Here is a 113,276-nt window from a genome sequence, read left to right as displayed (position 1 = left end):
CCTGGCGAAGCCGTCCACGGCCGCGTCCAGCGCCTTGAGGCTCTCGGGGGTGGGAGGGGTGTGCGCCTCGGCGGTCACGGTCACGTCGAACAGCAGGTTGCTGTCCCGGACGTGGAGCTCCCGTACCTGCCGCAGGTCGGCCGGCTTGTCGTAGCCGAACCGGAAGGCCTCCTTCCCGACCTTCTCCACGGGGACGAGACCGCTGTCCGCGATGTCCTTGCCGACGTTCTCCCGGTCCTTGGCGTGGATGTCCTTGGCGAAGTCGACGCTCTCGGTGAAGGCGAAGTCCAGCTCCACCTTCACGTTCTTCCACGTGGCCGGGCCCGTCTCGACGAGCGGCTGTACGCACGTGAACCCGGGCGCACCCCCTCCGGACCGCCCGGCGCGGTCCGCGACCTCCTGCCGCGCCCCGAGCGGATCCGCCAGCTTCCCGTACGGCATGTCGTTGCAGATCTCATCCGTGGCCACCCACGGGTAGCCGCCCTTCCCCTCCTGCGACACCTCCCGCTCCTCCCCGTCACCGCACCCGGCGACCGCCAGGGCGAGGACGAGGGCGCCCAGGACATGACGTGACGATCTGAGACGAGGCGTCTGCTCTCCCCTGTGGCACGGCCGCTTCCCACCCGCCCACACTGCCACCTCGACGGCGGCCCGTACCGGCGATCGCCCACTTCCCCCACCGCCCGCGGCCAACCCGTCCGCGCGGGGTGCAACCAACGGGTGTGCCGGGAATGTCCTAGATGGTGACACCAGTCCCCGTCTCTCGAGAATCGAGGGGACGTCATGAACCACCCACGCCGCCGGCAGGTCACCGCCCTGGCCACGGGCGTTCTGCTCACCGCCGGGATCGCGCTCGCCGCTCCGGCCGCCACGGCCGGCGCCACCGACAGCCGCGCCCGCACCACCCGGACCCCGCTCGTCGTCAATGCCCGCTGGGGCGGACACTGCACGTACGACCGGATCGTCATCGACCTGCGGGGACACGTTCCCCCGGTCACCGTCACCCCCGTCTCCCGGCTCGTCTACGACGGGTCCGGCAAGCCCGTCCCGCTCGCCGGGGCGTTCTTCCTGCAGATCCGCCTGCATCCCGCCGCCGCTCACGATGACGACGGCAGGAGCGTCTACCGCGGGCCGAAGCTCATCACGATCGATCTGCCCCGGCTCAAGGGTCTCGCCCTCACCGGCGACTTCGAGGGGTACGTCACCTTCGGCGCCGCCTTCGGGTCCAAGCCGGCCTTCAGCACCCACAAGCTGCACCACCCGGAGCGGTTCGTCCTGGACGTCGCGCACCGGAACGTCTGCTGCTGAGGGGCCGGACGGCTCAGCGGTGCTCGGGGTTGGGGAAGTCGAAACGGCAGCCGGCGTCCCACAGCGAGCGCTGGTTGCCGTGGGCCGGGATCCCGCCCGACCGCTTGAGGAGGGCGGCCAGGTGCATGAGGTTCCATGACATGAAGGTGGTGTTCCGGTTGGTGAAGTCGTTCTCGGGGCCGCCCGAGCCCGGGTCGAGGTAGGAGGGCCCGGGTCCGGCCTCGCCGATCCAGCCGGCGTCGGCCTGCGGCGGGATCGCGTAGCCGAGGTGCTGGAGGCTGTAGAGGACGTTCATGGCGCAGTGCTTGACGCCGTCCTCGTTGCCGGTGATCAGGGCGCCGCCGACGCGCCCGTAGTAGGCGTACTGGCCCTGCTCGTTCAGGAGCGAGGAGCAGGCGTAAAGCCGCTCGATGACCTGCTTCATCACGGAGCTGTTGTCGCCGAGCCAGATCGGGCCGCACAGCACGAGGATGTCGGCGTCCATGACCTGGCTGTAGAGGACGGGCCACTGGTCGCTCTCCCAGCCGTGCTCGGTCATGTCCGGCCAGACGCCCGTCGCGATGTCGTGGTCGACGGCGCGGATGAGCGAGGTCCGGACGCCGGCCGACTCCATGACCGCGCGGCTCCTGTCGATCAGCCCCTCGGTGTTGCTGGGCTCCGGCGAGCGCTTGAGCGTGCAGTTCACGTAGAGGGCGGTCAGGTCCGGGTACGAGTAGTCGGCAGCCACGCCCCCAGCCTGTGCGCGGCGGGGCCGCGCCGCCACCGGGCCGCGCCCGTACGGGTGCGCGTCTGCGGGCGCGCCCGTACGGAACAGCGCGGCGGTGCGCGACAGCCGGTTCCGGGCAGTCACGGACAGGGGGAACTCCCGCTCCGGAGGGGGCCGTTGGTGCCGAAGGCGGCACGGTGATTCCGCGGAGTGACCATTAAGTGGAATCCGGCCACCGTTCGGCGCGTTTGGGGCGGGTTGTTACCGGTCCGCGCGGCCGACTAGGGTCATCGGGCCTTGGTGTTCGGGAAACCGGTGGGAAACCGGTGCGGCCCTCGCCACTGTGATCGGGAAGTCCGGCTCCATTCTTGCGGGAAGCCACTGGGCCCGCGCGGGAGACCGCACGGCCCCGGGAAGGCGGAGTCCGGGCATCAAGACCCGTGAGCCAGGAGACCGGCCAGGGCGCGTCGTCCATCCACGAGGTGCTGGAGAGGTCTCCCCACTCATGCATATAGCCGAGGGCTTCCTGCCCCCCTTGCACGCGGTCGCCTGGGGCGCCGCGTCCGCTCCGTTCGTCGTCCACGGCGTGCGCGCCCTCACCCGCGAGGTGAAGGCCAATCCGGAGAGCACGCTGCTGCTCGGAGCGTCCGGGGCGTTCACTTTCGTACTGTCCGCGCTGAAGATCCCTTCCGTGACGGGCAGCTGTTCCCACCCCACCGGCACGGGGCTGGGGGCGATCCTCTTCCGGCCGCCGATCATGGCCGTCCTCGGCACCATCACCCTGCTCTTCCAGGCGCTGCTGCTGGCACACGGCGGGCTCACCACCCTGGGCGCCAACGTCTTCTCGATGGCGATCGCCGGCCCCTGGGCGGGCTACGGGATCTACCGGCTGCTGCGCAAGGCCGGTGTGCCGCTGCTGGTCACCGTGTTCTTCGGCGCCTTCTTCGCCGACCTGGTCACCTACTGCGTCACCTCCGTCCAGCTGGCGCTGGCCTTCCCCGACGCGGCCACCGGATTCACCGGCTCGCTCCTGAAGTTCGGCGAGATCTTCGCGCTCACCCAGATCCCGCTCGCGGTCAGCGAAGGCCTGCTGACCGTGCTCGTGATGCGGCTGCTGATGCAGTCGAGCAAGTCGGACCTGGTCCGGCTGGGCGTCGCCAAGCTCACCCCGGGTACGTCGAAGCAGGAGGCGACGGTCTGATGTCCAGGAACGCAAAGATCAACACCCTGCTGCTGCTCCTCGTCGCGGCGCTGGCCGTGCTCCCGCTCGCGCTGGGGCTGGGCGAGGGCAAGGAGGAGCCCTTCACCGGCGCCGACGGGCAGGCCGAATCGGCCATCACCGAGCTGAAGCCGGACTACGAGCCGTGGTTCTCGCCGCTGTACGAACCCCCCTCCGCGGAGATCGAGTCGGCGCTGTTCGCCCTCCAGGCGGCCCTGGGCGCGGGCGTGCTCGCGTACTACTTCGGCGTCCGCAGGGGCCGCCGCCAGGGCGCGGCGGCGGCAGCAGCGGCCGCCGCGGCGCCGTCCCCCGCGGAGTCGTAGGCGGTGCTGCCGATCGACGCGGCCGCCCACAGCAGCCGCTGGCGCCGCCGCCACCCGCTGGAGAAGGCCCTGCTGGGGATCGGGCTGACCGTCACCGCGGTGTGCCTGCCTCCGTGGCCGGGCGGGCCGCTGGTCGCCGCCGCCACCCTGGCCGTGCTCCTCGGGCCCGCCGGGGTGGCCGGGCGGCAGCTGTGGCGGGCCTTCCGGATCCCGCTCGGCTTCTGCTTCACCGGGGCGCTGCCGCTGCTGTTCGCGGTGGGCGGGCCCGACGGGTTCGTCGCACTGGCCCCCGACGGGCCCCGGCAGGCCGCGGAGCTGCTGCTGCGCACCTCGGCGGCCTCGCTGGGCGTGCTGCTGTTCGCCTTCACCACCCCCGTCTCGGACGTGCTGCCGCGGCTGGTCCGGGCGGGGGTGCCGGCCCCGGTGGTGGACGTGGCCCTGGTCATGTACCGGATCGGCTTCCTGCTGCTCGACTCCCTCGCCCGCGTACGCCAGGCGCAGGCGGCCCGCCTGGGCACCACCGGGCGGGCCGCGGCGTGGCGTTCGCTGGCCGGGCTCGCCGCGACCTCCTTCGTACGGGCCTTCGACCGCGCGGCCCGGCTCCAGACGGGCCTGGCCGGGCGCGGCTACGACGGCACGCTGCGGGTGCTCGTACCGGACGCGGCACTGTCCTGGCGGTTCCTGGCCACGTCCGGCGCGCTGCTGGCGGCCCTGGTGGCCGTGACCCTCGTACTGAAGGAGCTGTACCTGTGAGGCCGTTGGTGGAATTGGTGGGCGCGGGCTACGCGTACGAGGACGGGCCCGCCGTGCTGTCCGGGGTGGACTTCGGGATCGCCGAGGGCCGGGCGCTGGTCCTGCTGGGCCGCAACGGCAGCGGCAAGACCACGCTGATGCGGCTTCTGAGCGGGGGGCTGCGGCCGGGCTCGGGCGCGCTGCGCCTGGACGGGGAGGTGGTGGCCCACGACCGGGCCGGCCTGACCCGGCTGCGGACGGCGGTGCAGCTGGTGGTCCAGGACCCGGACGACCAGCTGTTCGCGGCCTCGGTGGAACAGGACGTGTCCTTCGGCCCCATGAACCTCGGCCTGCCGGTGGCGGAGGTCCGCGAGCGCGTGGAATCGGCCTTGTCGGCGCTGGACATTACGGCGCTGCGGGACCGGCCGACGCACCTGCTCTCCTACGGGCAGCGCAAGCGGGCGGCGATCGCGGGGGCGGTGGCGATGGCTCCGCGGGTGCTGATCCTGGACGAGCCGACGGCCGGGCTGGACCCCGACGGGCAGGAACGGCTGCTGGACGTGCTGGCCGGGCTGCGGTCGGCCGGGACCACGGTGGTGATGGCCACCCACGACGTGGAGCTGGCGGTCCGCTGGGCCGACGACGCGGCGGTCCTGACCCCGTCGGGCATCCGGACCGGGCCGGCTGGGTCCCTCCTCGCGGACCCCGAACTCCTGTCCTCGGCGGGCCTGCGCCAGGCGTGGGCCCCGGCGGTCACGTCCTTCCTCCGCACCCACGGCTTCCTCACCGCGAACGCCCCGGGCCCCCGAACCCCGGACTCCCTGACCACCTGGCGGTAACCGACCCCCGGGCCCCGGGCCCCGATGCGCGGAGCGCAATTCCAGCCCCGCCGGCGTTTGAGGCGCGGGGGTTCGGGGGCGGAGCCCCCGCCCGGGTCCGGGGCGGAGCCCCGGGGCGGGGGCCGGGGGCGGAGCCCCCGGTTTCGGGAAGGGGCGGGGTGGGGAAGCCCCCGCGCAGCGGCAGGCGGCAGGCGGCAGGGCCCCGCAAACCTAGGATGGCGGCATGTCCCTGCCGCACGCCATCCTCACCGCCCTGCTCGAGAAGCCCTCGTCCGGGCTGGAGCTGACCCGGCGGTTCGACAAGTCCATCGGATACTTCTGGTCCGCGACGCACCAGCAGATCTACCGCGAGCTCGGCCGCCTCGAAGACTCCGGCCTGATCCGCGCGCTCCCGACCGACGCCCCCGTCCGCGGGCAGAAGAAGGAGTACGAGGTCCTGCCCGCCGGCAGCGCGGAGCTGGCCCGGTGGGTCGGCGAGAGCCAGGACCCCAAGCCCATGCGCGACCCGCTGCTGCTGCGCATCCGGGCGGCCGGCGTCGTCGGGCCGCACGGCCTCGGGCCCGAACTGCGCCGCCACTTGGAGCTGCACCGGCGCCAGCTGGCCCAGTACGAGGCCATCGAGGAGAAGGACTTCCCGGCGGAACGGGACGCCGTCGAGGACCGGCTGCGGCGGCTCGTCCTGCACGGCGGGATCGCCCTGGAGACGTTCTGGCTGCACTGGCTGGAGGAGGCCCTCTCCGAAGTCGAGGACATGGAGGGCGCCTAGGCCGGTGTCCACCGCGCCGCGCCCCCGCCCCGGCAGGCCGTGGGGAGGGGGCGCGGCGGCGCGGGCGTTACTTGTTCAGGGAGGCCCAGAACTCGTCGAAGCTCAGCAGCTTGTCGCCGTTGGTGTCCTTGGCGGCGATCACGGCCTCCGCGACCGGGCCGGTGACCATCAGGTCGCCCATGGCGGCCATGGCCTCGCGGTACTCGTCGGCGGTGACGAAGCCGTCGCCGTCCTTGTCGAACCGCTCGAAGGTCGTCTTCGCGCTGTCGATGTCCGCCACTGGGTCCACCCCTTCTTGGTGCTTGTTGACCGGCTCAGGGTAGCGGCCTTCCCGGGCCACCCCCGCCTCGGGTCCCGTTCGAGCGGCAGACAGAAATTCAAATCACCTTTTCCGTCATGCGGAAGCGATAATTCCAGCCAACAAATCCAGCCCCCACTTGTCACGCTCCGGGAGCACGGCATAACGTACCGACATTGCCGCCACACCAGGAGCGCAGGGCTCCCAGGGACAAGCGGCAACAAGGGCGATCACAGGTGACGATCACAGCTGATACATCATTCGAAGTTCTGCCCTTCACCCGCACTTGCCGCCATATCTGGGAAGACGGCGACCATGTGCTCATCGGAGTGAGTCCTGGAAACAGTTACTTCAGCTCCGAGCGCATCACCAGTCTCGCCCAGTGGGCCACGACCCGCTTCGCGCAGGTCGACTTCGTCTACGCGGACCTCCACGTGGACCGGATGTTCGCCGCTTTCGGCTACACCCGGGAGCACGCGGAGAAGCGTGCGACGAAGGAGATCAAGGCGGTCCGGCGTCGCATACTCAAGGGTGTGGATGAATCAGGACCACCACAGGCCGAGATCCGGGTGAGGGCACTTTCGGAGTTCCAATCGAACCCCGTTTACCAACTACTGCACCGGCGCGTTCTGCATTTCCTGGAGACCGACGACGAATTCCGCAAGGGCTGCGAGAAGATGGCCTTGCACTTTGTCGGCTCCAAGTTGCCGGAAGGTGAATCCATCACAGACGAACAGTTGCAGGTCTGTTTCGATTACATGGCGGCCGAGCTGCCGTTCTTCGTGGACACCCCGAGCATTCTGGACGTGCCGTCGTCGGTGGCGGCCTACCACGTGAAGATGCCGCTGACAGATGTCCTCTACGCGCGCGGCGGGGGTCTGCGCGCGACCCGCAACCAGGCGTACGCCGTCGTCCGGCCCGAGGCCGCCGAGCGGCCCGCCGGCGGCGAGGGCTCCGGGAAGAACACGAACACCGTGAACCACGCACCAACCGAAGGGATCGTCGATGAGCGTCGAGCAGCTTGAGGGCCGGGGGCAACAGGAGCAGCCGCTCCTCGACTTCCCGCTCTCGCGGCGCGGTGACGTGCTTCCGGAGGAGTGCACGTGGCTCCGCGAGAAGGCTCCGGTGGCCAGGGTCCGGACCCTCACCGGTGACCAGGCGTGGCTGGTGAGCAGTTACACGCTGGCCAAGCAGGTGCTGGAGGACGAGCGGTTCAGCCTGAAGGACACGGCGAACGCCGGCGTTCCGCGCCAGTACGCGCTGACGATCCCGCCCGAGGTCGTCAACAACATGGGCAACATCAACAGCGCGGGCCTGCGCAACGCCGTGATGAAGGCGCTCAACCCGCGCCAGAAGGGGCTCCAGGACTGGCTGCGCGCCAAGGCCGGCGAGCTCGTCGACCAGCTGATCGCCGAGGGCGGTCCGGCCGACCTCCGGGCCGGCTTCGCCGACCCCTTCTCGGCGGCCCTGCACTGTCAGGTGCTCGGCGTCCCCTTCGAGGACTGGCGCCGGCTGATGTCGGGGCTGGACGTCGCGTTCATGACGGCGCGCGAGCCGTTCGCCGACTCGGCACTCAACTGGTACAAGGACGTGGGCTACTTCGTCGAGCAGCTGAACGTCCAGCTCGCACTGCCCGCCGAGGAGCGTACGGGGCTCCTCGGCAGGTTCGCCGAGCTGAAGGAGGCGGACCCGGAGTCGGCGCACCTGACCGACGACATGTTCGCGACGGTCGCCGTCTCGCTCTTCGGGGCGGGTGCGGTCTCCACCTCCGCGTTCCTGGTCCTCGCGGTCCTGGCGCTGCTCCAGCGGCCCGAGCTCATCGGCTACCTGCGCGAGCACCCCGAGCGCATGGGGAAGGCGGTCGACGAGCTGTTGCGCTGGAACCTGTCCGTCGGCGACGGCCTGCCGCGCATCGCGCTGGCGGACATCCAGGTCGGTGACGTGCTGGTGAAGGAGGGCGAGCTGGTGCTCGTGCTCCTGGAGGGCGCCAACTTCGACCCGGAGGCCTTCGAGAACCCGGAGGAGCTCGACCTGGAGCGGGAGAGCTCCCACGCCCACCTCGCCTTCGGAGCGGGCCGGCACTTCTGCCCGGCCTCCGCCCTGGGCCGCGCCCACGCCGAGATCGCGCTGGAGGTGCTGGTGGAGCGGCTGGCCGGGCTCCGCCTCGCCGTGCCGGCGGAGAACCTGGTGTGGCGTACGGGCTTCATCAAGCGACTGCCGGAACGGCTTCCGGTCGCCTGGTGATACGGCGGCGGTGCCACGGGGGCTGTGCGGGCTCCCGTGTCACCGCCGCTCTCGTGCCCGGCGCCCGTCCTCGGCGCCCGTGCTCAGCGGAAGATGCCGGTGTGGCCCAGCGAGTAGCGGCCCGGCTGCGGGTAGACGGCGAGTCCGTGCGGTCCGCCGCCCACCGGGATCCGGGCGAGCTGCTCGCCGGTGACGGTGTCGATCGCGTAGACCTCGGAGTTGTAGCGGCCCGAGAGCCACAGCACCTTGCCGTCGGCGGAGACGCCACCCATGTCGGGGCTGCCACCGTCGGGCAGCTCCCACTTCTTGGTGAGCTTGTTCTTCGGGAAGTCGAAGACGGAGATGGTGCCCTCGCCGCGGTTGGAGACGTACATCTCCTTGGAGTCACGGCTCACGTACAGGCCGTGGCAGCCCTTGCCGGTGGGCAGCAGCTTGGGGGTCTCGAACTTGTCCCCGCTCAGCACCCACATGCCGTGCGCCATCATGTCCGCGACGTAGAAGGTCTTTCCGTCCGGGGAGACCTTGACGTCCTGCGGCATCGCGCCCTCGAACGGCAGTTTCTGCTGGCCGATGACCTCCATCTTCTCCGTGTCGACCTTGAGGAGTTCACCGGAGAACTCACAACTCACGATGAAGTAGCGGCCGTCGGCGGAGAAGTCCGCGTGATTGACGCCATAACAGGTCACTGGGACGGTTTTCACGCGGTCCATCGTGTGCGGATCGCGGAAGACCAGCTCTTTGTCCATCGAGGCCATGACGACCGCGTACTTGCCGTTCGGCGTGAAGTACAGGTTGTACGGGTCGTGCACCTCGACCGGCTTTCCGGCTTCGCCGGTGGCCGGGTTGATCGGGGTGAGCGTGTGGCCGCGGTTGTTGTTGACCCACAGGGTCTTGAGGTCCCAGGACGGCACCACGTGCTGGGGCTGGACGCCGACCGGGATCGTGTCGATGACCTGGTAGGTGGCCGGGTCGATGACGGACACCGTGTTGGAGTTGGTGTTGGGCACGTAGACGCGCGAGGGGAAGTCCTTGACCACCGGGGAGAGCTTGTTCGGGCGGTCCGCCGCGTAGACGTCGTGGGGGTCGAGCAGCGGGGGCATGCCCGCCAGGCCGGGCGGGACGGCCGGAACGGCCTTGGCGGGCCTGGCCGGACCCTTGGTTCCGAGCGCCTCGGCGGGTCCCTTGTCGGCCGATCCGCAGCCGGCCAGGGCGGCGAGGACCAGACCGGCCAGCAGCACGGTGGCCTTCCGGGGAAGGCGGGTGGTCTTCATGGCGTCAGCAGCTCCGTGGTGGTCACCGCGCGCAGGTTGCGGCGCGCGAGTTCTTCGAGGAGGGGCGGCATCGCGTCGACCGTGTCCGCGTAGCCGAAATGCAGGCTCACCACCGATCCGCGCTGGATCGTCCCGGTGACGGTGCGGATGACGGCCGCGGCGCCGGGCGAGGTGAAGTCGAGGGAGTCCACGTCGTACGAGAGGACGTGCGGGTAGCCCGCCCGCTGCGCCAGTTTCCGGACGAGCGGGGTCGCGTACTGGGTCTGCGAGGGCCGGAACCAGGTGCCGATCGAGCCGGTGAGCCGCTTGAGCCGCTGCGCGCAGCCGGTGATCTCGGCGTACGCCTGTGCCTCGGGCATGGTGTTGATCGCGAGGTGGCGGTGGGTGTGGTTGCCGAGCTCGTGGCCGCCGTCGAGGATCCGGCGGGCCATCTCGGGGTGGGCGTCGAGCCAGCTGCCGATGGCCAGTACGGTCACCCGCGCGCCCGCTCTTTCGGCCTCGGCCAGCACCGCCCGGGCGATGGCGGGTTCCCCGTTGCCGTGGAAGGTGAGGGCGACCCGGGGTCGGTCGCGCGGGCCGTGGCCGATCTCCACGGGCTGGCCGGCGAACCGGCGCGGGGCGGCCGGGGCCGCCTGCGCCGGGCGGGCCGGCTTGGCCGGCCCCGGGGGCGGGGCGGTGGGCGCGGTGGCGGGGCGGCCCGATCCGCACGCGGCGGTGAGACCGGCCGTGGCGGCGCCGGCCACGGCGAGACCGGCCGCGCGCAGGGCCGCGCGGCGGCCTGGATGTGAGAGCACCTGCCCATTTAAGGGCCGATAGGCCCGGAAGGTAATGATTGACCCAATTCAGGACGTCCGTCGATCAGGTCCGGCAGAGCGTGCGTCCGCTATCTGATCAACGATTTACGCTGAGCGGTCGATATTTATTCATGGATTACGAGGTGAGTGGCTCACCTCACCTAGGATTTAGCGAGAAACTCTTACTATTTGCCCACTTATGTCCGAGTCGGGACTTTTGGCGTTTGAGCCCTCGTCTGCCATAGTCGGAACCACGGCTTCCCCATTGACCCGAGCGAAGTCGCCCGCCGAGGATCACACACCCCTTTTGATCCTCGGCACATCCATGAAGCCCCCGCACCGCCCCACCACGGCGCCCCGGGGGCTTCAGGCATGTCCGGCACGATCAGGGCCGGTTCGGCACGGGCGCGGCGGCGCTCAGCCGCCCTGTCGGTCCGCGACCCGCATCTCGAACCAGGTGATCTTCCCGCGCGGCAGCAGGTCTGCACCCCAGCGGTCGGAGAGCTTGTCGACGAGGAAGAGCCCCCGGCCGGTGGTGTCCATCTCGTGGACCGGCATCAGGCACGGCAGCCCGCGCGAGGGATCGCGCACCTCGACCCGGATCCAGCCGCGCCGCCGCAGCATCCGTAAGCCGAAGGAGCGGGCCCCGGTGTGCCGGACCGCGTTGCCGACGAGTTCGGAGACCAGCAGGACGGCGTGTTCGGCGATCTGCGGCGAAAGGCCCCACAGGCGGACCACCACGCACTGGGTGAGCCTGCGGGCGGTTCCGGCCGACTCGGGCAGGGACGGCAGCGTCACTTCCGCCTCGGCCGGATTCCCGTACTCCTCCAGCGCCTTGAGACCCTGTTCGTCCTCAAGAGCCGCCGTGTGCCGTACGGCCGAAGCGCCGCTGCGCTGCCGCGGCTGTTCCACACCCTCCAGGCCCGCCATGCACCCATCATGGACGGCCCGGGCGCCCCTCCGGGCCGTTCCCCGGGAAAACACCCTCCGGGATCACGCATTCCCGGAGGGTGTCCTGTCATATGCACAGGGCAAGCAGAGGGTGGGTATACCGCTGGTGACCTGCGGTGACGTTGTGCGCTGCGGTGATCACCGTGAGTGGATCACGGTTTCTGCTTAATCCTCACTTAAGGCCTGGCTAATCCACCCTCAGGGAGGACGGAGACACCTACGGGACGAACTTGGCCTTGCCGGGGCCCTCTTCGACGAAGCTGCGCATGCCGCGCTCCCGGTCCTCGGTGGCGAACAGCCCCGCGAACCAGTTGCGTTCGATGGTGAGGCCGGTGTCGATGTCGGCCTCCAGGCCCGCGTCCACGCACTCCTTGGCGGCCCGCAGCGCCATCGCCGGCCCCTGCGCCAGCCTGGCGGCCCAGGCGTGCGCCTGCTCGTACACCTCGGCGGCCGGAACGACGCGGTCCACCAGGCCCAGGGCGAGCGCCTCGTCGGCCTTGACCATGCGCCCGGTGAAGATCAGGTCCTTGGCCTTGGAGGGGCCGATCAGCCGGGACAGCCGCTGGGTGCCGCCGGCGCCCGGGATCAGGCCGAGCAGGATCTCGGGCTGGCCGAGCTTCGCGTTGTCGGCGGCGATCCGGTAGTCGGCGCACAGTGCGAGCTCGCAACCACCGCCCAGCGCGTAGCCGGTGACCGCCGCGACGACGGGCTTCGGGATGCGGGCCACGGCGGTGAAGGAGTCCTGGAGGGCGCGGGACCGGGCGACCATCGCCGCGTGGTCCATCACCTGCATCTCCTTGATGTCCGCGCCCGCCGCGAACACCTTCTCGCCGCCGTAGAGGACGACCGCGCGGACTTCTGCCCGGTCGGCCGCCTCCACCGCGAGCTCGCGCAGCCGGTCCTGGGTGGCGATGTCCAGGGCGTTCATGGGCGGCCGGTCCAGGCGGATGGTGCCGACGCCTTCGGAGACTTCGAGAGAGAGGGTCATACGGGCCAGGTTAGTGGCGGTTAACGCCGCGTGGCTCGGTGCTGTGTGTCACAGCACCGAGCCACGGGGTTTACCTGCGGGAGGGGATTACTTGATCCACTCCGCCCAGTCCATGTTCCAGCCGTTGAGGCCGTTGTCCGGGGCGATCTGCTTGTCCTTGGAGTTCTTCACGATGACGACGTCACCGATGAGGGACTCGTTGAAGAACCAGGCGGCGGGCTGGTTTCCGTCACCGGCGCCGCGGACGTCCTTGAGACCGACACAGCCGTGGCTGACGTTCTCCGAGCCGAACGTGCCGGAGGAGGCCCAGTAGTTGCCGTGGACGAAGGTGCCCGAGTTCGACAGCCGCATGGCGTGCGGGACGTCGGAGATGTCGTACTCGCCGCCGAAGCCGACGGTCGCGCCGTTCATCCGCGTGACCTTGTACTTCTCGCTGATGACCATCTGGCCGTTGTACGTCGTCGTCGACGGCGCGCCCGCGGTGATCGGCAGGTTCTTGAGCACCTGGCCGTCGCGGACGACCTCCATGGTGTGCGCGCTCGCGTCGACCGTGGAGACCTGGGAGCGGCCGATGGTGAAGGTGACCGTACGGGTCTGCTTGCCGTAGACGCCGGGGCGGCCCTCGACCCCGTCGAGGGCGAGCTTCACGGTGACCTTGGTGCCCGCGGCCCAGTACTTCTCCGGGCGGAAGTCGAGGCGGTCGTTGCCGAACCAGTGGCCCTCGACGGGGACGGACGGCTCGGCCGTCACCGTGATGGCCTTCTCCACGGCCTCGGGGTTGGTGATCCCGCGGCTGAAGTTGATCGAGACCGGCATGCCCACGCCGACGGTCTCGCCGTCCTCGGGCGTGTAGTGGCCCACGAAGGTGTTCTGCGGGGTGAGCGTGGTGAAGGTGGTGTCCTTGGCGGACTCCCGGCCGGCCTCGTCCTTGGCGACCGCGTGCACCTTGTACTCGGTGGCGGAGGCCAGATGGCGGTCCGGCTCCCAGCTCGCGCCGTCGGCGCCGATCTTGCCCTCGACCGCGTTGCCCTTGGTGTCGGCGACGGTCACCGTGGTGAGCTTGCCGCCGGTGCTAGTGATCTTCAGGATGCCGCTGGTGGCGACTTCCTTGGCCCCGTCGTCGGGCTTGATGTTGACCACGGCCTTCGACGCCTCGGTGCCGGTCTTGCCGCCGCCCCCGCCGTTGTCACCGCTGCCACTGCTGTTGCCTCCTCCGCCACCGCTGCACGCGGTGGTCAGCAGCAGGGCCGCCCCCAGCAGAAGGGCCGGCAGGCCGGTGCGGGCTCGGCCGCGTATCGGCTGCAGGTTCACTCGTGTTCTCCCCATGTCCCCCGCGCGCGGGCAGTCGCGCGCTTGTCGACAGGTAATCACATGGGGAGACTACGAAAAGGCACGGTCTTGTCACTGTTCCGTCCCAAGTGCCGGATCGGTCGGGTCCGGACGGCCGGCGGCCCGTCCGGAGCGACCGGACCGGCTCAGGCGATGGCGGAGCCCGCGACCCAGTCGGCCCAGGACATGTTCCAGCCGCCCAGGCCGTTGTTGGGGGCCACCGTCTTGTCCTGCGAGTTGACGACCTCCACCACGTCACCGACCAGAGTCCGGTCGAAGAACCAGCCGGCCGGGGTGTCCGAGCCGCCGCCCTTGTCGTCGCGCAGGCCCACGCACCCGTGGCTCATGTTGCTCTTGCCGAAGGTGTCGGGGCTGAGCCAGTAGTTCCCGTGGAGGAAGGTCCCGGAGGAGGTGAGCCGCATGGCGTGCGGGACGTCGGGGATGTCGTACTCGCCGCCGAAACCGACGGTCTGGCCGTTCATCCGGGTGACGTCGAACATCTCCATCACCACCATCTTCCCGTTGTAGGTGGTGGTCTTGGGGGCTCCGGCGCTGATCGGCACGGTCGACAGCAGTTCCCCGTCCCTGCGGACCTCCATGGTGTGCGCGGCGGCGTCCACGGTGGAGATCTGGGAGCGCCCGACGGTGAAGGTGACCGTCTTGGCCTGGATGCCGTAGGAGCCGGGGGCGCCCTCGACGTCGCGGAGGTTCACCTTCACCGTGACCTCGGTGCCGGGCTTCCAGTACGCCTTGGGCCGGAAGTCGAGCCGCTCCCCGCCGAACCAGTGGCCGACCACCTGCACGGGCGGGTCGGACGTCACGGTGATGGCCCGCTCCACTTCGGCGCGGCGCGTGATGGCCCGGCTGAAGTTGAAGGAGATGATCATGCCGGTGCCGACGGTGGACCGGTGCTCGGGCTTGAAGTAGCCGATGAACCGCTCCTCGGGGACGTAGGTGGTGAAGGTGGTGTGCCGGGCCTGGCGGCGGTTGTGCCCGTCGAGGGCGACCGCGTCCACGGTGTACTTGGCCGCCAGGGCGAGCCGGCCGGCCGATTCGTCGGGGCTCCAGCTCAGCCCGTCCTCGGCGATGGCGCCGGGGACCTGCTCCTCCTGCGCGTCCTCCACCTTGGTGACCACGACCCGCTCCAGCCGGCCCTCGGGCACGGTGACCATGAGCCGCCCGTCGGCCGGGACCCCCTTCGCGTTGTCGTCGGGGGTGATCCGGATGGCCTCGTCCGGTGAACGGGGTTTGCCCGGGAGCTCGATCTCGACCGGCGACCGGCCGTCCCCGGTGCATCCCGCCAGGCCGCCGAGCAGGGCCGCCCACGCCGCCACGGCGGCCAAGCCCGCCCCTGCCCGCCTCGTCAGAAGTGTCACGATCCCTCCAACGACGGGGGCCCTCCGGGGGAAACGTGAGCGGGACGCACGTTCCGGGGAGAACAGTCCGGGCAGAACACTGGGAAGGACCAGACGGGGACGGGCCCGGGCCGGGACGCCGGGGCCGCACTCCCCTCCCCCGCAGGTACCCAGGAGCCGTGGAGGCGGGCAGTGTCGAGCGCAGCCGAGCAGGAAGAGGCGGTGGAAGCCGTCGGGAACGCCGGGCACGCCGCCGGCGTGGTGCGGAGCGGTCTGGCCGCGCCCGTGCCGCAGACCGACGACCGGCCCCGCGGCCGGCCGGACGGCCCACCGGACGGCAGGCCCGACGGGCAGCCGAACGGGCAGCCGAACGGCCAGGCCAGAGGGCAGTTCCCGCGTGTCTCCGTGCGCCCGGGGCCACCGGTGTGGCCGGGATCCTCGCACCCCCTCGGGGCGCGGTTCCGCCCGGGCGACGGAGCCGAGGGGACGGCGGGCACCAACTTCGCTCTGTGGGCGCAGGGTGCCGAGGCGGTGGAGCTGTGCCTCTTCGACGGGGACGGCCCCCACGCCACCGAGACCCGCTGCTCCCTGACGGAGCTCACGCACGAGATCTGGCACGGCTTCGTGCCCGGCGTGCGCCCCGGGCAGCGCTACGGGTTCCGGGTCCACGGACGCTGGGATCCCTGGACGGGCGTGCGCCACAATCCGGCCAAACTGCTCCTGGACCCGTACGCACGGGCCGTGGACGGGGACTTCACCCTGCCGCCGGAGGTCTACGGGCACGTCCGCGACTGGCCGCAGCAGTACATCGCCGACACCGTGCGCGACGACCGGGACTCGGCGCCCTTCGTCCCCAAGGGCGTCGTGGTCCACGACGACGACGACTGGGCGGACGACGTCCGGCCGAAGACCCCGTGGGCCGATTCGGTGATCTACGAGCTGCACGTGCGCGGCTTCACGATGCGCCATCCCGGTATTCCCGAGGAGCTGCGCGGCACCTACGCGGGCCTCGCCCACCCGGCTGCGATCGAGCACCTGACGCGGCTGGGCGTGACGGCGGTCGAGCTGCTGCCGGTGCACCAGTTCGCGCACGAGGACCACCTGCTGCGCCGGGGACTGCGCAACTACTGGGGCTACAACTCGGTCGGCTACTTCGCCCCGCACGCGGGCTACTCGGCGAGCGGTACGGCCGGGCAGCAGGTCGGGGAGTTCAAGCGGATGGTGCGCGCCCTGCACGCGGCCGGGATCGAGGTGATCCTCGACGTGGTCTACAACCACACCGCCGAGGCGGGCGAGCTCGGGCCGACGCTGTCGCTGCGCGGGATCGACAACCGGGGCTACTACCGGCTCCAGTCGGACCAGCGCCGCTACGCCGACTACACGGGCTGCGGGAACACCCTGCACGCGGGGCGCCCGCACGTGCTGCGCCTGATCACGGACTCCCTGCGCTACTGGGTGACCGAGATGGGGGTGGACGGATTCCGCTTCGACCTGGCGGCGGCGCTGGCCCGCTCGATGCACGACGTGGACATGCTGTCGCCGTTCCTCGCGGTCATCGCCCAGGACCCGGTGCTGCGGCGGGTCAAGCTGATCGCGGAACCCTGGGACGTGGGCTCGGGCGGCTACCAGGTCGGGGCCTTCCCGCCGCTGTGGACGGAGTGGAACGACCGGTACCGCGATGCCGTACGGGACTTCTGGCGGGGCGCGCTGCCCGACGTACGGGACCTCGGGTACCGGCTGTCCGGTTCGAGCGACCTGTACGCGTGGGGCGGGCGGCGGCCGTACGCCTCGGTGAACTTCGTGACGGCGCACGACGGTTTCACGCTGCGGGACCTCGTGTCGTACGAGCGCAAGCACAACGAGGCGAACGGCGAGGCGGGCCGGGACGGGACGAACGACAACCGGTCGTGGAACTGCGGGGCGGAGGGCGAGAGCGACGATCCGCGGATCGGCGTCCTGCGGCGCCGCCAGCTGCGCAACCTGCTCACCACCCTGCTGCTGTCGACGGGGGTGCCGATGCTGGTCGCGGGCGACGAGTTCGGGCGCACGCAGGGCGGCAACAACAACGCGTACTGCCAGGACAACGAGACGGGCTGGGTGGACTGGTCGCTGCTGGAGGATCCGGCCTGGCGGGAGCAGTTCGCCCTGGTCTCCCGGCTGATCTCGCTGCGCCGGGCCCATCCGGTGCTGCGGCGGCGGGCGTTCTTCTCGGGGCGGCCGCAGGGGGCGGACGGGCTGCGGGACCTGGCCTGGTTCACCGCGGCGGGCGCGGAGATGACGGAGCGGGACTGGTACGCGCCGTCCGCCACGCTCGGCATGTACCTGTCCGGGCGGGACATTCCGGGCCGTGACGAGCGGGGCCGGCAGGTGACGGACGACAGCTTCCTGGCCGTGCTGCACACCGGGGACCGGCCGGCGGCGTGGGTGCTGCCGGGGGCGCCGTGGGCGGCGGAGTACGAACTGGTCCTGGACACCTCGCGGGAGGACCAGGCCGCGGCCCCGGGCACCCGGCACCGCGGCGGGGAGACGCTGACGGTCCCGGCGCGGTCGGTGGTGCTGCTGCGGGTGGTGCCGGCCCCGGGCGGCTCCCGGACGTAAGTCCCTCCCGGACACGAGGCCGGAGCCCGAGCGGACGTCGGCGTGCGCCCTGCGATGATGTGGCCTTCCTCCGAACACACGAGCACACGAACACACGAACAGGGGCACGCATGGCGAGTGTCGGTACGGCGCTGCGGGAGCTGCGCGGCGCGCAGAAATCGGCGAAGGGCGTGTCGCTCTACTCCCGGTTCGTCAACCGGCCGGCCGGGCGGGTCCTGGCCGCCGGGTCGTACGCGCTCGGGCTCACACCGAACCAGGTGACGCTGATCAGCGCCGCGTTCAGCCTCGCCGCGGCGGCCGCGGTCGCGCTGGCCGCGCCCTCGTGGGGGCTGGGTATCGCCGTCTGGGCCGCGCTCGCCCTCGGCTTCGCCTTCGACTCCGCCGACGGGCAGCTGGCCCGGCTGCGCGGGGGCGGCAGCGCGGCGGGCGAGTGGCTCGACCACGTCGTGGACTGCGCCAAGCTGACCGCGCTGCACGCCTGCGTGCTGATCGCCTTCTACCGCTTCCCGGCCGAGTACGGGACGGAAGCCGACGGCTGGCTGCTGGTGCCCCTCGGCTTCCAGCTGGCCGCCGTCGTGACCTACTTCGGCGGGCTGCTGACCGAGAAGCTCAAGCCGAAGGCCGCCCCCGGGAGCCCGGCGGAGGCGCCCTCGACCGTACGCGCGGTGGCGCTGCTCCCCGTGGACTACGGGGTGTTCTGCGTGGTGTTCCTGCTGCTCGGCGGCGGGGAGCTGTTCCGCTGGGCGTACACCGGCTTCGGGGTGGCCGCCGCCCTGTTCCTGGCGGCGTTCCTCACGAAGTGGTTCCGGGAGCTCAGCGCCGTTCCGCGGTGAGCGGCCCGTCCGGCGCGGCGGCCGGTTCGGCGAGCGCGTCCAGCGCCCTGCGCAGCTGGGTGCTGGACGTGTGCACGGTATAGGGGAAGTACACGACGTCGACCCCGTGGGCGGCGAAGTCCTTCTCCAGCTTGTCGCCCTTGGGGGTCCCCCGCCAGTCGTCGCCCTTGAAGATGACGTCGAAGCGGACCTGCCGCCAGGTCTCCACCTTGTCGGGGACCGTCTCGACGAAGGCGGCGTCGACGTACTTGACGCTGCGCACGATTTCGAGGCGCTCGACGAGCGGGATCATCGGGCGGCGCCCCTTGGCGAGTTCGGCCATCTCGTCCGAGACCACTCCGGCCACCAGGTAGTCGCACTGACTGCGGGCGTGGCGAAGGATATTGAGATGCCCGATATGGAAGAGATCGTACGCTCCCGGCGCGTAGCCGATTCTGTACGCCCGTTGTGCTCCCGGCCGCGCGGGCGCGCCAAGGTCGGACATGTCCCGCTCCGTCATCTGTTACCCCCAGCAGCCACACCCCCCGGTGTGGCGGATTAGCAGACAATAGCGTGCACGTTCCCCACCATGCCGGTGAACGCATAGGGTGACGTGCGCATCATCCAGGGGAGAAGGGGACGTTCAGTGTCCAGATCCGGTCACCGGCGCCTGCTGCTGGTTTCCACCAATTACGCTCCGGAGCACGCGGGGATCGGGCCGTACGCCACCCAGATCGCGGAGCATTGGGCGGATCTCGGCCACGAGACCCACGTCCTCGCCGGCATGCCGCACTACCCGTCGTGGTCGCTCGAGCCGGAGTACAAGGGGGCGCTACGGCGCACGGAACAGCGCGCGGGGGTCACCGTGCACCGGCGCGCGCACACCGTGCCACCGCGCCAGACCGCCGTGAAGCGGGCCCTGTTCGAAGGATCGATCCTGCTGCACGGAGCCGTGGCCCCGCCCCGGATGCCGAAGCCGCAGGCGGTCCTCGCGCAGATGCCCAGCCTGGCGGGCGGGGTGCTCGCCGCCCGGCTCGCGGCGCGGTGGAAGGTCCCCTACGTCCCGGTCGTCCAGGACCTGATGGGCGCCGCCGCCGCGCAGAGCGGCATCAGCGGGGGCGACAAGGCCGCCGCGATCGCGGGCCGCGCCGAGGCGTACGCCCTCAAGCGGGCCACCCTCGTCGGGGTCATCCACGAGACCTTCGTGGACCGGGTCGTCGGCATGGGCGTGGACCCGGGCCGCATCCGCCTGGTGCCCAACTGGTCCCACGTGGCCGAGCCCACCAAGCCGCGCGCCGAGACCCGTCACCACCTCGGCTGGGCCCCGGGCCAGACGGTCGTCCTGCACTCCGGGAACATGGGCCTCAAGCAGGGGCTCGAAGTGCTCGTGGGCGCCGCCCGGCTGGATCCGAGCGTCCGTTTCGTCCTGATGGGCGACGGCAGTCAGCGCTCGGCGCTCGCCGAGCTCTCGGCCGACGTGCCCAACCTGGACATCATCCCCCCTGCCGCCGACGGCGAGTTCCCGGATATCCTCGCGGCGGCGGACGTGCTCGCGGTCACGCAGCACGCGGCGGTGATGGACATGAGCGTGCCGTCCAAGCTCACCTCCTACTTCCAGGCCGGCCGGCCCGTCGTCGCCTCCGTGGCGGCGGAGGGCGGAACCGCCCAGGAGGTGGAGCGCTCGGGCGCAGGGGTGCTCGTACCGCCGGAGGACCCCGAGGCCCTGCTGAAGGCCGTACGGGCCCTGGCCGAGGACCCCGAGGGCGCGGACGCACTGGGAGCGGCCGGGCCCCGCCACGTGGCGGCCCACCTGAGCCGTGAAGCGGGCCTGGCCCGCATCGACGCACTGATGGACGAGGCACTTGGGGGTCCCCGCCCGTGATCGAAGCGAACCGCCCCGCGGCGGCACCGGCCGAGGACGAACCCGATCTCCTCAGAGACCAGTTCCGGCAACTCCTGCGCTACCGCAGGCTCATCGGCGCCGGCATCGGGGTCGGCCTGCTGGGCGGCGTCTACCTCGGCATCTCCACGGCCGACACCTACGTCGCCACCACCGACGTCGTGCTGCGGGCGCCCACCGACGACCCGTTCAACCCGAGCCTCGCCCCCGACAAGGCGATCAACATCGGCTCGGAGCGGCAGGTCGCGCTCAGCTCCTCCATAGCCAACGAGGCGGCGAAGAAGCTCGGCGTGGGCCCGTCCGGCTTCGCCGCGCTGCGCGGCGGGCTCCAGGTCACCAACCCGCCGCAGTCGATGGTGCTCCGCTTCACCTACACCGCGTCCTCGCCCAAGGAGGCGGCCCGGCGCGCCAACGCGATGACCGAGGCCTACCTGCTCAAGCGGCAGGAGGCCCTCGACGCCACCCGCGACAAGATGGTCAAGGGCTACAAGGACCAGCGCGACCCGATCGCCAAGCAGCTCGACGAGCTCACCAAGGAGATCGCCCGGATGCCGGCCGGCGCCCCGCGCGACGCCGCCACCTCCACCAAGACCGACCTGCAGAGCGAGGTCGGCGGCTACAACACCAAGATCACCAAGCTGGAAACCCTCGACATGACCCCGGGCCGGGTCACCAGCGCCGCGACGCCGCCCAGTTCGCCCGACGGCCCCGGCATCCCCATGTCGCTCGCGCTCGGCGCGGCCGTGGGCCTGGCGCTCGGTCTCCTCGCCGCCTGGGTCCGGCTCGTCTTCGACCCGGCGCCGCGCTCCGAGGGCGATGTGGCGCGGGCCCTGCGCGCGCCCGTACTCGGCTACCTCCCCCGGGACAAGACGGGCGGCGGGCCGCTGCTCGCCGCGGGCGAGGCCGATCCGCGGCTGGCCGAGGAGTACCGCTCGGTGGCCTTCCGGCTCGCCTACGACTCCCGCTTCGCCGACCGGCGCCGGCTGCTCGTCGTCGCCCCGCGCGGCAGCAGCGAGACGGCCGCCGCGGTGGCCGTGAACCTCGGCGCCTCCTTCGCGGAGACCGGCAAGGACGTGCTGCTCATCGAGGCCGACCTGCGCACCCCGGTGCTGGCCAGCCAGCTGCCCACCGACGCGGGCGGCCGGCCGCGCTGGAGCCGGACCTCCGGTGACGCGGGCGGTCCCGGCGCCGGGAAGCAACCGGCGAAGCACTCCGACACCGAGTGGCCCGACGGGCGCCAGCTCGTCGTGGACGCCGGGGAGTCCGGCGCCTTCGACCTGATCCCGGGCCAGCGCGTGCGCAACGTGGCCCGTGCGCTGACCTCGCCGCGCACCACCCGGCTGATCTCCGAGGCCGACTCCCCCAACTCCACCGTCGTGGTGCTCGCGCCGCCCGTGCTCTCGTACGCCGACGCACTCGCACTGGTCGACCGCGTCGACGGCGTCCTGGTCGTCTGCGACCCGCGCGCCGTCCACCGCACCGACCTGCAGCGGATCCGCGAGCTGATCAGCGGGGCCGGCGGTACCGTGCTCGGCGCGGTGCTGCACGCGCCGCTGCCCGGCGAGAAGCGGGGCCGCGGCAAGGGCGGCCCGGACGCCCCGGCTCCGCCGCCGTCCGCGCCGTCATCGACCACGCCGTCCTCGCCGCAGCCGATCCCCTACGAGGTCGCCGAGAACGAGCAGCACATCCCTGGCGACGGCACCGACACGGTCGCCCTGCGGACCGTCCGCACGGGCAGGCGGTGAGCCGGCGCGGCCTCGCGGCGGTCGCGTCGGTCCTGGACCAGGCGGCGTCCAGCGCCACGAACATCCTCGTGCTGGTGCTGGCAGCCCGGCTGTCCTCGGCGTCCGGCTTCGCCGACTTCTCGATGGTGTACGTGGCCTTCAGCGTGCTCCTCGGGCTGAACATGGCCTACGTCGGCCAGAGCGTGGTCCTGGAGAAGGGCGATCGGCTGGGCACGGTGTGCCGGTCGGCCGCCGCCTTCACGGCGGCCGCCTCGGCGGTGCTCGGAGCGGTGCTGGCCCTCGTCGGCCTCGCGCTCGCGGGGCCCGCGGGGCGGGCCTTCCTGGCGCTGGGCCTCGTACTGCCGCTGGTGCTGCTCCAGGACGGGCTGCGCTACTGCTTCTCCGCGCTGCGGGCCCCCGAGCGGGCGCTGGCCGCCGATGCGCTGCGGCTGGTGTGCGTGGTCGCGGCGCTGGCCGTGCAGCCCTCCGGTGCCTCCGCGGGGCGGCTGGTACTGGCGTGGGGGCTCTCCGCGCTGCCGGCTCTGGGGCTGGGGCTGTGGCTGCTGCGGCCGTACGTGCGCGGTGCCCGCGCGGAGCTGCGGCCGTACCTGCGGCGGGGGCACCTGGGGCAGCGGTTCGTGGTCGAGTTCGCGGTGGGCAACGGCTCCAGCCAGCTCGCCGTCCTGGGCCTCGGCGTCTTCGCGACTCCGCTGGCGGTGGGTGCGCTGCGGGGTGCGACGACGCTGTTCGGGCCGCTGAACGTGCTGTTCAACTCCGCGAACGCCTTCGGCCCTCCCGTGCTGGGGCGCCTCGGCGGGCGGCGGGCAACGGTCCGCGCGACGCTGCTCCTGGGCGCGGTGTTCGCGGCCGTGGGGGCGGGCTGGGCCACGGTCCTCTCCCTGCTGCCCGGCCGGCTGGGGCGGGAACTGCTGGGCGACACGTGGGCGGCGGCGTCCGCGCTGCTGCCGGCGACGGGGGCGCAGTACGCGGTGATGGGCCTCGGCACCTGCGCCCTCCTGACCCTGCGGGTCCTGGCCCCCAAGTCCACGCTGTCCCTGCAGGTGGTCTTCTCCCTCCTCTCGGTGGCGCTGCTGCTGGGCGGGTACGCGGTGTTCGGTGTGGCGGGCGCCGCGTGGGGCCTGGCGGCCGGCTCGGCGGCGAAGGCGGCCGCGGGCTGGCGCCGCGTGTCCCGCCTCCGCGCCCCCTCCCCCGAACCGTCCCCGACCCCAGCGGCCTGAACCGCTGCCTCCGGGCCCCCGCGGCCTGAACCGCTGCGCCCGGTCTCGCCCCCGCAGCCTGAACCCCTACGCCCGTCCGGGCCCCCACGGCCTCAACCGCTGCCCCCCGTTCCCGGCCACGTAGCCTGAACCGCTGGGCCCGTCCGGACCCCCGCGGCCTGAACCGCTGCGCGGGGCCGTCCCCTACCCGCCCTTCCACCGTTCCCCGGGCCCTGCCCGGCCCCGGTCCTCAAACGCCGGACGGGCTGAAAGACCCTGGGGCTCCGCCCCAGACCCCGCGCCTCAAACGCCGGCGAGGCTGGATTTCGCCCCCGTCAGCCTGTTGCTGCGGGCGCACTCTCCACCCCGCCGACGATTGAGGCCCGGGGCGCATCTTGTGCCGGCACACACCGACTTGGGGGGCAAATCCAACTCCGCGGGCGTTCAAGGCGCGGGGCGGAGCCCCGAATCCGCAGGTACCCGCGTGGGCGGGACAAATCCAGCCCCGCCGGCGTTTGAGGCGCGGGGCGCGGGGCGGAGCCCCGATCTGGTGCCCGCACGTACCCACCTAGGCGCGGCACACCCAGCCCCGCCGGCGATTGAGGCGCGGGGCGGAGCCCCGATCTGGTACCCGCACGTACCCACCTAGGCGCGGCACACCCAGCCCCGCCGGCGATTGAGGCGCGGGGCGGAGCCCCGGGGGTTAGCGGAGGGTGCGGTCCTGGCGGTGGGTGGCGACCAGCGCAAGGCACAGGGCGGCGATCGCCACGCGTCCCGACGCCTGGAGGAGCGGGCCGCGCAGCAGGATGAAGGAGTAGCCCGCGACCAGCGGGACCACCACCGAGATCAGGCTGCCCGGCGGTGACCGGCGCGTGGCCCGTTTCGCGTAGCGGCGGTCGACGCGGGCCGACGCGTAGCCCATGCCCAGCAGCCCCGCGCCCATGCCCAGCGGCCCGAAGTCGAGCCACAGTTCGGCCCAGATCGGGGAGGAGAGGTTGGTGTTGACCGTGCCCATCCACTGGCCGACCATCACGCCCGTGTCCCTCGGCTTGCCGGACCAGACCGAGCGCGGCACCGCGAAGAGGATGGATCCGGCCAGCTGGCGCCCGTAGTAGTGCCCGGGACCGGAGTTCGAGAAGGTGATCGTGTTCGCGAACATGCCGATCTGGTCGTAGTCCTTCAGGGCCATGGGCTCCAGGAAGGACGTGGTCTCCACCGGCCGGTAGTTCTTCTCGTCGTACCGGAAGCGGTCCGCGAACGGGAAGACGAGCAGGGCTATGACCACGGCCATGGACAAGGCCACCCGGTACATCGCCGCGCTCACCGGGAAGACGGTGAAGAGCATCGCGAACATGACCGTCAGGAACCAGTAGCGCGGGTTCGAGATCGGGTTGTTGACCACCAGGTTGAGGACGGCGAGCGCCGACCAGGTGACGATGACGGACACCTTGCGGCGGGCGAACTTCGAGGTGATCAGCCAGCGCGTGTAGAGCAGCAGCGACAGCAGCGCCGGGACCGTGCCGAAGCCGCGCAGCAGCGCCTGGCCCGCCTGGCCGTCGCCGTTGGAGACGCCCGCTTCCTCGATGCCCGCGATGATCTCCTGGCGGCTGGAGAAGAAGACCGCCGGGCCGCCGAGCTTCATGACGAAGGCCGCGCTGCACACGAAGGAGAGGACCGTGAGCAGTTGGAGGCGCCGCCGGTGCGCCATGACCGGGCGCGGCTCCTTCTGCGAGCCTCCCGCGCGGCCGGCCGGCCGGTGGCGGGCGAGCAGGACGCCCACGTCGAAGGCGGTGCAGCCGAGCAGCACCAGCCCGATGGCGGCGGTGAGGTCGGAGCGCGGGCCGACGACGGGGGTGGGGACCTGGCCGAGTACGGCCTGCGCGAGAGGGGCCACGCCCATGGCCATGTAGACGAAGAGCCAGAAGGAGCCCTGGAGCAGCTTGCGCCGGCTGGTGAGCACCATCGCGGAGAGGCGGGCGCCCGCGTACATGGTCAGCAGGAGCTGGAGCCAGAAGGCCGCGTCCCGGGCGCCGGCGCCGGACTGGACGGCGACGAACAGCGGCAGGAAGACGGTGAATCCGAGGGCGAGCGGGACGGACAGCGCACGCGAGAGCAGGGTGCGGGGGCTGGTGACCCGGCCCCACAGCGTCTCGTCCTCGAAGGGGGACGGCACGGGCGGCTTCGCGGGCGGGACGGTGGGCTTGCGTATGTCCGTCGTCACTGCCGCCCCCACCCCATGTGCCTGGTCCGGGCGCAGTCTAGTCTGAGCGGGCCGTGCCCGGGGAGGCGCCGGCGCGGGTGCACGATGGGGGCGACAGGTGCGTGATCTTCCTTCCTTCACGCTGGCCGGATACGACAAGGGGCGCGGGCTGCTGACGCAGGCGCTCTGGTTCGCCGTGATGAACACGCTGTTCATGAGCTGGTTCTGTCCGGCGCGGCTGCGCGTGGCGCTGTTGCGGGCCTTCGGGGCGCGGATCGGCGAGGGCGTGCTGATCCGGCACCGGGTGCGGGTGCTGTGGCCGTGGAAGCTGACGGTCGGGGACCACACGTGGATCGGCGAGGGTGCCTGGCTGCTGAACCTGGAGCCGGTGACGATCGGTTCGCACGTGTGCGTTTCGCAGGAGGCCCTGCTGTGCACCGGCTCGCACGACCACCGGGCCGCCGACTTCCGGTACCGCAACGCGCCGATCACGGTCGAGGACGGCGCGTGGGTGGCCGTACGGGCGACCGTGCTGGCGGGGGTGACCGTGGGACGCTGCGCGGTCGCGGGCGCGGGGGCCGTCGTGCACAAGGACCTGCCGGAGCTGACCCTGCAGACCCAGGACGGGCGGCGCCGCCCGGTGGAGGAGCCCAAGTGAGTGCCCCGTCGAGAGTCCTGCACGCCGTCACCCTGCATTCCCCCTCGCACGCCTTCGGCGGGCCGGTCCGGGTCGCGCTGAACCTGGCCAAGGGGCTGCGTGCGCGCGGCCACGAGGCGCGGCTGCTGGCGCTGGGCGAGGGCTTCCCGGATCCCTGGCCGACCTCCGTGGAGGGCGTCCCGGCCCGGCTCTTCCCGGCGCGGCGGCTGCTGCCGCTGGGCTTCAGCGGGATGACCTCGCCGGCCCTGCTGGCCTCGGCGGGCCGCCTGGTACGGGAGGCGGACGTGGTCCACGTCCATCTCGCCCGGGACCTGGTGACCCTGCCGGTGGCGCTGGCGGCGCTGCGGGCGGGCAAGCCGCTGGTGCTGCAGACCCACGGGATGGTGGACCCGAGCGAGAAGCTGCTGGCCAAGGTGCTGGACGCGGTGGCCGTACGCCGGCTGCTGCGCGGCGCGGACGCGGTGCTGTACCTGACCCCGTACGAGCGGGAGGGCCTGGACGCGGTGGTCGGCGCCCCGCTCGCGAACGCCGTCCGCCTGGTCAACGGCACCCCGGCGCAGGAGGAACGGCCCGCGCCGAGCGGACCGCCGCGCATCCTGTACTCGGCGCGCCTGCAGGCCCGTAAGCGGCCGGTGGACTTCGTGGACGCGGCCCCGGAGGTCCTCGCGGCGCACCCGGACGCGGAGTTCGTGGTGGCGGGCCCGGACGAGGGCGAGCTGGCGGCGGTCCGGGCCCGGATCGCGGCGCTGGGGCTCTCGGCGCGCTTCACGGTGCCGGGTGCGCTGTCCAGTGCGGAGGTGGCGGCGGAGCTGCGGCGCGCGCACGTCTACGTACTGCCCTCGGTGGACGAGCCGTTCCCGATGTCGGTGCTGGAAGCGCTGGCGGTGGGGGTGCCGTCCGTGGTGACGCACTCGAACGGGCTGGCGCGGGACATCGCGGCCTCCGGAGCCGGCCGTGCGGTCGACCCCGGGCCGGCGGGTGTCGCTGCGGCCGTCCTGGAGCTGTTGGACCCGGCCGCCAACGAAGCGGCCTCGCGCGCCGCGCGCGAACTGGCCGCCGGGTCCTTCTCGATGGACGCGGTGCTGGACACGCTGCTCCCGGTGTACGCGGAAGCCTCGCGGCGGTAGCGGCCGCAGCCGCGGCGCGGGGCCGCCCCCGCCCGTCCTTCCTCCGTTCCCCCGGGCTCCGCCCGCAGCCGGCCCTCACACGCCGGACGGGCCGGAGCCGGGGGCGTGCGGGATCAGATGACGTCGCGGCGGCGTTCTTCCACCACGGGGATCGCGCCCGCCGCGCGGCGGCGCTTGAGGACGCTGGAGTACACGGCGAGGCCGATGGCTCCCGCCGCCATCATGATGAGGCCGACCAGGTCGAGGTCGACGCTTTGCATCTCCCAGTCGGTGGCGAAGGTGAGGATGGCCCCCACCACGATCAGGCCGATGCAGCCGCCCAGGCCGCTCATAGGACTCGCCTCCGGATGCCGGTGTCGTGGTCGCGTACTGCACGCGGTTACCCCGCACCGGCATGTGAAAACGCCCCCGCGGACCGGCAGTTCGGCCGCGAGGGCGTTCTCGAGGGGCTGTGGGGCCCTTACGCGGGGATCCAGGCGTAGCAGCCCGACGAGGTGAACTCGGCCGTGCCCGCCGGGATCGTCGCGGTGATCTTGTCGCCCGCCTTGGGGGCGGTCTCCGGGCCCGAGGCCAGGATCGCGCCGTCCTTGCCCTTGGCCGCCCACGTGCAGGTGGTGGCCTGCGTCAGCGCCCGGTAGGTGCCCGGCGCGGGCGACTGGGGGGCGCCCTCGGCGAAGCCCTTCTCGGCCGCCGCGAGGATCGGCTTCTGCTCCGGGCACAGCAGGTTGATCGCGTCCTTCGCGCCCGCGATCTCGCCGGTGATGACGGCGCCGGTCGCCGCGTCCTTGTCGCGCTTCGCGGTGCGCTCCACGCGCTGGCAGGCCTCCTGGCCGCTCTGGAGGACGGCCGCCGGGTCCATCTTCTCCGGCACCCGCCCGCTCAGGTACTTCTTCTCCTCCGCCGTGAAGCTGCCCGTCTTCGGGGTGAGCTTCGCGTCCGGCACGACGGGGCCGGTCGGCTTCGCGTTCGGGTCGGCCGGCGGCTGCGGGGTGTCCGCGGGGTCGGGGACCGAGGAGGAGGCCGGGGGCTTCGCCTTCGCCTCCGCGCCGGAGTCGGCTTCGTCCCCGCCGGAACTGCAGGCGGTCAGCGTCAGGGCGGCGGCCAGCAGGACAGCAGCCGCTGCGGAGCGTCGGTACATCGGATGGCTCCCGTACTTACTGGGGTGGTGGGACAGGCGTGCGGGGCCCGGCCGGGACGGCCGGACCCCGCACGCCGTGAGGTGGTGACTCGGTTTCCCCGTACCCGCGGCTACTTGGCGCCGAAGGTGAGGACCAGCTGCGGAGCACCGTCCGCCGCCGTGGACTCCGAGGACCAGATCCACAGCGGGTCGGTGCCCGTGCTCGTCAGGCCCATGCTGTAGCTGCTGCCCAGCACCGCGGAGAGCGCGGCCGTGTCCAGGGTGACGTTCTGGACCGCCGAGCCGTCCGGCACGCCCGTGATGCTGCCGAGCGGGGTGGTGCCCAGGGTGGGCTTGGTGTTGAAGGTGGTGCCCGCGCCGCTCCAGGTGCCGGTGACCGGAACCACGTTGATCTGGTCCGCAGTACCGGCACCCGTCTGCGTGGTCGTCTTGACCTGCAGGGAAGCCGACTTCAGGACCTGGCCGGCCGGGGCGGCCGGGAGGCTGAAGCGCAGGTACGTCTCGTACGCCGAGGTACCGCGCACCGCGAGCGAGGTGGACGTGCCGTAGGCGGTGCTCGGGGCGCCCTGGTTGATGTAGGTGTCCTCGGCCGCCTTGACCGTGGAGACCGTGTCGGTGGGGGCCTTCGCCAGGTCGAAGTGGTTCTTGACCTGGGTCTGGGTGAGCGCCGACGGGTAGACGGCGGTCTCGTCGAGCTGCCCGGCGAAGGTGTTGTTCAGCGGCCGGTTCGGCCAGTTCGCCAGGTTGTCGCCGCCGGCGTGCCAGTAGCCCGCGTAGGTCTGGGTGCTGGTCGCCTTGTCGGTGCCCTTGTTCTGGCCGTCCACGTACAGCGTGATGCCGCCCGGGCCCTGGGTGCCGACCACGTGGTGCCACTTGTTGTCGTTGTACGTCTCCAGCAGACCGGTGGAGACGGTCTTGGCCGAGCCGTTGTAGACGCCGAAGACCAGGCGACCGGTGTTGGTCATGTAGATCTGGCGGTCGTACGAGGTGCTGTTGCGGGTGGTGTTGTTGCCGAAGCCGATCAGCTTGCCGCCGCGCATGGTGCTCGTCTTGAACCAGGTCTCGATGGTGAACGAGCTGCCGACCGTCTGGCGGCGGTCGCTGTACACCTGCTGGTTCGTGCCGTTGAAGCCCATCGCGGTGCTGGAGCCCGAGACGGCGCCGGGCGACTGGCGCAGGGCCGGGGCGTTGACCTGGAGACCGCTGCGGTTCCCGCTGACCGAGGAGTCGGCGACGTACGGGCTGACGGTGTCGTCGTAGCGCCAGTACAGCTCGGCGCCGTCGGCACGGACCTGGTTCGGGTACGCCTGGACCGCGGTCGGGACCGTCACCGAGGCGGTGGCCGACAGGGCGCTGGTGTTGCCCGCGCCATCGGTCGCCGTCACGCGGTAGGTGTAGGTCTGGCCGGCCTTGGCCGTGGTGTCGGTCCAGGAGGCCTGCGGGCGCTCCCACTCCAGCGAGCTCGCGCTCACGGAGGCGATCGGGGTGGCCGAGCCGTTGCGGTAGATGCGGTACGTCAGCTTGCTGTCGTCCGCGTCGTAGCTGGTGCGCCAGCGGACCTGGACCTCGCCCGGCTTGACGCTCGCGGCGCTGGCCACCGGGGTGGTCGGGGCGCCGCGGTCACCGGTGGAGGCGAAACGGGTCAGGCCCCACTGGGACTTGCCGTTGATGAGGGTGAACTCACCGCCGACCCACATGTACTTGACGTCGTTCTTCTCGGCCACGGCCATGACGCGCGGGCCGATGCCCTCGGTGCCGTCCATGCCGTCGTTGGCCGTGGGGTGCCAGCCGAGCTTGCCGGGGCTGCGCACGAAGCCGTCCACGGGGGCGGGGGCGGCGCCTTCCCAGTTGGTGTTCTGGGCCAGCAGGAAGTTGCGCTTGCCGTCGGGGAACTCCTGCTCGGTGGAGCAGTCGTGCGCGTGCGAGGAGCTGTAGAGCACGCCCTGGTACGGCAGCACGGCCTGGGTCGCGCCGAGGCAGCGGTCGCGCCACTTCTCGCTGAAGTCGCTCAGGCGCAGGCCGATGCGGCCGTCGAAGACGCCGCCGCCGGAACCCTCGTTGCCCGTGTAGAAGCCGCCGTTGTCGTCGGTCGCAATGTCCTTGACGACCGAGTTCGACGGGATGTTGGTGTAGGTCTTGGCGACCTTGCCCGTGGTGGCGTCCACGACGGCCAGGGCGTGGCTGGTGGTGCCGTTGACCGTGAAGAAGTCGCCGCCGAGCAGCACGTTCTTGCCGTCGGGGGTGACCTCGACGGCCCGTCCCGGCTCGTCGACGTTGGCGACGAAGGGCTTCAGCGCGCCGGTGGAGGCGTCGACCGCGGCGAACCGCTCGCGGGTCTGGCCCTCGACCGCGCCGAAGTCGCCGCCCGCGTACAGGGTGTCGTCGGAGACGGCGAGCGCACGCACGGTGGCGGAGAAGCTCGGGTGGAACGCGGCCTTGGGGGTGCAGCTCGCGATGTCGATCGCGGCGACGCTGGAGACCGGGGTGCCGTTGACGGCGCCGAAGTAGCCGCCCGCGTAAAGGGTCTTCTGGTCCTTCGAGACGACCAGCGTGCGGACGGTCGCCGTGCCGTCCCCGACGGTGAAGGCGAGCTTGCACGAGGTGGGGTTGCCCGTCGCGGCGTCCAGCGCGACGAAGTTCACGGCTTCCTGCTCGGCTCCGGCGGTGCCATCGGGCGGACGGACGGCGGAGAAGGTGCCGCCGGCGAAGACGGTGCCGTTCGCCTGGGCCATCGCCCACACGACGCCGTTCGTCTGCCACGTGGGCAGTTCGTCGGCCGTGAATGCCACCGGCGGCGTGATGGCGGACGCCTGAGGCATCAGCACCAGGCCTATACCGGTGCCGGCACCGGCCAGTGACAGGACGAGGGCGGCAGTCAGCCCTCTGGATCTACGCATGAGCCCCCCAGGGCAAGTGCCCGGTTTGATGGCTGGAACTATCCGAACAGCCATATGTACGGGCGCAGACTAGGGCTCGTGCGAGGGCCCGGTCACCTCACTTGACCCATTGCATACCAACTTGGAATCAACAGGGTTCAGCACGGAGGGTGCACTACGGACATACGGCAGGTTTGTCCCGGTCGCACCCGCAGAGAACTGCATGGATGACCGGGACACGGCAAATCGTAGGGGAAATATAAGGCCTCAGCGGTCGATGCGGACCGTGGCGCCCGCCAGTTGGTCCTCGACCTGGCGGATGTCGGCGTCCACCATGATCTTCGCCAGTTCGGCCACCAGGACGGTCGGCTTCCAGCCAAGCAGGTCATGGGCCTTGGAGGCGTCGCCGATGAGCGCGTCCACCTCGCTGGGGCGCTCGTACTTGGGGTCGTAGCGCACGTGCTCGTTCCAGTCGAGACCGGCGTGGCCGAAGGAGGCCTCGACGAACTCCCGGACGGTCGCGGCGACTCCGGTGGCGACGACGTAGTCGGTGGGCTCGTCCTGCTGGAGCATCCGCCACATGGCGTCCACGTACTCGGGGGCGTAGCCCCAGTCGCGGACGGCGTCGAGGTTGCCGAGGTAGAGCTTCTCCTGGAGCCCGGCCTTGATGCGGGCGACCGCGCGGGTGATCTTGCGGGTCACGAAGGTCTCGCCGCGGCGCGGGGACTCGTGGTTGAAGAGGATCCCGTTCACGGCGAACATGCCGTAGGCCTCGCGGTAGTTGACGGTGGTCCAGTACGCGAACACCTTCGCGGCGCCGTACGGGCTGCGCGGGTGGAACGGCGTGGACTCGTTCTGCGGGGGCGGGGTGGACCCGAACATCTCCGAGGACGAGGCCTGGTAGATGCGGGTGTCGATGCCGCTGGCCCGGATGGCCTCCAGCAGCCGCAGCGCCCCGAGTCCGGTCACGTCGCCGGTGTACAGCGGGGCGTCGAAGGACACCCGGACATGCGACTGCGCGCCGAGGTTGTAGACCTCGTCGGGCTGTATCTCGCGCAGCAGGTTCACCAGCGCCACACCATCGGACAGATCGGCGTGGTGCAGCACGAAGGACCGGTTCGCGGTCTGCGGGTCCTGATAAACGTGGTCGATCCGCTCCGTGTTGAAGCTGGAGGACCGCCGCACGAGCCCGTGCACCGTGTAGCCCTTGGAGAGCAGGAGCTCGGCAAGGTACGAGCCGTCCTGCCCGGTGACGCCGGTGATCAGTGCGGTCTTGCCCATGCGGTCCCCCTGGGGTGGTTGTGGTTCATTCTGCTGAGCGCGCTTCCCCTGCCCGCCCGTGGTCCGTACCCCGGGAACCGGGAGGACTGGATGCGTACCGTACACGCCCGCCCCCGAACACCCGGCGTCGGCACCGCCGCCGAACCCCCTCCCGCCCACCGGCCGTCGGCGCCGCCGGCCGGTTGCGCGCCGGGTCGCCCCCGCACGCCCGACCCCACCCCGGTTCCGCCGGGGCCGGGTGTGTGCCGGGGCGCCCCCCGCACGCCTGACCCCACCCCGGTTCCGCCGGGGCCGGGTGTGTGCCGGGGCGCCCCCGCAGGGCGCCGAACACAGTCCCGCGTCCCTGTCCGACCCGTTGCCACGTTCGGCGCCCGAGGAGGTGCCCCGGCGCGCACCCGGCCCCGGCGGAGCCGGCCCATGGCGGCTTCGCCGCGTGGGGCTCCGCCCCCGACCCCGCCCTCACACGCCGGCGAGGCTGAAAGTGCCCACTCTCGGCCGCCGCAGGCGCCAGGCCGGGTCCGGGCCGCCAGGCCCCGTACTGCCCGGCCCCGGACCGCCCGGGTCCGGACTGCCGCCACCCCCGCGGGAGCGGACTGGCATGATCGGCGGTATGACAAGTTCGTTGCCCCTCCTGCCCCCGAACGCCCGCGTCTTCGTCGCCGGCCACCGCGGCCTCGTGGGGTCCGCGGTCGCCCGCCGACTCACCGCCGACGGCCACGACGTGCTCACCCGGGGCCGCGCCGACCTCGACCTGCGGGACGCCGCCGCGACCGCCGCGTACCTGCGCGACGTCCGCCCGGACGCCGTCGTGCTGGCCGCCGCCAAGGTCGGCGGGATCATGGCGAACAGCACCTACCCGGTGCAGTTCCTGGAGGACAACCTCAAGATCCAGCTCAGCGTCATCGCCGGCGCGCACGCCGCCGGCGTGGGGCGCCTGCTGTTCCTCGGCTCCTCCTGCATCTACCCGAAGCTGGCCCCGCAGCCGATCAGCGAGGACGCGCTGCTGACCGGCCCGCTGGAGCCGACCAACGAGGCCTACGCCCTCGCCAAGATCGCCGGCATCGTCCAGATCCAGTCGTACCGCAAGCAGTACGGGGCCTCGTACATCTCGGCCATGCCGACGAACCTCTACGGCCCGGGCGACAACTTCGACCTGGAGTCCTCGCACGTCCTGCCCGCCCTCATCCGCCGCTTCCACGAAGCCACCGCCGAGGGCCGCGAGGAGGTCACCCTGTGGGGCTCCGGCACCCCGCGCCGGGAGTTCCTGCACGTCGACGACCTGGCCGCCGCCTGCGCCGTGCTGCTGGAGCGCTACGACGGCGACGAGCCCGTCAACATCGGCTGCGGCGAGGACCTGACCATCAAGGAGCTGGCCGAAACCGTCGCCGAAGTGACTGGTTACCAGGGCCGGCTCGCCTGGGACACCTCGAAGCCGGACGGCACCCCGCGCAAGCTCCTGGACGTCGGCCGCCTGACCTCGCTCGGCTGGAAGCCCGGCATCCCGCTGCGGGACGGCATCGCCTCCACCTACCGCTGGTGGCTGGGCGAGCAGGGCTGATCGCACGGGCCACGGCCCTCAGTACGCTCCGCGGCCGTCGACGACGGCGCGGAGCGTGCGGCCCATGACGTCGACGTCACTGGTGAAGGACCAGTTGTCGACGTACTGGAGGTCCAGCTGGATCGTTTCGTCCCAGGACAGGTCGGACCGCCCGCTGATCTGCCACAGTCCCGTCATCCCGGGCCGCACGGTGAGCCGGCGCAGTTCGACCTCGTCGTACCGCGCCACCTCCTCCGGCAGCGGCGGGCGCGGGCCGACCAGCGACATGTGGCCCGTCAACACGTTGATCAGCTGGGGCAGTTCGTCCAGCGAGGTGCGGCGCAGCAGCCGGCCCACCCGGGTCACCCGGGGGTCGCGGCGGATCTTGAACATCAGGCCGTCGTTCTCGTTGGCCCCGGACAGTTCGGCCTTGCGCGCGTCCGCGTCCACGACCATGGTGCGGAACTTCCACATCACGAACGGGACCCCGTCGCGGCCGATGCGCCGCTGCCGGTAGAAGGCCGGGCCGCGCGAGCCGAGGCGGATCGCCAGGATGATGCCGAGGAAGAGCGGGGAGAGCAGCAGCAGTCCGGCCGCGGCCCCCACCCGGTCCAGTACCGATTTGAGCAGGGTCTGCACGCCCCGGCTGACCGGCGGCACCACCCGCAGCACGGCCAGCCCGCCGGCGGACAGGGTCTCCAGCCGCTTGACGGAAACCTCCACCAGGCCGGGGAAGACCGCCAGTTCCAGCCCGGCGTCGTGCAGGGCCCAGGCGACGCGGCGCAGCCGCTCCCCCGAGATCCGCGCGCCGGGGGCGACCAGCACCAGGTCGGCGTGGTGGCCGGCGACGGCGCCGAGCACGGCCGCGGAGTCGCCGTTCACCGCCTCGGGCATCTCCGCGTCGAGGCGGGCCGCGACGGGCACTCCGCTGACGAGGGATCCGGCTCCGACGGGGACCACGCCGACGACCACGTACGGGTGGTCGGTGCGCGCGGCGAGGTGGGCGATGACGTCCTCGGCGGCGTCGGGCTCTCCGACCACCAGCACCCGGCTGACGGCCTGGGCCTCGCGGCGGGCGGCCGAGAGGTGGCGGTACGTCAGCTTGTGGCACGCGACGGTGATCAGCAGGGCGGGCAACAGGGCCCCGAGGGCGGACAGCCGGGGCGTGTCCTCCTCCGTCACCACCCGGGCCACGGCCAGGACACCGATGAGAATCAGCCAGTCGTGGAGGACGGGCAGCACTCCGCGGGACTCGCCGAGCACGCGGGCCGAGTAGCGCCGGCGCAGGGCCTGCACCCCGGTCCAGGCCAGGGCGGCGCCCAGGGCGCAGTAGAGGGGCCTGACCTGCTCCGCGGCCTCGAAGACGAGGCCCACGGGCACCGCGGCACCGAGGACGTCGGCCGTGACGGCGGCGGGCAGGTACCAACGGGCCTTGTCACCGAGGCGCCGTGCGGGCAGAACCGACCCCCTGGCCGTTCCGGCCACTCTTTGCGCAGGAAAATGGACATGCCTCATGGGCCCCCCTGGCACGTGGTCTATGGCAGTTGCGACGATCCACGGCTTCCCCGGGCCTCGGACATCTGTCGCACCGGGAAACAGTACGACAAACACCCGTACGGTAAATGCCGTTTGACTTTACCCGGCCTCTTGTTGCTCAAGCGTTAGCAACCGGTATCAACCATTCCGAACGAGCGGCTCCGCAGGGTGCCACACGAAGGTGAAGGGTTCGGATACCGGATACGTCTCTTCGGACAACGAACCGTTTCCGGCCAACCTTTTGACGCGACCCTGACATCGCGTCCTGTAAGTGGCACTCTTCGACCGTTCATCGCACCAGCCCTGATCTGCCCGGAGGCCCACCCAGCCGTCCGGAGACCCCCTTGCAGAAGGAGTCTGCGTTGAGTCCCACCCCCCACAGGCGTGCCACCGCGGCCGGCGCGCTCGTTGCCGCGGCAGCCATGCTCGCCGTCGGCATACAGGCCGGAACCGCATCCGCCGACGCCACCGCGTCGCAGGCCCGCACCGCCGCTCAGCCCAACCCGGGCGCGGCCAACCGCGCACTCAGCGCCTCGGAGCGTGCGACGCTCCTCGCCGAGGCCAACTCCACCACCGCGCAGGCCGCCAAGGCCCTCGGCCTCGGCAGCGGCGAGAAGCTCGTCGTCCGCGACGTGGTCCAGGACGCGGACGGCACCACGCACACGACCTACGAGCGGACCTATGACGGTCTGCCCGTGCTCGGCGGTGACCTGACGGTCCACGCCAAGGGCGGCGCCACCAAGAGCGTCACCAAGGCCACCCACCACGAGATCAAGGTCGCCGACACCAGCGCCTCGGTCACCCCGGCGGCCGCCGAGAGCCAGGCCGTCTCCGCCGCCAACGCCGCGGGCTCCAAGGACGCCAAGGCCTCCAAGGGCGCCCGCAAGGTGATCTGGGCGGCCGAGGGCGTTCCGGTCCTCGCCTTCGAGACCGTCGTCGGCGGCCTCCAGGACGACGGCACGCCGAGCGAGCTCCACGTGGTGACGAACGCCAAGACCGGCGCGAAGATCACCGAGTGGCAGGCCATCGAGACCGGCACCGGCAACACGCAGTACAGCGGCCAGGTGACCCTCGGAACGTCCCAGTCGGGCAGCAACTACACCCTGACCGACGCCGGGCGGGGCAACCACAAGACCTACAACCTCAACCACGGCTCCTCCGGCACCGGCACGCTCTTCACCGGCCCGGACGACATCTGGGGCAACGGCCTCCCCTCCAACCTGGAGACGGCCGGCGCGGACGCCCACTACGGCGCCCAGGTCACCTGGGACTACTACAAGAACGTGCACGGCCGCAACGGCCTGCGCAACGACGGCGTGGCCCCCTACACCCGGGTCCACTACGGCAACGCGTACGTCAACGCGTTCTGGGACGACTCCTGCTTCTGCATGACCTACGGCGACGGCGAGGGCAACAACAAGCCGCTCACCTCGACCGACGTGGCCGCGCACGAGATGACCCACGGTCTGACCTCGGTCACCGGCAACATGACCTACAGCGGTGAGCCCGGCGGTCTGAACGAGGCCACCTCCGACATCATGGCGGCGGCGGTCGAGTTCTACGCCAACAACCCGCAGGACGTCGGCGACTACCTGGTCGGCGAGAAGATCGACATCAACGGCAACGGCACCCCGCTGCGCTACATGGACAAGCCGAGCAAGGACGGCGCGTCCAAGGACTCCTGGTACTCGGGCCTCGGCGGCATCGACGTCCACTACTCCTCGGGCCCGGCCAACCACTGGTACTACCTGGCCTCCGAGGGCTCCGGCGCCAAGGTCATCAACGGCGTCAGCTACAACTCGCCGACCGCCGACGGCCTCCCCGTCACCGCGATCGGCCGCGACGCCGCGTCGAAGATCTGGTTCCGCGCGCTGACCGTGGGCTACTTCAAGTCGAACACCAACTACGCGGCGGCCCGTACGGCCACCCTGCAGGCGGCGGCCGACCTGTACGGCCAGGGCTCGGCGACGTACAACAACGTGGCCAACGCCTGGGCGGGCATCGCGGTCGGCTCCCGCATCGTGAACGGCGTCACGGTCACCAACCCGGGCAACCAGAACACCGTCACGGGCAGCGCCGTCAGCCTCCAGGTCCAGGCCACCAGCACCAACGCGGGTGCCCTGAGCTACGCGGCCACCGGTCTGCCGACCGGCCTGTCGATCAACTCCTCGACCGGCCTGATCACGGGTACGGCCTCCACGGCCGGCACCTACAACACCACGATCACGGTGACCGACTCGGCGAACCAGACCGGTACGGCGTCCTTCACCTGGACCGTCGGCACCAGCCAGCCGAGCGTCTTCGAGAACACCACGGACTACCAGATCAATGACAACGCGACCGTGGAGTCCCCGATCACGGTGACCCGTACGGGCAACGCGTCCAGCGCCCTGAAGGTGGACGTGAACATCGTCCACACCTACGTCGGTGACCTGCGGGTCGACCTGGTCGCCCCCGACGGCTCCGTCTACAACCTGCGCAACCGCACCGGCGGCAGCGCGGACAACATCGTCCAGTCCTTCACCGTGAACGCCTCCTCCGAGGTCGCCCAGGGTGTGTGGAAGCTGCGGGTCGCGGACCTCGCCAGCCTGGACACCGGCTACATCAACAGCTGGAAGCTCACCTTCTGACCCCACCGGGGTGAGCTGAGCACCTGCTGAACCGCAAGACCACGGGGCCGCCCGGGAGAAGACCTCCCCGGGCGGCCCTGTTCCACGTGCGGCGGGCGGGGTCAGCCGATGGCGCGGAAGACCGTGCCGAAGAGGTCCTCCTGCCCTTCCCCGTCCGAGTCCCACGCGGCCTGGTCGCCGCGACCCTGGTCGTCACGGCCCGCGCCCTCGTTCCAGTCCCCGCGGCCCGCGCCGTCACCACCGTCACCGCCCTCACCACCGTTCCAGTCCCCGCGGCCCGCGCCGTCACCGCCCTCACCGCCGTTCCAGTCCCCGCGGCCCGCGCCGTCACCGCCCTCACCGCCGTTCCAGTCCCCGCGGCCCTCGCCGTCACCGCCGTGCCAGTCCCCGCGGCCCTCGACCGGCTTGAAGAAGACCGAGACGGCCTCCACGCCCCGCGCCCGCTCGCCGGGCCGCAGCGTCCGCTCCGCCCTGCCGTCGCAGGTGCGGTTGTCGAAGAGCACCGCGAGGGACTCCGTGTCGTTCACCACGTCGACGGCCGGGTCCTCCTCGGAGGCGTGCGTCAGTACGTAGCAGGTGTCGTTGTCCGCGGGCCGGATCTGGGCGGTGCGGCCGTCGGCGAGCCGGTAGTGGAGCGTGCCGATGCCGCGGCCGTCGTGGTCGTCGGCCAGCGAAGGTCCCGCAGTGGGCAGGACCAGGGCGAGGGCGCCGGCGAACACGGCGGCGGTGGTGCGAAGACGCATGAGGAGTCCATTTCTCGGGTTCCGCGGATACCGGGTCCGGTGGCATCCGCGGGCAGCGTAGGAGCGGGCCCGCGCGCCGAAACGATTCGGCTTGCGCAGCACGGTCGAAGGTTCACCCGTCGGATGCGGGGCCACCCGCCTTATGGCGGGCTCGCGTGACGACCGTTCCGGCCCCGGGCGCCCCCACCGCGGGAGCCCGGGCCGGAGCGGGACGCCCGGTACACCGGGACGGGCGGCCGGCGGACCGGCCGCCCGTCCCGTGACGACCTAGCGCAGGAGTACGCCGCCCCCTGCGTCCGAGTCCACCGGGCCCGCGACCAGACCCAGTTCGGCCGGGGTCGCCAGCAGCGGGTGCGTCGGCAGGATGCGTACCGTGTAACCGAAGGGCCCCGTACGGTCCAGGGCGAGCGGGCCCTCGTACACCCAGCGCCCCTCCAGGTCGGGTCCGGCGGCCGGCTTGAGCGGGAAGGCCCGGCCGTCGCGGATCACGTCCTGCGCGTCCACCCGTCCGGCGACGGCCTGGACCTCCACGTCCTCGGGGGTGAGCGCGTCCAGGGTGACCTGCACGCGCAGGGTCAGGGTGGCGCCCAGTTCGGCGGTGCCGTTGACGGGGGCCGCGGCCAGGGCCTCGACGTGCCCGACGCCGACCCGCGGCCAGGCCGCCCGGACCCGCCCCTTCCACCAGGCGAGGTCGCGTGCGGCCTCCGGGGTGAGGGCGCGGTGGGCGAGCGCGGCCGGAGCGTACAGCCGCTCCACGTACTCCCGCACCATCCGGCCGGCCAGCACCTTGGGGCCGAGCGAGGCCAGGGTGCGCCGGACCATCTCGATCCACCGCACGGGCAGCCCGGTACCGGCGGCCCGGTCGTAGAAGCGGGGCGCGACCCGGCTCTCGATCAGCTCGTAGAGGGCGGCGGCCTCCAGGTGGTCCCGGCGGTCCTCGTCCGCCCCGAGCCCGTCGGCGGTCGGGATGGCCCAGCCGAAGTCCGGCTCGAACCACTCGTCCCACCAGCCGTCCAGGACGGACAGGTTGAGGCACCCGTTCAGCGCGGCCTTCATGCCGCTGGTCCCGCACGCCTCGAGCGGCCGCAGCGGGTTGTTCAGCCAGACGTCGCAGCCCGGGTAGAGCTTCTGCGCCATGGCCATGCCGTAGTCGGGCAGGAAGACGATGCGGTGCCGCACCCGCGGGTCGTCGGCGAACCGCACCAGCTCCTGCACGAGCCGCTTCCCGCCGTCGTCCGCCGGGTGGGCCTTGCCGGCGACCACGATCTGCACCGGCCGGTCCGGGTCGAGCAGCAGCCGCCGCAGCCGGTCCGGGTCGCGCAGCATCAGGGTCAGGCGCTTGTACGAGGGCACCCGGCGGGCGAAGCCGATCGTGAGCACGTCCGGGTCCAGCACGGAGTCCACCCAGCCCAGTTCCGCCTCGGCGGCCCCGCGCTGGCGCCAGGAGGCGCGCAGCCGGTCCCGTACCTCCTGGACCAGTTGCTCGCGCAGCACCCGGCGCAGGTCCCACACGTCCTGGTCCGGGATGTCGGCGACGGCGTCCCAGCGCGCCGAGCCGCCGACGGACAGCGCGTCCTCCGTCCGGCCGGCGCCGATCTGGCGGGCGCCGACGCGGACGACCTCGGGGGCCACCCAGGTCGGGGCGTGGACCCCGTTGGTGACCGAGGTGATGGGCACGTCGGACGGGTCGAAGCCGGGCCACAGCCCGGCGAACATCTCCCGGCTGACCGCGCCGTGCAGGGTGGACACCCCGTTGGCCCGCTGGGCCAGGCGCAGCCCCATGACGGCCATGTTGAAGACGCCCGGGTCGCCGCCGGGGTAGGACTCGGCTCCCAGTTCCAGGATCCGCTCGACGGGTACGCCCTCCAGCTCCCCGCCCTCACCGAAGTGGCGGGCGACCAAGGACCGCTCGAAGCGGTCGATGCCGGCCGGGACGGGGGTGTGGGTGGTGAAGACGGTCCCGGCACGGACCGCCTCGACGGCGGCGTCGAAGCCGAGGCCGCGCTCCCGCTCCAGTTCCCTTATGCGCTCCAGCCCCAGGAACCCGGCGTGTCCCTCGTTGGTGTGGAACACCTCGGGCTCGGGATGCCCGGTGATCCGGCAGTAGGCGCGGACCGCCCGGACCCCGCCGATGCCCAGCAGCATCTCCTGCAGCAGCCGGTGGTCGCTGCCGCCGCCGTAGAGCCGGTCGGTCACCTCGCGGGCGGCGGCGTCGTTGTCCTCGACGTCGGAGTCCAGGAGCAACAGCGGTACGCGTCCGACGCGGGCCTGCCAGATGTGCGCGTGCAGGGCGCGCCCGCCGGGCAGGGTCAGCGAGACCCGGGCCGGGGTCCCGTCCTCCTGGCGGACCAGGTCGAGGGGGAGTTCGTTGGGGTCGAGCACGGGATAGTGCTCCTGCTGCCAGCCGTCACGGGAGAGGGACTGGCGGAAGTAGCCGTGCCGGTAGAGCAGTCCCACCCCGATGAGGGGGACGCCGAGGTCGCTGGCGGCCTTGAGGTGGTCCCCGGCGAGGATGCCGAGGCCGCCGGAGTACTGGGGCAGCGCGGCGGTGATCCCGAATTCGGGGGAGAAGTAGGCGAGGGCGGCGGGCAGTTCCGGGCCGTTCTCCTGGCTCTGGTACCACCTCCCGCCGTTGACGTAGTCATCGAGGTCGGCGGCGGCGACGGCGAGCCGGCGCAGGAACCTGCGGTCGGCGGCCAGCTCCGCGAGCCGGGTGGCGGACACGGCACCGAGCAGCCGGACGGGATCGCCATGGGCGGCCTGCCAGCCCTCGGGGTCGACGGATTGGAAGAGTTCGCGGGTCTCGGCATGCCACGACCAGCGCAGATTGCGCGCGAGGTCGGCGAGCGGCAGCAGGGTCTCCGGGAGGACGGGGCGCACGGTGAATCGACGGATAGCCTTCACGTGTTCCACCTTCGCAGGGGATGACGGATCGGAGCGGCCGCACCACGCTGTGCATCCGCGCATCACCCCGGGAAGGCTAGCGCCGCCCGGCCCGCGCGACCACGCCGCCTCCGCCGGCCGGCCTCCGAGCCGCATCCGCGGCCGGCCCCGGCCGCGGGCTTCGGCCGCCCGCTTCGGTCCCACACTCTGAGATCCCGGGAAAACGGGCCGACTGCCCGCCCCCCACCCCGAACCGTGCCGATCCGGTCAACTCCGACGCGTCCACGTACGGGTACAGCTTGGCCGTCATCGGACGGCATTCATCCGCTTCCTTCCGCTTTGACACCGCCGTTCCGTGCGCCGGGAGGGGGTCGAGTGACGGGCGAGACCCGCGTGACATGTCGCTCCATCAGGTAGTCCTGGCCGACTTGACGAAGCCCGGGCGGATCTCGTCCCGGCGCTGGGTATTGGCCGTGCCACTACGTACGAGTAGTTAACCGAGCGCGCGGATTGGGCGGAGTGAGAGTGGGAAGGGCTCCCCGGGTACACGTGGTACACGCACGGCGCACCCGCACCCAACCTCTCCCGCCACCCGAGTGAACGCGGACAGGAGCGGCCATGCCCGCAGCCCAGCCGTCCACCGAGCGGCTAGAAACAGAGCGAACAGAGCGTGCACTACCAGCCGGGATCCCGGCTGGCCCGTCACCGAGCCCTGCGAACTGCCCCCAGGTGAGCCCATCATGATCGGTCGCATTCCCGTGCTGGACGTCCGCCCCGCCGTCGACTGCGGCGCCAGACCCGCCAAGGCGGTGGTGGACGAGGTGTTCGAGATCTCCGCCACCGTGTTCCGCGAGGGACACGACGCCGTAGCCGCCCACGTCGTGCTCCGGGACCCGAGCGGGCGGCTGCGGCCCCCCGTCCCCATGCGCGAGCTGGCCCCCGGCACCGACCGCTGGGGGGCCCGGGTCTCCGCCGACGTCGAGGGGAGGTGGACGTACACCGTCGAGGCCTGGAGCGATCCGGTGGCCACCTGGCGGGCCCACGCCGCGATCAAGATCCCCGCCGGGATCGACACCGGGGTCACCCTGCTCGAAGGCGCCGAGCTCTACGAGCGGGCCGGGGCCCGGATCCCCAAGCGCGACGGCCGCCAGGACGTCTTCGGGGCCGCCGAGACCATGCGGGACGAGGACCTGGAGGTGTCCGTACGGTATGCGGCCGCGCTCCGGCCGGCCGTCGACGCCGCCTTCGCCCGGCGCCCGTACCGCGAGCTGGTCAGCGCCTCCAAGCCGCTCCCGCTGCTGGTCGAGCGCAAGCGGGCCCTCTTCGGCTCCTGGTACGAGATGTTCCCCCGGTCGGAGGGGGCCGTGGTCACGCCGGGCGAGGTCCCGGTCAGCGGGACCTTCCGGACCGCCGCCGAGCGGCTGCCCGCCATCGCCGCCATGGGCTTCGACGTGGTGTACCTGCCGCCCATCCACCCCATCGGCAGCACCTACCGCAAGGGCCCCAACAACACCCTCTCCGCGGGCAGTTGGGACCCGGGCGTCCCGTGGGCCATCGGCTCCACCGAGGGCGGGCACGACGCCGTCCATCCCGAACTGGGAACCATCGAGGACTTCGACGCCTTCGTGGCCCGCGCCCGCGAGCTGAACCTGGAGATCGCCCTCGACTTCGCCCTCCAGTGCTCCCCGGACCACCCGTGGGTGGAGAAGAACCCGCAGTGGTTCCGCCACCGCGCCGACGGGACGATCGCGTACGCCGAGAACCCGCCGAAGAAGTACCAGGACATCTACCCCATCCACTTCGATACCGACATGGCCGGCATCGTGCAGGAGACCTGCCGGATCCTGCGGTACTGGATGGATCACGGCGTCCGCATCTTCCGCGTCGACAACCCGCACACCAAGCCCGTGGTCTTCTGGCAGAAGGTGATCGCGGACATCAACAAGTCCGACCCGGACGTGATCTTCCTGGCCGAGGCCTTCACCCGGCCGGCGATGATGCGCGCCCTGGCCGCCGTCGGGTTCCAGCAGTCGTACACCTACTTCACCTGGCGCAACACCAAGGCCGAGCTGACCGAATACCTGACCGAGCTCGCGGGCACCCACTCGGCGTCGGTCATGCGGCCGAACTTCTTCGTCAACACCCCGGACATCCTCCACGCCTACCTCCAGCACGGCGGCCGCCCCGCCTTCGAGGTGCGCGCGGTCCTCGCCGCCACCCTCTCCCCCGCCTGGGGCATCTACGCCGGCTACGAGCTCTGCGAGAACGAGCCGGTCCGGGAGGGCAGCGAGGAGTACATGAACTCCGAGAAGTACGAGTACCGGCCGCGCGACTGGGCCGCCGCCGAGCGCGAGGGCCGCACCATCGCCCCGCTGATCACCACCCTGAACCGGGTCCGGCGCCGCCACCCCGCCCTCCAGCAGCTGCGCGACATCCACTTCCACCCGACCGACAACGAACAGGTGATCGCCTATTCGAAGCACTCCGGGGGCAATTCCGTACTGGTGGTCGTCAACCTCGATCCGCACCACACCCAGGAGGCGACGGTGTCGTTGGACATGCCGGTACTCGGCCTCGACTGGCACGGGTCCCTCGCGGTGCGCGACGAGCTCACCGGCGAGACCTATCACTGGGGCAGGGCGAACTACGTGCGCCTAGAGCCGGGCCGCACGCCCGCGCACGTACTGGTCGCTCTGCGACCGTCCCCGCCCACCGGAGGGTCACCCACCACATGATGATCAACGATCCCGTCCACGACACGTTCGAGGACACCCCCGCCAAGGACCGCGATCCCGACTGGTTCAAGCGGGCCGTCTTCTACGAGGTCCTCGTCCGCTCCTTCCACGACAGCAACGGCGACGGCGTGGGGGACCTCAAGGGGCTCACCGCCAAACTGGACTACCTCCAGTGGCTCGGCGTCGACTGTCTCTGGCTGCCGCCGTTCTTCGCGTCACCGCTGCGCGACGGGGGCTACGACGTCTCCGACTACACCTCGGTGCTCCCCGAGTTCGGCGACCTCGCCGACTTCGTGGAGTTCGTGGACGCCGCGCACCAGCGCGGCATGCGGGTGATCATCGACTTCGTCATGAACCACACCAGCGACCAGCACGAGTGGTTCCAGCAGTCCCGCAAGGACCCGGACGGACCGTACGGCGACTACTACATGTGGGCGGACAACGACAAGCAGTACCAGGACGCCCGCATCATCTTCGTCGACACCGAGACCTCGAACTGGACGTACGACCCGCTGCGCAAGCAGTACTACTGGCACCGCTTCTTCTCGCACCAGCCGGACCTGAACTTCGAGAACCCGGCCGTGCAGGAGGAGATCATCTCCGCGCTGCGGTTCTGGCTGGACCTCGGCATCGACGGCTTCCGCCTCGACGCCGTGCCCTACCTGTACGCCGAGGAGGGCACCAACTGCGAGAACCTCCCCCGCACCCACCAGCTCCTCAAGCGGGTCCGGGCCGAGATCGACGCGCACTACCCGGACACCGTGCTGCTCGCCGAGGCCAACCAGTGGCCCGAGGACGTCGTCGACTACTTCGGCGACTTCTCCACGGGCGGGGACGAATGCCACATGGCCTTCCACTTCCCGGTCATGCCGCGCATCTTCATGGCCGTCCGAAGAGAGTCCCGCTACCCCGTCTCCGAAATCCTGGCCAAGACCCCGGCGATCCCGGAGCGCTGCCAGTGGGGCATCTTCCTGCGCAACCACGACGAGCTGACCCTCGAGATGGTCACCGACGAAGAGCGCGACTACATGTACGCCGAGTACGCCAAGGACCCGCGGATGCGGGCCAACATCGGCATCCGGCGCCGGCTCGCCTCGCTCCTGGACAACGACCGCAACCAGATGGAGCTGTTCACCGCCCTGCTGCTGTCGCTGCCCGGCTCGCCGGTGCTCTACTACGGCGACGAGATCGGCATGGGCGACAACATCTGGCTGGGCGACCGCGACGGCGTCCGCACGCCCATGCAGTGGACCCCGGACCGCAATGCCGGTTTCTCTTCCTGCGATCCGGGCAGGCTGAACCTGCCGGTCATCATGGACCCGGTCTACGGGTACCAGGTCACCAATGTCGAGGCCGCGATGGCATCGCCCTCCTCACTGCTGCACTGGACCCGCCGACTGATCGAGATCCGCAAGGCGAACCCGGCCTTCGGTCTCGGCTCGTACACCGAACTGCCCTCGTCCAACCCGGCGGTACTCGCGTTCCTGCGCGAGTTCGGGGACGACCTGGTGCTGTGCGTGCACAACTTCTCGCGCTTCGCGCAGCCCACCGAACTGGACCTGAGGTCGTTCAACGGACGGGTCCCGGTGGAGCTCACGGGTGATGTGCGCTTCCCGCCGATCGGCGAGTGGCCGTACCTGCTGACCCTGGCGGGCCACGGCTTCTACTGGTTCCGGCTGCGTACGGAGCAGCGCGCCGAGCAGTAGCCGGGTACGGGGCGGGCAGCTCGAACGGGTCAATCGCCCGCCCCTGTACGGACCATCCTGACCCGACACTCGCATACGCCGGAGAAGCAACTGCCGCGCATCCGGGACACTCTGCGCATTCTGTGACGGCCCGGGGAAAGGACGCGACGCCATGTCGGAGGCTGCATCCGCCCGGAGCCGGCTGACGGCCGACCGGGCCGCCGGGATCGGCCCGCTGGAACCGATGCTGCGGGCCTGGCTGCCCACCCAGCGCTGGTTCGCGGGCAAGGGCCGCCCCATCAGCAGGCTCAGGGCCGTATCGACGGCCGACCTGCTGCCGCCGGGCTCGAACCCCGGACTGCTGCACGTGCTCCTCGACGTGGACGGGGACTGCTACCAGCTGCTCCTGGGCATCCGGCCCTCGCTGCCGCCGGCCCTCGCGCCCGCGCTGATCGGCCACGCCGAGGACGGCCCGTACGCGGGGCGCGCGGTGTACGAGGCGCTCGGCGATCCGCGTCTCGCGGCGATGCTGCTGGAGCGGATGCGCTCCCCCGGCGCCCTGGGACCGCTGCGTTTCGACCGGGATCCGGACGCCCCGATCCCGGCCGGGCTGGCCCCGCGTCAGCTGTCAGGCGAGCAGACCAATTCGTCGCTCATCTACGGAGATTCGTTCATTCTGAAGGTGTTCCGGCGGGTCGGCCCCGGGGTCAATCCGGACCTGGAGCTGCCCAGGGCGCTGGCCGCCGTCGGCTGCACCCGCGTCCCTGCGCCCGTCGCCTGGTACGAGGCCGAGCCGGCCGGGAGCGAGCCGCTGACCCTGGGCGTGCTCCAGCCGTACCTGCGCGGCTCCGACGACGGCTGGCAGCTCGCGCTGCGGCGGCTCGCCGCCGGGGCCGACTTCACCGCCGAGGCGCACGCGCTGGGCCGGGCCACCGCCGAGGTGCACAGCGCGCTCGCCGCCGCCCTGCCCACCGTCGCGCTCGGGCCGGAGCAGACGGCCCGGCTCGCCGCCGGGATGACGGCCCGGCTGGCCGCCACGGCCCGCGAGGTGCCGGCGCTGCGGCCCTACGAGGCGGGGCTGCGGGGAGCGTTCGACGCGCTGGCCGGCTCCCGGGGCTCCGGGGTCCCCGCCCAGCGGATCCACGGGGACCTCCATCTGGGGCAGACCCTGCGCACCCTCGACGGCAGCTGGTCGTTGATCGACTTCGAGGGCGAGCCGGCCCGGCCGCTGGCCGACCGGCGCCGCCCCGAGCCGGCGGTGCGGGACATCGCCGGGATACTGCGTTCCTTCGACTACGCCGCCCGCTCGCACCGGCCGTTCGCGCCCGCGTGGGCCGACGACTGCCGGGCCGCCTTCTGCGAGGGCTACGCCCGCACCACGGGCAGCGACCCGCGCGAGGACCCCGTCCTGCTGCGGGCGTACGAGACCGACAAGGCGGTGTACGAGGCGCGCTACGAGTCCCGGCACCGCCCCGACTGGCTGCACGTCCCGATGGCCGCGATCCGCCGGCTCTCGGAGCCCCAGCGGCCCGCCCACCGGATGCCGCCGCCCCCGCCCGCCCCCGGCTCCATCTCCGCCCACCCCCAACCCCATCAGAAGCCCCCGAGGAGGCCGCTCGCGTGAGCGCCGCACGACAGCCGTCACCGACCGAGGTCCGCGACGAAGCCGCATCCGCCGTTCCGGCCGCGGCGCGCAAACCGCGCGCCCCCCGGGCCCGCAGCGCCGCGCCGTCCCAAGGAGTCCGCCCCGCGCCCGCGCTCGGCGGGGAGGAACGGGCCCGGCTGCTGGAGGGCCGGCACCACGATCCGCACGCGCTGCTCGGCGCCCACGTCCAGCGGGGCGGGGTGGTCTTCCGCGTGCTGCGCCCGTACGCCAAGGCCGTCACCGTCGTCGCCAAGGGGCTGCGGGCCGAGCTCTCCGAGGAGGGCGACGGGCTGTTCTCCGGGCTGCTGCCGCTCACCGGGGTGCCGGACTACCGGCTGCTGGTCACCTATGACGGCGACGAGCTCGAGGTCCACGACCCGTACCGGTTCCTGCCCGCGCTCGGCGAGCTGGACCTGCACCTGATCGGCGAGGGCCGCCACGAGCAGCTGTGGAAGGCGCTCGGCGCCGAGCCGATGGAGCACCAGGGCGTGGCCGGCACCCGGTTCACGGTGTGGGCCCCGAACGCGCAGGGGGTGCGCATCGCCGGGGACTTCTCGTACTGGGACTCCGGCGCCTACCCGATGCGCTCGCTGGGCTCCAGCGGCGTGTGGGAGCTCTTCCTGCCCGGTGTGGGCGCCGGGGCGCTCTACAAGTACGACATCACGCGCCCCGACGGCAGCCACACCCTGCGCGCCGACCCGATGGCCCGCTCCGCGGAGGTGCCGCCGGCCACCGCCTCGGTGGTCACCGCCTCCCGGCACGTGTGGGAGGACGCCGAGTGGATGGGGAACCGCGGCGCCCGGCCCCTGCACGAGGCCCCCATGTCGGTGTACGAGCTGCACCTGGCGTCCTGGCGGCCCGGGCTCTCGTACCGGCAGCTCGCCGAGCAGCTCCCGGCCTACGTCAAGGAGCTCGGCTTCACGCACGTCGAGCTGATGCCGATCGCCGAGCACCCCTTCGGCGGTTCCTGGGGTTACCAGGTCACCGGCTTCTACGCGCCGACCTCGCGGATGGGCACGCCGGACGACTTCCGCTTCCTCGTGGACTCGCTGCACCGGGCCGGGATCGGGGTGCTCGTCGACTGGGTGCCCGCGCACTTCCCGCGCGACGACTGGGCGCTCGCCGAGTTCGACGGCCGGCCGCTGTACGAGCACCAGGACCCGCGGCGGGCCGCGCACCCGGACTGGGGGACGCTGGAGTTCGACTACGGGCGCAAGGAGGTCCGCAACTTCCTCGTCGCCAACGCCGTGTACTGGTGTGAGGAGTTCCACGTGGACGGGCTGCGCGTGGACGCGGTGGCCTCGATGCTCTACCTGGACTACTCGCGCCAGGAGGGCGAGTGGTCGCCGAACGAGCACGGCGGGCGGGAGAACCTGGACGCGGTGTCGTTCCTCCAGGAGATGAACGCCACCGTGTACCGGCGCTGCCCGGGCGTGGTGACGATCGCGGAGGAGTCCACGGCGTGGAACGGGGTCACCCGGCCCACGGACTCGGGCGGCCTGGGCTTCGGCCTGAAGTGGAACATGGGCTGGATGCACGACACCCTGCGCTACATGTCGAAGGAGCCGGTGCACCGCAAGTACCACCACCACGACATGACCTTCGGGATGGTCTACGCCTTCAGTGAGAACTACGTGCTGCCGATCTCGCACGACGAGGTGGTGCACGGCAAGGGCGCGCTGGTGTCGAAGATCCCCGGGGGCGACTGGTGGCAGCAGCGGGCCTCCCACCGCGCCTACCTGGGCTTCATGTGGGCCCATCCGGGCAAGCAACTCCTGTTCATGGGGCAGGAGTTCGCGCAGGGCTCGGAGTGGTCGGAGGCGCACGGGCCGGACTGGTGGCTGCTGGACGAGTCCTATTCGGCGGCCGGCGACCACCGGGGCGTGCGCGACCTGGTGGGTGACCTGAACCGCACCTACACGGCGACGCCCGCCCTGTGGCAGCAGGACAGCGTGCCGGAGGGCTTCGCGTGGGTGGAGGCGGACGCCGCGGACGACAACGTCTTCGCCTTCCTGCGGTACGCGCACGACGGCTCGCCGCTCCTGTGCGTGTCGAACTTCTCGCCGGTGGTCCGCAACGGGTACCGGATCGGGGTGCCCGAGGAGTTCCCGGTGTGGCGGGAGGTGCTCAACACGGACCGGGAGGAGTACGGGGGCAGCGGCGTGCGCCAGCCGCAGCCGCTGCACCCCGAGCCGGTCCCGGCGCAGGGCCGGCCGGCGAGCCTGCGGATCACGCTGCCCCCGCTGGCCACGGTCTGGTTCAGGCCGTAACGGTCGGTCCGGTGGCCCGGGCCAGGTGCTCCTCCAGCTCCTGGAGCAGCTTGCGCTTGGCCCGGGCCCCGACCATCTGCCGTACGGGCTCGCCGTCACGGAAGACGAGCAGGGTCGGCATGGACAGCACCCCGTACCGCGTGAGCGTCCCCGGGTTGGAGTCCGCGTCGATCTGCACGACCTTGAGGCGGTCGGCCTCCTCGGCGGCGACGGCGGACAGCACCGGCGCCAGCTGGCGGCAGGGGCCGCACCAGTCCGCGGTGAACTCGACGAGGACGGGCCTGCCGCGCTCGGCGAGCACCTCGGTGTCGAAGTCCGCGTCGGTCACCTCTGCCACACCCCGGGCGTGGATCATGTCGTTTCCCCTCTCAGGTCGTCGCTCTCATGTCGTCGCTCCCGTGCGGTCGGTCCCGCGCGGCCGTCCCGGGGGGCGAGCCCGTCGGCCGTCAGCTCACAGCGCGGCGCCGCGTCCGCGCCCGCGGTCTGCTCGGCGGCGGCGAGCTGCCGCGCGACCTGGTCCCGTACGTCGGCCAGCTGGCCGATCAGCCCGTCCAGCTCGGCGAGCTTGCGCCGGTAGACAGCGAGCGAGGCCGGGCAGGAGTCCCCGGCCGGGTGGCCGGCCCGCAGACAGTCCACGAACGGCCGGGTCTCCTCCAGCTCGAAGCCGAAGTCCTGGAGCATCCGGATCTGGCGCAGCAGGCGCAGGTCGTCCTCGTCGTACGTGCGGTAGCCGTTGTCCGCGCGCCGGGCGGACAACAGCCCGCGGGACTCGTAGTACCGCAGGGTCCGCGTGCTGGTTCCGGCCCGCTCCGCCAGTTCGCCGATTCGCATGCCCCGACGCTAATCCTTGACGCCGACGTCAAGGCAAGGCGGCGACAATGTGGAGGGGCTGTGAGGGGCCTTGCGCCGAATGTCTTTGGCTGGAACCGTACGAGGAGTGGATCTTTGAGTTCCTCGAGTCCACCGATTACCGGACAGTCGCCGGGAAACCCGCGAAAAACCCCTGACTTCATGGGACTTTCCTACGAGTTATGGGCTTGTTTGTTTGGTCTGTAGTCGGCGATGCCCAGCCACTCCTACGGTGTGCCGTGTGCACTCCAGCCCACCTTTCAATGCCCCCGCCGCGCGTCGTCTGCGCGCGGCCCTGGGCATGGCTCCCGGTCATGTCGCCTATGGCCTGCGTGCCCAGTACGGACTGATCGTCGCGCCCGAGACCGTGATGGCCTGGGAACGCGGCGAGATCTCGCCCACCTCCGCCGAGCTCACGGCCCTCGCCGGCGTCCTGTGGTGCTCACCCGGGGAGCTGCTCGCGGAGCCGGTCACCTTGCGGGAGCACCGCATCGCCAGGGGGCTGTCCGCCGACGATCTGGCCCGGCGACTCGGTCTGGAGACGGCCTCCTACCAGAAGATGGAGGACACCGGTCGCTGGAAGGGCAACGAGCGGCAGTCCGCCGCCCTGGCGACGGTGCTGGGGCTGACGCTGGCCCAGTTCGTGACGGCCACCGGCAAGGAGGACGAGCTGGCGGACCTGCTGCGCAGCGCGGTGACCACGCGCTGGCAGGCGTACGTCAAGCCGCTGGCCAAGCTGCTGCCGATCCCCAAGGGCCACCTGGAGGCCGTACTGGAGCAGCTCCACGCGGACTACCAGTCCCGGATGGTGGCCACCCTGAGCTGGGGCGGCGGTGGGGGCGAGGCCGCCAGCGGGGACGCGGGGCGGGAGTTCCTCGCCGAGATCGTGGACCGCTTCTGGCAGCTCGCGGGCGGTGCGTCGTAGGACACGACCCGGACGTCGCAGGGCACGACCTAGAACACCGACTCCGCCTCGTACATGCGGTTCTCGGGGACGGTCTTCAGCTCGGTGACGGCGGAGGCCAGCGGGGCCATCACGATGTCGGTGCCGCGCAGGGCGGTCATGTTGCCGAACTCGCCGCGGTGGACGGCCTCGACGGCGTGCCAGCCGAAGCGGGTGGCGAGGACGCGGTCGTAGGCGGTGGGTACGCCGCCGCGCTGGACGTGGCCGAGGATGACGGGCCGGGCCTCCTTGCCCAGCCGGTGCTCCAGCTCGATGGCCAGGCGGTTGCCGATGCCGGCGAAGCGCTCGTGACCGTACTGGTCGATGGCGCCCTTCTCGTACGGCATGGAGCCCTCGGCGGGGTGCGCGCCCTCGGCGACGCAGATGACGGCGAACTTCTTGCCGCGCGCGAATCGTTCCTCCACCATCTTCACCAGGGCGTCCACCTCGAAGCGGCGCTCCGGCAGGCAGATCCCGTGGGCGCCGCCGGCCATGCCCGACTCCAGGGCGATCCAGCCCGCGTGGCGGCCCATGACCTCGACGACCATCACGCGCTGGTGTGATTCGGCGGTGGTCTTCAGGCGGTCGATGGCCTCGGTGGCGACCATGACGGCGGTGTCGAAGCCGAAGGTGCGGTCGGTGGAGGAGATGTCGTTGTCGATGGTCTTCGGCACGCCGACGACCGGCATCCCGGCGTCCGACAGCATCCGGGCGGCGGTCAGGGTGCCCTCGCCGCCGATCGGGATGAGCGCGTCGAGGCCGTAGCGCTCGGCCAGCTCCTGGGCGTTCTCGGCGGCCTCGTGGAGGCGGGCGCGCTCCATGCGCGCCGAACCGAGGATCGTGCCGCCGCGGGCGAGGATGCCGCTGACGGCATTGATGTCGAGGGGGCGGAAGTGTCCGTCGAGGAGGCCCTTGAAACCGTCCTCGAAACCGATGACCTCATCCCCGTGCCCGACCAGGGCACGGTGTACGACCGACCGGATGACAGCGTTCAGTCCCGGGCAGTCGCCGCCTGCGGTGAGAACTCCGATACGCATCGTGCTGTGTCTCCTGCTCCTGGTCGTACCTGGCCGTACACGTGCGGGCGGACGGCCGTACATATGAAGGGCGTATTGGTGAAGCCTGTCCGATTGTTCCACGGGCAGGGTGCGGCGCGCTTTGTGCCGGTCCGCCGACAGGGCCTTCCGGCCCCGCGGGAAGGGCCCTTTTCCTGGCGGGCGCCCTAGCCAGCCGCAGAGGTATTGTCAAGAGGTCAAGACCACCCTAACTGGGTCAGTGGACTCCCAGACACACATGGACGGAGAGCACGCGTGACGCGCAGCGTGTACGTGACCGGTATCGAGCGGGGGGACGGCCGCCAGGTCGTCGAACTGGGGATCATGGAGCTCCTGACCCGGCAGACGGGCCGGGTCGGCGTCTACCGCCCGCTGCTCCACGACGCACCGGACCGGCTCTTCGAGGTGCTGAAGGCGCGCTACCGGATCGATCAGGACGCCGCGACGGCCTTCGGCATGGAGTACCAGGAGGCATCGGCGATCCTCGCCGAGAAGGGCACCGACGAGCTGGTCTCCCGGCTGGTGGACCGCTTCCACCGGGTGGCCCGCGACTACGAGGTCATGCTGGTCCTCGGCACCGACTACGCCGACACCAACCTCCCGGACGAGCTGGCTCTCAACGCCCGCCTCGCCAACGAGCTGGGTGCGGTGGTCGTCCCCGTCGTGGGCGGCACCAAGCGCCCCGCCGAGGCCGTGCGCGCCGAGGCCCGCAACGCCTACCGCGCGTACGAGAGCCTGGGCTGCCACGTCGTCGCGATGGTGGTCAACCGGGTGGCCCCCGAGGACCGCGACCTCATAGCCGAGCGGCTGGCCGCCCGGCTGCCCGTGCCCTGCTACGTGCTCCCGGACGACAAGTCGCTGTCCGCGCCGACCGTCGCCCAGATCACCCGGGCGCTCGGCGGCGAGGTGCTTCTCGGGGATGAGGCCGGGCTGGCGCGCGACGCCCTGGACTTCGTCTTCGGCGGCGCCATGCTGCCGAACTTCCTGAACGCCCTGACCCCCGGCTGTCTCGTCGTCACCCCCGGGGACCGCTCCGACCTCGTGGTCGGCGCGCTGGCCGCGCACACCTCGGGGACCCCGCCGATCGCCGGTGTGCTGCTGACCCTGAACGAGCGTCCCGGCCCGGACATCCTGACCCTGGCCTCGAAGCTGGCGCCGGGCACGCCGGTGGTGTCGGTGGCCGGCAACAGCTTCCCGACCGCCGCCGAACTCTTCTCGCTGCAGAGCCGGTTGAACTCCGCGACCCCGCGCAAGCTGGAGACGGCGCTCGGCCTCTTCGAGCGGCACGTGGACACCGGCGAGCTGCGCGACCTGCTGTCGGTGGCCCGCTCGGAGCGCGTCACCCCGATGATGTTCGAGCACGAGCTGCTGGAGCGGGCCCGGTCCGACCGCCGCCGCGTCGTCCTGCCGGAGGGCACCGAGGAGCGTGTGCTGCGCGCCGCGGACGTGGTGCTGCGCCGGGGGGTCTGCGACCTGACCCTGCTGGGTCCGGAGCAGGCGATCCTGAAGAAGGCCGGCGACCTCGGCATCGACATCTCGGGCGCGGAGCTCATCGACCCGGCGACCTCCCCCCTGCGGGAACGTTTCGCCGAGTACTACGCGAAGGCCCGCGCCCACAAGGGCATGACCGTCGAGCTGGCCAACGACGTGGTCACCGACGTCAATTACTTCGGCACCCTCATGGTCCAGGAGGGCCTGGCCGACGGCATGGTCTCCGGATCGGTGCACTCCACCGCCGCGACCATCCGCCCGGCCTTCGAGATCATCAAGACCAAGCCGGAGGCGTCCATCGTCTCCTCGGTCTTCTTCATGTGCCTGGCCGACCGGGTCCTCGTCTACGGCGACTGCGCGGTCAATCCGGACCCGAACGCCGAGCAGCTCGCCGACATCGCCGTCCAGTCGGCCGCCACCGCGGCCGCCTTCGGCGTCGAGCCGCGGATCGCGATGCTCTCGTACTCGACCGGCACCTCGGGCAGCGGCGCCGACGTGGACAAGGTCCGCAAGGCCACCGAGATCGTCCGCGAGCAGCGCCCCGACCTGGCCGTCGAGGGCCCGATCCAGTACGACGCGGCCGTGGAGCCCTCGGTCGCCGCGACCAAGCTGCCCGGGTCCGAGGTGGCCGGCCGCGCGAGCGTGCTGATCTTCCCCGACCTCAACACCGGCAACAACACGTACAAGGCCGTGCAGCGCTCGGCGGGCGCCGTGGCGGTCGGCCCGGTCCTGCAGGGCCTGCGCAAGCCGGTAAACGACCTCTCGCGCGGCGCGCTGGTGCAGGACATCGTCACCACCGTCGCCATCACCGCGATCCAGGCGCAGGGCACGCCCGCGCTCCCCGCCTGACCGCACCGACCGGCCTCCCACCGAAGAACCACGACCGCGACAAGGAAAGACCCCACCGTGACCGCATCGCGCGTACTCGTCCTCAACTCCGGCTCCTCGTCGGTCAAGTACCAGCTCCTCGACATGGCGGACCGCTCCCGGCTCGCGGTGGGCCTGGTGGAGCGCATCGGCGAAGAGACCTCCCGGCTGGTGCACGAACCGCTCGCCGGCCCGGGCGCCGCGGGCGGCAAGCGGGAGACGGCCGGCCGGATCGCCGACCACGAGGCGGCGCTCCAGGCCGTCGCCGCGGAGCTGGCCGCCGACGGGATGGGCCTGGACTCCCCCGAACTGGCCGCGGTGGGGCACCGGGTGGTGCACGGCGGGACGCGGTTCACGCAGCCCACCGTCATCGACGACGAGGTGCTGGCGGAGATCCGCAGCCTGATCCCCCTCGCCCCGCTGCACAACCCGGCGAACGTGACCGGCATCGAGGTGGCGCGCGAGCTGCGCGGGGACATCCCGCAGGTGGCCGTCTTCGACACGGCCTTCCACTCGACGATGCCGGAGCACGTGGCGCGCTACGCGATCGACGCCGCGACGGCCGACAAGTACGCCATCCGGCGGTACGGCTTCCACGGCACCTCCCACGCCTACGTCTCCCGGGCGACGGCCGCGCTGCTGGGGCGGCCGGTGGAGGACGTGAACGTGATCGTGCTGCACCTGGGCAACGGCGCCTCCGCTTCGGCCGTCCGCGGCGGGGTATGCGTGGAGACGTCCATGGGCCTGACCCCGCTGGAGGGCCTGGTCATGGGCACCCGTTCGGGCGATCTCGATCCGGCGGTCATCTTCCACCTGGCGCGGGTGGGCGGCCTCTCGGTGGATGAGATCGATTCGCTCCTGAACAAGAAGAGCGGTCTGCTGGGCATGTGCGGCGACAACGACATGCGCGAGGTGCTGCGGCGGGCGGGCGCGGGCGACGAGGCGGCGAGCACCGCCTTCGCGGCGTACGTCCACCGTCTGAAGAAGTACATCGGCGCGTACGCGGCGGTGCTCGGCCGGGTGGACGCGGTGGCCTTCACGGCCGGGGTGGGCGAGAACGCCTTCCAGGTCCGGGAGGCCGCGGTGGACGGTCTGGCCGAGCTGGGCCTGGTGCTGGACCCGGAGGCCAACGCGGTGCGCTCCCCCGAGCCGCGGCTGGTCTCGGCGGACGGTTCCCGGGTGGCCGTGGCCGTGGTCCCGACGGATGAGGAACTGGAGATCGCCCTGCAGACGTACGCGCTGGTTACCCGTTAGTCACTTGGACTTTCCACCAGACGGAATATTCCGCTACGAAACAAACCGATAGGATCCGCTCCATGCGCCGTTCCAAAATCGTCTGCACGCTGGGCCCCGCCGTCGACTCGTATGAGCAGCTGAAAGCGCTCATCGAGGCAGGTATGAACGTGGCCCGATTCAACTTCAGCCACGGATCCCAGGCAGAACACCAGGAGCGGTACGACCGCGTCCGGAAGGTCTCCGAGGACACCGGGCGCGCCGTCGGCGTCCTCGCCGACCTCCAGGGCCCGAAGATCCGTCTGGAGACCTTCGCCGAGGGTCCCGTCGAGCTGGTGCGCGGTGACGAGTTCACCATCACCACCGAGGACGTCCCGGGTGACAAGTCCATCTGCGGTACCACCTACAAGGGCCTGCCCGGCGACGTCGCCAAGGGTGACCAGATCCTGATCAACGACGGCAACGTCGAGCTCCGGGTGACCGAGGTCGAGGGCCCGCGGGTCAAGACCATCGTCATCGAGGGCGGTGTCATCTCGGACCACAAGGGCATCAACCTGCCGGGTGCCGCCGTCAACGTCCCCGCGCTGTCGGAGAAGGACGTCGACGACCTCCGCTTCGCCCTGCGGATGGGCTGCGACATGGTCGCCCTGTCCTTCGTCCGCGACGCCAACGACGTCAAGGACGTCCACAAGGTCATGGACGAGGAGGGCCGCCGGGTCCCCGTCATCGCCAAGGTGGAGAAGCCGCAGGCCGTCGAGAACATGGAGGCCGTGGTCGCGGCCTTCGACGCGGTCATGGTGGCCCGTGGCGACCTGGCCGTCGAGTACCCGCTCGAGAAGGTCCCGATGGTCCAGAAGCGGCTCATCGAGATGTGCCGCCGCAACGCCAAGCCGGTGATCGTCGCGACCCAGATGATGGAGTCGATGATCACCAACTCCCGCCCGACCCGCGCGGAGGCGTCCGACGTCGCCAACGCCATCCTCGACGGGGCGGACGCGGTCATGCTGTCCGCCGAGTCCTCGGTCGGCGCCTACCCGATCGAGACCGTCAAGACGATGTCGAAGATCGTCGCGGCGGCCGAGGAGGAGCTCCTCTCCAAGGGCCTGCAGCCGCTGGTCCCGGGCAAGAAGCCCCGTACCCAGGGCGGCTCCGTCGCCCGCGCGGCCTGCGAGATCGCCGAGTTCCTCGACGGCAAGGCGCTCATCGCCTTCACCCAGTCCGGTGACACGGCCCGCCGGCTGTCGCGCTACCGCGCCACGCAGCCGATCCTGGCCTTCACCACCGACCCGCACACCCGCAACCAGCTCACGCTGAGCTGGGGCGTCGAGTCGTACGTCGTCCCGCACGTGGACAACACCGACGCGATGGTCGACCTCGTGGACGGCGAGCTGCTCAAGCTCGGCCGCTCGAACGAGGGCGACACCGTGGTCATCACCGCCGGCTCGCCCCCCGGCGTCCCCGGCACCACCAACATGGTCCGGGTCCACCACCTGGGCAGCGGCGCCCGCGACTGACCTCGCCGCACCGCCTGAACTCTGCCGCACAGAGGCCGAGGGCGGCACCCCGGATCCATGAAGGATCAGGGGTGCCGCCCTCGGGTTTTCCGGCTGCTCAGCCGAGATCAGGCCGGACGTTGAAATCTCCGTCCTCGACGAGCGCCCTCTCCAGTCCCAGCGGCTCCGCGAGCGCGTGGTATCCCGCGACGCGCGTGGGACCGACTGGCACGAAGTAGGACTTGAGTACCCGCAGCAGCACCCGGAAGCCGAGATCCGGATCGACGTGGGCGACGACCCGCCGCAGCGCCGGAACCACACCGGGCACCGGGGCATAGGCATGGCTGGCCGTGACCGACTCCAGGTCCCGGGCCACCGAAGCGATCTCGCCCAGCACCGCTTCCGTCAGCCCGCGCGCCGGCGGCGGATCCAGCGGAGCGGGTGCGTCCCCGACGTTCCACGTGATGCGGTACTCGGCGATCTCCTCGATCCAGGTAAGCCACTGGCGTCCCTCAATCCCGCAGGCCCCCAGGTCGAAGTCCCGGAACGTCCCCGCCTGCCACAGTGCGGACAACTCCGGACCGGACAGGTCCGACGCCAGCAGCCGCTTGGTGTCATCCAGCAGCTGATGGGCGAACGCACCGTCCTCGCGTTCCGCGAACCACCCCACGTGGGCCAGGGCGATGGACATCCTGTTCGTCCGGGGATGGTGGAACGTTTTCATCAGGCCGCTGAGTCCGATGTCCGCGCCGAGCCGGCGAGGAACCTGCTTCACCCATGTGTCCTTTACCTCGGGTACGTCGTGTACACGACGTACCCGTCCTGATGCTTTCCTGTCCGAAAGCAGGTGGCCCGCCCCCCGGACCGGGGGGCGGGCCACCGCAGGCACAGCCGGTTCACCTGGGATGATGCGGCTACTCCGGCGGGCCGATGTAGTTCTTGAGGCCCGGGACCGTGAGGGTGCCGCCGAACTGGCCGGCCTGGACGACCTTGACGTTCGTGAAGAACGCGAAGGGGACGTTCAGGGGCGGCGGGCTGTTCGGGGTGAACTCGATCGGGATCAGACCGAAGAGGTTCCCCTTGAGGCTCTCGGTGTACATCGTCACCGTGCCGCCGCGGATCTTGGAGGTGGAGCCGGGGCGGGACTTCAGGTGGGCGACGTTCCCCTCCTTGCCGACGGTCTGGTAGAGGTCCTTGATGTCCAGCGAGTCCGCGGTGAACTTCAGGACCTTCTTCGTCTTGCCGCCGGCCGTCTTGACCTCGACGATGCCGTGGTAGTCCAGGCCGTAGAGGGTCAGCAGGGAGCTGTCGAGGTACCAGGGCTCGTCCGGCAGGAGCGGGACGCCCTGCTCCAGCTCGGCGTCGGCCAGGGCCTTCGCGTCGTAGGTCGGGCAGGGGAAGGGTTCCTTCCCGTCCGCGTCCTTCGTCGCCCCGTCCTTGTCGTCGGACGCGTCCTCGCCGGCCGTGCCCGTCTCGTCCTTCGGGGTCTTGGCGGTGTCCTTGACCTCGTCGGAGAGCTCCTCGACGGATGCGCCCGCCGTCTTCGCCGCCTCGCGGATCGCGTCGGTGGCCGGGTCCGGCGCCGGGGCGGTCGGGGCGGGCTTCGTCGTGGTGGGGGTGGGCGTCGGGGTCGCCGTCGCCTTCGTGTCCTTGAGGGGCGCGGTGAGGCCGTCGGTGAGGTCCTTGAGCGCGTCGCCGAGACCCAGCGGGTCGAGCGGGTTCGCGGTCTTGGTCGGCGACGGGGAGGGTGCGGTGGCCTGGGTGCCGGCCTTGGTGTCCGCCGGGGGCTTGGTGGCCGTCGGGGACGGGGATGTACTGGGCTTCGGCTTCGCGGAAGCGGACGGCGAGGGGCTCGCGCCGGGCGACGCGCTCGCACTCCCGCTCGCGCTCGGCGAGGGCTTCGCCGAGGCCGTCGGCGACGGTGACTGCGTCGGCTCGTCGGACCGCGTCACACACGGCCCGGGGGCGAACGGGATGTCCGTCTCGTCGGCGACGGCCAGCTTGGGCGCCATGCCCATCCCGACGAACACGGCCGTCGGCATGGCCGCCAGCGCCATCGTCTTGCCGACGGGTATCTGGAGCTTGTTCAGCAGCGACTTCCTGGGCGCCGCGTGTCGCGGCCCCTTGCTCTCACGGGACTGCGCGCCGGGGGCCACGCCCCGCTGCGTCTCGTCACCCCGCACTGTTCCTCCCGCCATCGGCGTGGGCAGTCGTCTCGCTCGCGTATGCCGGCATGTCCGTGTCGCGCTGTCCCGGAACGCCGTGGGGGCCCGCCGCCATCGTCTCCGCCTTGCCCAGGTCGACCGAGGCCTGCCGGCCGTCCGCCAAAGGCTCCTCCGCCCGCTGTCCCGGGACCCAGGCGAGCGCGAGGGCGCCGCCGAGGAGCGCGGGGACGAAGCCCAGGCCGAAGCCGCCGAGGTTCGACACCGGCAGCGACACCAGGGCCAGCAGGATCGAGGCGACACCGGCGAAGACCCGGATCGCCTGCTGGAACCAGAGGGCGAGCCCCAGCGTGATCAGCAGGATCCCGATGATCAGTGCGCCCGCGCCGCCCGTGGTGGCCATCGCGAGGCTGAGGTTGCCGAGCCGGAGGTCCGCGTACGGGAAGTACGCGATCGGGAAGCCGCTGATGAGGGTGAACAGCCCGGCCCAGAAAGGACGGCGGCCGCGCCAGGCGTAGAAGTGGTACCACACCATGGTCAGCCAGGCGTCGTCTTCGGCGCGAACGTAAACCGGGGCCTGGGGGTTCATGGACAACAGCTCCCTGGAAACGGTGGTACGGAAATCTCTGGAGCCCGGACGGGCGGGCGGCGACCGGGAATCGCGCCGCCGACCGCCCTCCGGTCACTCGCCGGGACGGATTACTTCTCGTCCTGGTAGCACGGCTGGTCGCCACCGAGCAGGCGCAGCTTCAGGTCGGGCAGCTTGAACGTGCCCGCCGTGGTCGCCCACGCCTTCTGGCGCACGTTCGTCAGGATCGCCTTGTCGGCGCGCTGCGAGAACGCGTACGGGCTGGCGACCGTGCCGGCCTGCGGCTTGGTCTTGTGGCTCGCGTCACCGACCGCGACACCGATGTCCAGGTTCTTGAACTCGGCGTCGGTGTCGAGCTCCGCAACATCCAGGTAGATGTTGTCGGCGACGGCCGGCTTGCCCTTGTGGCCCGTGCGCAGCTGCAGCGTGATGTTGCCCAGCGGCGTCGGGGTCACCAGCGACTGGCACATGTTGGTGATCTCGGCGTGGCTGAACCCGGAGATGGTGACCGGGTGGTGCTGCGCGTTGCCCTTGAGGTCATGACCCTCGGCAATGCCGCCGTACTGGATGAGGTTGTCACCGTCGAGCTTGTCGGCCGAGACCTTGAAGTCCTGGCCGGAGACGCTGAAGGACGCCGCGAGGGCACCCTGCGCCAGACCCACACCGACCGCGGCGGTGGCCGCGATGCTCGGCACCATGACGAGCGCGAAGCGCTTCCATCTGGTCCCGCCACGAACCTGAGAACTCATTTCGTTCCTCCTTCTCGGACGTACATCTCCGGTCCGGGCCGTGCCCGTCCTGGGATGGGAGAAGTGCTACGTCCTCGGGAAGGAGCGCAAGCGGCCGGGCCGCGGCCGAGCCACGTCCGAATCACCGGCGATCACCCCCGAGCGACAACCACTGGGCCACGCGTTCGCGCAACCTGGAGGACAGGCCCCACCTTGTGGCGGAGACCCCCCTGTCCACACCCGGTGCCACTGCCACCGGGCGGCTCGGTGGGGACCCTCCGCCGCGGCTCCGGATGAGCGGCTCTGCGGGAAGGACCGAGCGTCGCCGATCGTGGTCCATTCCCGGCCGGGGCACAAGGGGGGTCGTTACTGGCGGGTAACGGCCCGATAACCTGAGCACGACCCGCCGCCATCGGGCAGCAACACAGGGTGTTACCGAGGGCCACGACAGATCGGTGGAAGAGTGAACACACCGGACAGTTCACGGGGTTCGATTTACTGCGAGTAACAGCGGCCGCAATTGCCAAGTTTTGGCAAAGTGCGGCCGCTGTTTATCTACGTGTCAACAAATCGTCGGTGGCGCGCCGATCGCCGGAGCGCCTCTGGACGCCGCCTCTAGAACAGCACCCGGGCGAGCGCCGTGCGCGCCGCCGCCACCCGCGGATCGTCGGCTCCGATGACCTCGAACAGCTCCAGCAGGCGCACCCGTACGGCGTCCCGGTCCTCACCGAACGTCACCCGCACGGTGTCCACCAGGCGCCCGAAGGCGTCCTCCACGTGACCGCCGGCCAGGTCCAGATCGGCCGCGGCCATCTGCGCCGCCGGATCGCGCGGGTTCTCGGCGGCCGCGGCGCGCACCGCCTGCGGGTCCATGTGCTGGACCCGGCTGAGCAGCTCGGCCTGGGCCAGGCCCAGCTTGGCCTCGGTGTTGCCGGGATCGTCGGACAGTACGTTCTTGTACGCCTGCACCGCGCCGCCCAGGTCACCGGCGTCGAGCGCGACGACGGCCGCCTCGAGCAGGGCGTCGTACGGACCGGCCGGGATCTCGGCCGGCGCCGCCGGGGTGGCCCCCGCGGCGTTCGGGTCCACCTCGATGCCGATGATCCCGAACCGCTCCTCGGCGACCTGGACCAGCTGGGCGAGGGTCTCGCGGATCTGCTGCTCGGGGGCCACGCCCTGGAACAGCGGCAGCACCTGGCCGGCGACCACGGCGAAGACCGCCGGGATGCCCTGGATGCCGAACTGCTGCATCAGCATCTGGTTGGCGTCGACGTCGACCTTGGCGAGCACGAGGCGGCCGGCGGCCTCGACGGTCAGGCGCTCCAGGAGCGGGCTGAGCTGCTTGCACGGCTGGCACCACTCGGCCCAGAAGTCCAGGACGACCGGGACCTCGGCGGAGAGCTGGAGCACATCGCGTTCAAAGCCGGCCTCGTCGACGTCGATGACGAGCGCGGAGGGCGGCACGGCGCCGGCGGCCGGACCGGCCCCGCCGCCCTGGGCCGCCTGTCGTGCCGCTTCGGCGCGGGCCTGCTCGGCCTTGGCCTTGGCCTCGCCGGCCGCCTTCACCGCGGCGAGGTCGACGACGCCGCTCATGGACATGTTTCTGGGCTGCATGCGTACATCCTCCCCCGTGTGCGCGCGCCGATGAAAAAGATCGCGTGAATTGCCGTGGTCCCGCGGCCGTCCCGCGTCGCGGCGCCGGGTCCCCACCTGGCGCCTGTAGCCCTTCGCGTGGTTGTCGCTCTTACGCTACGAGTCGTAGCGTAACTCCTCGCGGCCCGGTGGCGCCCGTGATCTGAACCACAGCGTTGCGCAATCCGGCCATCTGGCTACCGGCGGGTATGGTCTCGGCCATGCGCAACCCCAGTCCCGGCTCCAGCCCCGCCCGTACCGGTCGCCCCCGCAGCGCCGCCGCGGACGCCGCCATCCTCGCCGCGACCCGGGACGCGCTGGTGGACCTGGGCTGGTCGAAGCTGACGATGGGTGACGTCTCGGCCCGGGCCGGCGTGGCCAAGACCACCCTCTACAGGCGCTGGGCCGGCAAGAACGAGCTGGTCGTGGACGCGGTCGCGGAGCTCTTCGACGCGCTCGAACTCCCGGACCGGGGCTCCCTCGAAGCCGACATCGAGCACGTCGTCCTGCAGTTCGCGGAGCTGCTGCGGCGACCGGAGGCCCGTACGGCCCTGATGGCGGTGGTCGCCGAGTCCACCCGGGACGAGGCGCTGCGCGACCGGATCCGGTCGGCCATCGTGGACCGGCAGAAACGTCTCGTCGTACTGGGCCGCGAGCGGGCCCAGGCCCGTGGGGAACTCCCCTACGAGGAGGACGACACCCTCGCCGGCCACACGACGGACCTGATCTTCGACGTGATCGCGGGCACGGTGGTCCACCGGGCGCTGGTCAGCTCCGAGCCGGTGGACGAGCTCTGGGTCGCCACCTTCACGGCCCTCCTGATGCACGGCCTCCGCGGCCCGGCCTGAACGGCCTGAACGGCCACGAGCCTCCGTGGTGCGCAGGGCGGCCCCGGCGCCCGGCAGGCCCTGCGGGGCTGGTCCCCTACCCGCCCTTCCGCCGTTCCCCGGCTCCGCCCGGACCCGTCCTCAAACGCCGGACGGGCTGGAAACCAGCCTCGCCGGCGTTCGGGGCGCGAGGTTGCGGGGTCGCGGGGGCGTAGCCAACGGCGCCGCACCCACTAGAAGCCCGGCGGCTCCGTGTAGACGCCCCACTCCTCGCGCAGGACGTTGCAGATCTCACCGAGGGTGGCCTCGGCCCGCACCGCGTCCAGCATGGCCGGGATCATGTTCGACCCGTCCCGGGCGGCGTCGAGCATCGCGGCCAGCGTTTCCGAGACCTTGGCCTCGTCCCGGCGGGCCTTGCGGTCGGTGAGGACGCGCACCTGCTCGCGCTCCACCTCGTGGCTGACCCGCAGGATCTCCAGGTCCCCGGTGACCGAGCCGTGGTGGACGTTGACGCCGACGACCCGCTTGTCGCCCTTCTCCAGCGACCGCTGGTACTGGAAGGCCGATTCGGCGATCTCCCCGGTGAACCAGCCGTCCTCGATGCCGCGCAGGATGCCCGAGGTGATCGGCCCGATGGGGTGTTGCCCGTTCGGGTGGGCGCGCAGACCGCGCTCCTTGATCTGGTCGAAGATCTTCTCGGCGTCCGCCTCGATGCGGTCGGTGAGCTGCTCGACGTACCAGGAACCGCCCAGCGGGTCGGCGACGTTGGCGACGCCGGTCTCCTCCATCAGCACCTGCTGGGTGCGCAGCGCGATCTCGGCGGCCTGCTCGCTCGGCAGCGCGAGGGTCTCGTCGAGGGCGTTGGTGTGCAGGGAGTTGGTGCCTCCGAGGACGGCCGCGAGAGCCTCCACGGCGGTGCGGACGACGTTGTTGTACGGCTGTTGCGCGGTGAGCGAGACGCCGGCGGTCTGGGTGTGGAAGCGCAGCCACATGGACTTCTCGCTCTTGGCGCCGTAGACCTCCTTCATCCAGCGGGCCCAGATGCGGCGGGCGGCCCGGAACTTGGCGATCTCCTCGAAGAAGTCGAGGTGCGCGTCGAAGAAGAAGGAGAGCCCGGGCGCGAAGTGGTCCACGTCCATGCCGCGCGAGAGCCCGAGCTCCACGTAGCCGAACCCGTCGGCGAGGGTGTACGCCAGCTCCTGCGCGGCCGTCGCCCCGGCCTCGCGGATGTGGTAGCCGGAGACGGAGAGCGGCTTGTAGGCCGGGATGCCCTTGGCGCAGTACTCCATGAGGTCGCCGATGAGGCGCAGGTGCGGCTCGGGCTCGAAGAGCCACTCCTTCTGGGCGATGTACTCCTTGAAGATGTCCGTCTGGAGCGTGCCGTTGAGCACGGCGGGGTCCACGCCCTGCCGCTCGGCGGCGACGAGGTACATGCAGAAGGCGGGCACGGCGGGGCCCGAGATGGTCATCGAGGTGGTCACGTCGCCGAGGGGGATGTCCTTGAACAGGACCTCCATGTCGGCGGCGGAGTCTATGGCGACCCCGCAGTGCCCGACCTCGCCGAGGGAGCGGGGGTCGTCGGAGTCGCGGCCCATGAGGGTCGGCATGTCGAAGGCCACGGAGAGCCCGCCGCCGCCGGCGGCCAGGATCATCTTGTAGCGCTCGTTGGTCTGCTCGGCGTTCCCGAACCCGGCGAACTGCCGGATGGTCCAGGTCCGCCCGCGGTAGCCGGTGGCGTGCAGCCCCCGGGTGTACGGGTACTCGCCCGGCCACCCGATGCGCTCGAATCCCTCGTACGCGTCTCCGGGCCGGGGCCCGTAGACGGGATCGACGTCATCCCCGGAGAGCGTGGTGAAGTCTGCCTCGCGCTTGCGGGCCTTGTCATAACGGGCCTGCCAGCGGCGGCGGCCCTCCTCGATGGCGTCAGCTTCCATACCCATGAATTTACTAGGACGTCCTAGTAAATGTCGATGGGCAACCCCGGGGGAGGTCCCCCGGGGGAGGTTTCGCCCTATCGGCGCACCGGGAAGTACTAGGCCTTCGCGGTCGCGAGACCGTCCGCGACCAGCGGCTCGACCTCGGCGCGGACCTTGCGCTCGACGAAGAACGCGGCCAGCGGGATGGTGCCGCTGATCATGACCCAGAGCATCTTGCCGAAGGACCACCTGGCCTTTGAGCTCAGGTCGAAGGCGAAGACGAGGTAGATCATGAAGAGCACGCCGTGGGCCTGGGACACCACGAAGGTCAGATCGGCGCCCTTGTCGAAGCCGTACTTGAAGACCATGCAGGTGCAGAGCACCAGCAGCATCACGGCGGTCGCGAAAGCCATCACCCGGTAGCGGGTCAGCACACTGCGTTTCATGGCGTCGAGCCTAACCGTCCGCTTTGCGCGATCTTGACCGGGGCCGGACCTCGGCGGCTGTGCGGCTCTGCGGCCTGCCTAGCTCTCCTCGAAGTCCGCGGCGGCGACCCTGAGGGGGCGCAGCAGCGCGAAGATCTCCGCGCATTCCTCGTCGTCGTAGGCGCTCAGGCCGAAGTCGATCGCCATCAGGTCCCTGGTGGCGGCCTCGACGACCTCACGCCCCTTGTCCGTGATGGAGGCGAGGGTCCCGCGGCCGTCGTTCGGGTTGGGCCGCTTGTCGACGAGCCCGGACCTCACCAGCCGGTCGACGGTGTTGGTCACCGACGTCGGGTGGACCATCAGGCGCTCGCCGATCTTCGACATCGGCAGCTCGCCGGCCTTGGAGAAGGTGAGCAGCACCAGCGCCTCGTACCGCGCGAAGGTCAGTCCGTACGGCTTGACCACCGCGTCGACCTCGCCGAGGAGGATCTGGTGCGCCCGCATGATCGAGGTGATGGCGGCCATCGAGGGCACCGGCCCCCAGCGCTGCTGCCAGAGCTCGTCGGCGCGGGCGATGGGGTCGAAGGGAAGGCTGAGCGGCTTGGGCACGGTCCAGACCCTACCGGGCGGTCATATGACCGGGGGGCCCGTCTCACTCCTCGGCCGCCGGGATCTTCGGGGCGCTCGCCCGCAGTTCGGCGAGCAGCAGCAGGACGGTGGCCGTGCCGAGGGCCCCGGCCCCGGTGACGACCACGTGCACCGGCAGGAACTCGGCGGCGAGCCCGGCCAGCGCCATGCCGATGCCCTGGAGGGTCATCAGGCCGGTGCTCAGCAGGGTCATGGCCCGTCCGCGCAGGTCGTCCGGGACGGCGTCGACGTACCAGCGGTCGAGCCCGAGGGTGTAGGCGTGGGCGAGGCCCGCGAGCAGCAGGGCGGCGAGGACGACGGGCACGCCGGGCCGGGCGGCGTACAGCAGCAGCGGCAGCAGTCCGGCGGCGGCGAGCGGGGCCGTGATCCGCGAACGCGTTCGGGCGGTGAGTGCGGAGCCGGCCCAGAGCTCCCCGGCGATCGTGCCGACGGGCAGGGCGCACATCAGCAGTCCGAGCACGGCCGTGCCGGCACCGAGGCCGGCGGCGTACGGGGCGAGCAGCGCCTCCGGTACGACCACGAACACGGGCGGCAGCCAGCCCAGGAGGGTGAGCGCGCGGATCCGGCGGTCGCCGAGGACGGCCCGCAGCCCGCCGAGCGGGGACTCCCGGGAGCCGCCGCGTGCGGGGCGGGCGCGGGTGCCGAGGCGCAGGAGGAGCGCGGAGCCGAGGAATCCGGCGGCGGTCAGGGTGATGGCCCCGGTCGGGGCGAGGACGGTGAGCAGCAGCCCGCCGAGGCCGAAGCCTACGAGCTGGGCGCCCTGGGCCACCATGCGCAGCAGCGAGCGGCCGAGGACGAAGGCGTCGCCGGGGCCGAGGATGTCGGGGAGGGAGGCGCTGCGGGCGCCCTGGAACAGCGGGGCGACGAAGGCCATGGCGCAGCGCAGTACGAGGAGCAGCGCGACGGGCGTGCCGGGCACGGCCATGGCCGCCGCGCAGGCGGCGCAGACCAGATCGCACCCGACGAGCACGCGCCGCGCGGGGTACCGGTCGGCGAGCCCGGCGAGCAGGGTGCCGCCGAGGGCGTACGGGAGGAATCCGAGGGCGAAGGTGAGCGCGCTCATCAGCGGCGAACCGGTGACCCGGTAGACGAGGACGGTGAGCGCGATCTCGGCGACGACCACCCCGAGCACGGAGAGGAGATGCGCGGCGAAGACGGCCCGGAACTCCCCGATCCGGAACACCGGGCCGTAGCCGGTACCGGCGGGAGCGCCGGTCTGCTGGACGGTTGACATGCCGGGAGCTTCCCGCCGACTAGGCTGGGCGGCGTAGAGATTCGGCCTGTTCCGAATCTTCCGGACCCGAACCGCAGGGAGCGGCCGGCATGGGGTTCCACTTCCGTTTCGGACCGGGCGACCTGCTGCGGTGCCGTTTCTCCCTCTCACCCCGCTGGGAAACCCAAGAGGCCGTCCGCGTCCTGCTGCGCCCCCACCGGCAGGGCTACCACCTCCCCTGGATCCGCCAGGTGCGGGCCGCCGCCGAGGGGCTGGACCTGCGGCCGCTGTGGCTCCTGATGCCGAACAAGGGACACAATCCGGACTTCCTCAGCCCGCCCCCGCTCGGCCCCTCCGTCACCTTCGAGGAGGAGCTGGCCCGTATCCGGGCCTACGATCCGGAGCCGGTGCGCGAGGACCTGCGCCGCTCCCTCGCCTGCACTCCCGGCGCCCTGGAGAGCGACATCGGGCGGCGGATGCTGGCGGACCCGGCGCGGGCGGTGCGGGAGCTGGCCGATCTGTACGAGCAGGCCTGGGAGGCGTTGATCGCCCCGCACTGGCCCCGGCTGCGCGGCCTCTTGGAGGCGGACATCCTGTTCCACTCCCGGCGGCTGGCGGCCGGCGGGCTGGAGGCGCTGTTCGACGGCCTCCATCCGGACCTGCGCTGGCAGGAGGAGACCGGCACCCTGACCATCGACAAGCACGGCCACCACGACCGCACCCTCGACGGGCAGGGCCTGCTGCTGATGCCGAGCGCCTTCGTCTGGCCGGAGGTGGTCGGCGGCTACGACCCGCCCTGGCAGCCCACCCTCGTCTATCCGGCGCGCGGCATCGGCGCCCTGTGGACCGCCTCCCCGGACCGGGCCCCGGAGGCGCTGGCGCGGCTGCTGGGCCGGGCCCGGGCCGAGGTGTTGTGCGCGCTGCACGAGCCCGCGTCGACGACGGCCCTCGCCCACCGGCTGGGCCTCGCTGCCTCGACGGTGTCGACGCACCTCAAGGCGCTGCGGGCGGCGGGCCTGCTCGTCCCGTCCCGGCACGGCCACCAGGTCCTCTACGAGCGCACACCCCTGGGCATCGCGCTGGCGAGCGGCAGTCCGGCCGGGGACGTGCCGGTGTGACCCCGGGGTGTGGCCGCGCGTCACGTCACGATGCCCCGGTCCGCTGCCCGACCGGCCCCGGGGTCCGGGCCCCGGGTGACCCTCAGGCGTGGGCGCCGGCCGGTTCGTACGGATCGACCGGCAGCGGATCGAATGGGTGGGCCGTGTGCCCGCCCCTGGGCGAGCAGGCGCCGAACGGCCCGGTGTCCGGGTCCGTCAGCACCCGCAGGTGCGGGTCCGCGTGGTGCAGCCACCACGTGGACATCCCCAGCATCGGGTCGTGGCGCAGGTGCTCCCAGGCCAGCCACAGCGCGGACAGCCTGGCGCCCGCCTCGGGGTGCTCCCACCAGCGGGGACACCAGGTGGCGGACGTCCCGTTCAGGCGGCGCCGGACCGTCGGTGCCAGATATCCGGAGACGAAGGCGAAGACGTCGGCGAAGTAGAACTCCGCCCCCTCAGGGGAAGACTCCCCGCCCCCGGTAGCGGTACTCATCAGCGCTCGACCCCCGGGGCGCGCGGCACGAGCTCCGGCACGGGGTTGTACACCCCGTGGTTCGAGGGCCGCCCGGGACCGGGCAAGGCCACCTTCGCGGGGATGTCCACGCCCTGCATGAAGCCGTGCGCCCGGTCCGGCCCGGAGCGGGCGGACGCGGCCGGCGGTGCGTCCAGGTCCGCGTAGCCGTCGGCCGACATCAGCCGGGCGAGCGCGGCCTGGTGCTCCGCCCGCCTGTGCTCCGGCACGTCGATGGCGCCCAGCTTCTGCGCGAAGTCCTTCGGCGTCGTCTTCTCGGGGTCGAAGTCCTCCATGCGCACCTGACAGCGCACGGCGTCGTCCGCTATCAACTCGTCTATGTCGTGCGGCAGGTGCTCGTGCCGGGGGGAGGGCAGGGCGAACTGCACGCCTTCCTTGCCCACCCGCTCGTGCGCGAGCAGCTGCGGGAGTTCGTCCTTGCCCAGGACGGACTCCTCGCCGATGTCGGCGGCGAAGACGACGACGGGCCCCTTGGCCGCCTCGGCATAGCGGCGGGAGACCGTGCTCCACACCTCCGGGGCGAGGGCCTTCGCCTCGGCCTCCGTCATACCCAGGTCGTCGACGAGCATGGCTTTGACCTCAGGACTCCACAGGTGGTACGAGTCCAGCTGCCGCCCTGCCGGACTGTCCTCCAGCACCTGATAGTTCCGGGTCTCGCCACATGCCTGGGCCAGGAAGCGGTGGCCCACCTCGGCCGGGGATCCCTCCGGTTGAGACCTGAAAGACCAGAACGCGCGGACGTCCCCGCGGTCCTCATGGGTGACCGACGTGCTCGCGGCGACGTCCCGGATGAAAGAAGAGGCGTCCGGAACGGCGCGGCCCTCCTGTATCGCCACCTGCCAGTCCCGGCTGATGCGTTCCCGGATCTCGATGATCTGCTCCCGCGTGCGGGGCTTGGCACTCTCGTAGGCACGCTCGCGTGCCAGGGCCGCGGTGAGCTCTTCGCCCGTGGGCGGAGCGGCGTCGCTCATCGGCGGATGCGCCGGAACTCTGCGGGCGCATGCAGCTGGAGCGAGATGGCCGACGCGCCGGGTACCTGGTCGGTCCAGGTCGGGAAGGCCACGGACTGACTCAGTACGACCCACGGCTGTGCCGGTGCGTCACCCACGGGCTTCCAGTGGGCGAAGCGGTAGGGCCTACGGCTCTCCAGACGGAACGCCCGATCCGGCCAGTACGAAGGAACCGGCGGTTCCGGGAAGTCCGCGGCGTCCCAGGAGCCCGTCCAGGTGGGCGCGCCCAGAACCTCTTCGGCGGCCTTCAGATAGACCGGCCAGGTCTCGGCTGCGACGGAGAGCACCTCGCCGTTCTCGGCCGCCGTGCCGGCCTTCACTTGCCAGGGGTAGTGCGACAGGCTTTCCACCGGGCTCCACTGCCCGCCCAGCACGTCGAAGAACGTCCAGCTGCCGCCGCTGCGCGTGGTCACGTTCAGCTGCCGGTCGAAGGTCTCCGGCTGCCAGCCGTACCGCTCGCACCACTTCCGGAACTCCGGCGACCCGCCCTGGGGCGGCCCCTCCCACACGGAGACCCAGTCGACTCCCTGCCAGCCCTCCAGCTCCGCGGTCAGGTCCTGCGCCGTGCGGCCCGTCGTTTCCGTCAACATCCGTCTCTCCTTGCTCATTCGGTGCTCTTGCGACCGTATCCCGGTCGCACGTGCGTTCAGGGGCGGGCGCCGGGATCGTGGCGGCTCAGGGAGGCCTTGACCGCGTCGGCGTGCGGGCCCTCCCACCACGGCAGCGTTTCGACCAGGACCGGTTTGGTCCCGGAGGCCAGGACGAGCGCCCGGCCCGGAGGCATCGCGCCCAGGTCGGAGACCTTCAGGACGCGGTCGCGGCGGACGGACTCGTTCACGGTGCGGTTGCCGGACCAGCCGATGAACTCCGCCTCGCGGGTCGCGGTGAACTCGCGGACCTCGTACTCGCCCGCCAGCTCGGAGAGGTCCCCGAGGAAGCGGGTGTCGGAGACGCCGCCGCCGTAGACCCGTACGTTCGCGGCGGACCAGAGCTTCTCCATGCCCCGCTCGCCCCACACCTCCACGCCCTGCGCCCAGGACTGGAGGATCGTCATGAGGATGATGCCGCGCGAGCCGTAGTGCGAGTACAGGTCGGGCAGGGCGCGCCAGCGGCAGACGTTCGCCGCCTCGTCCAGCACGGCCAGCAGCGGCTTCGACAGCCGGCCGCCGCGCTGGGAGGTGGCGTACTCCTCCGCGGCCTCGACGACGGCCACGGTCAGGGCCGTCACCAGCGGGCCGGCCGAGTCGCCGCCCTCCCGGGACAGCGAATAGAGGGTGCCGTCGCCGCGCACGAACTCGGCGGGGTCCAGCTCCGGGCGGTCGTCGTCGTCGGACACCGGCGTCACCCACCTGTTGACCTCGGGATTGACGAGGCAGGACGCCATCTGCTGGGCCACGCCGTAGATTCCGCCGCGCTGCCTGTCCGGAGCGGTGATCACCCCGAACAGGGCGTCCGCCGGCATGTGGTGTCCCGCAGCGCGCAGGATGCGCTCCGGGCTGTCGTCCTTCGGGTTGGCCAGCCAGGTGTAGATCCGGGTGATCGGTGCCTTGGCGGTGGCGGCGGCGAGCAGGAGGTTGGCGAGCAGGTCCCGGCCGGCGGGGTCGAAGTAGGCGTCGGTGGCGGCGTCCGCGTCGCGCGAGCCCGAGGCGAAGTGCTCGGCCAGCTTGCGGGCCCGGGCCACGTCCGTCACGTACGAGAGGGGGTTCCACCACCAGGTGGGCGGCTCCTGGGCCACCTGCTGCGGGTCGAAGACCCAGACGGGACCGTGCGCGCCGCGCGGTCCGCGGGTGGCGTCGACGATGTCCCGCTTGTTGGAGGTGACGAGCACGGCGCCCGGGGCGTCGAGGATCGCGGGTATCGCGCGGCGGGTCGTCTTTCCGGTGCGCGGGCCCCAGATGTCGACGTGCATGTCCTCGAACGAGCCGTACAGGGGCTGCCGTCCGCGCAGCGAGCGGCCTATGAGGACGCCGGGGACACGGCTTCGCACCCCGAGGCGCGCGGCGGTCGCGGAGGCACCCTTGGCGCTGAGGCGGCCCAGCTCGTCGTCCTGCGCGAGATGCTCGGCCGCGTTGTCGACGTCGGGTTTCCGGCGCAGGCGCAGCCGGAGCCGGTACACGGCGAACGCCGTCACCGCGACCACGAACACCTCGGCGGCCGCGAAGGCGTTCGCCGGTCCGCCCGGCCACGCGTACGCACCCGTGACGAGGTCCACGGCGAAGACCAGCGGGCCGGCCGCCGGGGGCTCCCCGCCCGCGGACGCGCCGAGGCGCGCGGCGAACCAGGCACCGCACACGAGGACCAGGGCGGCGGCCACCAGAAGGGCGGCCTCCTTCGCCCACGCGTCGCCGGGTCTCGGCTGCTTCTGCTGATCGGCGGTCATCGTCACGATCCCCCTTCGTCGGATACGGCCCGGTCCGGAAGGGAGGAGGGGCGAGTGGCCCGCTCCACCCAGCGGACGACGTCCTGGGTACGGCTGCGCCACCCGAGTTCCGTGAGGACGTCCACGAGGGGCGTGCTCAGTTCGAGGGCCCGGCGCGGGTCTTCCTTGACCAGCAGGCGCCAGGCGGCATGGGCGTTGCCGGCCACCTGCGCGGTCTCGGTCCTGGGTTCCGCTCCCGCCCGGCGGCGGCGCAGGGCGGTGTGGACGAGCAGCTCCACGGTGGCGGGCAGGTCGCCGCGCCGGGCGAGCGTGAGCCAGGCCCGGGCGCTCAGGACGTGCACGGTGTGCGGGTGCAGCGGCCCGTACTCGGCCTCCAGCGCGGCTTCGGTCCGCTCCGCCAGGGCGATCGCGGTGTCGGTGTCCCCCGCCCCGTGCGCCGCCCACAGTCGCGCCCAGGCGTCCTGGTGGGCGTCCGGCAGCGGCGCGCCCCACTGCGCCGTGACGGGCCGGGGCGTGTCCGTCGGGGCGGGCCGTGCGGATGCGGCCGGACCGGACGGTGGGCCGGCGGCCTCGGCGGGTGGGTCCTGCGGGGGCACGCCGGGGTGGGGCGCGGAGAGGGTCGTCACGTTGCCGTCGGGGTCGACGACGAGGGGCCAGACCGAGCCGTCGGGCTCCTTGGCCGTGACCCGGACGGGCCGGCCCCGCAGTGCCGCGCGTACGCGGATCTCGGCGAGCGCGGCCCGCCGGGCGGCCGGGAGGTCGCCGGGCGGGGCACTGACCGGCTCGCCGTCGATGCTGACGCCGGAGGTGGTGAGGGTGATGGTGTGGACGGGGGTGGCCGGCACCTGGCCGGGGTCGATGGTCACGGGGTCATCCGCCCTTGGGGAAGTACGGGGGCGCCCAGCCGAGGTAGGTGGCGCCCCACTTCGTCTCGATCTCCGTCGCCGGGACGACGTCGATGTATCCGGGCCTGCGGATGTCGTTGCTCGCGATCTGGCCGTCCCCGAGGTAGACGGCGACGTGGCCGGCCCGCTGGCCGGTGTCCCAGTACATCAGGGCACCCGGAGGCGGGTTCCTGTCCTTGTCGTGCTTCATGCTGGCGGGCATTTCCTTGTAGTGGTCGATGGCGTAGCCGACGCCGGAGAACGACCATCCGTAGGCATGGGCGGTGAAGGCCAGGCACATCTGGTACCACTTCTTCGGACCGCTCCGCGCCTCTTCGCGGGCCGCCGCGATGGCGTCCTTCGTGCTCCGCGGGTTCTTGACCTCGGGGGGCCAGCCGGCGGCGCCATCGTGGAAGGGCGCACCCGGCTCGCCGGGCTTGCCGGGCTTTCCGCCGTCGTCCTCGCAGCCCCGACCGCCCGGCTTGTCGGGCTTGCCGGGCTCACCCGTGCCGCCCGGGGCGCTCCCGCCGGTGCCGCGCCGGTTCAGGTCGATGCCGGCGTCGCGGGCGATCCCGCGGGCGTAGTCCTCGTGCTGGTCGTAGAGGTCGGGGTAGGCGCTGCGCTGGACGGCCTGGGCGGCGGCGCCGTACTTCATGGACTCCCAGCCGCGGATGTCGGTCAGGCCGGGCGGGTCGCCGTCGTCGCCGCCCCAGAAGAACATCTTGGCGGCGTACTTGGGCTGCATGATCTGTTCCTTGGTGCCCCAGCCCGCGACGGGGCGCTGCTGGAACAGGCCGACCGAGTCGCGGTCGCCGTAGTCCAGATTCAGGAGCGTGCTCTCCTGCAGCGCCGTCATGAGGGCGATCAGGGTGGCCCGTCCGGACAGTCCGCCCTCCTTGGCGACGCCGTCGATGGTCTCCGCGTTCGCGATCTGCGCCTTCCGCATGCCTTCTCCGGGGCGCTGCGCGCCTCCGCCGCCGCCCTCGTCGTCCCCCGGGGTCACCCCCGGGCGGCCCCGGTCGCCGCAGCCGACGGCCGAGGCGTCCCCGCCGAGGGCGGCGACCAGCCCGAGCAGCAGCAGGCACAGGACGAGGACGACCGACACCACCGCGGCGGCCTTGAGCTTGAAGACGGTCCCCTTGGCTTCGAGCAGGAGGCCCGCCGCGTCACGGGCGCGCACTACAGGCCCAGGATCCGCGTGATGTGCCACTTCCCGTTGCCGGAGGTCATCAACTCCAGTTGCAGCACGGTGGTTTCGCTGTAGTCGGTGTAGCCGTCGACGTCCACGGTGGCCGTCGCCTGGCGCCACACCCGCAGCGGGGAGTCCCCGGGCAGGTCCTTCCCCGCCGGGGCCACCGCGACGGAGCGCACCTTCGACACGCCGCCCCGGCTGACGAGCTTGTCCCAGGCCGGGTCGGTGTGTTCGGAGAGGTTGACGACCAGGGCAGGCGCCATGTAGGCCTCGGCGCGCTGCACCACCGTCCGGTGCTTCTGGTCCTGGGGCGGGTTGCGGGTGAGGTAGATGCGCATGAACTGCTCGGCGACCCGGTCGGGGTTGCCGAGGTCGGCCGGCGGGGCCGCCGCGGAGGGCGGCGCGACCGAAGGCGCGGCGGAGGGCGGCGCGGAGGCCGCCGGTGCCTGCGCCCCGGCGTCCTCGCTCCCCGGGGCCGCGGGAGCCGACGCGGCCGCGGCGGGCTGCTTCTCACCGAGAAGGCCCGGCCACACCCAGCGGGCACCCGCGCCGAGGGCCAGCACCAGCACGACGATGATCACGGCCCCGGTGGGGCGGATCGGGTCGCGACGGCGCTGTTCGCGCACCCAGTCGTGGGACTGGCGCCGCACCTCCTGAAGGTGCGCGGCCTTCGCACGGCGCCGCTCGCGCCGGCTGCCGCCCTTCTTGACCTCCTCCGGGTACCTGACGTTGGCCAGGATGTCGCGCCACTCCTGTGGCGTTCGGTCACTCATGTCCGCCTGACCGGGGGTCGGAACGAAGAGGACGAGGTCCTCGCGGGACGGCGCGGGGGCCCAATCGGCGTGCTGCGGATGACGGTCCCCACGATGATGCGGGGCTCGGCCGGGGCGCCCGGGGCAGGGGCCTGACGGAACGCGAAGTTCGGCTGCCTGCCGGTCTCCGGGCGCATGACCGGCGAAGCCGGGGTGCCGGACGGGCCGCTCCCCTCGCTCGCGCCGTGAGCGGTGGCGGCACCGGCCGAGGGGCCGGGGGGCAGGGCCGGACGGACCTCCCTGGCCTGCGCGGGCAGGGCCGGACGCCCTTCCTGGGCGGGCAGGCCCGGACGCGACGGTGAACCGTGAGCGGCCAGAGCCGGGCGCGGCTCGGGTCCGGTGACCGCCGCGGTGCGGGCCGTCGTACCCGCCGCCCCCGAAGCGGATCCGGCAGTGGACCTGCCGGAAGTCCCCGCGGGGAGGGCGACCTTGGGTCGTCCGGCCGGGAGGGGAGCCGGGGCGGGCGGGCGCGCCGGGGGAACGCGGGTGACGGTGATGTCGGCCCCGTCACCGGATCCGCCGGAGCCCGAGGGAAGCCTCGGAGTGTTCCTTCCTCCGCCACCACCGCCGGCCCCGCCGGGGAGGGTTCCCCCGGGGCGGGGGTTGGAGCCGGAGCCGGAACCCTTACCGCCCTTGCCGACCATGCTGAGGGCACGGGCGGCGAGCATGCCGCCGATCGAGCCGCCCGTCGTGCCGCGGACCCCGAAGATCTGGGCGAGCACGGACCGGAACTGGAAGGCCACGACGGAGAGGGCGATGGACAGGCCCATGGTGGGCAGCCAGCCGTACTTGCCGAACATCTGCATCGTCGCGGTCTGCGCCGAGAGCACGGCGCCGAGCACCAGGGTCGCGATGAAGCTTTCGAGGGTGCGGGCGAGGAGTTGGTCGAACCAGGCCAGCCCCCACTGCCTCGGCCGCCCGGGAATGACCCAGAGGCAGGCGAAGAAGACGCCGGTCAGGAGCAGCAGCAGCGACCCCAGGAAGGCCGCCAGGGACGTGAACGCGAGGACCAGCAACAGGATCGCGAACATCAGGGCGACGATGACGGCGGGGATCAGCACCATGATGCGGCCGACGGGGGTCTCGCCGTTCACCCAGTCGCTCGAGGCGTCACCGACGTTGTCCTCGACGTTATCGTCGATGTAGTCCTCGCGGACGTCTACGTTGGTCCCCTGGTCCAGCACCTGCCGTCCATACAGCTTGCAGGCCTCCATGCTGCCGAATTCGGCGATGCACCAGGGAGTGGCGACGAACCCCCGCCAGATGGAGTCCTGCGACTTCCGCAACAGCGTGTCGCGGCCGTTGTCCGTGAACTGCGGCGGGTTCTTGAGCGCGAAGGGGAACTCGCCGGATCCGTCGCCGAGGCCCTCGGCCGTGGCGGTCATGGTGACGCTCGCCCCGACCTGCCGCGCCGAATCGACCCCGCTCACCCAGGACTGGGGGCTGGTCAGGAGGGATACGGACACCACACCCGAGATCAGGACCCAGGCGATCTGCGAGAGCCCTCCTCCTCCGCCGCCCTTCCTGTGCTGCACGAAGGCGATGAACCCGCCGACGACGAGGCAGCTCGGGAGAATGAACTCCATCAGGCTCTGTGAGGCGCCGCCGATCATCCCGGAGATGGCCTTCTCCATCTCCGGGATCGACGTGAACCGGAACACCCAGCCCACGATCACCGTCATGGCGAGGCCGATGATGAGGAGGAGGGCCATGAGGACGCTGACGATGAAGTGCATGCTCGAGTCGATGCCCTCGAACGACCAGAGGTCGGCGTCGATGAACCAGCGCCCCGGGTCGTACAGCTCGTACATCGTCTCCCCGCCCTTGGGGATGTTCCCGTCACTCGGAGACCAGAAGAGGTCGCCGATGCCGACCGGGTTGATGTCGGCGGCGTGTGCCTGGCCGGCGAGGACCGTGACGGAGGTGAAGGCGAAGAAGAAGGGGATCGCCACGGTTCTGAGCCGTGGCACGCGTATGGACATCTCCTACTCCCCTCCCGCGGTGAGGGCGGTGCGGACCAGCTCAGGCATGTCGGGCATGCGCGCCATGTCCTTCGGACGCACCTTCTCGCGCTGGTCGACTTTCCATGAGCCGCCCTCCTCGACCATGCGCAGTGCGACCCGCTGGGTCTCGTGTGGGTTCTTCGGCCAAGCAAAGGTGACCAGGACTCCGTAGCCGGCGAGGTGCTTCCCGACGGCGGGGACTTCGACGACGTCCGAGGCCTTGGACCGTCCCGCCTCCGGACCACTGCTGGAAGCGGAAGCGGAGGTTTCGTTCTCCGTGTTGGTGGCGACACACTGTTCGACCGTCTTCCCGCCCAGGAAGCCCTGGGACTCGAGCGGGCAGGCCTTCTTCCAGTCCTCGCGGATGGCCGCGTCCATGTAGGTCCTGGCCACCTCCATGGCCGCCGCCTTCGGGTCCGAGGAGCCGCAGCCCGTCATCGCCAGGGAGGCGGTGAGAACGACAGTGGCGACGTGGATCACGCGACGGCTCATGCGGGCACCTTCTCGGCAGCGTCGGAGTCCGCGTCGTGGCGCGCGGTTTTGGGGGAGGTGTCGAGGAGTTCGAGGAGTTCGAGGCTGGGGACGTCCCACTGGACGGTGGCGCAATGGAACCGGCGGTCGCGGATGATGCAGTGGCCGTGGCGGATCTCGCCGTCGGGCAGGAGGCCGACGGAGCGGATCAGGGCGCGGGTGTGGTCGTCCTTGGGCAGGCCCAGCAGTTCGGCGAGGCCGTCCTGCTGGCCCTTGGTGGTGAGCTGGAACCCGGCGACGGTGGTGAGCTGTTCGGTGATGCCGACGAGCTCGACGAGGCTTTCGGGGTCCTGCGTGTCCAGGAGGAGGGAGGTGCCCAGCGCGCGGCCGACGCGGGCGATGTACTGGAGGAAGTTGGCGCCTTCGCGGGTCGCGGTCAGGACGTGGACCTCGGGCACGCACACGCTCTTGCGCAGGTGGCGCAGGTCGCGACGGCCCGCGGTGGTGACGCCGTAGGCCAGCATGCTGTGCATCAGGGCCACCGACAGCCGCTGCGTCGGCGTCCACTCGTGCCGCCCGGCCTCGACCCCGGGCAGGGACAGGCCCGGCATCTGCACCACCCAGATCCCCGGCCCCGGGGAGATCAGCGGGGCGTCCCCGGTCGGACGGCCCATGAAGGGGGCGCCCAGCGAGGACTGTGCGAGTTCGTACAGGGCCTCGCCGGTCTCCCGGGCGAGGGGGTCCTCCATCGTGCGGAGGTACTCGATCACCTTCCACGTCGCCGGCTCCCCCGCCTTGACGACGGCGTTGACGGCGTGGGTGATGGGGGTTTCGGCGCCGCGCTGGCGCAGGTGCTCGGGGGCGGCGATGCTCAGCTGGGCGGGCACCTCCCCGCGGGCGGCGTCGATGCCGTCGGACGCCAGCAGCGTGAACAGGTCACAGGACCCCGCGAAGCGCGGGCCGGTCTCCACCAGGTGGGCGTTCAGGCCGTACCGGCGGCCGGCGTTGACCACGCCCCCGAGGTCCCCCTTGAAGTCCAGGGCGATCACGTGGGCACCGCGGAACGCGGCGTCCAGCATCGACAGCATCATCGCCATCGTCTTGCCACGGCCCGAACGACCCACGTAGGCCGTGGTCGTGGCATCGCCGCGGTCCGAACCCGAGGTGACGTCGTTACGGAACACCCCGGGCGTGGAGCCGGTCAGATAGCCGACGATCGGGCCGGTGTCGTCACCGACCTGCGCGCCGCCCCACCACCAGGAGCCGGCCAGCGCCGTGACGTCCCGGACGTGACCCAGGTCCGGCACCCGCAGCTGGTCGCCGGGCTGCGTCTCGATGAACAGCTCACGCTGCTCCTCCTCGCCGACGACCACCTCGATGCCGATGCCGCCGTAGTGGGTGATGACGGCGTCCACCCGGTCGCGGAGGTCGGCGAGCGAGACCGTGCTGGTCACGACGAGCCGTGGGTGGTCCTCTACGAGGGTGAGGTCCTCACGCCGCATGTCACGCGTGAGCCCGGCCATCACGTGCTCGGTCTCCTCGATCTCACGCCCCGGGTCCTCGGCGGACTGCCGGGCGGCCGAACGCCGTTGTTCCTTGGCCAGCCGCCGCGCCTCGTCGACCAGCTTCAGGGCGTCCCGCTTCGGCTGGACCCGGAACCGGACGCTCGCCTCGGGGGACACCGGCAGGATCAGCGCGGTGGGGTCGATGGACGGGTCGAGCTCGTCCTCGTCCACGTCCGGTACGTAGTTGATTTCGGACAGGACGCGCAGCCACTCGCCGTTGCCCGGGCTCTGCATCTCCTCCGGAAAGCCGGTCATGGTCAGGACGGCCGTCCAGGCGGCCACCTCACCCTGCGCGTCGACCACGCGCAGGTGGTCGGGGTGGGGGAGGATCCGCCCCTGGGTGAGCGCCGCCAGCTTGGCGCCCGTGATCGCTCCCCCGTGCGCCGCCGGGAGCGGAGCGCCCCGGTGCTGCTCGCGGGAGATCATCCACGCCAGGGTCTCGACCGCGGCCGGCTGCGCCTTCCACGGGCTGGCCTCCAGGCGGCGGCCGAGGCGGCGCATCTGGGCGTCGAGCTTGCTGAGCGTGCGTGCGGAGACGGTCGTCGAGGTGAGACCCAGCCCCTCCTGCACGCCGCGCTTTCCGACCGTCCGGGCCGCGCCCGCGCGCTCGGTCAGCCGGACGCCGAGGAGGAGGTGACGGGTGGGCAGGCCGATCTGCTCGAGCCTGCGCACGCGCAGCTCGGCCCACTCCTGCCACTGGCCGTGGCTGAACGTCTCGGCCGCCTCGGCGACGTAGTCCTCGGCGTGCAGGGGCGACCACAGCACGCGCAGGTGGCAGTCGAACCCGGCGAGGGTGCGGGCCAGGGCCGCGGCGGCGGCGTCGAGTTCGGTGTCGCGCGCGCCCTCGCTCATGAGGTCGGTGTTCGAGGAGGCGAGGGTGAACCAGGCCTCGGCGTGGCTGTCCGTGACGATCAGGCCGTCGGCGAGGGCGACGTACCGCGGGGCGCCGGCGGACCGGTCGCCGCCGATCCCGAGGAACGTGCCCACTCTCTGCAGGATCTTCAAGACGTTTTCCCCTCCTGGTGCTTCAGTGCTTTGCGGCCGTACGCGCGGGCCACGGCGTCGGGACCGTAGAGACGGGGCCGCGCGCTGAGGCGGACCGGTGCACCGGCTCCGGCCGGCACCGCCTCTTCGGCGCCGAGCCACCGCTCCAACGGCCCCCCGAGGGGGCTTTCGAGGAGGAGCTCGGTCCTCCCGGACCACCGGGCGCGGCGGCTGATCCACTCGCTGCGGGTGGCGGCGCGGCGGCCGCCGCAGATGATCGGCCGGTGGCCGAGCACCAGGTAGCGGGCCCCGATCGACCAGCGGGTCACGTTCCACCGGCGGTCCACGGTCCGGCTCTTCTGCGTGCCGTAGACCACGGTCAGCAGCGGAGGCAGGAAGTAGAACGTGAACGTGATCTTGGAAGGGAAGCCGAAGAGCAGGAGGAGGGGCCCCGCCCACGCGATGTAGAGCGCGAGTCCCATGACGAGCGCGCGGCGCGGCACGCCTTCGCCCAAGTCCATTCCGAGGAGCTCGTGCTGTCTGGTCTCCAGGTGGAGGTGCGCGGTGTAGGTGTGACCGACTCTCATCAGGCCCCCGCGACCTTTTTCCAGACGTCACCGAGGAGCGTCTTGACGCCGTCCGGGAACCACACGATTCCGGCGACGAACACGGCGGCGACGAACAGCGTCACCATCTCGCCCCATTCCTTCTTCAGGAAGTGGCCCAGGGCCCTGACCGCGAGGAAGGCGGCGAACAGGTTGCCGACGACGGCGAGGACCCAGCCCTTGAGGTCGGCGCCCGTGGTGAGCGCGAGCGTCTCGGAAGCGGTTTGGTGCAGCACAGGTTTCCCCCGTTGATGTGTTGACTGGCAGGCTGGAGCGACTCCACGACGACGGCTCACCTCGGTGGGCGCCGGTCACGGAGAGGTCAGAGGGTGCCGCCGCGGATGTCCGCGACCTGCCACCGCTGGGCGCCCGAGCTGGAAACCCGGGTGAGCTTCACGCGGTAGGCGACCTCGACGGTGGCGCCGCCGAGTGCCCAGGAGACCTGGGCGGTACCCGAGCGGTCGGCGTTGCCGGAGACGTCGACGGACCAGTTGACGAGTGCCTTGAACGCGATGCCCTGCGGCAGCGCCGGCAGTTGCGCGCCAGGGGCCGAGACGCTCTCCGTGTCACCGCCCGCGTAGGCGGCGAAGAACTTCTCGACGGTGCTCTTGGTCTGGCCGGTGAGCTCCGCGTCCGCCTCGGCGGCCGGCGTGTCGGGCACCTTGGGGCCCGCCGCCGGCATCCCGACCAGGCCGGGACGGCCCGTGACGGCGAACCGGCCGCCGGTCTCGATGACCGGGACGTCGAGTCCCAGCCAGCGGGCGCCGGGCTCCGTCCGGGGCGTGGTTCCCCCGGCCGGGGAGTCCGCGGACGGGCCGGGGGCCGGACTGGGAGAGGCGCCGGTGGACTGACCGGCCGGCGCGCCGGAACGGATGAGGACGTCGACGCGCACGAGCGCACGGCCGGCTGTCCCCGGGGTGACCGTGCCGGGCTGGACGGCCAGGACCTCCTGGCGGCCCTTGCCGTCCCAGCCCATGGTGCTGTCCGCGCCGACGGGAAGGACGGAGGCGAGGAGCGCGGCGCGCTCCTCCTTCCTGGCCTCGTCCCAGCCGAGGTAGGCGCGGGCGAAGCGGGCCGCCGCCGCCTGGGCGTCAGCGGTCGGGTAGGACGGCGCGGCCTGGGCCGGGGCGGAGGCGGCGGCCGGCGCCTTGGGCGGGACCACCCAGGAGCGGACGCCGGTCACGGCCGCGAGGGCCACCACGGCCCAGAGCAGGCCGCGGCCGAGCCTGCGGGCGAAGACCACACCCGATTTCTCGTCCTGCGCCACCCAGGGAACGGCCGGCGGCGCCGGCCGGCCCGCCGGCTCCCCGGGCGCGGCGGCGGCACGTTCACGCGCCGCCAGCTCGGCGCCGGCCGCTTCCCACGGATTCGCCGGCTGCGGAGCGGGCTTCTCGTCCTGGCGCGACGGCCCCGCCGTGACTCCCCGCTCGTTCCGGTCGACCGGTTCCGGAAGACCCATCACCTTCCGGGCAATTCTGGTAAACGAGCCCATCCCCCGCACTCCCCCGCCGAGTACCACCGGGGCCCACCGCCCGCCCCGTGTTCTCCTCGTCCATCCGCCCCACAGGACCGCGGGGGCAGCGCAGGCCCTGGCCTCACGCCGGTGCCTGCGTCCATCCCCCGAGACGCCATGAGTGTTTTGCACATGCAGCAGGGGCGACCATAAAACACGAGATGATCACTGGTCAAAAGGGTTCCGCGGCCGATAAGTCGACAACATGGCCCAGCGGTTGGACGAAGGGATCCCTCGCGCCTCGGCCACGCTCGAGGCAGCGAGCACCCCGTCACATAACGATCGGTCGGCCGGTTCCGCGCACCTCCGCGGCACATGCCTGCGGGCCCGGCCCATTGAGACGACCACCGCATCCAGGGCGGGTTTCCGCGCGCGCCCCGGACACCCTCTCGGCAGTATCAGCAGGTGGGAGACGTCGTGGGCACCTACCGCACCGCTCGACGCCGACGCGCGCGGCAGGGCTCCCGGGACCTTCCCGCTCGATCCGACCGTGGAACGGGAAACGCCCACGCCGAAATTGCTCCGCTCGGCCGCGGGAATGCGCCAGGCGAATGCGACGACGGCCCGCAAAATGACCGCGCCTGCTTATGGCGATGCCGAGCCGCAGCGAAAGGAGAGTACGGCCGAGCCGTTTTCCCGGGATCACCAAGGGGCTCCGCGTCAGCGGAACATCCGGTTCAGCAAATGTTCCGAAACGCGCAGCGAAGTCCTGAGGAAACCGCCCGGTGCGCGGGCCCACGCCGGATACACGCAGCCGGCGGATCCTCCGGTTCCGCACTCTCCGTGTGGCCTGGCACACATCCGCCGATCCGTGGGCCCCGGCACGCACGAGCGCCCCCGGCCGGTGGGCCGGGGGCGCTCGGGGACGTACGCCTGACACGTACCGGGTGCGGGCTCGCTCAGCCCGCGGCCAGGTGCCGTTCCACCGTCTCGACCTTCGACGTCATGCCGTCGGAGACGCCGGGGCGGATGTCGGCCTTGAGGATGAAGGAGACCCGCGGAGCCCGCGCCTCCACCGCGGCCACCGCACGCCGGACCACGTCCATGACCTCGTCCCACTCGCCTTCCACGGTGGTGAACATGGCGTCGGTCCGGTTCGGCAGCCCCGACTCGCGGACCACGCGGACCGCGTCGGCGACGTACTCCCCGACCTCTTCACCGACCCCCAGCGGGGTCACCGAGAACGCGATGATCATGCGCCGGCCACCTCGCGCGCACGGGCCGCGATCACGCTGTCGGCCTCGTCCCGCTTGAGCAGCCTGTCGCCGTACAGACCGCCGAAGGGCAGCAGCGCGAGCAGGAAGAACAGGGCGACCTTCTTGACCGGCCACTTCGCCTTGTTCCAGACGTCCAGCAGGAACACCGCGTAGATGACGAACAGGATCCCGTGCAGGATGCCGAGGGGCATCATCAGGTAGTCGATGTCCGAGATCCGGCTGAGCAGGGAGCCGAAGATCAGCAGGGCCGGGAACGACAGCGCCTCCGGGACGGAGATGAGGCGCAGCCGGTGCAGGGCGGAGGCGGTCTTGATGTCCACGGGGAACCTTCGGGGTGGAGGTCAGGGTCCGTCCCAGTGTCTCAGCCGCTTTGCGGGATCTTGACCCGGGCCCCCGGGCCCCTTCGACGTCCGGTTGTGGCACATATCGGCCACGGGCCCCTGTTCGGGTCCGCCCGGTGCCGATAACGTCATCCCGTGGCTCAGTTCCGACTCCAAGGCAGCAAGGTGCTCGCCGTCGACCTGACCGGGGACGCCGTGAAAGCGAAAAACGGCTCCATGGTCGCGTACGACGGTCAGATGGCCTTCAAGAAGATGACCGGCGGCGGCGAAGGCCTCCGCGGCATGGTGACCCGCCGGCTGACCGGCGAGCAGATGACCGTGATGGAAGTGCAGGGACACGGCACCTGCTTCTTCGCCGACCGCGCGAGCGAGATCAATCTCGTCAACCTGCGCGGCGAGAAGCTCTACGTCGAGTCCAGCAACCTGCTGTGCACCGACGCCGGTCTGCGCACCGGCACCACTTTCACCGGCCTGCGCGGTGCGACGACGGGCAACGGCCTGTTCACCACGACCGTCGAGGGCTCCGGGCAGGCGGCGATCATGTCCGACGGTCCGGCGGTGGTGCTGCGCGTCAGCTCCCAGTACCCGCTCTCCGTCGACCCGGGCGCCTACATCGCGCACACCGGCAACCTCCAGCAGTCCTTCCAGTCCGGCGTCAACTTCCGCACGCTGATCGGCGAGGGCTCGGGCGAGTCCTTCCAGATCCGCTTCGAGGGCGAGGGCCTGGTGTACGTACAGCCCAGCGAGCGCAACACCATCGGGGGCGACATCTGATGCCGTTCCGCGAGATCAACTCGAAGATGGTCGAGGCGCAGGTCGTCCCCGGGCAGAAGATGTACAGCCAGCGCGGCGCGATGCTCGCCTACCGCGGCGACGTGTCCTTCACCCCCAGCATCACCGGGGGCCAGGGCGGGGTCATGGGCATGATCGGGCGCCGGGTGGCGAACGAGCAGACCCCGCTGATGGAGGTCGAGGGCAGCGGCACCGTGATGTTCGGCCACGGCGGCCACCACATCCAGGTGATCAACCTCACCGGCGAGACCCTCTACGTGGAGGCCGACCGGCTGCTCGCCTTCGACGGCACCCTGCAGCAGGGCACGATGTTCATGGGCTCGCAGGGCGGGGTCATGGGCATGGTCCGCGGCCAGGTGACCGGCCAGGGCCTGTTCACCACCACCCTCAAGGGCCACGGTTCGGTCGCCGTGATGGCCCACGGCGGGGTCATCGAGCTCCCGATCCAGCCGAACCGCCCGGTCCACGTGGACCCGCAGGCGTACGTGGCCCACCACGGTGACGTCCGCAACAAGCTCTCCACCGCCCTCGGCTGGCGGGACATGGTGGGGCGCGGCTCGGGTGAGGCGTTCCAGCTGGAGCTGTCCGGTCAGGGCGCGGTGTACGTACAGGCCTCGGAGGAGAAGCTGTGAACTTTGGCCCCGTGACCGGCGGGCCCGGCGGGCCGACGGTGTTCGACCCGTACGCCCTGCCGTCCGACGACAACGTCAACCCGTACACCTTCTGCGTGGAGCTCAAGGGGAGCCAGTGGTTCCTGCAGAAGGGCAAGATGATCTCGTACTACGGGAGCATCGAGTTCAACGGCATCGGCAACGGCCGCTTCGACCGGCTGCTGCGCACCAGCTTCCACTCGCCGCTCCACGCGAGCGACTGGGTGGTGGCCGAGGGCCAGGGCAAGATGCTGCTGGCCGACCGGGCCTTCGACGTGAACTCGTACGACCTGGACAACGGGAACCTGACGATCCGGTCCGGCAACCTGCTGGCCTACCAGCCCTCCCTGGCCCTGAAGCAGTCGATCGTCCCGGGTTTCCTGACGCTGATCGGAACCGGGAAGTTCGTGGCGGCGTCCAACGGCCCGGTGGTGTTCATGGAACCGCCGCTGCGCGTGGACCCGCAGGCACTGGTGGGCTGGGCCGACTGCCCCTCCCCCTGCCACCACTACGACCACGGCTACATGTCGGGTGTGATCGGCGGACTGCGCTCGCTGACCGGTATCGGGGGCTCCTCGGGCGAGGAACACCAGTTCGAGTTCGTCGGCGCCGGGACGGTGCTCCTCCAGTCCTCGGAGATGCTGATGGCCGAGCAGGCGGTGGGTACGGTCGGCGCGGGCGCGGCCACCGGCAACGCACAGGGTGTTCCGGGGGCCTCTCAGGGCCCGCTGGGGCAGCTGGGCGTGCCGCGGATGCCGGGGCAGCTGGGTGATCTCCAGCGCCGCTTCGGACTGTGACCACCCGAGCCATTTTTGTACGCAATTCAACTTCTTAGGTAGAGTTCATTCATGGAGACCATGGAGACCGAGACGGCCACGCGCTGGCTGACCGATTCCGAGCAGTGTGCGTGGCGCACCCACCTGGACGTCAGCAGACTGCTGATGCACCAGCTGGAAAAGGATCTCCAGCCCTTCGGACTCACCAACAACGACTACGAGATCCTCGTGAACCTCTCGGAGTCGGAGGGCCACCGGATGCGGATGAGCGATCTCGCGACCGCCACCCTGCAGTCCAAGAGCCGGCTGTCCCACCAGATCACGCGCATGGAGGCGGCGGGCCTGGTCCGCCGCGTCAACTGCGAGTCCGACCGCCGCGGCCTCTTCGCGGTCCTCACGGACGAGGGCATGGAGACGATGCGCAAGGTCGCCCCGCACCACGTGGCGTCCGTCCGCAGGCACTTCATCGACCTGCTGCCGCCGGAGGCCCTGGCGGCACTGCGCTCCTCGCTGACGCCGGTCGCCGAGCACCTGCGCGGCACCCGCGGCAAGGCCTGACCAGGGCTTTCGCCCTCCCGGCGGCGGGATGTGGCGAGCGGCCGGACAATGGGCGGGAACGCTCGCTGCCGGCCGCCCGTCCTCGGGCAACCGCAGGTCCGCGGTCATGGCCGGCCTGAGGAGGTCCAGCCCATGAAGCGCAACGTGTACGTCTCCGCGGCCGCGTCCGTGGTCCTGCTCGTGGGAGGCCCGGCGGCCGCTGCCGCCGCGGCGTCCGCAGACACGGCGCGAACGGCTCCCGCGGCCACCACCGTCGCCCGGGCCGATGTCACGGCCGAGGGGGCTGCCGCCGCGGCCCTGAAGGAATACCCGGGGGTGGTCGAGTCCCTTGACCGGGACGCCAACGTCTGGCACGTGGACGTGATCACCAAGGACGGCAAGGGCCACGCCGAGCTGGAGGTCGACGCCGCGACCGGCAAGGCCACCCGCAAGCACGTCGACACCGACCAGAACGCCGACAAGTACAAGGCCCTGCTGGCCGCCAAGGTCACCGCCGAGCAGGCTGCCAAGGCCGCCGTGGCGGCCCACCCGGGCACGGCGTGGACCGTCGAGTGGGACTCCGACGACGACAACGGCAAGGCGCCGTACTGGCACGTCGAGGTGAAGGGCTCCGACGGCACGACGTGGGACGCCTCCGTGGACCCCACCACCGGCAAGGCGACCGCGCAGTCCGACTACGACGAGAGCGACAGCGACAGCAACAGCGACGGCGGCGAGAACGGCTGACCCGCCGGCCCCGTACGCGACGGGAGCCGCGCCCCGGGTGGGGCGCGGCTCCCTTCACGTGCGTCAGGCGTTGGGGCGCTTGCCGTGGTTCGCCTTCTTCTTCTTGCGTGCTCGCTTCTTGTTGCCGCGCTTGGCCATGAGCCACTCCCTGGTTCGGGGCATTCCGGGCGTTCGCCAGTCTAGGGTCCGGCGGGCCCGCCCGCACTCAGGCTTCGGTCAGACTCTCCAGCAGCGTGTCGGCGGCCGCGTACGGATCCAGCTCCCCGGCGGCGACGCGGCCCGCCAGCGCCTCGATCCGCGCGTTCCCGTGCAGATCGGCCATCCGGGCACGCAGGGCCGTCACCGCGATGGTCTCCACCTCGCGCGCCGCACGCGCCGTGCGCCGCTCGGCGAGCACGCCGTGCTCGTCCATCCACGCCCGGTGCTTCTCCAGCGCCTCGACGAGCTCGTCGATGCCCTGCGCCCGCGCGGCGACGGTCTTGACGATCGGCGGGCGCCAGTCCCCCGGGCCACGGGACTCCCCCAGACCCAGCATGTGGTTCAGCTCGCGCGCGGTGGCGTCCGCGCCGTCCCGGTCGGCCTTGTTGACCACGTACACGTCGCCAATCTCCAGGATGCCCGCCTTCGCGGCCTGGATCCCGTCGCCCATCCCGGGAGCCAGCAGCACCACCGAGGTGTCCGCCTGCGCGGCGATCTCCACCTCCGACTGTCCGACCCCGACCGTCTCGACCAGGATCACCTCGCAGCCGGCCGCGTCCAGCACCCGGATCGCCTGCGGGGCGGCCCAGGCGAGACCGCCCAGGTGGCCCCGGGTGGCCATGGAGCGGATGTAGACCCCCGGGTCGGAGGCGTGGTCCGACATCCGCACCCGGTCGCCGAGCAGCGCCCCGCCGGAGAACGGCGAGGAGGGGTCGACGGCGAGCACGCCGACCCGCTTCCCGGCCTTGCGGTAGGCGGTCACCAGCGCCGAGGTCGAGGTCGACTTGCCGACGCCCGGCGACCCCGTCAGCCCCACCACGTACGCGTTCCCGGTGAGCGGCGCCAGGGCCGCCATCACCTCGCGCAGCTGCGGGGACGCCCCCTCGACCAGCGAGATCAGCCGGGCCACCGCTCTCGGCCTGCCCTCACGTGCCTGGGCCACCAGCTGGGGGACGTCCACCGCCGTCATACGTGCTGCGCTCCTCGGTTCTCGTACGGGGTACGGGTGCTGCTGCCGCCCTCGGGCGGCCGGGTGCTCAGGCCCCGGGGACGCGGACGATCAGGGCGTCGCCCTGGCCGCCGCCGCCGCACAGCGCGGCCGCGCCGACCCCGCCGCCGCGGCGCTTGAGCTCCAGCGCCAGGTGCAGCACCACACGGGCGCCGGACATGCCGATCGGGTGCCCCAGGGCAATGGCGCCACCGTTGACGTTCACCTTTTCCGGGGTCACCCCGAGGTCCTTCATTGACTGCACGGCGACCGCCGCGAAGGCCTCGTTGATCTCGATGAGGTCCAGGTCGGAGACCTCCAGGCCCTCCTTCTTCAGGGCGTGCAGGATCGCGTTCGACGGCTGCGACTGGAGGGAGTTGTCCGGGCCGGCCACGTTGCCGTGGGCGCCGATCTCGGCGAGCCACTCCAGACCCAGCTCCTCGGCCTTGGCCTTGCTCATCACGACCACGGCGGCGGCGCCGTCGCTGATCTGCGAGGAGGTGCCGGCGGTGATGGTGCCGTCCTTGGCGAAGGCGGGACGGAGCTTGCCCAGGGACTCCGCCGTGGTCTCCGGGCGGATGCCCTCGTCGTGGGCGAAGACGACCGGCTCGCCCTTGCGCTGCGGGATCTCGACCGGGGTGATCTCGGCCTCGAAGACGCCGTTCTTCTGCGCGGCCGCGGCCCGCTGGTGCGAGGCGGCGGCGAACTCGTCCTGCGGGGCGCGCTCGATGCCCAGGCGGGTGTTGTGCTTCTCGGTCGACTCGCCCATCGCGATGTTCTCGAAGGCGTCGGTGAGGCCGTCGTAGGCCATCGCGTCGAGCATCTCGATGGCGCCGTACTTGTAGCCCTCACGGGACTTGGGCAGCAGGTGCGGCGCGTTGGTCATGGACTCCTGGCCGCCCGCGACCACGATGTCGAACTCACCGGCGCGGATCAGCTGGTCGGCCAGCGCGATCGCGTCCAGACCCGAGAGGCACACCTTGTTGATGGTCAGGGCGGGCACGTTCATCGGGATGCCGGCCTTGACCGCGGCCTGGCGGGCCGGGATCTGGCCCGCGCCGGCCTGGAGCACCTGGCCCATGATCACGTACTGCACCTGGTCGCCGGAGATCCCGGCCCGGTCCAGCGCGGACTTGATGGCGAAGCCGCCGAGGTCGGCGCCCGAGAAGGACTTGAGCGATCCGAGCAGGCGCCCCATGGGCGTGCGGGCCCCTGCGACGATCACGGAGGTGGTGTTGTTCGATCCGGACATGAGGCACAGCCCCTTGGATGAGGAGTGAACGAGGGTTTACGTCAATGTACTGAGCGGTACGGCGGCGGTCACCGGGCTGTCGGTGTGATCGCGCGCACGTTGCGTGACCGGCCTCCAGGGCGGTGCACTGGGTCCATGCTGACAAGAATCGACCACATCGGGATCGCCTGCTTCGACCTGGACAAGACCGTCGAGTTCTACCGTGCCACCTACGGCTTCGAGGTGTTCCACACCGAGGTCAACGAGGAGCAGGGTGTGCGCGAGGCCATGTTGAAGATCAACGAGACGTCCGACGGCGGCGCCTCCTACCTCCAGCTCCTGGAACCGACCCGGGAGGACTCCGCGGTCGGCAAGTGGCTGGCGAAGAACGGCGAGGGGGTCCACCACATCGCCTTCGGCACCGAGGACGTGCTCGGCGACTCGGAAGCCATCCGCGGCAAGGGCGTCCGCGTCCTCTACGACCAGCCCCGCACGGGCTCCATGGGCTCCTCCATCACCTTCCTGCACCCCAAGGACTGCCACGGCGTCCTGACCGAACTCGTCACCTCCAACCCCGACCACTGACGGACCACTGATGGCCCGATTCCCCGGCCGGTAGAGTGGCCATGGCTCGGCCGGGGTTCGGTGCGGAGACGGGGTCGGGGCCTGTGACCCCTGCCCCGGTATCTGACACCATTCCCCGGGGGCGTCGTTCAGCGGGCGAGCGATGCTCATTTGGGAGTGAGCTTGCGACCAGGGGACGGATGGGACCGCGCTGTGCGGGGCTACGAAAGCCAGGAGAGCCATCAGGCCGAGGCCGACCACCTCTCGCGCTTCGAGGCCGAGATGGAGCGGCTGAAGAAGGAGCGCGGGAAGGCCGTCCAGCACGCTGAGGACCTGGGGTACCAGGTCGAGGTGCTGCGCGCCAAGCTCCACGAGGTACGCCGAGCTCTGGCGTCCCGCCCCGCCTACGACGGCGCGGACATGGGGTACCAGGCGGAGCAGCTGCTCCGCAATGCCCAGATCCAGGCCGATCAGATGCGCTCGGACGCCGAGCGCGAGCTGCGCGACGCCCGGGCGCAGACCCAGCGCATCCTCCAGGAGCACGCCGAGCACCAGGCGCGCCTCCAGGCCGAGCTGCACGCCGAGGCCGTCAACCGGCGCCAGCGCCTGGACCAGGAGCTCAACGAGCGCCGCCAGACCGTCGAGGCCCACGTCAACGAGAACGTGGCCTGGGCCGAACAGCTGCGCGCCCGTACGGAATCGCAGGCGCGCCGGCTCATGGAGGAGTCCCGCGCCGAGGCCGAGCAGGCCCTGAACGCCGCCCGCGCCGAGGCCGCCCGGGTCGCCGAGGAGACGCGGCGCCGGATGGCCGCCGACGCCGAGGCCGCCCGCGCGGAGGCCGAGGCCACGCTGCTGCGCGCCCGCAAGGAGGCCGAGCGGCTGCTGACCGCCGCCTCCGCGCAGGCCCAGGAGGCCAGCGAGCACGCCGAGCGGCTGCGTTCCACCACCTCCGCCGAAGCGGAGCAGACCCGCCGGCAGACCCTCGACCTGGGCCGGGTCGCCGAGTCCCGGGTGCAGGAGGCCGACGCCGCCCTGCGCGAGGCCCGCGCCGCGGCCGAGAAGCTGCTCGCGGAGGCCAAGGAGAGCGCCGCCCGCCAGCTCGCCTCGGCGGAGTCGGTCAACGAGCAGCGCACCCGTACCGCCAAGGAGCAGGTGGCCCGGCTGGTCGGCGAGGCCACCAAGGAGGCCGAGGCCCTCAAGGCGGAGGCCGAGCAGTCCCTGGCCGACGCCCGCGCGGAGGCCGAGCGGCTGCGCGTGGAGGCAGGCGAGCAGGCCCGTACGGCGGCGGCCGAGGACACGGCCGCGCAGCTGGCGAAGGCCGCCCGCACCGCCGAGGACGTACTGAACAAGGCCTCGGAGGACGCCCGGGCCACCACCCGCGCCGCCTCCGAGGAGGCCGAGCGGATCCGCCGCGAGGCGGAGGCCGAGGCCGAGCGGCTGCGCGCCCAGGCCGCGGCCACGGCCGACGAGCTCAAGGGCGCCGCGAAGGACGACACCGAGGAGTACCGGGCCCGTACGGTCGAACTCCAGGAGGAGGCCCGCAGGCTGCGCGGCGAGGCCGAGCAGCTGCGCGCGGAGGCCGTCGCCGAGGGCGAGCGGATCCGCGGCGAGGCCCGCCGCGAGGCGGTCCAGCAGATCGAGGAGGCGGCCAAGACCGCCGAGGAACTGCTCGGCAAGGCCAAGGCGGACGCGGACGAGCTGCGGGGCGGGGCGACCGCCGAGAGCGAGCGGGTCCGCGCCGAGGCCGTCGAGCGGGCCGGCACCCTGCGCAAGCAGGCCGAGGAGACCCTGGAGCGGACCCGCGCCGAGGCGGAGCGGCTGCGCGCCGACGCCGAGGAGCAGGCGGAGGCCGTACGGGCCGAGGCGGACGCGGCGGCCCTCGCCCGGCGCGAGGAGACCGAGCAGGCGCTGGCCGCGAAGCGTGCGGAGGCCGAAGAGGAACTCGTACGGCTGCACACGGACGCCGAGAGCCGGCTGAGCACGGCCGAGCAGACGCTGCGCGACGCCCGCACGGCCGCGGAGAACATCCGCAAGGAGACCACCGAGGAGACCGACCGGCTGCGCGCCGAGTCGGCGGAGCGGATCCGCACCCTCCAGGCGCAGTCGGAGGCGGAGGCCGAGCAGCTGCGCACCGAGGCGGCGCAGGACGCCGGCCGGGTCCGCGCGGAGGCCGAGCAGGTCGCCGTACGGCTGCGCGGCGAGGCCGAGGCCGAGGCGGAGCGGGTGCGCTCCGAGGCGCAGGAGACCGCGGACCGGCTGCGCGCCGAGGCCAAGGCGGCGGCCGAACGGGTCGCCGCCGAGGCGGCGGAGGCGCTGGCCGCCGCGCAGGAGGAGGCCGCGCGGCGCCGCCGGGAGGCCGAGGAGACCCTGGCGTCGGCCCGTACGGACGCGGAGCTGGAGCGGGCGCAGGCCCGCGAGCAGAGCGAGGAGCTGCTGGCCGCGGCCCGCCGCCGCTCGGAGGAGGCGCAGGCCGAGGCGGCCCGCCTGACCGAGGAGGCCGAACGGCGCGCCTCGGAACTGGTGTCGGCGGCGGAGGCCACCGCCCAGCAGGTACGGGACTCCGTGGCCGGTCTGCACGAGCAGGCCGAGGAGGAGGTCGCCGGACTGCGCAGCGCGGCCGAGCACGCGGCGCAGCGCACGAAGACGGAGGCGGAGGAAGAGGCCGAGCGGGTCCGCGGCGACGCGTACGCGGAGCGGGAGCGGGCCACCGAGGACGCCAACCGGATCCGCAGCGAGGCCCGTACGGAGACGGACGCGGCGAAGGCGCTGGCCGAGCGGACGGTCGCCGACGCGATCGCCGAGGCGGAGCAGCTGCGCAGCGACACCGCCGAGTACGCGCAGCGGGTGCGTACGGAGGCGACGGACGCGCTGGCCGCGTCCGAGCGGGACGCGGCCCGTACCCGGGCGGACGCCCGCGACGACGCGAACCGCATCCGCGGCGAGGCGGCGGAGGCCCTGGAGTCGTCCCGTGCCGAGGGAGCGCGGATCATCGGCGAGGCGACGGCGGAAGCCGAGCGGCTCACCGCGGAGACCCTCGCGGCCAACGAGGCCACCGTCGGCGAGGCCGCGGCCGAGGCCGAGCGGATCACCGCGCAGGCCGTGGAAGCGGCGGACGCGACCCGCGCCGAGGCGGCGGGCACGCTGGACGAGGCACGGTCGGAGGCCAACCGGCTGCGGACCGAGGCCGCCGAGCAGGCGGACCGGCTCGTCACCGAGGCGGCCTCGGAGGCCGAGCGGCTCATCGAGGAGACCCGCGCCGCCAACGCGGTCACCGTGGGCGAGGCGGAGGCCGCCGCACAGGTGCTGCGCACGAAGGCGGAGCGCCTCACGGCGCAGGCCGCCGAGACGCTGGTCGCGGCCGAGCGGGACGCGGCGCGCGTCCTGGTCGACGCCCGTACCGAGGGCGACCGGCTCGTCGAGGAGACCCGGGCGGCCAACGAGGCCACGGTCGGCGAGGCCGCGGCGGAGGCCGAGCGACTGCGCACGGAGGCCGCGCAGGTGCTGGACGAGGCCCGCGCGGAGGGCGGCCGGATCATCGGCGAGGCCACCGCGGAGGCGGAGCGCGTCACGGCAGCGGCGAACGAGACCCTGGCGAGCGCCGAGCAGGAGTCCGCGAGGACGCTGGACGAGGCCCGCGAGGAGGCCAACAAGCGCCGCAGCGAGGCCGCGGAGCAGGCCGACCGGCTCATCACCGAGGCTGCGGCGGAGGCGGAGAAGCTCACCGCCGACGCGGCCGCGGAAGCGGACCGGCTCACCGCCGAGACCCGCAAGGCGAACGAGCGGACGGTCGGCGAGGCCGCGAACGAGGCCGAGCGGCTGCGCGCGGAGGCGTCGGAGGCGCTGTCCTCGGCGCAGGAGCACGCGACCCGCACCCGGTCGGAGGCCGAGCGGGTCAAGGCCGAGGCGGCGAGCGCCGCGGAGCGCGTGCGAGCGGAGGCCCGTACGGAGGCCGAGCGGCTGCTGGACGAGGCCCGCGAGGAGGCCAACAAGCGCCGCAGCGAGGCGGCGGAGCAGGTCGACCGGCTCATCACCGAGTCGGCGGCGGAGGCCGACAAGCTCGTCTCGGATGCTCGGAAGCAGGCCCTCGCCGCCACCACGGCGGCCGAGGAGCAGGCCGACGCGATGGTCGACGCGGCGCGCAAGGAGGCCGCGCGGATCACCTCGGAGGCGACCGTCGAGGGCAACTCCATGGTGGAGAAGGCCCGTACGGACGCGGACGAGCTGCTGGTCGGCGCGCGCCGGGACGCCGCGGCCATAAGGGAGCGGGCGGAGGAGCTGCGCGGCCGCGTCGAGTCCGAGGTCGAGGAGCTGCACGAGCGGGCCCGCCGGGAGTCGGCCGAGCAGATGAAGTCGGCCGGCGAGCGCGTGGACAAGCTGGTGCGGGCCGCGACCGAGCAGAGCGTGGCGGCCGAGGCGAAGGCCAAGGCGCTGGTGTCGGACGCGAGCAGCGAGGCGAGCAAGGTCCGCATCGCGGCGGTGCGCAAGGCGGAGGCGCTGCTCAAGGAGGCCGAGCAGAAGAAGGCCGAGCTGGCCCGGGAGGCGGAGAACGCCCTGGCGCAGGCCAAGGCGGAGGCGGAGCGGCTCGTCGAGGAAGGGCGCCGAGAGCTGGAGGTCCTGGTGCGCAGGCGCGAGGACATTCAGGCGGAGATCTCCCGTGTCCAGGACGTTCTTGAGGCGTTGGAATCATTCGAGGCGCCTTCGGGTGGCGGGAAGCCCGCGATCGGCGGCCAGGGCGCGGGGGGCGTGAAGGCCGGCGCGGCAGCGGGGTCCACTCGTTCGGGTGGCAAGACGTCAGAGGGGTAGTCAGCGCACAGGGATGTGTGCCTCTGATGGAGGTTCAGGCGAACGAGTGACAAGCATTCTGTCGCCTTGCCACTCAAAAGGGGTGTCATTGTCCAGATCAAACGCGGATTGACTCGATGACACGCCGCTTCGGCGCCTAGGATTCCCCTTAACACCTCACGTAGCACCTCATCGGTCTCATTCGACAGGAACCCCATGAGCGACACTTCCTCCCCCTTCGGCTTCGAGCTCGTGCGGCGTGGTTACGACCGTGGTCAGGTGGACGACCGCATTACCAAGCTGGTCTCCGACCGCGACAGCGCCCTTGGACGTATCAACTCTCTGGAAAAGCGGATCGAGGAGTTGCACCTCGAGACGCAGAACGCCCAGGCCCAGGTGAACGACGCCGAGCCGTCGTACGCGGGTCTCGGCGCCCGGGTCGAGAAGATCCTGCGGCTGGCCGAGGAGGAGGCGAAAGACCTGCGCGAGGAGGCCCGTCGCGCGGCCGAGCAGCACCGTGAGCTCGCCGAGTCGGCCGCCCAGCAGGTGCGCAACGACGCCGAGTCGTTCGCCGCCGACCGGAAGGCGAAGGCGGAGGACGAGGGCGTCCGTATCGTCGAGAAGGCCAAGGGCGACGCGTCGACCCTGCGCGCCGAGGCCCAGAAGGACGCGGCCTCCAAGCGCGAGGAGGCCGACGCCCTGTTCGAGGAGACCCGCGCCAAGGCCGCCCAGGCCGCAGCGGACTTCGAGACCAACCTGGCCAAGCGCCGCGAGCAGTCGGAGCGCGACCTGGCCTCGCGTCAGGCCAAGGCGGAGAAGCGCCTCGCGGAGATCGAGCACCGCGCGGAGCAGCTGCGCCTGGAGGCCGAGAAGCTGCGTACGGACGCGGAGCGCCGGGCCCGTCAGACCGTGGAGACCGCGCAGCGCCAGGCCGAGGACATCGTGGCCGACGCCAACGCGAAGGCGGACCGCATCCGCAGCGAGTCCGAGCGCGAGCTCGCGGCGCTCACCAACCGCCGCGACTCCATCAACGCGCAGCTGACCAACGTCCGCGAGATGCTGGCGACGCTGACCGGTGCGGCCGTCGCCGCCGCCGGTTCCCCGATCGACGACGAGCCGGTCACGCGCGGGGTTCCGGCGCAGCAGAGCCGCTGACCGCCGCGTCCGTGGCCACCGGGTCGCCCGGTTCGCCCGTTTGACGACCAAAGCAGGGCCGTGCGTCACCTTTCGGAGGTGGCGTACGGCCCTTCGCCGTTCTAGCGTGGCCGCATGATCGAGCTTGAGGGCCTCACCAAACGATTCGGCACCAAGACCGCCGTGGACCACCTCAGCTTCCAGGTCAGACCGGGGGTGGTGACCGGCTTCCTCGGCCCCAACGGGGCGGGCAAGTCCACGACCATGCGCATGATGCTCGACCTCGACCACCCGACCAGCGGCACGGTCCGGATCGACGGGAAGCACTACCGGGACCTGCCGGAGCCGCTGAAGTACATCGGGGCGCTGCTGGACGCGAAGGGCATGCACGGTGGCCGGAGTGCATACAACAACCTTCTGTGCCTGGCCCAGTCGAACCGCATCCCGGAGCGCCGGGTCGCCGAGGTGTTGGACCTGGTGGGACTGACACCCGTCGCCAAGAAGAAGTCCAAAGGATTTTCGATGGGCATGGGACAACGGCTGGGAATCGCCTCCGCACTGCTCGGTGATCCGCAGATCTTGATGTTCGACGAACCCGTCAATGGTCTGGACCCGGAGGGAATTCTCTGGATCCGCAATGTGATGAAGGGGCTGGCGGCAGAAGGAAGGACAATCTTCGTCTCCTCCCACCTGATGAGCGAAATGGCCTTGACCGCAGACCATTTGATCGTCATCGGGCAGGGAAGACTGCTGGCCGACCTGTCGATGGCCGATTTCATCCAGCAGAACTCGCGCAGCTACGTCCGGCTGCGCTCGCCGCAGCAGGAGCGGCTCAAGGACGTCCTGCACGAGGCCGGGGTCGGCGCCGTCAGCGTTCCGGCCACCGGCGCGCTGGAGATCGACGGCGTGGGACCGGAACGGCTCGGCGAGCTCGCCGCCCAGCACCAGATCGTGCTGCACGAACTCAGCCCGCAACGGGCGTCACTGGAGGAAGCGTTCATGCGGATGACGGCGGACTCCGTCGAGTACCACGCCCACACCCCCGGAGCCCCCGCTTCCGACAACCCGGCCCGGCCGGCCGACGTCCCCGCGTGGGGCGCCGGCTTCGAGGCGACGCGCAAGGACGGCGAGTGACCATGTCCTCCTTCCCCGCCGTCCTCAGGTCCGAGTGGACGAAGATCCGTACCGTGGCCTCCACCAGCTGGACGCTGGTGTCGGCCCTCGTGGTCACGGTCGGCGTCAGCGCCGCGCTCTGCGCCTTCTTCAACGCGTCCTTCGACGACATGCCCCCGGAGCAGCGGGCCACCTTCGACCCGACCGTGGCCAGCTTCGCCGGGATGAGCCTGGGTCAGCTGGCGATGATCGTGTTCGGTGTCCTGGTGGTCGGCACCGAGTACAGCTCGGGCATGATCCGCACCTCCCTGGCCGCCGTGCCGAACCGTGCGAGCTTCCTCTTCGGCAAGCTCCTCGTCGCCACCGGCCTGGCGCTGGCCGTGGGACTCGCGACCAGCTTCCTGTCCTTCTTCCTCGGCCAGGCCATCCTCGGCGACCGCTCCATCGGCATCGGCGAGGACAACGTACTGCGCGCGGTGATCGGCGCCGGCCTCTACATGGCCATGATGGCGCTGTTCTCCATGGGCGTGGCCGCGATGCTGCGCAGCTCGATGCTGGCGCTGGGCATCCTGATGCCGTTCTTCTTCCTGGTCTCGAACATCCTCCAGGCGGTCTCCGCCACCCGGAAGGTGGCGCAGTACTTCCCGGACCAGGCCGGCTCCAGGATCATGCAGGTGGTCCCCGGGGCCATGGACAGCGGCACGCCCCCGTTCGGGCCGTGGGGCGGCTTCGGGATCATGGCGCTGTGGACGCTGGCCGCCGTACTGGGTGGTTTCCTCGTCCTGAAGAAGCGGGACGCCTGAGGTCCCCTCCCCGGGGACCCCCGGGTCGGTCTCAGGGGTGACATCAGGGGTGCCTCAGGGATCCGGCCCGGGACGGAACCGTAGGAAGCTCGTTATCCTCTTAACCCTTACGCGGGCGAAAGTCGTCCCGGCCTGGTAAGGGGCAGCAAGATGATCGAGGCAGTCGGCCTGACCAAGCGCTTCGGCGCCAAGACCGCCGTCGACCAGCTCTCCTTCCAGGTCAAGCCGGGTCACGTGACCGGATTCCTGGGGCCCAACGGTTCCGGGAAGTCCACCACCATGCGCATGATCGTCGGACTCGACCGGCCCACCTCGGGCCGGGTCACGATCAACGGCCTGCCCTTCCGGGAGCTGCCGAACGCGCAGCGGCTCGTCGGGGCCCTGCTCGACGCCAAGGCCGTGCACGGCGGCCGCCGGGCCCGCACCCACCTGCTCTCCGTCGCCCAGCTCTCGGGGATCCCCGAGAAGCGGGTGGACGAGGTGCTGGCCGTGGTCGGCCTCCAGGACGTCGCCCGGCAGCGTACGAAGGGCTTCTCGCTCGGCATGGGCCAGCGGCTCGGCATCGCCACCGCCCTGCTCGGCGACCCGCAGGTGCTCCTGTTCGACGAGCCGGTCAACGGGCTCGACCCCGAGGGCATCCTCTGGGTCCGCAACCTGATGCGCCGGCTGGCCGCCGAGGGCCGCACCGTCCTGGTCTCCTCGCACCTGATGAGCGAGATGGCGCTGACCGCCGACCACCTGATCGTGATCGGCCGGGGCCGGCTGCTGGCCGATATGGGCACCCAGGAGTTCATCACGCACAACTCGGCCGGATTCGCTCGGGTGCGCGCGGCCGACACCGATCCCGATGGCCGGGACACACTGGGTGCCGCGCTCACCAGGGCGGGCGGCCGGGTCCTCCAGGAACCCGACGGAGCACTGCGCGTGACCGGGCTGGAGCTCCCCCGCATCTCGGAGCTGGCGCACGGGGCCGGCGTACGGCTCTGGGAGCTGTCGCCGCACCGGGCCTCGCTGGAGGAGGCGTACATGCGGATGACCCAGTCCTCCGTCGAGTACACCTCCACCGACGACCCGCGGGCCGAGCTCTGGGAGCCCGAGCCGCACACCGTCCCGGCCTGGGAGGACGAGCTCGCGGCGCCGGACGTCCCGCAGGCGGGCTTCTATGCACCCCCGCCGCCCGGAGCGGGCGGCCGGCCCTTCCTGATGCCCAGCGATCCCGGCGAGCTCGCGAGCGCCGCCAAGAACGACCCCGAGGAAGCCCGATGACCCCGATGACCCCGACGGGGACGACGCCGGCGGCGGCGGAGCAGCCGAAGGGCTACACCTCTCCCCTGCCCACGCCGCGGCCGCACCTGGGACACGCCCTGGCGTCGGAGTGGACCAAGATGGTCTCGGTCCGCTCGACCCTCTTCACGCTCGGCTCGCTCCTGCTGACCGTCATCGGCTTCGGGCTGCTCTTCATCTCGCAGAGCACGGACCGCGAGTTCGTCGGGATCTCCTTCACCACGCCCGCGCTCTTCGGCCTGCTGGTCGGTCAGATCGCGGTGATGGTCCTCGGCGTGCTGACCATCACCTCGGAGCACGCGACCGGGCTGGTGCGGACCACCTTCACCGCCGCCCCCGACCGGTACCGGGTGCTCACCGCCAAGTACCTCGTCTTCAGCCTCACGGCCTTCCTCACCACCGCCCTGGCGGTCTTCGTGGTCGGGGTGTCCGCCGCGATCGTGCACGACGGCTCCGGCTCCGGGTCGCACGCGGCGGGCGAGTGGCTGGGCGCGCTGGCGGGCTGCCTGTACGTCACCCTGCTCGGCGTGCTCGCGCTCGCGGTCGGGGCGCTGGTGCGGCATTCGGCCGGGGCGATCGCGGTGATGCTGGGCCTGGTCACGCTGCCGCCGGTGATAGGCGCGATGCTCAGCGTCTGGGAGGCGGCCGCGCCCATCGGACAGGCGGTGCTCCGGCACAACGCGCCGGTGGCGCTGATGGAGCTCTTCGGCATGCCGAACGGGGGCGGGGGCGGCGCGAGCGCCGCGCCGACGGGCACCTCCCACATGGTGCTCATCCTGCTGATCGCGGGCTGCGCCGTGGCCGCCTCGTACGTGACGGTCGGCCGCCGGGACGTGTAGCTAGTACCGGGGGGCGTTACGGGACCGCTGCACCTTCGAGGTGCGGCGGTCCTTCGCGTTCCAGCAGGCCTTGTGCCAGTGGCGGCGGTCGTCCACGCCGCCGTACTCGGGCCAGGCCACCAGGTGCGGGGTGCCGGAGGGGATCTCCTGGTCACAGCCGGGGCAGCGGTAGCGCTTGCCCGCCGCGCTCGCGCCCGCGACGTGCCGGACCTTCCAGTCCTCGCCCTGGTACTCCTCCGTGCGCTCGAGCCCGTAGCGGTCGAGGCCGGTGCCGGGACGTTCTTCCGGAGTCTCGCCGCCCCTGGGGCGGTTGTGGCGCGGTGACACGTATACCTCACGGATGGGCGGACGGCAGTGACTTTCTCCCAGACTACGCGCAGCGAGCCCGGGTACCCGCAGGGTGGTTGGCGAAGGACGGTCCGCGCAGGGGAATGGCCCGACAATCCCAATAACTTTCGTGTCAGCCCGTGCCTTTGGCACGTGTCAGACGTTGTTGCCATAGGAAGAACCGGTCCACCTGGGGGAGGCCGCGTCAGCCGCGAGGAGGGTGAAGGCGATGCGCGTAGGAGCGTTTGTACTGGCGGCCCAGTTCCCGGGCCAGGGGCAGGGAGAGCCGCTGCACCGGGCGGTGCGGACCGCCGAGGTGGCCGAGGAGGCCGGGCTCGACTCCGTGTGGCTCGCCGAGCACCACTTCGTCCCGTACGGGGTCTGTCCCTCGGCGGTGACCATGGCGGCCCTGCTGCTCGGCCGGACCCGGCGGCTGCGGGTGGGCACGGCGGTCAGCGTGCTGCCGAGCGCGCACCCGGTGGCCCTCGGCGAGCAGGCGGCGCTGCTGCACCTGACCTCCGGCGGCAGGTTCACCCTCGGGGTGGGGCGCGGCGGGCCGTGGGTGGACCTGGAGGTCTTCGGCGGCGGACTGGACTCGTACGAGAACGGCTTCCCGGAGGCCCTGGACCTGCTGCGGCGCTGGCTGACCGAGGCGCGGGTGGGGGCCGCCGGCGAGCGGTACGGCTTCCGCGAGGTGGCCGTCGTACCGCGTCCGTCGGAGGCGCTCGACGGGGACGGGACGGGCCCGGAGGTCATCGTGGCCTGCACGTCGCCCGGGTCGGTACGGATGGCGGCGCGGCGGGGACTGCCCATGCTGCTCGGCATGCACTGCGGGGACGAGGACAAGGCCGCGATGGTCGCGCTGTGGCGCAGGGCCGCGCTGGCCGCGGGCCACCCCCCGGAACTCGTGGCCGGCGCCGGCCACGTCTCCGCGGGGGTGTGCCAGCTGGCGGACCGTACGGCGGACGCCCGCGAGACGCTGCTGAAGGCGATGCCGGGCTGGCTCAAGCAGGGCCTGGACGCCCACGTGACCGTGGACGGCCGGGTGCGCGCGATGCGCGACCCCGTCGCCTACACGGAGCTCCTCTGCGACCTGCACCCGGTGGGCACCCCGCGACTGGCGGCGGACCGGCTGGCGGCCACCTCCGAGCGGACGGGCATCACCCGCTTCGCCCTCCTGACGGAGGGCTCCGGCGATCTCGCCGCGACGGAGGAGAACGTACGGCGCCTCGGCGCCGATGTCCTGCCCCGCCTCGGCTGAGACCGACCGGCCGTACTAGCAGTCCCGCAGTTCCGGCGACTGGTTGAGCAGCTGGCCGCGGATCGAAGTGAACTTGGCGAGCCGGTCGTCGACGGAGGGATCCAGCGGGAACACCGCCACCCGGTGACAGTTCTGGAAGGCCAGGCGCACTCCGAAGTGCCGCTGAAGCGCACCGCGTATCGCGTCACTCGCGAGCGCGCGCAGCAGCTGCCCGCGCGCCTGCTCGTCGGGCGGCGGCGTCTGGTTGTCGGCGAACTGTCCGCCGTCGACCTTCAGCTGGGCCACCAGCGAGCTGATCATCTCCCATGCGTAGGGCAGGGAGGTCCGGACGCAGTCGACGAAAGCGGCTTCGTCGACCTCGCCTCGCTCGGCCTGTTCGAGTAGGGCCGGTGAGACGTCGAGCGACATGGGTTCTCCTCTCGCGACCCCGGCGGACTGGGTTGCCGGAGTCTTACGGGCAGGGCCGGAGGCGGCGACGCAGCGTGCACGCTCCGCAACCTCCTGCTCACCACGGTAGGCGCCCCTTGGGTGACGCACCAGGAGAATGCGCATACAACGCGCCATCGGCGAACGGGGCTTTCAGGGGCGAATCGCGTGGAGGCCTTCTCGTCGAGTAGCGTTGCCGACCATGCGTCTCGTCATCGCCCGCTGCTCCGTCGACTACGCGGGCCGCCTCACCGCCCATCTGCCCTCCGCACCCCGTCTGATCCTCGTGAAGGCCGACGGCAGTGTCTCGATCCACGCGGACGACCGGGCGTACAAACCGCTCAACTGGATGTCGCCCCCGTGCACCCTCAAGGAGGGGAGCGGGGACGAGGCCGGTGTGTGGACGGTCGTCAACAAGGCGGGCGAGAAGCTCATCATCACCATGGAGGAAGTCCTCCACGACTCCTCCCACGAGCTCGGCGTCGACCCCGGCCTGATCAAGGACGGCGTGGAGGCACACCTCCAGGAACTCCTCGCGGACCGCATCGAGACGCTGGGCGAGGGTTACACCCTGATCCGGCGCGAGTACATGACGGCGATCGGCCCGGTGGACATCCTGTGCCGGGACGCCTCCGGCGGGACGGTGGCGGTGGAGATCAAGCGGCGCGGGGAGATCGACGGCGTCGAGCAGCTGACCCGGTACCTGGAGCTGCTGAACCGGGACCCGCACCTGGCCCCCGTCCGGGGTGTGTTCGCGGCCCAGGAGATCAAGCCGCAGGCGAAGGTCCTGGCGGCGGACCGGGGGATGGACTGCGTGGTCCTGGACTACGACGCGATGCGCGGCATCGAGGACGACAAACTCCGCCTGTTCTGACGTCGAACGCCGACGGGGCCGGGATGTGCGCGGCACGTCCCGGCCCCGTCGGCGTTCGGGGCGTGGAGTCCGGGGGCTCAGCCCCCGGGGCCGCCTAGCCGGTAGCGGTGGGTGACTGGGGCAAGGCGGTCTCGGTCGGGGCCTGGGTCGGGGTCGGCGGGGTGGTGGGAGTCGGCGTCGGGGTCGGCGTGCCCGGGTCCGGCGGCGTGGGCGTCGGCTTGGCCGACGACGGCCGGGTCGGCGGCGGCGTCACGGACGGCTTGCGCGACGGCGTACCGCGCGTGGGGCCCGTCGGGCCCGCGCTTCCCGTCGCCCCCGGCTGCACCGCGGCGGGATCCGACGTCACGGCCGGATCCGACGGCGCCGGCGCAGGATCGTTCCCGCTCGTCCCCGGCGCCGTCGGCGGAGCCACCCGCGTGGGGGTGGACGACACCGCCGGGCCCCGCGTCGGCGTCGGGCTGTCGGAGGAGCCCATGGCCAGGCTCACCACCGTCCCCAGGGCCACCACCGTCAGCGCGCCCGCACCGGCCAGCAGGATCCGCCGTCGCCGGACCGCTTCCGCGGCGGGTTCGGCGTACGGCCGGGGAGCCGGGGCGGCGGGTTGCGCGGCGGGCTTCGGGGTGATCGGGAAGGCGTCCTCGAACACCTCCGACAGCGTCGAGGGAGCATCCGGCCGACGGATCACCGGCACCACGGGGGACAGGGGGGAAAGGGGAGGCGCGGGGCTCGACGGGGCGGAGCCGGCCGGCGGGGTGGTCTTGGCCGACGGGGTGGCCTTGGCCGACGGGGTGGCCTTCGCCATCGGGGTCGCCCGCGTCACCGCCTCCGAGGCCGCCGGGTTGGCCGGGGCGGCCGGGAGCACCGCCGTCGTCGCCTCCGAGGCGGCCGGCGGAGCAGCCGGCAGGGCAGGCGGGCCGGCGTTGGCGGTGCCCGCCGCGGGAGCCTCCAGCCGCAGGGGCGGCGAGGCCGCCACCCCCGCCGCCTCGCGGTCCACGACCAGCGCCAGCGCCCGCCGCCCCGCCACGGTGCCCCGCTTGTCGGCGAGGGCGCCCTTCAGCCCGATGGAGGTCTCCAGCTCGGCCCGCGCCCGGTCCACCCGCCCCTCGCACAGGGCGAGCACGCCGAGTTCGTGGTGGAAGTACGCCTGCTCGGCGACCTCCCCCGCCTTGCGCGCGGCCTCGGCGCCCGAGCGCAGCACCCGCTCCCACGCCTCCCAGTGCAGCGAGGCCGCGAACGCCGGAGCCGCCGTCCGCGCCAGCAGCACCGCCGCCACCACGTCCGCGCCGGCCAGCGCGGCCAGTACCGCGTCCGTCTCGGCCGCGACCCGCTCGGGGGTCACCGAGGTGTGCCCGGTCCACCAGGCGTAGTGCCGGGCGGCCGTACGGGCCTCCTCCGCCGCGGTGTCCCCGTACCCGGCCTCCTCCAGCTGCCGCGCGACCCCGGCGGCGAGCCGGTAGCGGGTCCCGACCGGCGTCAGCAGCCCGCAGGCCAGCAGCTCCGCCACCGCCGAGTCCGCGTGGGTGTCCCCGACCAGCGCCGGAAGGTGCGCGTGGTGCGGCATCTCCCCGCCCAGCGCGCACGCGATCCGCAGCGCGGCGCGCGCCGACTCACTGACCCGCGAGGCCAGCAGCTCCGCGGGGGCGGCGCCCTGGGCGAGCGTCGGCAGCGGCACCTGGGCGGCGTCGCGCGGGCGTTCCTCGAAGACGCCGGGCTCCTCCTCGTCGTCGTCCTCGTCGGAGTGGTTGAGCTCGTCGCGCTGCCGCAGCAGCGCGGCGGCCTGGACGAAGCGCAGCGGCAGCCCCTCGGAGGCGAAGGCGAGGTCTGCCGCCCAGGCCGTCTCCAGGTCCGTCAGGGGGCGCCCGATGCCCGCTTCGAGGAGTTCCAGGCAGTCGGCCTTGCCGAGTCCGCCGAGGAAGACCTCCTCCAGGTGCGAGTCGTCGGAGGGGGCCCGGGTGTCGGGGGTCGCGGCGAGCAGGTAGGCGCATTCGGGGGTGGCCCGCAGCAGTTCGTCGAGGGCGGGGCCGCCCATCTCCAGGTCGTCGAGGAGGACGACGGCGCCGATGTCCCGTACGCGGGAGAGGAGTTCGATGCGGTCGGGCCGCCGGCCCGGGGCGTCGTACACGGTGGCGTACAGGGCGTGCAGCAGCTCGCCGGGCTGCTGGTGTCCGTACCCGGAGAGCCGTATGACGCCGTCGGGGGCGATGCCGGCGCAGCGGGCGGCGACCGCGTCGAGCAGCGCGGTACGACCCGATCCGGCGGGCCCGGTCAGCCGTACGGACCGCCCCCGGGCCAGCAGCCGTACGAGCCGCTCCTGCTCCTCCGCGCGCGCGTGCAGGGGCGGGGCGGAGGCGGGGCCTCCAGGCAGGACGGGCGGGCGCGCGGCGGCGTCCCGGGCGCTGCGGGCGGCCGCGTCGCGCTTGGCGGGGCGTCCGGCGGCGGTGCCGGGCGGGACGGGTGCTATCTCGCTGCCGTCGACCGGGTTGACGGTGAGGGTGAAGTCGCCCGCGGTCAGGCTGACGACCCGGGCGGGCGGCGCGGCGGCGGGGTTCACGGCCGCGGGGTTCACGGCCGCGGCGTTCCCGGCCACTGGGCTCCCGACCGGGGCGGTGGCGGCCGGGGCGTTCAGAGCCGGGGCGTTGAGAACCGGGGCGTTCAGGGCCGCAGGGTCCACCGATCCGGACTGCTCCTCCGGGTGGGTCCGCCCCTGTGTTCGGTCCATGACCAAGTCCCCCGATCGCGGGCCGTGCGCCTCGCCGTCGTACCGCCCGGCCTTCGCACGCCGCTATCGCTACTGGTCCGGTTTTCCGCCCGAACCCTAGACCGTGGCCGGACCCGCCGGAACCGCAGGGGTGCCATCACCACCGGACCGTTACGTTTCCGCAGGAAAACGGAACACCTCGTTCACACCCGGGGCAGGGACTCCGCCTCCAGGCCGCCCTCGATCGCGAGGATCCGGTGCAGCCGGGTGGCCACGAGCAGCCGCTGCATCTGCGCGGGCACCCCGCGCAGGACGAGCCGCCGTCCCGTCCGGCCGGCCCTCCGGTGCGCGCCCATGATCACGCCGAGGCCGGTGGCGTCCCAGGAGTCGAGCCCGGTGAGGTCGAGCACGAGGTCGCCGCGGCCGTCGTCGAGTGCGGTGTGGAGGGCCGTACGGGCGTCCGCCGCGCTGCGCACGTCGAGGCGGCCCCCGAGAGCGAGTTCGGCGTGGTCGCCCCTGATGTGCATGTGTACTCCCGGCAGTACTGCGTACGTATGGTCCGACTGGTCCGTGGTCGGCAACTCTCACTGCAACTGACTGCCGCACGGGCAGGGAAGTTGCCGACCGTGAGCGAACCGATACCTAATTCACCCCGTGGGGTGAGGGCATCCGAACAGTGGTGCCCAGTGGTCCGGCCCGGTTCGGCCTCAGTGCTTGTAGAAACCCTGGCCGCTCTTGCGACCGATGTCGCCCGCGTCGACCATGCGGCGCATGAGCTCCGGCGGTGCGAACTTCTCGTCCTGGGACTCGGTGTAGATGTTGCTGGTGGCGTGCAGCAGGATGTCGACGCCCGTGAGGTCCGCCGTGGCCAGCGGGCCCATCGCGTGCCCGAAGCCCAGCTTGCACGCGATGTCGATGTCCTCGGCGGACGCCACGCCCGATTCGTACAGCTTCGCGGCCTCGACGACGAGCGCGGAGATCAGACGGGTCGTCACGAAACCGGCGACGTCGCGGTTGACGACGATGCAGGTCTTGCCGACGGACTCGGCGAAGGCGCGGGTGGCGGCCAGGGTCTCGTCGCTCGTCTTGTAGCCGCGTACGAGCTCGCAGAGCTGCATCATCGGGACGGGCGAGAAGAAGTGCGCGCCGACGACCCGCTCCGGGCGCTCGGTCGCGGCCGCGATCTTGGTGATCGGGATGGCGGAGGTGTTGGAGGCGAGGATCGTGTCCTCACGGACGATCTTGTCGAGGGTGCGGAAGATCTCGTGCTTGATCTCGATCTTCTCGAAGACGGCCTCGACCACGATGTCCACGTCGGCGGCGGCGTCGAGGTCGGTGGTCGTCGTGATGCGGGCGAGCGCGGCCTCGGCGTCCTCGGCCGTCATCTTCCCCTTGGAGACGAACTTGTCGTACGAGGCCTTGATGCCGTCCGTGCCACGGGTCAGCGCGGCGTCGGTGACGTCCCTGAGTACGACCTCCCAGCCCGCCTGAGCGGAGACCTGAGCGATTCCGGACCCCATGAGTCCGGCACCGATGACGGCGAGCTTCCCAGCCACTTCACACCCCACGTTCTTCACACTTCACACGGCGCAGTCTCGATCGGGCCGGTCGTGCGGCCTCTCGGCGGAGACTAGCGTCCGGGCGGTGCGGTGTGACCGCGAAGTAACACGCGTCACGTCTCAGATGACGGACATCACACCGGTCCGGCCCACCCGTCCCCGAGGGCCGCGCAGTTGGGCGCGGACTACGCTGGCGGCATGGTGAACCTCACGCGCATCTACACCCGCACCGGCGACAAGGGCACGACCGCCCTCGGCGACATGAGCCGCACGGCCAAGACCGATCTGAGGATCTCCGCGTACGCCGACGCCAACGAGGCCAACGCGGCCATCGGGACGGCGATCGCGCTCGGGCAGTTGGCGCCGGAGGTCGTGAAGGTCCTGGTTCGGGTGCAGAACGACCTGTTCGACGTGGGCGCGGACCTGTGCACCCCGGTGGTCGAGGACCCGCAGTACCCGCCGCTGCGCGTGGAGCAGTTCTACGTGGACAGGCTGGAGGCGGACTGCGACGCCTTCAACGAGCAGCTGGAGAAGCTGCGCAGCTTCATCCTCCCGGGCGGCACCCCGGGTGCGGCCCTCCTCCACCAGGCCTGCACGGTGGTCCGGCGCGCCGAGCGCTCGACGTGGGCGGCGCTGGAGGTGCACGGCGAGGTGATGAACCCGCTGACGGCGACCTACCTGAACCGCCTCTCCGACCTCCTCTTCATCCTGGCCCGCACGGCCAACAAGGAGGTCGGGGACGTCCTGTGGGTGCCGGGCGGCGAGCGCTAGGCGGTTTCTAGCGCTTCGCGACCGCGGGCCGGTCCCCGGTGTCGGCGGCGCCCTCCGGGGCCTTCTTGGGCCAGAGCGTGTAGGTGGCGGCGATCAGGGCGTGGATGCCGACCGCGCGCAGGGCGCCGTACTGCCACGCCTTGAGCGAGCTGACGTCGCCCGCGTCGCCGACGTACCAGATGGCCGTCTGGAGCAGGACGAGGGCGACGGCTGCGGCGACCACGGTACGGACCCACAACTTCCACTCGTGGACGGCCCGCGCCTTCCCCCAACCCGCGCCGGCCGGCTTGGCACCGCCGGCGAGGCGGTGCGCGGCGTGGCCGTCGAGCCACTTGATCGTGTAGTGGCCGTAGGCAACCGTGTAGCCGATGTACAGGGCGGCGAGGCCGTGCTTCCAGTCCGGCGCGGCTCCGTTCTCGAGGTCCAGGGTGGTGACGACCAGCAGGACCAGCTCCATCAGCGGCTCGCACAGCAGGACCGCCGCGCCCAGCCGGGGCATCTTCGCGAGGTAGCGCAGGGCCAGGCCGAGGGCCAGCAGGACCCAGAAGCCGACCTCACAGGCGATGATCAGTGCGACGATCACGGGACTCTCCGTTCCGCTGGAAGGTGACGTAGTCCCAGGCTCCCGCCCGTCCGGGCCGGATACGTCGTCGCCAGTGACGACCTGCGACTGCATCCTTCGATGTACCGGCAACTCGGCCTCTCCGCCGAGGCCGGCGCCGCGCCCACCCTGTTGGATGAGACCGTGACCACGAAGCTCCCCCGCCCGCACCGCCACGACGTCCTCCTCGCCGTGGTCAGCTTCCTCGTGGGCCTGGTGATGTGGTCGCTGGGCGTCCACAACAGCCCCCAGCGGCACCTCGTGCCCGAGTGGGCGGCCCTGGTCCCCCTCGCGGTCCTCAGCGCGATGGAGCTGCTGCGCCGCTCCCGGCCGGCGGTCGGCCTGGTCGTCGGCACCGTCGGCGTGGTGGCCAACGAGTTCACCGTCGGCAGCCTCGCGACCGTCCTGATCTTCACGGACCTGATGTACGCCGCCGTCGTCTACGGGAAACCGGCCGCGGCGCGCCGGCTCCCGGTCAGCACCGGCCTGATCACCGTGGCCGTCACGATCGGCTTCCTCGCCTGGCTGCGCACCCCGCAGGCCTTGACGATCGGCGTGGTCACCGGCCTCGTCAGCTTCGCCCCGGCCCTGACCGGAGCCACCCTGCGCAACCACCGCGAGGCCGCCGTGGCCGCCCGGCTGCGCGCCGAGCAGACCGCGCTGCTGGCCGAGATGGACCGCAGCCAGGCCGTCGCCGCCGAACGCGCGCGGATGGCCCGGGAGCTGCACGACATGGTGGCCAACCACCTCTCCGCCATCGCCATCCACTCCACGGCCGCGCTCTCCATCGACACGGCCGCCACCAGCCGCGAGGCGCTGGGGGTGATCCGCGAGAACAGCGTGCAGGGCCTGGCCGAGATGCGCCGGCTGATCGGGCTGCTGCGGGACGCCGGGGCGGAGCAGGAGGCGGTGGCCATGCCCTCGCTCGACGGCCTGGAGGCGCTGCTCGGCCAAGCCCGTACCAACGGCTCGGCGAGCGGGCTGGAGTTCGTCCTGCACGACGAGCGGCCGCCCGGCGAGCCGGCTGCGGCCCCGGTGGAGTTGGCCGCGTACCGGATCGTCCAGGAGTCGCTGACCAATGCCCTCAAGCACGCCGTGCCGGGCACGGTCACGGTGCGGGTGGCGCGGGCGGACGGGCGGCTGTCCGTGGCCGTGGACTCGCCGTACGGGGACCGGCCGGGCCCCCGCGCCCCCGGCTCCGGGGCCGGGCTGATCGGCATGCGCGAGCGGGCGGAGCTGCTCGGCGGGGAATTCACGGCGGGACGGTCCGGCCGGGTGTGGCGGGTGCGGGCGAGCCTGCCCGCCGGGGAGAAGGTGGTGAGGGCATGACCATCAGGGTCGTGGTGGCGGAGGACCAGAGCGCGGTACGGGCCGGGCTGGTGCTCATCCTGCGCAGCGCGGGCGACATCGAGGTGGCGGGCGAGGCGGCCGACGGGGAGGAGGCGGTGCGCCTGGCCCGGGAGCTGCGGCCGGATCTCGTCCTCATGGACGTGCAGATGCCGCGGCTCGACGGGGTGTCGGCGACCCGCCAGGTGGTGGCGGAAGGCCTGGCCGACGTCCTCGTCCTGACCACCTTCGACCTGGACGAGTACGTCTTCGGGGCCCTTCGCGCAGGGGCCGCGGGCTTCCTCCTGAAGAACGCGGAGGCCGCGGAGCTGATCGAGGCGGTACGGACGGTGGCGCGCGGCGAGGGCCTGATCGCCCCGGCGGTGACCAGGCGGCTGATCGCCGAGTTCGCGGCTCCGGCCCGGCCGTCGGTCGGCCCGGAGACCGCCGCGGCCGTGGAGTCGCTCACGCGAAGGGAGCGGGAGGTACTCGCCGCCCTCGGTGAGGGCCTGTCGAACGCGGAGATCGCCGTACGCCTGCAGATGGCCGAGGCGACCGTGAAGACGCACGTCAGCCGCCTCCTGGGCAAACTGAACCTCCGCAGCCGCGTCCAAGCCGCCGTCCTGGCCCAGGAGTTGACCCTGTAGACCGCCCAGGTTCCGGTGGGGCCGGGTGTGCGCCGGGGCGCCCCCGCAGGACGCCGAACACCGTCCCGCAGAACGGCCCACCCGGCCCACGCCCAGGTTCCGGTGGGGCCGGGTGTGTGCCGGGGCGCCCCCGCAGGGCGCCGAACACTGTCCCGCGGAACTGCCCACCCCCTGGCCACGTTCGGCGCCCGAGGAGGTGCCCCGGCGCGCACCCGGCCCCACCGGAACCACCCCGGCCACCCGGCCACCGGGTCGGCCCGGCCCGGAGGACCGGGGCCCCTCCCCAGTGGCCCCGGCCCAGCTTGTTGGCCCGTCCTCAGAAGGTGAGGATCAGGCGCCCCCGCACACCACCGTCCTCCAGCCGCGCATGCGCACGGGCGGCTTCCGCCGCCGGCAACAGACCGGCCGTGCGCAGCGTCACCGCTCCCCCGGCGGCCAGGGCGGCGAGTTCGGTCAGGGCGGCCTTCTTGTCCGGGTGGGCGATGACGAAGGCCTGGTGCACCGTGATCCCCCGGGTGGCGGGCAGCTCGTACGGACGGCACGTCACGAGCACCCCGCCATCGCGGACCGCCCCCAAGGCGGGTTCACCGAGCACGGCCGCGTCGATGAGCGCGTCCACGCCGGCCGGGGCCGCCGCCCGGTAGGCCGCCACGGTCTCCTCCGCGGTGGCGCCCCGGGGCACCACGACGTCCGCGCCGAGCCGGACGAGCAGCTCCCGGTCGGCCTCGCGGCCGTCGGCGAGCACCCGCAACCCCTGGTGCCGGGCCAGCTCGACGGCGTAGCCGCCAAGGGCTCCGGCGGCGCCGGTGACCGCGACCGTGGCGCCCGGCGGGAGAGCCGCCATGCCCAGCGCCTGGTGGGCGGTCAGGCCGTTCATGGGGAGCCCGGCGGATTCCGCGAGCGGCAGTCCGTCCGGGATGCGCACGACCTGGTCGGCCGGGACGGAGATGTACTCGGCCTGGGCGCCCCCGCGCCCGGTGAACGGGTTGACGAAAGCCATCACGTGGTCGCCCGGCGCCAGGTCGCTCACCCCCGGGCCGGCTTCGACGACCTCGCCCGAGGCGTCCATGCCGGGAGTGAACGGCGGCTCGAAGCCGGTCATGTAGGCGTCGAGTTCACCGGCGCGGAGCATGAGGTCCGTCGGGTTGACGGCGGCCGCGGCGACTCGGATCAGGACGTGGTCCGGCTCGGTGGAGGGCCGGGGACGCTCGACGAGGGCGAGGACGTCGGGGGCTCCGTAGGCGGGAATGCCGATGGCTTGCATGGTGGTGGTCTTCCGGTGTCGGGGTGGAGGGGAGAAGGCGCTCGGGCAGGGGTGCGGGCGCTGGTCAGGCGGCGGTCAGGGCCGTGAGC

At 71.9% G+C, this 113,276-nt stretch carries 100 protein-coding genes and 1 riboswitch (2 of these 101 only partly in view); of the genes, 44 read left to right on the top strand and 56 right to left on the bottom strand.

Annotated features, from left to right (window positions below):
• Positions 1-501 carry the 5' portion of a hypothetical protein gene (locus ACIP5M_RS19000; RefSeq protein WP_401198395.1) on the bottom strand. 27 nt of this gene lie to the left of the window's left edge, so the window shows 501 of its 528 coding nt (coding positions 1-501); it begins with the start codon at positions 499-501; the stop codon falls past the left edge of the window.
• 282 nt (positions 502-783) lie between these two features.
• Here ACIP5M_RS19000 and ACIP5M_RS18995 point away from each other — a divergent pair, with 282 nt between their 5' ends.
• Positions 784-1,308, top strand: coding sequence for a hypothetical protein (locus ACIP5M_RS18995; RefSeq protein WP_401198393.1), 525 nt, complete (start codon positions 784-786; stop codon positions 1,306-1,308).
• Between the two features lie 13 nt (positions 1,309-1,321).
• Here ACIP5M_RS18995 and ACIP5M_RS18990 read toward each other — a convergent pair whose 3' ends face one another.
• The gene (locus ACIP5M_RS18990; protein WP_401198552.1) at positions 1,322-2,035 is read right to left on the bottom strand and encodes a flavodoxin family protein; all 714 of its coding nucleotides are present in this window, start codon (positions 2,033-2,035) and stop codon (positions 1,322-1,324) included.
• 260 nt (positions 2,036-2,295) lie between these two features.
• Positions 2,296-2,491, top strand: a riboswitch (cobalamin riboswitch).
• A gap of 28 nt (positions 2,492-2,519) precedes the next feature.
• On the opposite strand from ACIP5M_RS18990, the gene ACIP5M_RS18985 reads away from it, so the two are divergent.
• The 5 genes from ACIP5M_RS18985 to ACIP5M_RS18965 all read left to right on the top strand — a co-directional run bounded on the left by ACIP5M_RS18985 (position 2,520) and on the right by ACIP5M_RS18965 (position 5,893).
• On the top strand, positions 2,520-3,215 hold the full coding sequence (locus tag ACIP5M_RS18985) for an energy-coupling factor ABC transporter permease (protein WP_401198391.1): 696 nt from the start codon (positions 2,520-2,522) through the stop codon (positions 3,213-3,215).
• Positions 3,215-3,556, top strand: a complete 342-nt coding sequence (locus tag ACIP5M_RS18980; RefSeq protein WP_401198390.1) for an energy-coupling factor ABC transporter substrate-binding protein — start codon at positions 3,215-3,217, stop codon at positions 3,554-3,556. The genes ACIP5M_RS18985 and ACIP5M_RS18980 overlap by 1 nt, the downstream gene beginning before the upstream one ends.
• A gap of 3 nt (positions 3,557-3,559) precedes the next feature.
• On the top strand, positions 3,560-4,309 hold the full coding sequence (gene cbiQ / locus ACIP5M_RS18975; protein WP_401198388.1) for a cobalt ECF transporter T component CbiQ: 750 nt from the start codon (positions 3,560-3,562) through the stop codon (positions 4,307-4,309).
• Positions 4,306-5,127 (top strand): energy-coupling factor ABC transporter ATP-binding protein, encoded by an 822-nt coding sequence (locus ACIP5M_RS18970; RefSeq protein WP_401198386.1) that lies wholly within the window; start codon positions 4,306-4,308, stop codon positions 5,125-5,127. Before cbiQ ends, ACIP5M_RS18970 begins: the two co-directional genes overlap by 4 nt.
• Before the next feature lie 223 nt (positions 5,128-5,350).
• The gene (locus ACIP5M_RS18965) at positions 5,351-5,893 is read left to right on the top strand and encodes a PadR family transcriptional regulator (protein WP_401198384.1); all 543 of its coding nucleotides are present in this window, start codon (positions 5,351-5,353) and stop codon (positions 5,891-5,893) included.
• A gap of 67 nt (positions 5,894-5,960) precedes the next feature.
• Here the strand turns inward: ACIP5M_RS18965 and ACIP5M_RS18960 are convergent, their stop codons facing one another.
• Entirely contained in the window at positions 5,961-6,173 is a 213-nt protein-coding gene (locus ACIP5M_RS18960) for an EF-hand domain-containing protein (RefSeq protein ID WP_401198382.1), read from the bottom strand.
• Positions 6,174-6,427: 254 nt separating this feature from the next.
• Here ACIP5M_RS18960 and ACIP5M_RS18955 point away from each other — a divergent pair, with 254 nt between their 5' ends.
• Entirely contained in the window at positions 6,428-7,216 is a 789-nt protein-coding gene (locus tag ACIP5M_RS18955) for a tRNA-dependent cyclodipeptide synthase (protein ID WP_401198380.1), read from the top strand.
• The gene (locus ACIP5M_RS18950) at positions 7,197-8,435 is read left to right on the top strand and encodes a cytochrome P450 (protein ID WP_401198378.1); all 1,239 of its coding nucleotides are present in this window, start codon (positions 7,197-7,199) and stop codon (positions 8,433-8,435) included. The genes ACIP5M_RS18955 and ACIP5M_RS18950 overlap by 20 nt, the downstream gene beginning before the upstream one ends.
• An 83-nt stretch (positions 8,436-8,518) precedes the next feature.
• Here the strand turns inward: ACIP5M_RS18950 and ACIP5M_RS18945 are convergent, their stop codons facing one another.
• The 6 genes from ACIP5M_RS18945 to ACIP5M_RS18920 form a co-directional block, all read right to left on the bottom strand.
• Positions 8,519-9,706: a YncE family protein gene (locus tag ACIP5M_RS18945; RefSeq protein WP_401198376.1), complete on the bottom strand. Its 1,188-nt coding sequence runs from the start codon at positions 9,704-9,706 to the stop codon at positions 8,519-8,521.
• Positions 9,703-10,500 (bottom strand): polysaccharide deacetylase family protein, encoded by a 798-nt coding sequence (locus tag ACIP5M_RS18940; protein WP_401198374.1) that lies wholly within the window; start codon positions 10,498-10,500, stop codon positions 9,703-9,705. Before ACIP5M_RS18940 ends, ACIP5M_RS18945 begins: the two co-directional genes overlap by 4 nt.
• Before the next feature lie 417 nt (positions 10,501-10,917).
• On the bottom strand, positions 10,918-11,430 hold the full coding sequence (locus tag ACIP5M_RS18935; RefSeq protein ID WP_401198372.1) for an ATP-binding protein: 513 nt from the start codon (positions 11,428-11,430) through the stop codon (positions 10,918-10,920).
• Between the two features lie 238 nt (positions 11,431-11,668).
• Positions 11,669-12,439, bottom strand: a complete 771-nt coding sequence (locus ACIP5M_RS18930) for an enoyl-CoA hydratase/isomerase family protein (protein ID WP_401198371.1) — start codon at positions 12,437-12,439, stop codon at positions 11,669-11,671.
• 87 nt (positions 12,440-12,526) lie between these two features.
• Positions 12,527-13,765, bottom strand: a complete 1,239-nt coding sequence (locus ACIP5M_RS18925; protein WP_401198369.1) for an Ig-like domain-containing protein — start codon at positions 13,763-13,765, stop codon at positions 12,527-12,529.
• A gap of 149 nt (positions 13,766-13,914) precedes the next feature.
• Positions 13,915-15,135: an Ig-like domain-containing protein gene (locus ACIP5M_RS18920; protein WP_401198551.1), complete on the bottom strand. Its 1,221-nt coding sequence runs from the start codon at positions 15,133-15,135 to the stop codon at positions 13,915-13,917.
• A gap of 180 nt (positions 15,136-15,315) precedes the next feature.
• Here ACIP5M_RS18920 and glgX point away from each other — a divergent pair, with 180 nt between their 5' ends.
• Both glgX and ACIP5M_RS18910 read left to right on the top strand, forming a co-directional pair.
• Positions 15,316-17,721: a glycogen debranching protein GlgX gene (glgX, locus tag ACIP5M_RS18915; protein WP_401198367.1), complete on the top strand. Its 2,406-nt coding sequence runs from the start codon at positions 15,316-15,318 to the stop codon at positions 17,719-17,721.
• 110 nt (positions 17,722-17,831) lie between these two features.
• Complete coding sequence (locus tag ACIP5M_RS18910; RefSeq protein WP_401198365.1) at positions 17,832-18,554, top strand: CDP-alcohol phosphatidyltransferase family protein; 723 nt, start codon at positions 17,832-17,834, stop codon at positions 18,552-18,554.
• Here ACIP5M_RS18910 and ACIP5M_RS18905 read toward each other — a convergent pair.
• Positions 18,535-19,038 carry an adenylyltransferase/cytidyltransferase family protein gene (locus tag ACIP5M_RS18905; RefSeq protein WP_401198363.1) on the bottom strand — a complete coding sequence of 168 codons (504 nt, stop codon included), beginning with the start codon at positions 19,036-19,038 and terminating at the stop codon, positions 18,535-18,537. The two genes, ACIP5M_RS18910 and ACIP5M_RS18905, sit on opposite strands and share 20 nt — an antisense overlap.
• Positions 19,039-19,209: 171 nt before the next feature.
• Here ACIP5M_RS18905 and ACIP5M_RS18900 point away from each other — a divergent pair, with 171 nt between their 5' ends.
• Genes ACIP5M_RS18900 through ACIP5M_RS18890 form a run of 3 tightly spaced genes read left to right on the top strand, consistent with a single transcriptional unit; the run spans position 19,210 to position 23,395 of the window.
• Positions 19,210-20,415, top strand: coding sequence for a glycosyltransferase family 4 protein (locus ACIP5M_RS18900; RefSeq protein ID WP_401198549.1), 1,206 nt, complete (start codon positions 19,210-19,212; stop codon positions 20,413-20,415).
• The gene (locus tag ACIP5M_RS18895) at positions 20,412-22,178 is read left to right on the top strand and encodes a lipopolysaccharide biosynthesis protein (protein ID WP_401198361.1); all 1,767 of its coding nucleotides are present in this window, start codon (positions 20,412-20,414) and stop codon (positions 22,176-22,178) included. Before ACIP5M_RS18900 ends, ACIP5M_RS18895 begins: the two co-directional genes overlap by 4 nt.
• Positions 22,175-23,395, top strand: coding sequence for a hypothetical protein (locus ACIP5M_RS18890; RefSeq protein WP_401198359.1), 1,221 nt, complete (start codon positions 22,175-22,177; stop codon positions 23,393-23,395). Before ACIP5M_RS18895 ends, ACIP5M_RS18890 begins: the two co-directional genes overlap by 4 nt.
• 682 nt (positions 23,396-24,077) lie before the next feature.
• Here the strand turns inward: ACIP5M_RS18890 and ACIP5M_RS18885 are convergent.
• Positions 24,078-25,547, bottom strand: coding sequence for a hypothetical protein (locus ACIP5M_RS18885; protein WP_401198547.1), 1,470 nt, complete (start codon positions 25,545-25,547; stop codon positions 24,078-24,080).
• A gap of 145 nt (positions 25,548-25,692) precedes the next feature.
• Here ACIP5M_RS18885 and ACIP5M_RS18880 point away from each other — a divergent pair, with 145 nt between their 5' ends.
• Positions 25,693-26,232 carry a WcaF family extracellular polysaccharide biosynthesis acetyltransferase gene (locus ACIP5M_RS18880; RefSeq protein WP_401198358.1) on the top strand — a complete coding sequence of 180 codons (540 nt, stop codon included), beginning with the start codon at positions 25,693-25,695 and terminating at the stop codon, positions 26,230-26,232.
• The gene (locus ACIP5M_RS18875) at positions 26,229-27,359 is read left to right on the top strand and encodes a glycosyltransferase (protein WP_401198356.1); all 1,131 of its coding nucleotides are present in this window, start codon (positions 26,229-26,231) and stop codon (positions 27,357-27,359) included. The genes ACIP5M_RS18880 and ACIP5M_RS18875 overlap by 4 nt, the downstream gene beginning before the upstream one ends.
• A 113-nt stretch (positions 27,360-27,472) precedes the next feature.
• Here the strand turns inward: ACIP5M_RS18875 and ACIP5M_RS18870 are convergent, their stop codons facing one another.
• From ACIP5M_RS18870 to gmd, 4 genes are all read right to left on the bottom strand, one after another.
• Positions 27,473-27,691, bottom strand: coding sequence for a DUF6458 family protein (locus ACIP5M_RS18870; protein WP_401198354.1), 219 nt, complete (start codon positions 27,689-27,691; stop codon positions 27,473-27,475).
• 128 nt (positions 27,692-27,819) lie between these two features.
• Positions 27,820-28,497, bottom strand: coding sequence for a hypothetical protein (locus ACIP5M_RS18865; RefSeq protein ID WP_401198352.1), 678 nt, complete (start codon positions 28,495-28,497; stop codon positions 27,820-27,822).
• Between the two features lie 110 nt (positions 28,498-28,607).
• Positions 28,608-31,394, bottom strand: a complete 2,787-nt coding sequence (locus ACIP5M_RS18860) for a LamG-like jellyroll fold domain-containing protein (protein WP_401198351.1) — start codon at positions 31,392-31,394, stop codon at positions 28,608-28,610.
• A 246-nt stretch (positions 31,395-31,640) separates the two neighbouring features.
• Positions 31,641-32,654, bottom strand: coding sequence for a GDP-mannose 4,6-dehydratase (gmd, locus tag ACIP5M_RS18855; protein WP_401198349.1), 1,014 nt, complete (start codon positions 32,652-32,654; stop codon positions 31,641-31,643).
• A 610-nt stretch (positions 32,655-33,264) separates the two neighbouring features.
• Here gmd and ACIP5M_RS18850 point away from each other — a divergent pair.
• A complete protein-coding gene (locus ACIP5M_RS18850; RefSeq protein ID WP_401198347.1) occupies positions 33,265-34,212 on the top strand; it encodes a GDP-L-fucose synthase family protein in 948 nt (315 codons plus the stop codon).
• A gap of 18 nt (positions 34,213-34,230) precedes the next feature.
• Here the strand turns inward: ACIP5M_RS18850 and ACIP5M_RS18845 are convergent, their stop codons facing one another.
• Positions 34,231-35,706 (bottom strand): sugar transferase, encoded by a 1,476-nt coding sequence (locus tag ACIP5M_RS18845; protein WP_401198345.1) that lies wholly within the window; start codon positions 35,704-35,706, stop codon positions 34,231-34,233.
• A gap of 383 nt (positions 35,707-36,089) precedes the next feature.
• On the opposite strand from ACIP5M_RS18845, the gene ACIP5M_RS18840 reads away from it, so the two are divergent.
• Complete coding sequence (locus ACIP5M_RS18840) at positions 36,090-38,357, top strand: M4 family metallopeptidase (RefSeq protein ID WP_401198343.1); 2,268 nt, start codon at positions 36,090-36,092, stop codon at positions 38,355-38,357.
• 101 nt (positions 38,358-38,458) lie between these two features.
• On the opposite strand, the gene ACIP5M_RS18835 is transcribed toward ACIP5M_RS18840, so the two are convergent.
• Both ACIP5M_RS18835 and glgP read right to left on the bottom strand, forming a co-directional pair.
• On the bottom strand, positions 38,459-39,100 hold the full coding sequence (locus tag ACIP5M_RS18835) for a hypothetical protein (RefSeq protein ID WP_401198341.1): 642 nt from the start codon (positions 39,098-39,100) through the stop codon (positions 38,459-38,461).
• 267 nt (positions 39,101-39,367) lie between these two features.
• Positions 39,368-42,004 carry an alpha-glucan family phosphorylase gene (glgP, locus tag ACIP5M_RS18830; protein WP_401198340.1) on the bottom strand — a complete coding sequence of 879 codons (2,637 nt, stop codon included), beginning with the start codon at positions 42,002-42,004 and terminating at the stop codon, positions 39,368-39,370.
• A gap of 719 nt (positions 42,005-42,723) precedes the next feature.
• Between glgP and ACIP5M_RS18825 the strand changes: the two genes are divergently transcribed.
• From ACIP5M_RS18825 to glgB, 4 genes are all read left to right on the top strand, one after another.
• Positions 42,724-44,718, top strand: a complete 1,995-nt coding sequence (locus ACIP5M_RS18825; RefSeq protein ID WP_401198338.1) for a maltotransferase domain-containing protein — start codon at positions 42,724-42,726, stop codon at positions 44,716-44,718.
• Positions 44,715-46,424 carry a maltose alpha-D-glucosyltransferase gene (gene treS / locus ACIP5M_RS18820; protein ID WP_401198336.1) on the top strand — a complete coding sequence of 570 codons (1,710 nt, stop codon included), beginning with the start codon at positions 44,715-44,717 and terminating at the stop codon, positions 46,422-46,424. The genes ACIP5M_RS18825 and treS overlap by 4 nt, the downstream gene beginning before the upstream one ends.
• A 151-nt stretch (positions 46,425-46,575) precedes the next feature.
• Positions 46,576-48,027 carry a maltokinase gene (locus tag ACIP5M_RS18815; protein WP_401198334.1) on the top strand — a complete coding sequence of 484 codons (1,452 nt, stop codon included), beginning with the start codon at positions 46,576-46,578 and terminating at the stop codon, positions 48,025-48,027.
• Positions 48,024-50,318, top strand: a complete 2,295-nt coding sequence (gene glgB, locus ACIP5M_RS18810) for a 1,4-alpha-glucan branching enzyme (RefSeq protein ID WP_401198332.1) — start codon at positions 48,024-48,026, stop codon at positions 50,316-50,318. The genes ACIP5M_RS18815 and glgB overlap by 4 nt, the downstream gene beginning before the upstream one ends.
• On the opposite strand, the gene trxA is transcribed toward glgB, so the two are convergent.
• Positions 50,308-50,673 carry a thioredoxin gene (gene trxA / locus ACIP5M_RS18805; RefSeq protein WP_401198330.1) on the bottom strand — a complete coding sequence of 122 codons (366 nt, stop codon included), beginning with the start codon at positions 50,671-50,673 and terminating at the stop codon, positions 50,308-50,310. The two genes, glgB and trxA, sit on opposite strands and share 11 nt — an antisense overlap.
• The gene (locus tag ACIP5M_RS18800; RefSeq protein WP_401198328.1) at positions 50,670-51,149 is read right to left on the bottom strand and encodes a MerR family transcriptional regulator; all 480 of its coding nucleotides are present in this window, start codon (positions 51,147-51,149) and stop codon (positions 50,670-50,672) included. The genes trxA and ACIP5M_RS18800 overlap by 4 nt, the downstream gene beginning before the upstream one ends.
• 319 nt (positions 51,150-51,468) lie before the next feature.
• On the opposite strand from ACIP5M_RS18800, the gene ACIP5M_RS18795 reads away from it, so the two are divergent.
• Positions 51,469-52,092: a helix-turn-helix domain-containing protein gene (locus ACIP5M_RS18795; protein WP_401198545.1), complete on the top strand. Its 624-nt coding sequence runs from the start codon at positions 51,469-51,471 to the stop codon at positions 52,090-52,092.
• 29 nt (positions 52,093-52,121) lie between these two features.
• On the opposite strand, the gene ACIP5M_RS18790 is transcribed toward ACIP5M_RS18795, so the two are convergent.
• Positions 52,122-53,147, bottom strand: coding sequence for an ATP-dependent 6-phosphofructokinase (locus ACIP5M_RS18790; RefSeq protein WP_401198327.1), 1,026 nt, complete (start codon positions 53,145-53,147; stop codon positions 52,122-52,124).
• A gap of 273 nt (positions 53,148-53,420) precedes the next feature.
• On the opposite strand from ACIP5M_RS18790, the gene pta reads away from it, so the two are divergent.
• The 3 genes from pta to pyk all read left to right on the top strand — a co-directional run bounded on the left by pta (position 53,421) and on the right by pyk (position 58,270).
• Positions 53,421-55,505, top strand: coding sequence for a phosphate acetyltransferase (pta, locus tag ACIP5M_RS18785; RefSeq protein ID WP_401198325.1), 2,085 nt, complete (start codon positions 53,421-53,423; stop codon positions 55,503-55,505).
• 57 nt (positions 55,506-55,562) lie between these two features.
• Positions 55,563-56,777, top strand: a complete 1,215-nt coding sequence (locus ACIP5M_RS18780; protein ID WP_401198323.1) for an acetate kinase — start codon at positions 55,563-55,565, stop codon at positions 56,775-56,777.
• A gap of 62 nt (positions 56,778-56,839) precedes the next feature.
• Positions 56,840-58,270 (top strand): pyruvate kinase, encoded by a 1,431-nt coding sequence (gene pyk, locus ACIP5M_RS18775; protein WP_401198321.1) that lies wholly within the window; start codon positions 56,840-56,842, stop codon positions 58,268-58,270.
• 97 nt (positions 58,271-58,367) lie between these two features.
• On the opposite strand, the gene ACIP5M_RS18770 is transcribed toward pyk, so the two are convergent.
• From ACIP5M_RS18770 to ACIP5M_RS18750, 5 genes are all read right to left on the bottom strand, one after another.
• The gene (locus ACIP5M_RS18770; protein WP_401198319.1) at positions 58,368-58,940 is read right to left on the bottom strand and encodes a hypothetical protein; all 573 of its coding nucleotides are present in this window, start codon (positions 58,938-58,940) and stop codon (positions 58,368-58,370) included.
• Between the two features lie 223 nt (positions 58,941-59,163).
• Complete coding sequence (locus ACIP5M_RS18765; RefSeq protein ID WP_401198317.1) at positions 59,164-60,432, bottom strand: hypothetical protein; 1,269 nt, start codon at positions 60,430-60,432, stop codon at positions 59,164-59,166.
• A complete protein-coding gene (locus ACIP5M_RS18760; RefSeq protein WP_401198315.1) occupies positions 60,422-61,000 on the bottom strand; it encodes a DUF6114 domain-containing protein in 579 nt (192 codons plus the stop codon). The genes ACIP5M_RS18765 and ACIP5M_RS18760 overlap by 11 nt, the downstream gene beginning before the upstream one ends.
• A 110-nt stretch (positions 61,001-61,110) precedes the next feature.
• Complete coding sequence (locus ACIP5M_RS18755) at positions 61,111-61,749, bottom strand: DUF6230 family protein (RefSeq protein ID WP_401198313.1); 639 nt, start codon at positions 61,747-61,749, stop codon at positions 61,111-61,113.
• A 594-nt stretch (positions 61,750-62,343) separates the two neighbouring features.
• Positions 62,344-63,342, bottom strand: coding sequence for a tetratricopeptide repeat protein (locus ACIP5M_RS18750; RefSeq protein WP_401198311.1), 999 nt, complete (start codon positions 63,340-63,342; stop codon positions 62,344-62,346).
• Between the two features lie 239 nt (positions 63,343-63,581).
• Here ACIP5M_RS18750 and ACIP5M_RS18745 point away from each other — a divergent pair, with 239 nt between their 5' ends.
• Entirely contained in the window at positions 63,582-64,208 is a 627-nt protein-coding gene (locus ACIP5M_RS18745) for a TetR/AcrR family transcriptional regulator (protein ID WP_401198309.1), read from the top strand.
• Between the two features lie 212 nt (positions 64,209-64,420).
• On the opposite strand, the gene ACIP5M_RS18740 is transcribed toward ACIP5M_RS18745, so the two are convergent.
• The 4 genes from ACIP5M_RS18740 to ACIP5M_RS18725 form a co-directional block, all read right to left on the bottom strand.
• On the bottom strand, positions 64,421-66,121 hold the full coding sequence (locus ACIP5M_RS18740) for a methylmalonyl-CoA mutase (RefSeq protein WP_401198307.1): 1,701 nt from the start codon (positions 66,119-66,121) through the stop codon (positions 64,421-64,423).
• Positions 66,122-66,219: 98 nt separating this feature from the next.
• Positions 66,220-66,549 (bottom strand): DUF3817 domain-containing protein, encoded by a 330-nt coding sequence (locus tag ACIP5M_RS18735; RefSeq protein ID WP_401198305.1) that lies wholly within the window; start codon positions 66,547-66,549, stop codon positions 66,220-66,222.
• Positions 66,550-66,627: 78 nt separating this feature from the next.
• The gene (locus ACIP5M_RS18730; protein ID WP_215020540.1) at positions 66,628-67,137 is read right to left on the bottom strand and encodes a MarR family winged helix-turn-helix transcriptional regulator; all 510 of its coding nucleotides are present in this window, start codon (positions 67,135-67,137) and stop codon (positions 66,628-66,630) included.
• A gap of 43 nt (positions 67,138-67,180) precedes the next feature.
• Entirely contained in the window at positions 67,181-68,410 is a 1,230-nt protein-coding gene (locus tag ACIP5M_RS18725; protein WP_401198303.1) for an MFS transporter, read from the bottom strand.
• A gap of 89 nt (positions 68,411-68,499) precedes the next feature.
• On the opposite strand from ACIP5M_RS18725, the gene ACIP5M_RS18720 reads away from it, so the two are divergent.
• Positions 68,500-69,507 (top strand): DUF5937 family protein, encoded by a 1,008-nt coding sequence (locus tag ACIP5M_RS18720; RefSeq protein ID WP_401198301.1) that lies wholly within the window; start codon positions 68,500-68,502, stop codon positions 69,505-69,507.
• Positions 69,508-69,589: 82 nt separating this feature from the next.
• Here the strand turns inward: ACIP5M_RS18720 and ACIP5M_RS18715 are convergent, their stop codons facing one another.
• The 15 genes from ACIP5M_RS18715 to ACIP5M_RS18645 form a co-directional block, all read right to left on the bottom strand.
• Positions 69,590-69,979 carry a DUF4913 domain-containing protein gene (locus ACIP5M_RS18715; protein WP_401198299.1) on the bottom strand — a complete coding sequence of 130 codons (390 nt, stop codon included), beginning with the start codon at positions 69,977-69,979 and terminating at the stop codon, positions 69,590-69,592.
• A complete protein-coding gene (locus ACIP5M_RS18710) occupies positions 69,979-70,989 on the bottom strand; it encodes a hypothetical protein (protein ID WP_401198297.1) in 1,011 nt (336 codons plus the stop codon). Before ACIP5M_RS18710 ends, ACIP5M_RS18715 begins: the two co-directional genes overlap by 1 nt.
• Positions 70,986-71,618 carry a hypothetical protein gene (locus tag ACIP5M_RS18705; RefSeq protein ID WP_401198295.1) on the bottom strand — a complete coding sequence of 211 codons (633 nt, stop codon included), beginning with the start codon at positions 71,616-71,618 and terminating at the stop codon, positions 70,986-70,988. The genes ACIP5M_RS18710 and ACIP5M_RS18705 overlap by 4 nt, the downstream gene beginning before the upstream one ends.
• A gap of 56 nt (positions 71,619-71,674) precedes the next feature.
• Positions 71,675-73,408: a type IV secretory system conjugative DNA transfer family protein gene (locus ACIP5M_RS18700; protein ID WP_401198293.1), complete on the bottom strand. Its 1,734-nt coding sequence runs from the start codon at positions 73,406-73,408 to the stop codon at positions 71,675-71,677.
• 2 nt (positions 73,409-73,410) lie between these two features.
• Positions 73,411-74,274: a hypothetical protein gene (locus tag ACIP5M_RS18695; RefSeq protein ID WP_401198291.1), complete on the bottom strand. Its 864-nt coding sequence runs from the start codon at positions 74,272-74,274 to the stop codon at positions 73,411-73,413.
• Positions 74,275-74,278: 4 nt separating this feature from the next.
• Positions 74,279-75,472, bottom strand: a complete 1,194-nt coding sequence (locus ACIP5M_RS18690) for a peptidase M23 (protein ID WP_401198289.1) — start codon at positions 75,470-75,472, stop codon at positions 74,279-74,281.
• Positions 75,472-76,257 (bottom strand): hypothetical protein, encoded by a 786-nt coding sequence (locus tag ACIP5M_RS18685; protein ID WP_401198287.1) that lies wholly within the window; start codon positions 76,255-76,257, stop codon positions 75,472-75,474. The genes ACIP5M_RS18690 and ACIP5M_RS18685 overlap by 1 nt, the downstream gene beginning before the upstream one ends.
• Complete coding sequence (locus ACIP5M_RS18680) at positions 76,254-78,278, bottom strand: hypothetical protein (RefSeq protein ID WP_401198286.1); 2,025 nt, start codon at positions 78,276-78,278, stop codon at positions 76,254-76,256. The genes ACIP5M_RS18685 and ACIP5M_RS18680 overlap by 4 nt, the downstream gene beginning before the upstream one ends.
• A gap of 3 nt (positions 78,279-78,281) precedes the next feature.
• Positions 78,282-78,791: a hypothetical protein gene (locus ACIP5M_RS18675; RefSeq protein ID WP_401198284.1), complete on the bottom strand. Its 510-nt coding sequence runs from the start codon at positions 78,789-78,791 to the stop codon at positions 78,282-78,284.
• A complete protein-coding gene (locus tag ACIP5M_RS18670) occupies positions 78,788-81,340 on the bottom strand; it encodes an ATP-binding protein (RefSeq protein WP_401198282.1) in 2,553 nt (850 codons plus the stop codon). The genes ACIP5M_RS18675 and ACIP5M_RS18670 overlap by 4 nt, the downstream gene beginning before the upstream one ends.
• Positions 81,337-81,906, bottom strand: a complete 570-nt coding sequence (locus ACIP5M_RS18665) for a hypothetical protein (protein ID WP_401198281.1) — start codon at positions 81,904-81,906, stop codon at positions 81,337-81,339. The genes ACIP5M_RS18670 and ACIP5M_RS18665 overlap by 4 nt, the downstream gene beginning before the upstream one ends.
• Positions 81,906-82,160 carry a hypothetical protein gene (locus ACIP5M_RS18660; RefSeq protein WP_401198279.1) on the bottom strand — a complete coding sequence of 85 codons (255 nt, stop codon included), beginning with the start codon at positions 82,158-82,160 and terminating at the stop codon, positions 81,906-81,908. The genes ACIP5M_RS18665 and ACIP5M_RS18660 overlap by 1 nt, the downstream gene beginning before the upstream one ends.
• Positions 82,161-82,246: 86 nt before the next feature.
• Positions 82,247-83,383, bottom strand: a complete 1,137-nt coding sequence (locus ACIP5M_RS18655) for a conjugal transfer protein (RefSeq protein WP_401198277.1) — start codon at positions 83,381-83,383, stop codon at positions 82,247-82,249.
• Positions 83,384-84,336: 953 nt separating this feature from the next.
• Entirely contained in the window at positions 84,337-84,633 is a 297-nt protein-coding gene (locus ACIP5M_RS18650; protein ID WP_401198276.1) for an MTH1187 family thiamine-binding protein, read from the bottom strand.
• On the bottom strand, positions 84,630-84,974 hold the full coding sequence (locus ACIP5M_RS18645) for a DUF3817 domain-containing protein (protein ID WP_401198274.1): 345 nt from the start codon (positions 84,972-84,974) through the stop codon (positions 84,630-84,632). The genes ACIP5M_RS18650 and ACIP5M_RS18645 overlap by 4 nt, the downstream gene beginning before the upstream one ends.
• A gap of 156 nt (positions 84,975-85,130) precedes the next feature.
• Between ACIP5M_RS18645 and ACIP5M_RS18640 the strand changes: the two genes are divergently transcribed.
• The 5 genes from ACIP5M_RS18640 (at position 85,131) to ACIP5M_RS18620 (ending at position 88,497) form a co-directional block, all read left to right on the top strand.
• Positions 85,131-85,769 carry an AIM24 family protein gene (locus tag ACIP5M_RS18640; protein ID WP_401198272.1) on the top strand — a complete coding sequence of 213 codons (639 nt, stop codon included), beginning with the start codon at positions 85,131-85,133 and terminating at the stop codon, positions 85,767-85,769.
• Positions 85,769-86,419 (top strand): AIM24 family protein, encoded by a 651-nt coding sequence (locus ACIP5M_RS18635; protein WP_401198270.1) that lies wholly within the window; start codon positions 85,769-85,771, stop codon positions 86,417-86,419. The genes ACIP5M_RS18640 and ACIP5M_RS18635 overlap by 1 nt, the downstream gene beginning before the upstream one ends.
• Before the next feature lie 11 nt (positions 86,420-86,430).
• A complete protein-coding gene (locus tag ACIP5M_RS18630; RefSeq protein ID WP_401198543.1) occupies positions 86,431-87,234 on the top strand; it encodes an AIM24 family protein in 804 nt (267 codons plus the stop codon).
• 60 nt (positions 87,235-87,294) lie between these two features.
• Positions 87,295-87,771 (top strand): MarR family winged helix-turn-helix transcriptional regulator, encoded by a 477-nt coding sequence (locus ACIP5M_RS18625; protein ID WP_401198541.1) that lies wholly within the window; start codon positions 87,295-87,297, stop codon positions 87,769-87,771.
• A 132-nt stretch (positions 87,772-87,903) separates the two neighbouring features.
• Positions 87,904-88,497 carry a PepSY domain-containing protein gene (locus tag ACIP5M_RS18620; protein ID WP_401198268.1) on the top strand — a complete coding sequence of 198 codons (594 nt, stop codon included), beginning with the start codon at positions 87,904-87,906 and terminating at the stop codon, positions 88,495-88,497.
• Between the two features lie 63 nt (positions 88,498-88,560).
• Here the strand turns inward: ACIP5M_RS18620 and ACIP5M_RS18615 are convergent, their stop codons facing one another.
• The 3 genes from ACIP5M_RS18615 to ACIP5M_RS18605 form a co-directional block, all read right to left on the bottom strand.
• On the bottom strand, positions 88,561-88,635 hold the full coding sequence (locus ACIP5M_RS18615; protein WP_099895366.1) for a 50S ribosomal protein bL37: 75 nt from the start codon (positions 88,633-88,635) through the stop codon (positions 88,561-88,563).
• Between the two features lie 67 nt (positions 88,636-88,702).
• The gene (gene meaB / locus ACIP5M_RS18610) at positions 88,703-89,665 is read right to left on the bottom strand and encodes a methylmalonyl Co-A mutase-associated GTPase MeaB (protein WP_401198266.1); all 963 of its coding nucleotides are present in this window, start codon (positions 89,663-89,665) and stop codon (positions 88,703-88,705) included.
• Positions 89,666-89,732: 67 nt separating this feature from the next.
• A complete protein-coding gene (locus tag ACIP5M_RS18605; protein WP_401198264.1) occupies positions 89,733-90,935 on the bottom strand; it encodes an acetyl-CoA C-acetyltransferase in 1,203 nt (400 codons plus the stop codon).
• A gap of 135 nt (positions 90,936-91,070) precedes the next feature.
• Between ACIP5M_RS18605 and mce the strand changes: the two genes are divergently transcribed.
• From mce to ACIP5M_RS18570, 7 genes are all read left to right on the top strand, one after another.
• Positions 91,071-91,499: a methylmalonyl-CoA epimerase gene (gene mce / locus ACIP5M_RS18600; protein WP_048476381.1), complete on the top strand. Its 429-nt coding sequence runs from the start codon at positions 91,071-91,073 to the stop codon at positions 91,497-91,499.
• Positions 91,500-91,691: 192 nt separating this feature from the next.
• Positions 91,692-96,281: a polarized growth protein Scy gene (scy, locus tag ACIP5M_RS18595; RefSeq protein WP_401198262.1), complete on the top strand. Its 4,590-nt coding sequence runs from the start codon at positions 91,692-91,694 to the stop codon at positions 96,279-96,281.
• A 195-nt stretch (positions 96,282-96,476) separates the two neighbouring features.
• Entirely contained in the window at positions 96,477-97,415 is a 939-nt protein-coding gene (locus ACIP5M_RS18590) for a cellulose-binding protein (RefSeq protein WP_393829511.1), read from the top strand.
• 114 nt (positions 97,416-97,529) lie between these two features.
• A complete protein-coding gene (locus tag ACIP5M_RS18585) occupies positions 97,530-98,528 on the top strand; it encodes an ABC transporter ATP-binding protein (protein ID WP_401198261.1) in 999 nt (332 codons plus the stop codon).
• 2 nt (positions 98,529-98,530) lie between these two features.
• Positions 98,531-99,310 carry an ABC transporter permease subunit gene (locus ACIP5M_RS18580; protein WP_401198539.1) on the top strand — a complete coding sequence of 260 codons (780 nt, stop codon included), beginning with the start codon at positions 98,531-98,533 and terminating at the stop codon, positions 99,308-99,310.
• 150 nt (positions 99,311-99,460) lie between these two features.
• The gene (locus tag ACIP5M_RS18575) at positions 99,461-100,576 is read left to right on the top strand and encodes an ABC transporter ATP-binding protein (protein ID WP_401198259.1); all 1,116 of its coding nucleotides are present in this window, start codon (positions 99,461-99,463) and stop codon (positions 100,574-100,576) included.
• Positions 100,573-101,433, top strand: coding sequence for an ABC transporter permease (locus ACIP5M_RS18570; protein WP_401198257.1), 861 nt, complete (start codon positions 100,573-100,575; stop codon positions 101,431-101,433). Before ACIP5M_RS18575 ends, ACIP5M_RS18570 begins: the two co-directional genes overlap by 4 nt.
• On the opposite strand, the gene ACIP5M_RS18565 is transcribed toward ACIP5M_RS18570, so the two are convergent.
• The gene (locus tag ACIP5M_RS18565; protein ID WP_401198255.1) at positions 101,434-101,760 is read right to left on the bottom strand and encodes an ATP/GTP-binding protein; all 327 of its coding nucleotides are present in this window, start codon (positions 101,758-101,760) and stop codon (positions 101,434-101,436) included.
• Positions 101,761-101,989: 229 nt separating this feature from the next.
• Here ACIP5M_RS18565 and ACIP5M_RS18560 point away from each other — a divergent pair, with 229 nt between their 5' ends.
• Positions 101,990-103,021 (top strand): LLM class flavin-dependent oxidoreductase, encoded by a 1,032-nt coding sequence (locus tag ACIP5M_RS18560; RefSeq protein WP_401198253.1) that lies wholly within the window; start codon positions 101,990-101,992, stop codon positions 103,019-103,021.
• Between the two features lie 15 nt (positions 103,022-103,036).
• On the opposite strand, the gene ACIP5M_RS18555 is transcribed toward ACIP5M_RS18560, so the two are convergent.
• Positions 103,037-103,429 (bottom strand): SCO5389 family protein, encoded by a 393-nt coding sequence (locus tag ACIP5M_RS18555; RefSeq protein WP_030660337.1) that lies wholly within the window; start codon positions 103,427-103,429, stop codon positions 103,037-103,039.
• Between the two features lie 220 nt (positions 103,430-103,649).
• Here ACIP5M_RS18555 and nucS point away from each other — a divergent pair, with 220 nt between their 5' ends.
• On the top strand, positions 103,650-104,321 hold the full coding sequence (gene nucS / locus ACIP5M_RS18550) for an endonuclease NucS (RefSeq protein WP_401198251.1): 672 nt from the start codon (positions 103,650-103,652) through the stop codon (positions 104,319-104,321).
• Positions 104,322-104,415: 94 nt separating this feature from the next.
• Here nucS and ACIP5M_RS18545 read toward each other — a convergent pair whose 3' ends face one another.
• The 3 genes from ACIP5M_RS18545 to ACIP5M_RS18535 all read right to left on the bottom strand — a co-directional run bounded on the left by ACIP5M_RS18545 (position 104,416) and on the right by ACIP5M_RS18535 (position 108,575).
• Positions 104,416-107,040, bottom strand: a complete 2,625-nt coding sequence (locus ACIP5M_RS18545) for an ATP-binding protein (protein ID WP_401198249.1) — start codon at positions 107,038-107,040, stop codon at positions 104,416-104,418.
• A gap of 182 nt (positions 107,041-107,222) precedes the next feature.
• Entirely contained in the window at positions 107,223-107,546 is a 324-nt protein-coding gene (locus tag ACIP5M_RS18540) for an STAS domain-containing protein (RefSeq protein ID WP_401198247.1), read from the bottom strand.
• 180 nt (positions 107,547-107,726) lie between these two features.
• Positions 107,727-108,575 (bottom strand): 3-hydroxyacyl-CoA dehydrogenase family protein, encoded by an 849-nt coding sequence (locus ACIP5M_RS18535; protein WP_401198245.1) that lies wholly within the window; start codon positions 108,573-108,575, stop codon positions 107,727-107,729.
• A gap of 201 nt (positions 108,576-108,776) precedes the next feature.
• On the opposite strand from ACIP5M_RS18535, the gene ACIP5M_RS18530 reads away from it, so the two are divergent.
• Positions 108,777-109,349, top strand: coding sequence for a cob(I)yrinic acid a,c-diamide adenosyltransferase (locus ACIP5M_RS18530; protein ID WP_401198243.1), 573 nt, complete (start codon positions 108,777-108,779; stop codon positions 109,347-109,349).
• A gap of 7 nt (positions 109,350-109,356) precedes the next feature.
• On the opposite strand, the gene ACIP5M_RS18525 is transcribed toward ACIP5M_RS18530, so the two are convergent.
• Positions 109,357-109,932, bottom strand: coding sequence for a hypothetical protein (locus ACIP5M_RS18525; RefSeq protein WP_401198241.1), 576 nt, complete (start codon positions 109,930-109,932; stop codon positions 109,357-109,359).
• A gap of 99 nt (positions 109,933-110,031) precedes the next feature.
• Between ACIP5M_RS18525 and ACIP5M_RS18520 the strand changes: the two genes are divergently transcribed.
• Positions 110,032-111,279, top strand: coding sequence for a sensor histidine kinase (locus ACIP5M_RS18520; RefSeq protein ID WP_401198239.1), 1,248 nt, complete (start codon positions 110,032-110,034; stop codon positions 111,277-111,279).
• On the top strand, positions 111,276-111,923 hold the full coding sequence (locus ACIP5M_RS18515; protein WP_401198237.1) for a response regulator: 648 nt from the start codon (positions 111,276-111,278) through the stop codon (positions 111,921-111,923). Before ACIP5M_RS18520 ends, ACIP5M_RS18515 begins: the two co-directional genes overlap by 4 nt.
• Before the next feature lie 316 nt (positions 111,924-112,239).
• Here ACIP5M_RS18515 and ACIP5M_RS18510 read toward each other — a convergent pair whose 3' ends face one another.
• Positions 112,240-113,187, bottom strand: a complete 948-nt coding sequence (locus ACIP5M_RS18510) for an NADP-dependent oxidoreductase (RefSeq protein WP_401198235.1) — start codon at positions 113,185-113,187, stop codon at positions 112,240-112,242.
• A 64-nt stretch (positions 113,188-113,251) separates the two neighbouring features.
• Positions 113,252-113,276 carry the 3' portion of an AAA family ATPase gene (locus ACIP5M_RS18505; protein ID WP_401198233.1) on the bottom strand. 575 nt of this gene lie beyond the right edge of the window, so the window shows 25 of its 600 coding nt (coding positions 576-600); the start codon falls outside the window, past its right edge — the gene reads right to left on this strand; the stop codon is at positions 113,252-113,254.

The sequence above is a fragment of the Streptomyces sp. NPDC088762 genome (genome assembly GCF_044750905.1).
GTDB lineage: Bacteria > Actinomycetota > Actinomycetes > Streptomycetales > Streptomycetaceae > Streptomyces.
This window is presented reverse-complemented; position numbering and strand designations above follow the sequence as displayed.

What these genes read in the sequence shown, in the direction of transcription:
- ACIP5M_RS18945 (WP_401198376.1), bottom strand. Translation starts at nt 9,706, where the DNA reads ATGAAGACCACCCGCCTTCCCCGGAAGGCCACCGTGCTGCTGGCCGGT.
- ACIP5M_RS18980 (WP_401198390.1), top strand. Translation starts at nt 3,215, where the DNA reads ATGTCCAGGAACGCAAAGATCAACACCCTGCTGCTGCTCCTCGTCGCG.
- ACIP5M_RS18720 (WP_401198301.1), top strand. Translation starts at nt 68,500, where the DNA reads ATGGGGTTCCACTTCCGTTTCGGACCGGGCGACCTGCTGCGGTGCCGT.
- ACIP5M_RS18570 (WP_401198257.1), top strand. Translation starts at nt 100,573, where the DNA reads ATGACCCCGATGACCCCGACGGGGACGACGCCGGCGGCGGCGGAGCAG.
- ACIP5M_RS18925 (WP_401198369.1), bottom strand. Translation starts at nt 13,765, where the DNA reads ATGGGGAGAACACGAGTGAACCTGCAGCCGATACGCGGCCGAGCCCGC.
- treS (WP_401198336.1), top strand. Translation starts at nt 44,715, where the DNA reads ATGATGATCAACGATCCCGTCCACGACACGTTCGAGGACACCCCCGCC.
- ACIP5M_RS18520 (WP_401198239.1), top strand. Translation starts at nt 110,032, where the DNA reads ATGTACCGGCAACTCGGCCTCTCCGCCGAGGCCGGCGCCGCGCCCACC.
- ACIP5M_RS18530 (WP_401198243.1), top strand. Translation starts at nt 108,777, where the DNA reads ATGGTGAACCTCACGCGCATCTACACCCGCACCGGCGACAAGGGCACG.
- ACIP5M_RS18935 (WP_401198372.1), bottom strand. Translation starts at nt 11,430, where the DNA reads ATGGCGGGCCTGGAGGGTGTGGAACAGCCGCGGCAGCGCAGCGGCGCT.
- ACIP5M_RS18760 (WP_401198315.1), bottom strand. Translation starts at nt 61,000, where the DNA reads ATGAACCCCCAGGCCCCGGTTTACGTTCGCGCCGAAGACGACGCCTGG.
- ACIP5M_RS18950 (WP_401198378.1), top strand. Translation starts at nt 7,197, where the DNA reads ATGAGCGTCGAGCAGCTTGAGGGCCGGGGGCAACAGGAGCAGCCGCTC.
- ACIP5M_RS18735 (WP_401198305.1), bottom strand. Translation starts at nt 66,549, where the DNA reads ATGAAACGCAGTGTGCTGACCCGCTACCGGGTGATGGCTTTCGCGACC.
- gmd (WP_401198349.1), bottom strand. Translation starts at nt 32,654, where the DNA reads ATGGGCAAGACCGCACTGATCACCGGCGTCACCGGGCAGGACGGCTCG.
- ACIP5M_RS18815 (WP_401198334.1), top strand. Translation starts at nt 46,576, where the DNA reads ATGTCGGAGGCTGCATCCGCCCGGAGCCGGCTGACGGCCGACCGGGCC.
- ACIP5M_RS18590 (WP_393829511.1), top strand. Translation starts at nt 96,477, where the DNA reads ATGAGCGACACTTCCTCCCCCTTCGGCTTCGAGCTCGTGCGGCGTGGT.
- ACIP5M_RS18795 (WP_401198545.1), top strand. Translation starts at nt 51,469, where the DNA reads ATGGCTCCCGGTCATGTCGCCTATGGCCTGCGTGCCCAGTACGGACTG.
- ACIP5M_RS18965 (WP_401198384.1), top strand. Translation starts at nt 5,351, where the DNA reads ATGTCCCTGCCGCACGCCATCCTCACCGCCCTGCTCGAGAAGCCCTCG.
- ACIP5M_RS18770 (WP_401198319.1), bottom strand. Translation starts at nt 58,940, where the DNA reads ATGTCCATCGCCCTGGCCCACGTGGGGTGGTTCGCGGAACGCGAGGAC.
- ACIP5M_RS18725 (WP_401198303.1), bottom strand. Translation starts at nt 68,410, where the DNA reads ATGTCAACCGTCCAGCAGACCGGCGCTCCCGCCGGTACCGGCTACGGC.
- ACIP5M_RS18860 (WP_401198351.1), bottom strand. Translation starts at nt 31,394, where the DNA reads ATGCGTAGATCCAGAGGGCTGACTGCCGCCCTCGTCCTGTCACTGGCC.
- ACIP5M_RS18790 (WP_401198327.1), bottom strand. Translation starts at nt 53,147, where the DNA reads ATGCGTATCGGAGTTCTCACCGCAGGCGGCGACTGCCCGGGACTGAAC.
- mce (WP_048476381.1), top strand. Translation starts at nt 91,071, where the DNA reads ATGCTGACAAGAATCGACCACATCGGGATCGCCTGCTTCGACCTGGAC.
- ACIP5M_RS18985 (WP_401198391.1), top strand. Translation starts at nt 2,520, where the DNA reads ATGCATATAGCCGAGGGCTTCCTGCCCCCCTTGCACGCGGTCGCCTGG.
- trxA (WP_401198330.1), bottom strand. Translation starts at nt 50,673, where the DNA reads ATGATCCACGCCCGGGGTGTGGCAGAGGTGACCGACGCGGACTTCGAC.
- ACIP5M_RS18715 (WP_401198299.1), bottom strand. Translation starts at nt 69,979, where the DNA reads ATGAGTACCGCTACCGGGGGCGGGGAGTCTTCCCCTGAGGGGGCGGAG.
- ACIP5M_RS18510 (WP_401198235.1), bottom strand. Translation starts at nt 113,187, where the DNA reads ATGCAAGCCATCGGCATTCCCGCCTACGGAGCCCCCGACGTCCTCGCC.
- ACIP5M_RS18560 (WP_401198253.1), top strand. Translation starts at nt 101,990, where the DNA reads ATGCGCGTAGGAGCGTTTGTACTGGCGGCCCAGTTCCCGGGCCAGGGG.
- ACIP5M_RS18585 (WP_401198261.1), top strand. Translation starts at nt 97,530, where the DNA reads ATGATCGAGCTTGAGGGCCTCACCAAACGATTCGGCACCAAGACCGCC.
- ACIP5M_RS18680 (WP_401198286.1), bottom strand. Translation starts at nt 78,278, where the DNA reads ATGTCCATACGCGTGCCACGGCTCAGAACCGTGGCGATCCCCTTCTTC.
- ACIP5M_RS18745 (WP_401198309.1), top strand. Translation starts at nt 63,582, where the DNA reads ATGCGCAACCCCAGTCCCGGCTCCAGCCCCGCCCGTACCGGTCGCCCC.
- ACIP5M_RS18800 (WP_401198328.1), bottom strand. Translation starts at nt 51,149, where the DNA reads ATGCGAATCGGCGAACTGGCGGAGCGGGCCGGAACCAGCACGCGGACC.
- ACIP5M_RS18580 (WP_401198539.1), top strand. Translation starts at nt 98,531, where the DNA reads ATGTCCTCCTTCCCCGCCGTCCTCAGGTCCGAGTGGACGAAGATCCGT.
- ACIP5M_RS18865 (WP_401198352.1), bottom strand. Translation starts at nt 28,497, where the DNA reads ATGTACCGACGCTCCGCAGCGGCTGCTGTCCTGCTGGCCGCCGCCCTG.
- ACIP5M_RS18700 (WP_401198293.1), bottom strand. Translation starts at nt 73,408, where the DNA reads ATGACCGCCGATCAGCAGAAGCAGCCGAGACCCGGCGACGCGTGGGCG.
- ACIP5M_RS18740 (WP_401198307.1), bottom strand. Translation starts at nt 66,121, where the DNA reads ATGGAAGCTGACGCCATCGAGGAGGGCCGCCGCCGCTGGCAGGCCCGT.
- ACIP5M_RS18705 (WP_401198295.1), bottom strand. Translation starts at nt 71,618, where the DNA reads ATGTTGACGGAAACGACGGGCCGCACGGCGCAGGACCTGACCGCGGAG.
- ACIP5M_RS18515 (WP_401198237.1), top strand. Translation starts at nt 111,276, where the DNA reads ATGACCATCAGGGTCGTGGTGGCGGAGGACCAGAGCGCGGTACGGGCC.
- pyk (WP_401198321.1), top strand. Translation starts at nt 56,840, where the DNA reads ATGCGCCGTTCCAAAATCGTCTGCACGCTGGGCCCCGCCGTCGACTCG.
- ACIP5M_RS18710 (WP_401198297.1), bottom strand. Translation starts at nt 70,989, where the DNA reads ATGAGCGACGCCGCTCCGCCCACGGGCGAAGAGCTCACCGCGGCCCTG.
- ACIP5M_RS18605 (WP_401198264.1), bottom strand. Translation starts at nt 90,935, where the DNA reads ATGTCCGGATCGAACAACACCACCTCCGTGATCGTCGCAGGGGCCCGC.
- ACIP5M_RS18850 (WP_401198347.1), top strand. Translation starts at nt 33,265, where the DNA reads ATGACAAGTTCGTTGCCCCTCCTGCCCCCGAACGCCCGCGTCTTCGTC.
- ACIP5M_RS18755 (WP_401198313.1), bottom strand. Translation starts at nt 61,749, where the DNA reads ATGAGTTCTCAGGTTCGTGGCGGGACCAGATGGAAGCGCTTCGCGCTC.
- ACIP5M_RS18825 (WP_401198338.1), top strand. Translation starts at nt 42,724, where the DNA reads ATGATCGGTCGCATTCCCGTGCTGGACGTCCGCCCCGCCGTCGACTGC.
- ACIP5M_RS18540 (WP_401198247.1), bottom strand. Translation starts at nt 107,546, where the DNA reads ATGCACATCAGGGGCGACCACGCCGAACTCGCTCTCGGGGGCCGCCTC.
- ACIP5M_RS18845 (WP_401198345.1), bottom strand. Translation starts at nt 35,706, where the DNA reads ATGAGGCATGTCCATTTTCCTGCGCAAAGAGTGGCCGGAACGGCCAGG.
- ACIP5M_RS18995 (WP_401198393.1), top strand. Translation starts at nt 784, where the DNA reads ATGAACCACCCACGCCGCCGGCAGGTCACCGCCCTGGCCACGGGCGTT.
- ACIP5M_RS18655 (WP_401198277.1), bottom strand. Translation starts at nt 83,383, where the DNA reads ATGGGTCTTCCGGAACCGGTCGACCGGAACGAGCGGGGAGTCACGGCG.
- nucS (WP_401198251.1), top strand. Translation starts at nt 103,650, where the DNA reads ATGCGTCTCGTCATCGCCCGCTGCTCCGTCGACTACGCGGGCCGCCTC.
- ACIP5M_RS18620 (WP_401198268.1), top strand. Translation starts at nt 87,904, where the DNA reads ATGAAGCGCAACGTGTACGTCTCCGCGGCCGCGTCCGTGGTCCTGCTC.
- ACIP5M_RS18635 (WP_401198270.1), top strand. Translation starts at nt 85,769, where the DNA reads ATGCCGTTCCGCGAGATCAACTCGAAGATGGTCGAGGCGCAGGTCGTC.
- ACIP5M_RS18665 (WP_401198281.1), bottom strand. Translation starts at nt 81,906, where the DNA reads ATGAGAGTCGGTCACACCTACACCGCGCACCTCCACCTGGAGACCAGA.
- ACIP5M_RS18650 (WP_401198276.1), bottom strand. Translation starts at nt 84,633, where the DNA reads ATGATCATCGCGTTCTCGGTGACCCCGCTGGGGGTCGGTGAAGAGGTC.
- ACIP5M_RS18930 (WP_401198371.1), bottom strand. Translation starts at nt 12,439, where the DNA reads ATGACCCTCTCTCTCGAAGTCTCCGAAGGCGTCGGCACCATCCGCCTG.
- ACIP5M_RS18675 (WP_401198284.1), bottom strand. Translation starts at nt 78,791, where the DNA reads ATGAGCCGTCGCGTGATCCACGTCGCCACTGTCGTTCTCACCGCCTCC.
- ACIP5M_RS18910 (WP_401198365.1), top strand. Translation starts at nt 17,832, where the DNA reads ATGGCGAGTGTCGGTACGGCGCTGCGGGAGCTGCGCGGCGCGCAGAAA.
- ACIP5M_RS18545 (WP_401198249.1), bottom strand. Translation starts at nt 107,040, where the DNA reads ATGGACCGAACACAGGGGCGGACCCACCCGGAGGAGCAGTCCGGATCG.
- ACIP5M_RS18685 (WP_401198287.1), bottom strand. Translation starts at nt 76,257, where the DNA reads ATGAGTGACCGAACGCCACAGGAGTGGCGCGACATCCTGGCCAACGTC.
- ACIP5M_RS18905 (WP_401198363.1), bottom strand. Translation starts at nt 19,038, where the DNA reads ATGTCCGACCTTGGCGCGCCCGCGCGGCCGGGAGCACAACGGGCGTAC.
- ACIP5M_RS18625 (WP_401198541.1), top strand. Translation starts at nt 87,295, where the DNA reads ATGGAGACCGAGACGGCCACGCGCTGGCTGACCGATTCCGAGCAGTGT.
- ACIP5M_RS18870 (WP_401198354.1), bottom strand. Translation starts at nt 27,691, where the DNA reads ATGAGCGGCCTGGGCGGCTGCATCGGCCTGATCGTGGTGGGGGCCATC.
- ACIP5M_RS18835 (WP_401198341.1), bottom strand. Translation starts at nt 39,100, where the DNA reads ATGCGTCTTCGCACCACCGCCGCCGTGTTCGCCGGCGCCCTCGCCCTG.
- ACIP5M_RS18750 (WP_401198311.1), bottom strand. Translation starts at nt 63,342, where the DNA reads ATGCAGCCCAGAAACATGTCCATGAGCGGCGTCGTCGACCTCGCCGCG.
- ACIP5M_RS18555 (WP_030660337.1), bottom strand. Translation starts at nt 103,429, where the DNA reads ATGTCGCTCGACGTCTCACCGGCCCTACTCGAACAGGCCGAGCGAGGC.
- ACIP5M_RS18575 (WP_401198259.1), top strand. Translation starts at nt 99,461, where the DNA reads ATGATCGAGGCAGTCGGCCTGACCAAGCGCTTCGGCGCCAAGACCGCC.
- meaB (WP_401198266.1), bottom strand. Translation starts at nt 89,665, where the DNA reads ATGACGGCGGTGGACGTCCCCCAGCTGGTGGCCCAGGCACGTGAGGGC.